Source organism: Brevundimonas sp. SORGH_AS_0993 (genome assembly GCF_030818545.1).
GTDB lineage: Bacteria > Pseudomonadota > Alphaproteobacteria > Caulobacterales > Caulobacteraceae > Brevundimonas.
This window is the reverse complement of the sequence record NZ_JAUTAH010000001.1, coordinates 2,250,551-2,361,533: the sequence shown is the minus strand read 5'-3', so window position 1 is coordinate 2,361,533 and position 110,983 is coordinate 2,250,551. Positions and strand designations below refer to the sequence as shown.

Here is a 110,983-nt window from a genome sequence, read left to right as displayed (position 1 = left end):
TTCATAGTGAAGGTGCGGCCCGGTGGAGGCGCCGGTCGAACCGACATAGGCGACGATCTGGCCCTGGCTGACCCGCTGGCCGGCGCGGATGCCCGAGCCGTAGCGCGACAGGTGGCCATAGCCGCTTTCCAGACCGTTGTTGTGGCGAATGCGCAGCCAGTTGCCGTAACCGCCCCAGCGACGGGCCTCGACCACCACGCCATCGGCGGGCGCCACGACCGGCGTGCCCGTGGTGGCGGCGAAGTCGATGCCCTGGTGCATCTTGCGATAGCCCGAGATCGGATGGGTGCGGAAACCGAAGCCGGACGACACCCGGCGGAAGTTCTGCAGCGGCGTGCGCATCATGGCCGAGCGCAGGTTCTTGCCGTTGGCGTCGAAAAACTGGGCTTCCTTGGCGCCCGCCGGTTTGAAGCGATAGAAGGTCACGCCGCGCAGTTCGGCGTACATCAGGTCGCCCACGCTGACGGTGCGGCCGCCCTCGGTGGTCTCGCGGTCGAAGACCATGGTGAATTCGTCGCTGGCCCGGATGTCGCGCTGCATGTCGAACTTGGTGGCGAACAGGCGGCTGGCGGCGCGGACGATGGAGGCCGTGGCCCCCATCTCACGGGCGCTGGACGACAGGGAGCCCTCGACGTCGCCCTTCAGCACCACCGTCTCGTGCGTCACCTTCTCTTCCAGCGACCGCAGGCGCAGGGCGCCGTCGAAGCTGCGCGACACGGTCAGTTGCGAGGCCGGGCCGGTGCGCATGGTCAGGCCGATCAGGCGGGCGTCGCCCCGGCCGTCGCGCGGTTTGGCGATGGCGGTCTCGAACTTCAGACCGGCGCTCAGGTCGGCGAGGTCGAAGGCGTTGGCGACGGTGGCGGCGACGGCGCTGGCCTCTTCGCGGGTCACGCCGGTGCGCATCACAGCCTGTTCGAAGGTTTCGCCGGGACGGATCTGGACGTGGACGGCTTCGGGCGCCGTCAGACCGGCGGGCGCGTTGGCCGCCGCAAACGCCTTGGCCTCCATCGCCGCCATCTGGTCGGACGACAGAGCCGGAACTTCTTCGGCCTGAGCGGGTTGATAGGCTCTGCCAGCGATCAAAGCCACCGAGATCGCAGCTGCGGCCGTCAGACAGTGAGGGGCCAGGCGCATCGGTTGGCGGCGAGGATCGAACTGAGCCATAGGTCCCAATCGTTCTGCGACGCCCGGGGCGCCAGAGCATATTTAGCCATGGATCGCGTCGGCGAGCAGGACGCGAAGGCATGGGCTATAAACCGCTTGCTCCATTTTGGGAAGATGGACGGTTACAAACGGTTAACGGGCGTGAATCCTGACGGTGCGGGAGAGTGTCCGTCTTAAGTAAAGACGACAATGATTGCCGCGAGCGACTCGCGCTTCGCCCTTATGTCGCCCAGCTTCACTGGAACATGGGCCGCAGCCGGTCTTTTCGATCACCGCGCTTTAATCTTGTGCTCACGCCTGGGGGTGCGATGCTGATCCGGCGACCTTTTCCGAATCGACGCGACCTCTGCGCTTGACCGAAACCCCGGCTCCCAAAACCGCCCCCGCCCGATCACGCGCGGCCCGCTTCGCCCGGACGGCGGGCGTGGCTCTGCTGGTCGTCGCGCTGGTCGCGGCGCTGCTGATCGCGGCGCTGTATCTGAACCGCCGGGCGGCGGCGCGCAGCCTGCTGGTCGGCTGGCTGGACGAGCGCGGCGTGCCGGCCGATGTCGAAGTCGAACGGATCGAACTGGACGGGTTCGTCGGCCGAATCCGCATCGGCGATCCGCGCAATCCCGATGTGACGGTCGAGCGGGTCGAGGTCGATTACACTGTCGGCCTGCCGTGGTCGCGGACGGGCCTGGGGGTCACGCCCAGCCGTATCCGCCTGGTCCGGCCCGTGGTGCGCGCCAGTTGGAAGGGCGGCAAGCTGTCGCTGGGGTCGCTGGACCCGCTGCTGAAGGAGTTCACCGGCAAGCCCCCGCGGCCGGATTCCCGCGCGCCCCTGGTCTTGGTCGAGGGCGGCCGGGCGCGACTGGAGACTGAATACGGGCCTGTTCAGTTGCTGGGCGACGCCCGGCTGGAAGACGGCAAGCTGATGCGGTTGGCCGCGCGGGCGCCTTCCGCCGACCTGAAGAGCGGCGACATCGCGGCCCAGCGGCTGGGCGCGACCATCGATCTGAAGACGGTGGGCGATCGAGCGGCGGTCACGATCCAGGCCCAGGCTCAAGGTTTCGATACTCCGACCCTGAACGGGCGCGAGACGCGGCTGACCCTGATCGGCGACCTGCCCTATCCCGACCTGAAGACCCGGCGCGGGGACGGCCACGCGGTGCTGGATCTTCGTCTGAACGGGGCGGCTCTTGGATTTGGAGCGACCCAGGCCCAGAACGCCGACCTGAGCGCGCGCTTCGACGGAACCACCCAGGGCTGGATCGAGACCTTCCGCATCGTCGGCGTCACCCGCCTGGCCCTGAAGGCCGCGTGGATCGAAGGGCCGAGCCTGAACGCGACCGGCGTGACGGCGACGGCCGACGGCGGCCGCCTGACCGCCGCGCGCGACGACGCCGTGCGCTGGAGCCTGGACACGCCGATGCGCCTGACGGCGAGCGCGGGCCGGGCGGGCGAGACGCGGGTGGCAGGTCTGTCTCTTCGGTCGGACGGCCTGTCGCTGGGCGGGCGCGACGCCGCCTTCGAGGCCAGCGGCCCGGTGGCGGTCGCTTTCGACCGTTTCGGCTTCGGCGACCTGACGCTGAAGCGCGGCGGCGGAACGCTGGACCTGGACGTGGTGCAGGATCAGGCGACCCGTATTTCGGTCGAAGCGGGGCTGTCGGCCGAAGACGGCGCCTGGCCCCTGTTCGGCCCGCTCGGCGCGGACGAGGCGGCGGAGCTGAAAGCCATGAAGCAGGCGCTGGGCGCCTTTGCCCTGCAGGCGCCGTCGATCCGGTTCATGACGGGCACAGGCGGCACGCGCGTCAGCCTGCCTCGGCCGGTGGTGCTGCGCCCTGCGAACGGCGGCGTGCTGACCGTGGCCCAGGCGGGCGACGGCGTCTATCAGGCCGAGCCCGGCCGCCTGGGCGGAGGCGCTCTGAAGCTGGCGGCCACGCGCGGTCAGGGCCTGCCGGAACTGGACGTGGCCGTGCCGGAATGGCGGCTGACAGACGGCGGGTTCGAGGCCCGGCTGGACGGCCGCGCCAGGCTCGATTTCGACCTGGCGCGCGGCATCGACGCCCGCACGCGCGGGGTCCTGGCCCTGACCGACGGGCGGTTGACCTATGTGGCCCAGGACTGCGCCGACCTGACGGTCGAGCGGCTGGAGCTGGACGAAAACGACATCCACCAGGTCGCCGGCAAGCTGTGTCCGGAAACGGCGCCCCTGCTGTTGTCCACGGATGGCGGCTGGCGGGTCGTGGGCGGTTTCAGGGACGTGTCGGCCCAGGCGCCCTTCCTGGGCGTGCGCTTCGCCCAGGCCGAGGGTCGGGTGACGGTGGACGGCGCGCCTGCGGGCGTCGGCCTGACGGCGACGGTGGCGGACGCCCGCATCGTCGACGCCCTGGAGCCCAAACGGTTCGAACCCCTGACCGCCAAGGGCCAGGCGACCCTGGCCCGCGAAGTCTGGAGCGGCGCTTTCGACCTGGGCGGCGCGGGACCGGCGGCGGGCGCGGCCCTGGGACGCATGACCCTGACCCATGATGGACGCACCGGCGCAGGCGGGGTCGCAATCGACGTGCCGGGCGTGACCTTCGCCGAACACGGCCTGCAGCCCTGGATGCTGAGCCCCCTGGCCAACGACTTCGTCAAATCGCCCGCCGCGGGCTCGGTCCGTTTCGGCGGTCGCTTCGACTGGACCAAGGACGCCGAGCCGACATCCAGCGGCCGACTGACCGTGCCCGGCCTGGACTTCGTCAGCCCCGCCGGGCCGGTGAAGGGACTGAAGGGCGATGTCGAACTGACCAGCCTGACACCCCTGATCACCGCGCCGAACCAACATCTGACGGTCGACAGCCTGGAGGTCGGCGCCAAGGCCACGGCCCTGAACCTGACCTTCGGCATCGAGGCCGGCGGCTTCCGCGTCAACGGCGCCCAGCTGACGGCGGGCGGCGGCGTGATCTCGATCGAGCCCCTGCTGGTGCCGCTGGACGCGACCCAGGCCTACAGCGGCGTGATCGTGCTGGACCGGGTCCAGCTGGGCGATCTGGTCAAGGACATGGGCTTCGACGACAAGGTGCTGCTGGACGCCGTGGTGTCGGGCCGCCTGCCCTTCACCATGAACCCAGAGACGGGGCTGAAGATCACGGCCGGCAGTCTGGCGGCGGTTCAACCGGGCCGCCTGTCGATCAAGCGCGAGGTCCTGACCGACGTGAACGCCGGCGGCGGCGCGGCCGAGGCCCCGCCCGGCGTGGTCGAGGACCTGGCCTTCCAGGCGATGGAGAACCTGTCGTTCGATCAGCTCAGCGCCGACGTGAACAGCCTGGACGGCGGGCGGATTTCTGTCCTGTTCCATATTCGCGGCCGCCACACGCCGCCGCAGCGGCAGGAGCTGCGTCTGACCCTGGCCGAGCTGATCAGCCGCCAGTTTCTGAACCACACCCTGCCCCTGCCGTCAGGCACCCAGATCGACCTGACGCTGGACACCACGCTGAACGCCAACCAGCTGATCTCGGACATCATGGCGGTCAATCGCGCCAGACAGGGCCAGCAGGCGGCGCCCCCTTCTTCGACAGGCGAGAAAACCGAACCATGAGCGGCGCCATTCAGGAGCCGTTCACGCCGGGCCGTGCTATTAGACCCCTCAACCTTGGCCGAACCGGAGCCTGAACCATGATCAACAAGCGTCAGCTGGCCGGCCTCGGCCTGGGCGCCGCCGTCGCGGCGGTCGCCGCCTGCGCTCCCACCATCCGGCTGGAGGTTGCGCCGATCCAGATCTACGCCAAATTGGACGCCGACGTGCGCGTCAAGCTGGATCAGGAGCTGCAGCAACTGCTTCAGCAGAACCCGAACCTTTTCTGATCGCCTCGCTTCTTTTGAAAGGACAGGCTGACATGACCTTCCGCAAACTCTTCGTCGTCGGCGCAACCATCGCCGCCCTGGGCGCCGCCGGCGCCGCCGTGGCCCAGACCAGCGCCCAGAAGACCCTGATCGACCAGGCCAAGGCCGCCGGGACCGTGGGCGAACAGGCCGACGGCTATCTGGGCTTCCGCAACAGCAGCTCGGACGCCGCCCTGCGCGCCGCCGTGGACGCGACCAACGCCGGCCGCCGCGCCGCCTACGCCCGCAGTGCGGCCGACGCGGGGACCACCGCCGACGTGGCCGGCGCCCGGATGTTCGAAAGCCAACTTCTGCCCCGCATCTCCTCGGGTCAATGGTACCGCAACGCGCAGGGCCAGTGGGTCCAGCGCTGAATGTCAAAGGCCTGGCGAGGGTGCGCGCCGCCCTCTCGCCAGGCCGAACGTCCCAACTTCAGGATGTCCAAGTTTCAGGCGGCGGCGCGTCGCGGGCCGAGCGCGGGCGATAGCAGCCCCTCGGTCAGGGCGCGCACTACGGGCACGGCCACGGCATCCCCCGTCAGCTTCAGCGCCGCGCTCTCGCTTGAGGGCAGGCGGTAGTCTTCCGGCAAACCCATCAGACGCGCCGCCTCGCGCCCGGTCAGACGACGCACCCGCGCCCGGCCCTGGTCACAGACCACCACATATTGGCGCGAGGAGCCGCCTGCGGGCGTACGCAGGCATCCGGCCAGGCCGTCGAAGCGCACCTCCAGCCGCTGAACCTTCACCCCGTTCTCGATCCGCACCCGGCGATAGGCCGCCCCGACCTGACGTCCGCCCGACGCCACGGCCTGGTCGATCCGGACGCGATGGGCGGGGCCGGCCAGGGCCAGGATCGCCTGAGGGTCGTCCAGCCAATCGGCGGCCTCGTCCGGCTCCAGAAGGGCGGCGAGATCGAGATTGCGCTTGGGCGGGACGGGCAGCGACCACCAGGCCCAGGCGTCGCGCACAGCCTGGGGCAGACGGGCCTGGGCCGCGACCAGACGCGGCGAATGGAAGGGCGCGGCGGGACCGGCCGCCTCGGGGCCCGCGCCCTTGATGGCCACCACGAACAGGCGCGGCCGCGACTGGGGCAGCCATAAGGCGGTGTCCATCTCCAGCGCGCCGACGCGGTATCCGGCCTGGGCCATGGCGGTGCAGACGGCGGCGAAATCCCGCCCCTGGCCCGAGGTCAGAAGGCCGATGACGTTCTCCAGCACGATCACGCGCGGCGCCCGCCCCTGATCCGCCAGCCCCTGCATCAGCCGCCAGAAGCCCCAGAAGGCGCCGGACCGACCGGCCTCCAGCCCCGCCCGCGCGCCGGCCAGGCTGACGTCCTGACAGGGCGAGGAGGCCCAGGCCAGATCGGGTCGTCCGGGCAGATCGTCCAACGTCAACGACCAGACATCGCCCAGGCGAAAGGGAATGTGCGGGTGGTTGGAGACGAAGGCGCGCGCCTTGGCCGGATCCATGTCGTTGGCGAAGACGGTGTCGATCCCCGCCGCCATTCCCAGCCCGGCCATTCCCAGCCCGGCTAGGCCGCCCCCGGCGAAGAACTCATAGGCGGTGGGGCGAATCGTCATGCGAACAGCATAACGCAGCCCCGGCCCTTGACCGAAGCCAGGGGCAGGCACACTTGCGGCGGGTTCCGAAAAGCCGCGTGTCCCAGAATGAAGAGAGGCCGCCGATGCGTCTGATCCTGCCCGTGCTGATCGCCGGCGTCGCCCTGGCCGGTTGCTACGACCGCAAGGAGGCCAAGCCCGAGGCCGCCGCCGAACCCCAGACCGCCGCCGTCCTGGGCGGGGTCGATCTGGGCCAGCCGGTGCGGGCGCTGGGGACCGAGCCGTTCTGGAGCGTGGAGATCACCCCCGACACCCTGATCTACACCCGCGTCGATCAGCCCGAGCAGCGCGCCCCCAATCACGGCGCGACCGTCCAGGGAACGGTGGCGACCTACGCCACCTCGACCAATCTGCAACAGGCGCTGAACGTCATGCTGATCGCCACCGAGTGTTCGGACGGGATGAGCGACCGCGTCTATCCGATGACCGCGCGGGTCGAGATCGGGAACGACACCCTGACGGGCTGCGCCGCTTCCAAGTCGGCGATCACGGTGCGGCCCGCGTCGTGAGTGTTCACCACCAGTCGGCTTCGCGCAGGGCGCGGGCGTAGCGTCGGCTGACCGGCGCGCGCAGACCGCCCTCCAGCGTCAGGACGGCGCGGCCGTCGCCGCGTTCGACCCCGCGCACGGCGTCCCTGGCCACCCACCAGCTGCGGTGCGTCTGGGCGCCTTCCAGCCCCTCCAGCTCCTCGACCGCGTCGGACAGCCGCATCAGAATCAGGTCCGACCCCCGGTCGGTGTGGATGCGCAAATAATGGTCCTCGGCCTGCACCGCCTGGATCGCAGCGCCCTTCAACTTCATCGGCAGCCGCTCCAGAAACCGCACCGAACGGGCGGTCGTCGCGGACGAGGCGGCATGGGTCTGAACCGGCGTGGCCCGCCCCAGGAAGACGTTCAACGCGCTGATCGCGGCCGTCACGATCAGCACCGGAACGAACAATTGAGGCAGGCCCGCCAGCGGATAGAGGCGGTGGACGAAGAACAGGCCCGTGGCGGCCCAGACCAGGACGCTGAGCGGGCCGGTGATCACCGCCGTCAACACGGCGACAGCCAGCCAGGGCCGCTCGTCCAGATCGACGAAACGGCTGACCAGCATGGCGCAGACATGGCCCCACAGGCCGCCGATCACCATGATCCCGATCCAATAGACAAGTCGTTCCGGCAAGGGCGCGCCGCCGCTGCCGAAGGCGCCGGTGACGGCCAGGAAAACGCCGCCCGCCACCGCCACGATCAGACCTCTGAGAAAACGGCGGCGTTCGGCGGACTGGGCGCGCATGGGAGCTTTCGACGGCGGGACTCTGTCGTCGTGAAACCATGATTTCCCGCCGGGTGAAAGCGGCTCAGGCTTCAGACCTGTCCATACCCGCCACGGCGCGGAAGCCGGCGGCGGCGAAACGGACCATGTAATCGCCGGCCGTCTGCAAATCGCCCGAGCGGGCCAGGCCGTTGGACAGGCGGTCCAGACGCCCCGTCTCGCCCAGGGTCAGGGTCAGGGCGCCCGACAGATTGTGATAGGCCCAATAGAGATCGACCTGGCTGGCCTCGGGCAGGACGCGCGCGATCAGGGCGATCAAACGGTGAATGGCCGGGTCGAAATAGCGAGCCATGGTCTCGCCCCCGAAACTGGGGTTGGCGTTGGTCTGGGCCACCAGGGCGGCGTAGTGTTTCCACCCCGGCCCGCCCTTCAGCGACCATTCGAACGGCGGACGCAGGAACGCCTCCAGCAGGCCCTCCAGCGTCATGGCCTCGCCCGCCGCTTCGGCATAGCGGTCGATGGCGGCGACCCGGTCGTCGTTCCAAACCTGGGCGCGACGCAGGAAGACCGCGTCGAACAGGTCGCGCTTGGCCCCGAAATAATAGTGCACCAAGGCCGTATCGACCCCCGCCTCGCGCGCCACCTCGCGGATGGTGACGCCGTAGAAGCCGTGTTTGGAGAACAGGTCCTCGGCTGCGTCCAGAATCAGGTCGCGCGTTTCGACGGCGGCGCCGGCGCGCGCCTTGGACGGGCGACCGCGTCGGGCGGGTGCGGCGCCGTCGGCCTTGCGACGGGCGGCGGCCGCGGGACGGAACGATGGGGCCTCGGACTGGGTCATGGCCCGACGCTAGAGCCTGATCCGCCGCAGGGAAAGCGTCAGGCGCCGTCGTCGGCCTGATGCAGGCGCGACACGCTGCGCCGCCCGCATGACGCCACGGAAGGGCCAAAGGTTTGACAGCGGGACCAATCCGGTCCACTCATCATGAAAATCATTGAACGCTGAATAAAAGCGTCAACGGGCTGGAAACGACAAAGGGGTCAAGATCATGAATCGTCATGTGAAGTGCGCGCTGCTGGCCGGCGCGGCTTGGAGCGTTATGGCGGGGGCTTCGGCCGCCCAGGACACGGAGGCGACGGCCCAGGCGGCCAACGCCCATCAGGACACGGCGACCGTCGACGACATCGTCGTCACCGCCCGGCGCCGCGACGAACAGTTGAAGGACGTGCCGGTCGCGGTGTCGGCGCTCAGCGCCGAACGTCTGGAACAGACCGGCGCGGTCAACATCACGGCCCTGCAGCAGCAGACGCCCAACGCTACGGTCCAGATCGCCCGCGGCTCCAACTCCACCCTGATCAGCTTCATCCGCGGCGTGGGCCAGCAGGACCCGCTGTGGGGCTTCGAACCGGGCGTGGGCCTCTATGTCGACGACGTCTATGTGGCCCGTCCGCAGGGCGCCGTGCTGGACATCTTCGACATCCAGCGCATCGAAGTGCTGCGCGGGCCGCAGGGCACCCTGTACGGCCGCAACACCATCGGCGGGGCGATCAAATACGTCACCAAACGCCTGGGCCAGGACCCCAGCCTGACCGCGCGGGCCGAACTGGGCAGCTATAACTCCCCGTCGGCGACACCTTCGCCATCGGCGGCGCGGTCGCCACCTATCAGCACGACGGCTACGGCAAGAACCTGAACACCGGCCAGGATCAGTACGACAAGGACGTCACCGCCTATCGCGCCAGCGCGGAATGGACGCCGAACGACAGCCTGTTCATGCGTCTGGCCTGGGACCGGGTCGAGGACGATTCCAGCCCTCGCCATGGCCACCGCGAGGTCAATTCCATCACCGGCGGCTATACGCCGCCCGCCAACAAATACGACACCTACGCCGGCGTCACCGGCGAACAGAAGGTCGTCACCGAAGGCGTGTCCCTGACCGGCGAATACCGGGTCAACGACATGCTGACGCTGAAGTCGATCAGCGCCTATCGCACCGGCGACACCCATACGGTCATCGACTTCGACCAGACGCCGATGCCGACCCTGGACGTGCCGGCCATCTATAGCGACCGCCAATTCACCCAGGAGTTCCAGGCCCTGCTGACCGGCGCGCGCTGGTCGGGCGTGGCGGGCGTGTTCTATCTGGACGGCAAGTCATCGGGCGCCTTCGACACCATCGCGGGCAATCTGGGCCTGGCCATCGCCGCCGCCGGTTCGGTGGACACCAAGTCGTTCTCGATCTTCGGCGACTTCAGCTACGACCTGACCGACCGCCTGCATCTGTCGTTGGGCGGCCGCTACACCCGCGACGACAAGGACGGCTCGGTCCTGCGTCTCTTCTATCTGGGCGCCACGCCGACCCCCTACACGGGCGGCGCCAATCGGCCGGTCTTCGCCACGCGCACCAACTACACCGCCTCCAAGACCTTCGAGAAGTTCACGCCGCGCGTCAGCGTGTCGTATGATTTCAGCGAGGCCGTCACCGGCTACGCCTCGATCAGCCAGGGCTTCAAATCGGGCGGCTGGGACATGCGCGGCGACGCCGCCCTGGTGCCCCAGACGGTCAACGGCTACCAGCCCGAGACGGTCACGACCTATGAGCTGGGCCTGAAGGGATCGGCCTTCGACCGCCGCATGAACTTCGCCTCGGCGATCTTCTATTCGGATTACAAGGATCAGCAGATCACGACCCAGCAGGTGGCCACGCCGCCCGCCGTCGGCATCGCCTCGGTCGTCGACAACGCCGGCGCCTCGACCATCTACGGCTTCGAGCTGGAAGGCTCGGCCCATCTGACCAACGACATTTCGGCCAACTTCTCGCTGGGTTATCTGAAGAACGAGTTCGACAAGTTCGTCACCCTGGTGACGGGTTCGCCGGTCGACATCTCGGATCAGCGCAAGCCGCAGAACTCGCCCGAATGGTCGGCCTACTACGGCATGACCTGGCGCGGCGACATCCTGGGCGGCGAGATCCGCGTCACTCCGTCGCTGTCCTATCGGTCGGACTATCATCTATTCGACATCCCGGACCCGATCCTGGATCAGAAGGGCTATGTCCTGGCCGACGCCAGCGTGGTCTGGACCGCGCCCGGCAAGCGTTGGGAAGTGGGTCTGTTCGGCCGCAACCTGACCGACGTTCGCTACAAGGTCGGGGGCTACAGCTTCCCCGGCGCAACCTACAACAACGCGATCAGCGCCTTCTACGGCCCGCCGACCACCTATTCGGCGCGCCTGACCTATCGCTTCTGATCGCGACACAAGACGCCTGATGCAAGGGGCGGCGGTCTCCGGGCCGCCGCCCCTTCTGTTTTCCGGCCCGGCTTGGCAGGCCCTTCGGCTTGCGGCTAGGCTCGCTCCACAAATGACGCGCCGAAAGGCCGCCCAAGGGAAACGCCGATGACCTCCGACGTGACGACCGCCGCCCCGTCCCGGACGCCCGACCGCCCCGGCTACCGCTTCTATGTGCTGGCGGTGCTGATCCTGATCTACATGCTGAACTTCCTGGATCGACAGATCATCGGCATCCTGGCCGCGCCGCTGAAGGCCGAGTTCAACATGTCGGACAAACAGTTCGGCCTGTTGGGCGGCATCGCCTTCGCCTCGGTCTATTCGACCCTGGCCATCCCCCTGGCCTGGCTGGCGGACCGGTTCAGCCGGGTGTGGATCATGACCGGCGCGCTGGCCGTCTGGTCGGGTTTCACCGCCCTGTGCGGCATGGCGGGCTCTTTCGGCCAGCTGTTCCTGTGCCGAATGGGCGTGGGCGTGGGCGAGGCCGGCGGGGTGGCCCCGGCCTATTCGCTGATCGCCGACTATTTCCCGCCGCACCAGCGGGCGCGCGCCATGGCCGCCTTCGCTTTCGGCATTCCGCTGGGCATGGCGGCGGGCACCCTGGTCGGCGGCCTTCTGGCGGCGACCTATGGCTGGCGCACGGCCTTCATCGTGGTCGGCCTGCTTGGCGTGCTGATCGCGCCGCTGCTGCGCCTGACGGTGCGCGATCCCAAGCGGGGCGGTATGGATGCGGTCAGGACCGAACCGCAGATGACGGCCCCGACGCCGAACATGGCCGTCGCTCCCGTCGGCACGGACCGGACCGGCAAGATCGCCGCGCAGATCATGCTGGGGCTGGGGAGCGGATTGCTGGTTCTGGCCGCGTTCGCTCGGTTCACGGACATGATATCGGCCAGTCCGCTGGTGCTGGCCTTCGGCGGTCTGCTGGCGGCGGTGATCGGCGTCTCGCTGATGATCGCACGGCGCACGGCCTCGGTCGTAATTCCAAAGCCCAGCTTCTGGCTGCTGGCCCTGGGCGCGGCCTCTTCCTCCGTCTGCGGCTATGGGGTGGCGGGCTGGCTGCCGCTGTTCTTCATGCGCAGCTTCGACCTGACGCTGAAACAGACCAGCTGGTACTATGCCGGCATCGCCCTGATCGGCGGTCTTCTGGGCATCTGGCTGGGCGGGATGATCGCCGACAAGCTGTCGAAGAAGGGCAAGGGCGCCTATCCGCTGACGCCCGCCATCGCCTTTCTGATCTCGGCGCCCTGTTTCATCCTGGCGATGAATTCGCCCTGGCTGATCGGTCTGGTCCTGCCGGGCGGCGGCAGTCACGCCCAGCAGCTGATCCTGGCCTTCTTCATCTTTCTGATCCCGACGGGACTGAACCTGGCCTGGCTGGGTCCGATCACGGCGGCGGTGCAGCATCTGGCCCCGGCGGCCATGCGCTCCACCGCCTCGGCCCTGTTCCTGCTGCTCAACAATCTGCTCGGCATCGCCGTGGGCTTCTACTACTTCGGCTGGATGAGCGACCTTCTGGCGCCGCGCTTCGGCGAGGAAAGCCTGCGCTGGGCCATCTACACGGGCATGGGCTTCTATGTTCTGGCGGCGATCCTGCTGGTCGGCGCCTCGCGCACGCTGAAGCGGGACTGGGTCGACTGAACCGATCCGGTTGCCCTGCGAAAGCGATGCGCTCAAGCAGGGCCAAGGCCGGTAGCGCAATGCAAAAGAGCGGCCTATAAGCCCCGCAACTCTCCCACCAGATTGCGGCGATCCCTCATGAACATTCACGAATACCAGGCCAAGCAGGTTCTCAAGGGCTATGGCGCGCCCGTCGCGGACGGCGTCGCCATCACCTCGGCCGACCAGGCCGAAGCCGCCGCCAAGCAACTGCCCGGCCCGCTCTATGTCGTGAAGTCGCAGATCCACGCCGGCGGACGCGGTAAGGGCAAGTTCAAGGAACTGCCGGCCGACGCCAAGGGCGGCGTGCGCCTGGCCTTCTCGATTGAGGAAGCCGTCGCCCACGCCAAGGAAATGCTGGGCAACACCCTGGTCACGGCCCAGACGGGCGAGGCCGGCAAGCAGGTCAACCGCCTGTACATCGAAGACGGCGCCGACATCGCGCGCGAACTGTACTGCTCGCTGCTGGTCGATCGTTCGGTCGGCCGCGTGGCCTTCGTCGTCTCGACCGAAGGCGGCATGGACATCGAGGCCGTCGCCCACGACACGCCCGAGAAGATTCACACCATCGCCATCGATCCGGAAGCCGGCGTGACCGAGGCCGACGTGACCGCCATCGCCAAGGCCCTGGAACTGACCGGCGACGCCGCCGAGGACGCCAAATCCCTGTTTCCGATCCTGTACAAGGCCTTCGTCGAGAAGGACATGGACCTGCTGGAGATCAACCCGCTGATCGTCATGGAGAACGGCCGCCTGCGTGTGCTGGACGCCAAGGTCAGCTTCGACGGCAACGCCCTGTTCCGCCACGAGGACATCAAGGCCCTGCGCGACGAGACCGAAGAGGACGCCAAGGAGATCGAAGCCTCCAAGTGGGACCTGGCCTATGTCGCCCTGGACGGCAACATCGGCTGCATGGTCAACGGCGCGGGCCTGGCCATGGCGACGATGGACATCATCAAGCTGTACGGCAAGGAACCCGCCAACTTCTGCGACGTCGGCGGCGGCGCCGGCAAGGACAAGGTCGCGGCGGCCTTCAAGATCATCACCGCCGACCCCAAGGTCGAAGGCATCCTGGTCAACATCTTCGGCGGCATCATGAAGTGCGACGTCATCGCCGAGGGCGTGGTCGCGGCCGTGAAGGAAGTGGGCCTGAAGGTGCCGCTGGTCGTGCGTCTGGAAGGCACCAACGCCGAACTGGGCAAGAAAATCCTGAACGAATCCGGCCTGACCATCCAGGCCGCCGACGATCTGGACGACGCTGCCCAGAAGATCGTCGCGGCGGTCGCCTGACCGTCTGACCGACCCACACCGGCGCGGGGCCAGGGGCGATGACGCGGTTCGAGGTCGTCGCCATGGCCCTGGCGCCGGAACGACACGTCGGGGTCTTCGTCGATCACTACCGGCGCCGGGGCGCCGCGCGCGTGCGGGTCTATTTCGACGGACCCGCCGCCAGCGCCCCCCGGCCGAAGGCCGTCGGCCTGGCCGACGACGAACTGACCGTCTGCGACGACGCCTTCTGGGCCGCCCGCGGCGGCCGCCCTGCTTCGGTCGAGGCGCGTCAACGCCTCGTCTATGCCGACGCCTATCGCGCTCTGGGCGCCGACTGGCTGGTGGTCGTGGACATCGACGAGCTGATCTTCGGCCCGGTCGATCTGGCCGCCGCCCTGGAGACGGCGCCGGCGGCGCGCGATCTGGTGCTTTTTCCCACGGTGGAGGCGGTCTGGCGCGCGGGCGACGACCTGAACCGCGACTATGGCGCCGTTTTGGCGCGCAAATCCTACAGCGGGCCTTTCTGGTCCGAGCTCAGCTACCTGCTCTATCCCGGCGCCGGCGCCTTCTTCGTGCGGGGCCTGCTGGGCCACCATATGGGCAAATATGCGGTTCGGCGCGGCCTGGACGGCGTGACCCCCTGCATTCACGAAGCCAAGCGGGGCGAGGTTCCGTTGAAGGCGGCGCGCGCGCGCGATCCGCGCACGGGCCAGACCGTGCGCCTGCTGCATTACGACGCCATCAGCCTGGACGCCTGGCGCGCCAAATGGGACCGACGCCTGGCCGTGGGCGACACGGCCGAAATCGGCCGCCGACGCCGGCGCCAGCAGGCCACATACGCCTCGGCGCGAGAGACGGACGGCGAGGCGGCCCTGTTCTTGCGTCTCTACGCCCTGAACCGGGTGCAGGCGGGAGTGCTGCGGCGGATGGGCCTGCTGCTGGATATCGCCCCTCGGGATCGGCCTGACCGCGACTGACTTGCCCAGGGCGACGCCACGGCCTATGTGCTCCACATAACCCGTGTGACCGCATGACCCGCAACCTGACCCTGGCCATCGATGACGACCTGCTGGACAAGGTGCGGGTGCTGGCGGCCATCAAGCGAACCAGCGTCAACGAGATGGTGCGCGGCTTCCTGACCCGGCTGGTCGAGGAGGAAACCGAACACGACGAGGCGACCGAGGCTTTGCTGAAACTGGCGCGCGAGAGTCAGGGCCGGATGGGCGACTGGCGCCCTTCGCGGGAAGAGACATACAGCGGCGAGCCTCGTTTTGATCGCTAGCGCTGAAGCCTTCCTGGATACGAACGTCCTGATCTACGCCGCGCTCGGCTCAGCCGACGAACCGGCGAAGCATGAGCGCGCCGTCGAATTGCTGACGACCCGTTTTGGGACCTCGGGTCAGGTGCTGGCGGAGTTCTACGTCACCGCCCAACAGAGCGGCAGCCGGCCCCTGACGACGGACGAGGCTCGGGAATGGGTGTCGCACCTGTCGAAAAAGCCTTTCCAGCCCTTGGATTACAAGGTCGTCCGCCAGGGAATCGAATATTCGCGCCGCTACCAGATCTCCTATTGGGACGGCGCCGTCATTGCTGCAGCCGAGCGGCTGGGCGCCAAGGTCGTCTATTCCGAAGCCCTCTGTCACGGTCAGACCTATGGGTCCGTCCGCGTCGAAAACCCCTTCCTTCCCGCCTAACCCAAGAAACGAGACCTCATGTCCATCCTCGTCGACAAAGACACCAAGATCCTGGTGCAGGGCCTGACCGGCAAGACCGGCGGCTTCCACACCGAGCAGGCCCTGGCCTATTACAACACCCAGATGGTCGGCGGCGTGCACCCCGCCAAGGGCGGCCAGACCTGGACAGGCTCGCACGGCGAGACCCTGCCGATCTTCGCCTCGGTCGCCGAAGGCAAGGACGCCACCGGCGCCGACGCCACCGTGATCTACGTCCCGCCGGCAGGCGCGGCCGACGCCATCATCGAGGCCATCGACGCGGAAATCCCCTTCATCACCTGCATCACCGAAGGCATCCCGGTGCAGGACATGGTGCGGGTCAAGGCGCGCCTGGACCGCTCCGGCTCACGCCTTCTGGGCCCGAACTGCCCCGGCATCCTGACCCCGGAAGAGTGCAAGATCGGCATCATGCCGGGCAACATCTTCAAGAAGGGCAATGTCGGCATCGTCTCGCGCTCGGGCACCCTGACCTATGAGGCCGTGTTCCAGACCTCCAACGAGGGCCTGGGCCAGACCACGGCCGTCGGCATCGGCGGCGACCCGGTCAAGGGCACCGAATTCATCGACGTGCTGGAGATGTTCCTGGCCGACGACGCCACGGAATCCATCATCATGATCGGCGAAATCGGCGGCTCGGCCGAGGAGGACGCCGCCCAGTTCCTGATCGACGAGGCCAAGAAGGGCCGCAAGAAGCCGATGGCCGGCTTCATCGCGGGCCGCACGGCGCCCAAGGGTCGCACCATGGGCCACGCCGGCGCCGTCGTCTCGGGCGGCAAGGGCGATGCGGAATCCAAGATCGCGGCCATGGAAGCCGCCGGGATCCGCGTGTCGCCTTCGCCCGCGCGCTTGGGCAAGACCCTGGTGGAGGTGCTGAAGGGCTGAGGTTCTTCGGTCTCGCGCGGATTTTCTCCGTGCGTCCTGCACGCAATGAAAACGCCGTCCTCGACGGCGATCAGCGCCCTCGGCTTCCAGCCGGGGGCGTTTTTCTGGCGCCTGCGACCAAATTCTCACCCAAATGCCCCCTTTCGGCCATGACCCATTAGGAAAGCGCGCCTATATGACGGGCGCGCCCTTCACGGAGATGTGTCCGGCAGGGCTCCAGAGACGAGACGAGAGAACCATGGCGGACGATGCCGGTCGGCTGAACCAGGTCTTTGCCGAGACCTCCTTCCTGTACGGGTCCAATGCGGCCTATGTGGAGGAGCTCCAAGAGAAGTGGGCGCGCGAGCCCGGTTCGGTCTCTGCGGAATGGAAGGCCTTCTTCGACCAGTTGCGCGACAACGCCGCCAGCGTGACCGCCGCGGCCGAGGCCGGCGGTTGGGGCCGTGGCGTGTCGACCGAGCCGACCGAGGAGACCGGCGTCTTCGACGGCCGCTGGCCCGCGCCGAAACCCGACCCCAAGAAGCCCGGCGCCGCTGCGCCCGCCAAGGCCGCCCCGGCCGCCAAGGCCTCGCCCGACGCCATTCGCGCCGCCGCGCACGACTCCATCCGCGCCCTGATGCTGATCCGCGCCTATCGCGTGCGCGGCCACCTGCAGGCCAATCTGGACCCGCTGGGGATCGAACAGCCGGTCGAGAACCCCGAGCTGACGCCGGAATTCTATGGCTTCTCTGGCGCCGACCTGGATCGACCGATCTTCCTGGACGGCGTGCTGGGGCTGCAGACCGGCTCGATCCGCGAAGTGCTGGCGCTCCTGAAGCGCACCTACTGCGGCAATATCGGCATCCAGTACATGCATATCGCCGAGCCGGAGGAGAAGTCCTGGCTCCAGCAGCGGTTCGAAGGACCGGACAAGTTCGAGGCTAACGCCTTCACCAAGGAAGGCAAGATCGCCATCCTGAACAAGCTGATCGAGGCCGAGGGCTTCGAACGCTTCCTGCACAAGCGTTTCCCCGGCACCAAGCGCTTCGGCCTGGACGGGGGCGAGGCCATGGTCCCGGCTCTGGAGCAGGTCATCAAGCGCGGCGGCAATCTGGGCGTCGACGAAGTCGTGCTGGGCATGGCCCACCGCGGCCGTCTGAACGTGCTGGCCGCCGTCATGGGCAAGCCCTACAAGGTCATCTTCCACGAGTTCCAGGGCGGCTCTGCCGTGCCCAGCGACATCGAGGGCTCGGGCGACGTCAAATACCACATGGGCGCCTCGTCGAACCGCGAGTTCGACGGCAACCACGTCCACCTGTCCCTGACCGCCAACCCGTCCCACCTGGAAATCGTCAACCCGGTCGTCCTGGGCAAGGCGCGCGCCAAACAGGCGTTCGACATCCGCGCGGCCAACGAAGGCGTGCCGGAAGGCCAGTGGGCGCTGGATCGCTCCAAGGTCGTGCCGCTGCTGATCCACGGCGACGCCGCCTTCGCGGGTCAGGGCGTGGTGGCCGAATGCTTCGCCCTGATGGGCCTGAAGGGCTACCGCACCGGCGGCACGCTTCACTTTGTCATCAACAACCAGATCGGCTTCACCACCAGCCCGCGCAACTCGCGTTCGTCGCCCTATCCGTCGGACGTGGCGCTGATGGTCCAGGCGCCGATCTTCCACGTCAACGGCGACGATCCGGAAGCGGTCGTCTTCGCCGCCAAGGTGGCCACCGAATACCGGCAGAAGTTCCACAAGGACGTGGTGGTGGACATGTTCTGCTACCGCCGGTTCGGCCACAACGAAGGCGACGACCCGACCTTCACCCAGCCGCTGATGTATTCGAAAATCCGCGCCCAGCCGTCGACGCGCGAACTGTATTCGCAGCGCCTGGTCGCCGAGGGCGTGATCACCCAGGCCGAAATCGACGCCGAACTGTCGCGGTTCGAGACCTTCCTCGACGAACAGTTTGAGGCCGGCAAGACCTGGCAGGCGGACAAGGCCGACTGGCTGGACGGCCAGTGGAAGGGCCTGCAGGCGCCCAAGGAAGAGGCGCGCGGCGAGACGGCCGTGCCCCTGCCCAAGCTGAAGGACCTGGGGCACCGTCTGACGACCATTCCCAACAGCGTCGACATGCACAAGACGCTGAAGCGGGTCATCGACGGCCGGCGCGAGGCCATCGACAGCGGCCAGGGTCTGGACTGGGCCACGGCCGAAAGCCTGGCCTTCGCCTCCCTGCTGGACGAAGGCTTCCAGGTGCGCCTGTCGGGTCAGGATTCGGTGCGCGGCACCTTTTCCCAGCGCCATTCGGGCGTCATCGACCAGACCACCGAAGAGCGGTACATGCCGCTGAACAACCTGCGCGAAGGCCAGGCCAATTTCGAGGTCATCGACTCGGCCCTGTCGGAAGAGGCGGTGCTGGGCTTCGAATACGGCTACTCCCTGGCCGATCCGAACACCTTGGTGATGTGGGAGGCCCAGTTCGGCGATTTCGTGAACGGCGCCCAGGTGGTGATCGACCAGTTCATCTCCTCTGGCGAGCGCAAGTGGCTGCGGATGAGCGGCCTGACCATGCTGCTGCCGCATGGCTACGAAGGCCAGGGCCCGGAACACTCCTCGGCCCGTCTGGAGCGGTTCCTGCAGGCCTGCGCCGAAGACAATATGCAGGTCGCCAACTGCACCACCCCGGCCAACTACTTCCACATCCTGCGTCGCCAGATGCACAGGTCGTTCAGGAAGCCGCTGATCCTGATGACGCCCAAGTCGTTGCTGCGGCACAAGAAGGCGGTGTCCAGCCTGGCGGACCTGGCGGAAGGCTCCTCCTTCCACCGCGTCCTGCACGACGACGCCCAGACCCGGCCCGAGATCGCCGGCGTCAAGATCAAGGCGGACAAGGACATCCGCCGCGTCATCCTGTGCTCGGGCAAGGTCTATTACGACCTGCTGGACGCGCGCGAGAAGAAGGCCAAGGACGGTCAGGCGGTGGACGATGTCTATATCCTGCGCCTGGAGCAGTTCTATCCGTGGCCGATGCAGTCGCTGCGCAAGGAACTGGCCCGCTTCCCCAAGGCCGAGGTCGTCTGGTGCCAGGAAGAGCCGAAGAACATGGGCGGCTGGACCTTCGTCGATCCATGGCTGGAGCTGACGCTGGACAAGCTGGACGTCGCCTCCAAGCGCGCCCGCTATGTCGGCCGTCCCGGTTCGGCCTCGACCGCCGCCGGCCTGATGAGCCGCCACCTGAAGGAACTGGAAGCCTTCACGACCGAAGCCTTCGCCTGATACACCTAGACGCCTGAAGACAAGAGACAGCTGGACCCGACATGGCCGACATCCTGACCCCCGCCCTCGGTGAATCCGTCACCGAAGCCACGATCGCCAAATGGACCAGGAAGGTCGGCGACGCGGTCAAGAAGGACGAACTGCTGGTGGAGTTGGAGACCGACAAGGTGTCCCTGGAAGTCGTGGCCCCCGCCGACGGCGTCCTGGCCGACATCAAGGCCGCCGAGGGCGACACCGTGGTTCCGGGAACCGTTCTGGGCGTGGTGAGCGAAGGCGCGGCCTCGACAGCCGCCCCCGCCGCTCCGAAACGCGCCGCCGCGCCCAAGGGCGAAGCCAAGGCCGCTCCGGCGGCTGAGGCGACCGCCATCGACATCACCGTGCCCGTCATGGGCGAAAGCGTCGCCGAAGGCTCGATGGGCAAATGGCTCAAGAAGTCCGGCGATACGGTCAAGAAGGACGAACTGCTGGTCGAGATCGAGACCGACAAGGTCGCGGTCGAGGTTTCGGCCCCGGCCGACGGCGTTCTGACCATCGCCGCCGACGAAGGCGCGACCGTCACCCCGGGGTCAGACGATCGGTTCAGTCTCGGGCCAGAACGGTAGCGGCGTCGCCGCGCCCGTCGCGGCTCCGCCTGCCGCCGCCCCGGCCAACACCGGCTCTGCGCAAGTTTCGGGCGCCAAGAACGACGCCCTGTCGCCGGCCGTCCAGCGCGTGGTCGCCGAAAACAATCTGGACCCCAAGGCCATCCCCGCCACAGGGCCCAAGGGCAACATCACCAAGGCCGACGCCCTGAACGCCATCGGTTCGGCCGCGCCTGCCCCAGCCGCCGCTACGGCCCCGGCCGCGCCGCGCGCCCTGGCCCCGCGCGAGGAACGGGTGAAGATGACGCGCCTGCGTCAGACCATCGCCCGCCGCCTGAAGGAATCGCAGAACACTGCCGCCCAACTGACCACCTTCAACGAGGTGGACATGACCAACATCATGGCCCTGCGCGCCCAGTACAAGGACGCCTTCGAGAAGCGCCATGGCGTGAAGCTGGGCTTCATGTCCTTCTTCACCAAGGCGGTCGTCGCGGCCCTGCACGAGATTCCGGCCGTCAACGCCGAGATCGACGGCACGGACATCATCTACAAGAACCACTACGACATCGGCGTGGCCGTCGGCACCGACAAGGGTCTGGTGGTTCCGGTCCTGCGTGACGCCGACACCCTGACCCTGGCGGGCATCGAGAAGGGCATCGCCGCCCTGGGCAAGGCCGCCCGCGACGGCGCTCTGACCATGGATCAGATGCAGGGCGGCACCTTCACCATCACCAACGGCGGCACCTATGGCTCGCTGATGTCGACGCCGATCCTGAACGCGCCCCAGTCGGGCATCCTGGGCATGCACAACATCGTCCAGCGCCCGATGGCGGTGAACGGCGAGGTCAAGATCCGCCCGATGATGTATCTGGCCCTCAGCTACGACCACCGCATCGTGGACGGCAAGGAGGCCGTCACCTTCCTGGTCCGCATCAAGGAACTTCTGGAAGACCCGCAGCGGACCTTGCTGGACCTCTGAAATCCTGAAAGGCGGCGATGATCTCGCCGCCTTTTTTCTTGCCGACAGGAGCGACCATGCCGACCCTCTACGCCGCCTCCGGGTCCTGCAGCCGCGCCAGCCACATCGCATTGGAGGAATCCGGCCTGACCTTTCAGGTCCAGTGGATCGACTTCGCCCGATCCCAGCAACGCCAGCCGGACTATCTGGCCATCAATCCCAAGGGGCGCGTGCCCGCCTTGGCGACAGACCAGGGCGTCCTCACGGAGAGCCCGGCGATCCTCGCCCACATCGCCGCCCTGTCGCCGCCGGGGCTCTTGGCGCCGACCGACACCTTCGCCTTTGCGCGCATGCAGGCCTTCAACCTCTATCTCGCCACCACGGTCCATGTCGCCCACGCCCACGGCCGTCGCGCGTCCCGCTGGAGCGACGACCCCGCCGCCCAGGCCTCCATGGCGGCCAAGGTCGCCCAGAACATGCGCGACGGTTTCGCCCTGATCGAGGCCGACCTGACCGGCGAATGGGCGATGGGCGACGCCTATACGGTGGCGGACCCGTATCTGTTCACCTTCGCGGGCTGGCTGGCCGGCGACGGCGTGGACATGGCCGAGTTTCCTCGGGTTCTGGCGCATTTCGAACGGATGCAGGCCCGTCCCGCCGTCCAGCGCGCCCTGGCCGCCGAAGCTTAACGAGAGCATTGAAAGACCAACGGTTGTGTCTAATTTGCGCCGGTCGCTGGCGATCCGGGAAAAGGTGCGTTTTCGCGCATTACAACCGGTCGAAAATGGCGCCTTATTCTCGCCATGGAGTGGGCGGTGCGCGCGATCGGGGTCTTCTACGTCTTGGGCGGGCTGATGCTGCTGTGTCAGGTCTGGCTCAACTGGCGTCTGCAGCGCGCCCTGTCCGGGGTGATCGCCGTGCGGGCGGATGACCGGATCGCCGATGGGGTGATCGCTCTGGGCGGCGTGCTGGTGCTGATGTCCGGGGTGGCGCTGGCGGCGCTCAGCGCCTGGGCGGTGGTCGCCTTCGTGGCGGGGTGGGCGATCCAGGCCGGCTATCTGCTGTGGGTCAACCGCGACGACCTGGACACCCCCCAGGCCGAGGGCCGCCCCAAGTCGGTTCATGCCTTTGCGGCCTATACCGCCACGACCGGCCTGGTGCTGACGATGCCGCTGTTCGGCCTTCTGACCTGACGCTCAGCCGAACTCGGCCTCCAGATCGGCCAGGCGCGCCGCCTGATCCTCGGCAATCAGGGCGTCCAGCAGGGGATCGATCTCGCCTTCCAGGATTTGCGGCAGGCTGTGCAGGGTCAGGCCGATCCTGTGGTCGGTCACGCGCCCCTGGGGGAAGTTGTAGGTGCGGATGCGCTCGGATCGGTCGCCCGACCCGACCTGGGACTTGCGCGAGTCGGCGCGGGCCAGATCCTTGGCCTGGCGCTGCATGTCGTACAGCCGCACCTGCAGGTTCTTCATCGCCTTGTCGCGGTTCACATGCTGCGATTTTTCCGAAGAGGTGACGACGATGCCGGTGGGCAGGTGGGTGATCCGCACGGCCGAATCGGTCTTGTTGACGTGCTGCCCCCCCGCGCCCGAACTGCGGAAGGTGTCGATGCGGATGTCCTGATCGCGGATCTCGATCTCGACGTCCTCCACCTCGGGCAGGACGGCGACGGTGGCGGCCGAGGTGTGGATGCGTCCGCCCGCCTCGGTGGTGGGAACGCGCTGGACCCGGTGGACGCCGCTCTCGAACTTCAGCCGGCCGAAGACGCCGTCGCCGGTCACGGTGGCGACGATCTCCTTGTAGCCGCCGGCGTCGCCCTCGGACACGCTGTCGATCTCGACCCGCCAGCCGCGCGTGGCGGCATAGCGCGAATACATGCGGAACAGGTCGCCGGCGAACAGGGCCGCCTCGTCCCCGCCCGTGCCGGCGCGCACCTCCAGCACCGCCGAGGCGTTCTCGTCCGCATCGCGGGGCGCCAGCAGCAGGGCCACCTGCCGTTCCAGCTCGGGCAGTCGCTCGCTCAGGGCGCGCAGCTCGTCCTCCGCCATGGCCGCCATTTCCGGGTCGGCCGTCATGGCCTCCAGATCGGCCATCTCGGCCCGGGCGCGGGCCAGGCCCTCCACGGCGTCGGCGACGGGCTTCAGCTCCGCATGCTCCTTGGACAGGCGCACGATCTCGGCCCCGTCGGTCGCCGCACGCCCATTCTGCGAGGCCAGGCGCGCCTCCACCTCGTGGAAACGGTCGAGCACCTGATCGAGACGGGCCTGGGGCAGTCGCAAGAGGAAGACATCCTGATGGGGCGAGAGGGGCGTCCTTACCCGGCGCGGGCGCGCCTGTCGATTGCGGGCGCGCCGTCGGCCCCATGGTCAACTTTTGGTCACGATGGCGTCAGGCGCAGTGACGGATCGTCCCTGGAGCGTTTAGGTGACGCCAAGCCGTCGCCAAGGAGAACGTCCATGTTCGATCGCCCCCATTCTTCCTCGACACCCGACCACACCGCCGCCGCGGCCGACAGCGTGGAGCGGCTTTGCCGCCTGTACGACGAGCGCCTGGCGCAGACGGGCGAAGCCCTGTCGCCGCGCGATCTGCAGGAGCTGAACGCCCTGGCCGCCGTCTACGACCTGGACACCCAGCGGCCCGCCCAGGCGGTGTGGCGCAACCTGAGGGCCGTGCTGGTGCGCCAGACGCCGGCCGACGGCGCACGGATGACCGCGCCCGAAAGCCAGACCCTGACCGTGTTGGTGGTGGAGGACGACCCGGACGCGGCCGCCTCCCTGACCGAACTGCTCGGCGAGGCCGGGCACAATGTCATCGGCCCCTTCCACAGCGCCGCGGCGGCCGAGGCGGCGGCGGCGCTGCATTCCATCGACGCCGCCCTGTTGGACATCAACCTGTCGGGCGAGACGACGGGGGTGGAACTGGCCCGGACCCTGCGCGACCGCTGGGCCGTCGACATCATCTTCACCTCGGGCGACGTGACGGCGGCCGCCCGCCATGCCGATCTGGCCGAGGCCCTGGTGCTGAAACCCTACAATGGCGCGCAGATCCTCGAAGTCGTCGGCCGCCTGGCGAAGACCTGACGGATGGAAGACTTCCTGCTGTTCCTGGTGGTGGGCTTCCTGGCCCAGATGGTCGATGGCGCGCTGGGCATGGCGTATGGGGTCATCTCCTCCACCGTCCTGCTGTCGTTCGGGGTGCCGCCCGCAACGGCCTCGGCCAGCGTCCACGCCGCCGAGGTGTTCACGACCGCCGCCTCGGCCGGATCGCATACGGTCAACAAGAACGTGAACTGGAAGTTGTTCGCCCCCCTGGCCCTGGGCGGGGTGGTCGGCGGAGGTGCGGGCGCCTTCCTGCTGACCAGCGTGGACGGCGACGCCATGCGGCCCTGGATCACGGCCTATCTGGCCGTGATGGGCCTGGTCATCATCTGGCGGGCGACGCGACAGACGCGCGAGCGGCTGTTTCCCCGCCGCTTCGCCGGCCCGCTGGGCCTGGCCGGCGGCTTCTTCGACGCCATCGGGGGGGGCGGCTGGGGCCCGACCGTCACCACGACCCTGGTGGGGTCGGGCCAGGACCCGCGCGTGTCGATCGGCACCACCAATACGGCCGAGTTCTTCGTCACCTCGGCGGTGTCGGCCACCTTCCTGGTCGCCCTGCTGACCGGCCACTGGCAGGAGGCCGAGGGCATCGCCGCCCACGCCACGTCGGTCGCCGGCCTGGTGCTGGGCGGCCTGATCGCCGCGCCCTTCGCCGGTATCGTGGCCCGCATCGCGCCGCGCCGCGTCCTGACTTATGGGGTCGGAACCGTCGTCCTGCTGTCGGCCGGCTATCAGGCGCTGCGGTTGTTCAAGGTGATCTGAGACGCGAACGGCGCCGGACCCGAAGGCCCGGCGCCGCCGCAATCGAGACCGGATCGGCTCAGCGCGCGCGGGCGCGGAAGCGGGTCAGGAAGGTCTTGATGTTCTCGCGGATCGAGGCCTCGTTGGCCAGGCGGATGCGCTCGGTCCCCAGCAGGGATTCGCCCATCGAGGCCGTGCCGGTGGCGGCGACCGTCTCGTCGAACAGCACCCGCTCGGCGCGCGTGACCGTGTAACGAACCTGACTGATCACCGACATGTCGAAACCGGCCAGCGGCTGTTTCAAATCGATCAGGGAGGCTGAAACCGTCATCGGCTGGCCTTGACCGCCCATATAGCCCGCGGCCGCCAGGGAGTTCTCCAGCGCGGTCTTGAAGTCGGCGTTGGAGACCTGGGACAGCCAGAGCGGATTGGTGCCCTGCCCGCCGGACACCGAAACGGTCGTCACCGACCGATAGCCGACATCGCCGGGCGCGGCGGTCAGGCCGGGGGTGGCGCCCAGGGTCATTCGCGCCGGGCTGGCCGGACTGGCGCAGGCGGCCAGGCCCATCAGGGCGACGACGGCCGCGCCGGCGGCGAGACGACGCATCCTCAGTGCGATCCCGTCGGGGCGGGCGCGGTCGCGGGCGCAGCCGGGGCCGGGGTGCGGGCCGCCGCCGCTTCCTCGGCCGGGGTGCGCAGCGTCACCGTCAGCGGATTGGGCTTCAGGTCGTTCAGGGCGCCGGAGGTGGCGTCCACCGCGCCGCCGATCAGGCCGCCGACCAGGACGTTGCCGGCCAGGGCCGCGCCGCCGGCGCCGGACATGCTGCTGGTCACTTCCACGGTCTGGGAGACGTAGCCGTCCTTGGACACGGTCACATTGAACCCGTCCTTGCGCGACATGCGGAAGGTGCAGGGGGTCGAGACGCATTCGAAGCCGTTCGAGGTGGAGACGTGCGCGCCGGGGGGCGTGCTCTCCACGGTGAATTTCTGGGTGGTGCCGCGCGTCACGGTGGCGCAGGCCGGCACGGAAAGCGCCACGCCGACGAGCGCGAGCGCACGCACGCCAAAGCGCGCGAAGGTCTTGGAAGTCATGGAAGCCCCATATCAGAACGACCCGCCTCTCCGGACGGGTCTAATGCTCAGGTTGCATGCCGACCCAGGCGTCGTCAATCACGGAACAGTGACATGGGAGAGGGCGGCGGAGCCTATTCCGCCGCCTGGACCTGGCGCGCGCGGGCCGCGTCCAGTTCGGCGGCCTTCCGTTCGACCAGGTCGACGATGTGGTCGATCATGCCGTCGTTGGCCTGTTTGTGGGCGATCTTGCCGTTCAGATAGATCATGCCCGCCCCCTTGCCGCCGCCGGTGAAGCCGATGTCGGTATAGAGGGCCTCGCCCGGGCCGTTCACGACGCAGCCGATCACCGACAGGCTCATGGGCGTCGAAATATGGGCCAGCTTCTCTTCCAGCAGGGCCACCGTCTCGATGACGTTGAAGCCCTGACGCGCGCAGGACGGGCAGGCGATGATGTTGACGCCCCGGTGACGCAGGCCCAGCGACTTCAGGATGTCGAAGCCGACCTTGATCTCCTCGACCGGATCGGCGGCCAGCGACACGCGGATGGTGTCGCCGATCCCGGCCCACAGCATCGACCCCATGCCGATGGCGGACTTGATGGTGCCGGTGCGCAGCGGCCCCGCCTCGGTCACGCCCAGGTGCAGGGGGCAGTCGATGGCGTCGGCCAGTTGCTGATAGGCGGCGACGGTCAGGAAGGGGTCTGACGCCTTCACCGAGATCTTGAACTCGTGGAAGTCGTGGTCCTGCAGGATGCGGGCGTGGTTCAGGGCGCTCTCGACCATGGCGTCGGGGCAGGGTTCGCCGTATTTCTCCAGCAGTTCCTTCTCCAGACTGCCGGCGTTCACGCCGATCCGCATGGAGCAGCCGTGATCCTTGGCGGCCTGGATGACCTCGCGCACCCGGTCGGCGCTGCCGATGTTGCCGGGGTTGATCCGAAGACAGGCGGCCCCGGCCTGAGCCGCCTCGATGCCCCGGCGGTAATGGAAATGGATGTCGGCCACCAGGGGAACCCTGGCCTCGCGGGCGATGGTCCTGAAGGCGGCGGTCGAGTCCTCGTCCGGGCAGGAGACGCGCACGATGTCGGCGCCGGCCTCTTCCAGCTGGCGGATCTGGTCGAGGGTGGCGGCAGCGTCCGAGGTCGGGGTGTTGGTCATCGACTGGACGCTGATCGGGGCGTCGCCGCCGACCAGGACCGAGCCGACCCGGATCTGGCGGCTCTTGCGACGCTCGATATGGCGCCAGGGTCGGACGTGGGTATGGTCGCTCATCGGGTGCTCATATAGGCCGAGGATGACGGCGGGACCACGGCGGACCGATCAGTTCGGCGCGGAAGCGGACGGAGCGGACGGGGACGGCGTCGCAGACCGCACGGCGGGGGCGGCCACGGCGGCGCGAGGGGCCGCCTGAGTCTGGGCCTGAGTCTGGGCCTGAGTCTGGGCCTGGGCCTGAACCTGAGCTTGAACCTGGGCGCGGGCCTGGGCCTCGGCCAGCGCGCGGGCGGCCTGGCCGGCGCGGGCGTTCAGCTGGGCCAGGGGCGTCAGGACGGCGGGCAGCGGCCCGTCGTATTCCCCGTTCAGATAGACGTCGAAGACCGCCGGGTCGGAGACGTCGATGGTCGCCGTCAGACCCATGGGCGCGCGCCAGGCCTCGCCGGCGGCCATCTGGCGGGCGAACAGGGCCTGGTTCTCGCCGATGCGGACGACCAGGGCGCCGGGCTTGCGGGCCTGGATCACCACCTGTGAGGCGTTGGCCGGCGCCCCATAGACGGCGCCGCGCGGATTGAAAGCCTTCTGCACCGGCCCCTGGTCCTTGGCGGCGGCCAGGGCGGCCATGGCCTCGGGGTCGTTCGGATCGACCCCGGCCAGCTGGGCCTCAAGCCCCGGCGTGACATAGAGGGCGGGGGTCGTCTGGTCCGGCGGCGCGGCCTTGGGCGCTCCCAGGGCGATGGAGCCGTCGTTCCTGGCCCGCCAGCTGTCGGGCACGGCGGCGATATCGGAGTCGCGAGGGGCGCGCAGCAGGCTGACGCGCTGGAACACGTTCCAGCCGATCACGGCCAGGACCACGACGACGACGCCGGCGACGATGCGCGGCGACTGGCGCTTCACGTCCTCGAAGGCGATGCCCACCGGCGGCTTCAGGGGCGTGGAGGTGTCGGGGCTTTCGCGCTTGAACCGTTCGACCGCCGACTGCGCGTCCAGGCCCAGGGCGCCGGCGTAGGCGCGGACATAGCCCAGGGCGAAGACCCGCGACGGCAGGGACGACCAGTCGTTCTGCTCCAGGGCGGTCAGGAAGCGGCGATGAACCTTGGTCTCGGCGGCCAGGTCGGCCAGCGACTTGCCCCAACGTTCGCGCGCGGTGCGCAAAGCCCCGCCCAGGGTCGCGGCCGCGTCCAGGACAGAAGTCATGTCCTGTCCGTCCGAAAAAGCCTGCGACTGGTCGGGACCCGGTCCCGTTGGCAGCGTCATGACGCCTGGTTCCCTACGCCTGCTGGGCATTGACCCGGACGCGCCTTCGCCGCCCGATCCGATCGCCCTAGTAGAGGATGGCCCGGTCCGCTTCAACCGACGCCTGAGGCCCGGCGACGATGGACGGTCGGACCGATTAAAAACAGAGTCCGAACAGTCCGAACAGTCCGAATAGTCCGAAATCGCCGTCCCCTCCCCTGTCCGGCGGGCAATATGGCGCCGCCATCGACCAGGGCGCGCAGAAAGCCGGTTCGGCCGCGCAAGCGATTGAAAAACGGACGGTCAGGCCGCGACGTTCAGCTTTCGGGCCAGGGCCTGTATCTCGTTGCGCACCGAGCCGGTCGATAGGTTCAACAGATTGGACAGGCCGCGCCGCGCCGCGCCCAGGTCGGCCGAGAGGATCATGCGCTTGACCGGGCCGACGCCGCCGGCCGGCGCCGACAGGCGGGTGAAACCCAGAGCGATCAGGGCGAAGGCCTCCAGCGGACGACCTGCCAGCTCGCCGCAGATGGAGACGGGCGTGCCCGTGTCGGCGCACGCCTTCTGGATCGTCTGCAACGCGCGCAGGGTCGGCGGCGACAGGGGATCGTAGCGGTCCGACACCAGGGGATTGGTCCGGTCGGCGGCGTACATGTACTGGAACAGGTCGTTGGTGCCGATGGAGACGAAGTCCGTCAGGGGCAGAAGCGCGTCCAGATGCCACAGCAGGGACGGACATTCGATCATGGCCCCGACCCGCAGCAGGGCCGGAAGCGCCCGGCCCCGACGGCGCGCCCAGGCGCATTCGACCTCGACCAGTTCGCGCGCGGCCCGGAACTCGTCCACCGTGGCGATCATGGGGAACATGACCCGCAACTCGCGCCCCGCGCCCGCCGACAGCAGGGCGCGCAGCTGCATCCGCAACAGGGACGGCCGGTCCAGGCCCAGGCGAATGGCGCGGCGGCCCAGGGCGGGGTTCTCCTCCCGCTCGGCCTCCAGATAGGGCAGGACCTTGTCGCCGCCGATGTCCAGGGTGCGGAAAGTCACGGGCTTGTCGCCCGCGGCGTCCAGAACCAGCGTGTAGAGGGCCGTCTGGGCGTCCAGGCGGGGCAGTTCGTCCGAGACCATGAACTGGAATTCGGTGCGGAACAGGCCGATGCCCTCGGCCCCCGTCTCGGCCATGTTCTCCAGATCGACCGCCAGGCCGGCGTTGGTCAGGACCATGATCCGCTGGCCGTCCAGGGTGACGGCGGGCGTGTCGCGCAGCTGGGCGAACTCGGCCTGACGCTGCTGGCGCACGTCCATGCGGGACTGGATCGCCTCCAACATGTCGGGGCGGGGACGCAGGTAGGCCTCGCCCGTTTCGCCGTCGGCGATGACCATGTCGCCTTCGGACAGGCGGTCGCGCAGCCCCATCAGACGGCCGACGCAGGGAATTTGCAGCGCGCGGGCCACGATGGCGGCGTGGCTGGCGGCCGAACCCTCCTCCAGCAGCAGGCCCTTCAGCTTGTCGCGCGGATATTCCAGGAGGTCGGCGGGCCCGAGGTTGCGGGCCACCAGTATCGCGTCGTCGGGCAGTTCCCGCTCGCCCGGCTTGTCGCCCGCCAGGACGCGCAGCAGGCGGTTGGCCAGGTCCTCGAAATCGTGCAGCCGCTCGCGGATATAGGGGTCGCGGGCCTGGGCGAAGCGGGCGCGATGCTCGTTTCGCACCCGGTCCACCGCCGCCTCGGCCGTCAGGCCGTTCCTCACCGCCTCTTCCAGCGACCGGTTCCAGCCCCGGTCGTCGGCGAACATCCGATAGGTCTCCAGCACCTCGAACGAGGGACCGCCCAGGCCCTGTCCCTTGTCCAGCATGGCGTCCAGACTGGTCTTCAGCGAGGCCAGGGCCAGTTTGAGCCGCGCCTCCTCCATGCCCGGATCGTCGCTGAGCAGCTTTTCGGGCGGCAGAGGCGCCTCGTGCAGGACCACATGGCCGAAGGCCAGGCCCTCGGCGAACTTCTGGCCCTTCAGCCGCTCGGGCCGGTGGGGCGCCAGTTCGACGTCGCGCAGTTCGTCCTGATCCAGCAGTTCGCCGGAGGCCACCGTCTCGGACAGGACCATGGCGATGGTCTGGATGTCCTCGACCTCCTCCTCGTCATAGCGCCGCTCGGTGCGGTTCTGAACGACCAGGACGCCGATGGCCCGGCCGCCGCGCAGCAGGGGCGCGCCCAGGAAGGCGTGATAGGGGTCTTCGCCCGTTTCGGGCCGATAGGAGAAGGCCGGGTGGGCCGGCGCGTCCGACAGGCTGATCGGCTGGGCCAGGCGCGCGACCTCGCCCACCAGGCCCTCGCCGGGGCGCAGGCGGGTGGCGTGAACGGCGTCGGGATTCAGGCCCTCGGTGGCGAACAGCTCCAGCTCGCCCGAGGCCCGGCGCAGATAGATGGAGCAGACCTCGGCGACCATGGAGCGGGCGATGATCCGCACGACCATGTTCAGGCGATCCTGGGCCGGGGTGGCGCCCGCACCGGCCCCGCCCAGAGCCTCGCGGATCTGGCGCAGGAGGATCCGGGGTCCTCGGGTCATCGCGCCGCCTGCCGGCATCCGTTCTCCCGCCTCTGGGCGCCGCAGCGCCGGTTCAGTTCACCCTATACCGCTTCCAGCCCATAGGCCGAATGCAGGGCGCGCACGGCCAGTTCGGCATAGGCCGCGTCGATCAGCACGCTGATCTTGATCTCGGACGTCGAGATGGCCTGAAACTTCACGCCCTTGTCGGCCAGGGCCTTGAACATGGTCTGGGCCACGCCCGCGTGGCTGCGCATGCCGACGCCGACGACCGACACCTTGGCCACGTCCTCGTCCACGCGGATCTCCTCGAAGCCGAGCAGGTCCTTGGCGGCGGTCATCAGCTCGGCGGCGCGCACGGCGTCGCGACGGCCGGTCGTGAAGGTCAGATTGACCGTGCCGGCCGTTCGGGCCTGGCTCTGGACGATCATGTCGACATTGACGTTGGCCTCGGCCAGGCGGGTGAAGACGTCGGCGGGGGCGTCCACCCGGTCGGACAGGCCCAGCAGGGTGATGCGGGCCTCGTCGCGGCTCATGGTCACGCCGGACACGATGCGTTTTTCCACGATCTCCTCCTCGTCGCAGATCAGGGTGCCGGCCTCGTGGGGCAGGGCGCCGTTTTCGTCAGGTTCGATAAAGCTGGACAGCACCCGCACAGGCACCTGTTTGGCCATGGCCAGCTCGACCGAGCGGGTTTGAAGCACCTTGGCGCCCAGGGAGGCCATTTCCAGCATCTCCTCGTAGGAGACCTTGTTCAACCGCCGCGCGCGGCTCTCGATGCGCGGGTCGGTGGTGTAGACGCCGTCCACGTCGGTGTAGATGTCGCACGGGCAACCCAGGGCCGCCGCCACCGCCACCGCCGAGGTGTCCGAACCGCCGCGACCCAGGGTGGTGATCTTGCCCTCGGGCGTCACGCCCTGAAAGCCGGGAACGACCGCGATCTGTCCGCTGTCGACGGCGGCGCCCAGCGTTTCGCCAGGGATGTCGACGATGCGGGCGCGACCGTGGGCGTCGTCGGTGACGATCGGCACCTGCCACCCCATCCATGAGCGCGCATTATGGCCCATGTTGCGAAGCGTCATGGCCAAAAGACCGGCCGTCACCTGCTCGCCAGAGGCCACGACCACATCGTATTCGTCTTCCGACAGGGGCAGGCCGGAGGCGGCCGGGCCGGCGCCGTCGGTCCAGGCGACCAGTTCGTTGGTCTTGCCCGCCATGGCGGAGACGACGACGGAGACCTTCTTGCCGACGGCGACTTCCGCCGCGACGATGCGGGCCGCGCGCCGGATGCGTTCGAGGTCGCCCATCGAGGTGCCGCCGAACTTCATCACCAGTCGTGTCGTCGCAGATCGTGAAGAATCGGGCCGCGTCATCGTGGCGTTTCGCCCCCTGCTTGCGTGAAAGGGCGCGAAGGTCCATCCCTCGCGTCATGACCGCTTCTAACGGCGCCGCCCCCGCTCGACTACCCCGTGACGGGCATGGTTTTTCGCAAAATTCGTCCGAGGGCGCTTTCGGCGCATCGATCGACCCCGCCGACGTCGCCCGTTTCTCGGCCCAGGCGGCGGAATGGTGGGACGCGCACGGGCCGTTCGCCCCGCTGCATCGGTTCAATCCGGCGCGTCTGAAGCTGATCCGCGAGCAACTGTGCGCCCGACTGGGCCGCGATTCGACCGCGCGCCGGCCGTTCGAGGGGCTGACCCTGCTGGACGTGGGCTGCGGCGGCGGGCTGATCGCCGAGCCGATGCGGCGGATGGGCTTCACCGTCGCCGCCATCGACGCCTCGTCCGAGAACATCGGCACCGCCCGCGCCCATGCCGAGATGGTGGGGCTGGACATCGCCTATCGCGCCGCCACGGTCGAACAGATCGAGGCCGAGGGCGCCGGCCCCTTCGACGTCGTCCTGACGATGGAGGTGATCGAACACGTCGCCGACCCGGAAGGCTTCGTGCGCGCCTGTTCGCGCCTGGTCCGGCCGGGCGGGGTGATGATGGTCGCCACCCTGAACCGCACGCTGAAGTCGCTGGCCCTGGGCAAGGTGGCGGCGGAATACGTCCTGCGCTGGGTGCCGGCCGGGACGCACGACTGGCGCCAGTTCCTGAAGCCCGACGAAATCCGCGCCATGCTGGCCGCCGAGCCGGTGACGGTCGAAGGCCCCTACGGCCTGAACTACGATCCGCTGAACGACCGCTGGAGCCCGTCGGACGACGCGGGCATCAACTATATGATGGTCGCGACGCGAGACGCATGACCGGCGTGGTGCTGACGGGCGGGCCGGGCTAGGGCAAGACCACCTTGCTCGAAGCCCTGGCGCAGGCGGGGTATGCGGTCGAACCCGAGGCTGGACGGGCCGTCATCCGCGAGGAACAGAGATTGGGGGGCGAGGCCCTGCCCTGGCGTGATCGCGCCCTGTTCGCGCAGAGGATGCTGGACCACGACATCGCCGCCCATGGCCGCAGTCAGGACAGCGGGCGGCTGACCTTTCATGATCGGGGCGTGCCCGACGTGATCGGCTATCTGACCTTGTGCGACCTGCCGATTTCGAGGGAAATGGATCGGGCCGCTCGCACCCTGCGCTATAATCCCAGGGTCTTCATCGCGCCGCCCTGGCCCGAGATATTCGGTCAGGATGCGGAACGCCGACAGGACTTCGACGAGGCTGAGCGGACCTTCGCCGCCATGGCCGCCGTCTATCCAGACTACGGATACGAGCTCGTGGAATTGCCGAAGGCGACCATCGTTGAGCGGGTCGCCTTCGTTTTGGACCAGATCGGCCTGGGTCGACCCTAGACCTTCTGCGCCCGGCTCCGGGTCCAGGCGTAGAGGCCGAAGACCGCGACCGCGAAGCCGACGATCCCGGCCAGCATGGCGGGCCAAACCGAGCCCTCGGGCAGCATGGCGAAGGGGGCGTCGTCCCTGGTCGCCACGATGACGCCGGCGGTGAAGACGCCGAACAGGCTTTCGCCCACGATCAGGCCCGAGGCCAGCAGCACGCCCATCCGACGCGCCACGTCGGCGTAGCGGGTGCTGGAGACGGCCTTGTCGTAGATCCAGCCGCAGACCGCGCCGATGACCAGCATGGTCGTCACGGCGGCCGGCAGATAGAAGCCGATGCCGACAGCCAGCGGCGGCAGCTTGACCTTGCCCTTGGTCGCTTTGGACACGACGGCGTCCAGCACGATGATGACCACGCCGATCGCCGCGCCCAGGCCGATCAGGTCCCAGCGCAAGTCGCCGCCGATGACGCCGCGCGCCAGGGCCGAGATCAGCGTGGCCTGCGGCGCCGCCAGGGTCTTGGCGCCCTCGACGATGGCGGGCGGGCCGCCCTCGAAGCCGAACGCCTGGTTCAAGAGGTTCAGGATGAAGGGAATGACCAGAGCGCCCGCGCCGACGCCGACGATCAGGGCCACCTGCTGGCGCCAGGGCGTGGCCTCGACCAGCTGGCCGGTCTTCAGGTCCTGAAGGTTGTCGTTGGCGATGACGGCGACGGCGAAGACGACCGCCGTCACGATCAGGGCGAAGGCGATGATCGACGGATCGGCCGGCACGCCCGCGATGGCCATGACGCCCAGCATCAGCAGCGAGGCGATGACGATGGCCAGGATGCCGACGCCCGACACGGGACTGTTCGACGAACCGATCAGACCGGCCATATAGCCGCAGATGGCCGCCACGGCGAAACCGATCAGCACCACATAGACCAGACCGCCGATCACCAGCAGCGGGGTCGATCCGGCGAGAGCCGGAGCGCTCTGCGCGAACCAGGCCAGCAGGCCGGCGATGCCGATCAGGCAGACGACGGAAACGCCGCCAACCAGTCTGATGGGCAAATCTTGTTCGGTGCGCTCAAGCACTTCGCCGTGGGCGCGTTTGGCGTTGGCGGCCAGCGCCGAGGTCAGGCCGCCGATCAGCGGACCGGCCAGTTTGATCAGGGTCCAGATGGCGGCGACGCCGATGACGCCCGCGCCCATGAACCGCACCTCGCGCGCCCAGACGGTGGTCGCCAGCTCCTCGGCGCCGACGCCGGCGGGCAGGGTCGAGGCGATCGACGGGATGCCGTGCGCCGTCAGCCAGGCGATGGTGTCCGGGCTGGTCAGGATGGGCACGGCGATGGCCCAGGCCAGCACCAGGCCGAACAGCTGGGCCAGGCCCACGGTCAGGCCGATCAGGTGGCCGGCGCCCAGCAGGGCGAACTGCATGCCGAAGCCCATGCCCGTCGCCCCGCCGCCCAGCGCGGCCGGCAGCTTGAAGAACCTGGCCGCCTCGCCGGCGAAGACGCGACCGGCGACCAGGAGGGCGTAACCGGCCGACACGACGGCGCCGGCGACCACGACCCACAGGCCGGACTTGTTCTCGCGCACCGCGCTTTCGGTCTGTTCGGCCCCGCGCGAGCCGACCTTCAGCACCTCGGCGGCGGCGACGCCTTCGGGGTAGGGCAGGCCGCCGCCCGTGACCAGCGCCCGACGCAGCGGGATCGAGAAGGTCACGCCCAGCACGCCGCCCAGGATGCAGATCGCCACCGACTGCCAGAACGGAAACTCCAGCCACCAGCCGATCATCACCAGGCCCGGCAGGACGAAGATGATCGAACTCATGGCCCCGCCGACCGAGGCCACAGTCTGGACGGTCATATTCTCCCAGATGGTCGAGGTGCGGAACGCCCTCAGCACCGCCATCGAGATCACCGCCGCCGGAATGGCCGAGGCGAAGGTCAGGCCGACCAGCAGGCCCAGATAGGTGTTGGCGGCGGTGAAGATCACCGCCAGCAGGCAGCCCAGCACCAGGGCGCGGAGGGTCAGTTCAAGCCGACCCTTCGGGGCGGCGACGGCGTCGGTCATAGGCGGGTTCCCATATTCACGCGGGACGTAAGCCCAGAACGGGGCCTGCGGCAACAGGGCGCGCGACATGACGCCGCGAAAGCCCGCCGCCGAATGAGAAACAGGGGTTCGCCTTGGGTCAGGCCGGCAGGGCGGACAGGCGGGAAACCTGACGACGCCTTCGCCCCCGGCCGGGCGCGAACTCGGTCACGCGGTGGAGCGCCAGCATGACCATGGCCGTCAGCCCCCAGGACAGAAGTATGTCCGACAGGAAATGGCCGCCGAAGACCAGCCGGTTCATCGACAGGGCCGCGGCGTAGAGAACCACCGTCGGCAGGACGACCGGGCGCCAGCGCGCGGGCGTCAGGACCAGGGCGGCGCCGACCATCCAGGCCGCGCCGGCCCCTTCGCCCGAGACGAAGGAGCAGTTGTTGCGACAGGCGTCGCTGAACATCCAGACGGGGGTGAACGGGGCGTGCCCGCCGAAGGCTTCGATCTGGATCGGGCGGGCGCGGCCCCACAGTTCCTTGAACACCAGATTGATCGTCAGACCCGGCCCCAGCGCCAGGGCCGAGATCACGAACAGCGCCCGCCGCCCGGCGTCGCCCCACGGCCGCCGCCGAACCCAGGCCCAGATCAACCGTCCCAAGGCGCCCAGCAGCATCAGGGCCAGAACCCAGGTCGAACTCTTGCGCAGGGCCTTCAGCACGGGATCGCCGCCCAGGACGAAGCCCGCCTCGGGCCGGTAGAACAGTCGGCTGACCGCGATGTCCACGCCGGGAAACAGAAGAAAGGCCACGCTGACCGCCAGCACGCCCGTCGCCGCCAGGATGGCGCCCTCGTCCGGACCGAACCGCCCAGCACGCCGGCTGCGGACCAGGGGCGCGCGGGCGCGCGACGGCGCATGGACAGGGCGGGTCAGGGCGGCGTCGGACATCGTTCCTCCGGTGACGCCCAGCCTTTGCCCCAGGGGCATGTCGCGGCGATGAGAGTTCGATGGCGAAGACGCGGCGTTGCGGTGAAGCTTTCTCGACAGCGACGCCGCTTGGCCCGGAGGCGCGGAGCGACTAGAGCCTGATTTTGCAGCCTGCTTCACCGCAGAGGCCGAATCGCCTGGCGGTCCCTCCTCAACGGATCAGGCTCTAGGACGCCACGCCATGCCCGAACTTCCCGAGGTCGAAACCGTCCGACGCGGCCTGACGCCGGTGCTGGGGGGCGCGCGGCTGTCGCGCGTCCGGATCAACCGGCCCGACCTGCGTTTTCCCTTTCCCGATCGGTTCGCCGAACGGCTGGAGGGGGCGACCGTGCTGCGGATCGACCGCCGCGCCAAATATCTGCTGGCGCCGCTGTCGACCGGCGAGACCTGGATCACCCATCTGGGCATGACCGGCCGCTTCACCCTGGACGGGGCGCTGTTGGGCGAGTTCGAGGAGGCGGCGCCCATCGCCGGCAAGCACGAACATTTCAGCGCCTGCGCCGTCCGCGACGGGGCGGCGACCCGCATCGGCTATGCCGACGCGCGCCGGTTCGGCTTCATGGGTCTGATCCCCAGCAATCAGATCGAGACCCATCCGTGGTTCGCCGGCCTTGGACCCGAACCCCTGGGCAACGGCTTTTCCGGCGCCCATCTGGTCGAGGCGTTCACGGGCAAGAAGCAGAATATAAAGGTGTCCTTGCTTGACCAGCGGATCGTCGCCGGCCTGGGCAACATCTATGTCTGCGAGGCGCTGTATCGCGCCCGCATCTCCCCCCTGGTCGCGGCCGGATCGGTGTCGAAGGCGCGGCTGGAGCGGCTGGCGAGCGAGGTCCGCAACGTCCTGAACGACGCCATCGCGGCGGGCGGCTCGACCCTGCGCGACTTCGCCAACGCCGAGGGCGGCCAGGGCTATTTCCAGCACCGGTTCGACGTCTATGGCCGCGAGGGCCAGCCCTGCCGGGGGGAAGGCTGCACCGGCGTCGTCGCCCGCATCGTCCAGGGGGGTCGGTCGACCTTCTACTGCCCCGCCTGCCAGAAGCGATAAGCCCCGAGAGCCTCGACCATGCGTAGAATTCACCTCTGGATCAGCCTGATCGTCGGCCTGGCCGTCTGGGGCGCCTATTTCGCCCATTTCGTGCAGGGTCTGCGCGCAGGCGATCTGGACGGCCTGGTCTGGTGGTTCCTGGCGGCGCTGGGCGTTGCGGCCGTGGCCGAGGCGGCGGCGACCGGCCTGATCGCTTGCCTGTTCCGACGCCGCAGCCGGACCCTGGACGACGGCCCCACATTGCAGGCGGCGCTGAAGGCGGGCCATGTCGCCCTGATGCTGCTGGTCGGCCTGATGCTGACCGCGGCGCTGACGCTGGCCTTGTCGGCCAGCTTCGGCTGGAGCCTGGACCTGGCCGGGGCGCGCGGCCAGGTGATCGCGGCCAATCTTCTGCTGGGCCTTGTGGTCGTCGCCGAACTGGTGCGGGCGGCACTGACCCTGGCCCTGATGCCGCGTCGCTAGCGGCCGCACGCCCGGTTCTGTATGAGCAGGCGCAAGAGGAGACCAACCATGGCCGACGCCTATGCCAACCTGCTGATCGAACGTCATGCCGACGGTTATGCGGTCGTGACCCTGAACCGGCCCGAGGCGCTGAACGCCCTGAACGCGGCCCTGTTCAAGGACCTGGCCGACTTCCTCGACAGCGTCGAGCATGACGACGGCGTGCGTTGCCTGATCCTGACCGGATCGGGCGAAAAGGCTTTCGCCGCCGGCGCCGACATCAAGGAGATGGCCGACCAGACCTATGCCCAGATGTACACGGGCAACTATTTCGCCCTGGGCCACGACCGCATCACCCGGTTCAGAAAGCCGATCATCGCCGCCGTCAACGGCTTCGCCCTGGGCGGCGGTTGCGAACTGGCCATGCTGTGCGACTTCATCGTGGCCAGCGACAAGGCGAAGTTCGGCCAGCCTGAGATCAACCTCGGCGTCGCGCCCGGCATCGGCGGCTCCCAGCGCCTGACCCGTCTGGTGGGCAAGTCCAAGGCGATGGACATGGTCCTGACGGCCCGGATGATGGACGCGGCCGAAGCTTTAGCGTCGGGCCTGGCGTCACGGGTATTCCCGCACGAGACCCTGCTGGACGAGACCCGCAAGATCGCGGCGAAGATCGCCTCTCAAAGCCCGCTGGCGGTCATGGCCAACAAGGAGATGGTCAACGCCGCCCTGGAGACGACCCTGACGCAAGGCGTTCAGTTCGAGCGCCGCCTGTTCCACTCCCTGTTCGCCTTCGAGGATCAGAAGGAGGGGATGGCCGCCTTCGTGGAGAAGCGCAAACCCGCGTTCAAGGGACGCTGACGCCGCCTTCGCCGCCAGGTCATCGGAGCCAGGTCATGGGGGCCCGTGACTGCGCCCGGTCGCGGCCTCTGGAGCGTCAACCGATCGCCGCGATCCGGCGTTAGGGGCGAATGATGCGCCGATTTCTGTCCGCCCTCCCGTACACCCTTGTCGTGTCCGCCGCCCTGGCTCTGAGCGGCGCCCTGCCCGCCTGCGCCCAGACCGCGCCGGCCCTGCCCTTCACCGCCGTCAAGCCGGCCTTCCAGTCGAACCGCATCCTGGTGGACGCCTATGGGCGCGGGCCGGACGTGATCTTCATTCCGGGCCTGGGCTCGACCGGCGACGCCTGGCGGCCGACGGCGAACCGGCTGGCGGGCCGTTACCGGGTCCATGTCGTAACCCTGCGCGGGTTCGGCCGCACCGACCCCCAGGCCAACGCCCAGGGCGCCCTGTCGGCCCCGGCGGCGGCCGAGATCGAACGCTACATCCGCGACCAGGGCCTGGCGCGGCCCGCCCTGATCGGCCATTCGCTGGGCGGCCAGATCGCCCTGCGCGTCGCCGCCGATCTGGGCGACCGCGTCGGCCGGGTGATGGTGGTGGATTCCGCCCCCTTCTTCCCTGCCCTGGTCGACGCCCGCGTCACCCCGGCCGAGGTCGAACCCCTGGCGCGGCTGGGCTATCAGGCCCTGATGCTGTTCGGCGACCAGGCGCTGAAGGCGCAGGTGGCGGGCATGGGCGGCGACCTGGGCCTGGCCGGAGACATGGTGTTCGGCGGGCTGAACCTGCAGGGCGGCGACCGGCGCGTCCTGGCCCAAGGGCTGTACGAGGCCCTGACCGTCGATCTGCGCCCGCGTCTGGACCGCATCCGGGCGCCCGTCACCGTCGTCTATGGCTGGACGCGCGACCCCGACAATCCGCGCAACCGGCTGGAGGGCCTGTATCGCTACGGCTTCGGCGGCCTGCGCCGTCCGCCCCGTTTCGAACGGATCGAGGGCGCCGAACATCAGGTCATGACCGACCAGCCCGCCCGCTTCCTGAACGTCGTCGAACGCTTTCTGACCGGACCGGCGTGACAAGAACCGCAACCGCTGGACGCGCCCCTCTCGTCTTGGCATGACAGGGGTTCACGAGGGGGTGGATCATGTTCGGAAGGTTCGGCGTCGTCGTCGCCGTCAGCGCGCTGTTGGCCGGTTGCGTCACGGCGGTCGATCCGATGACGGCCAATGCGCCGCTGAAGCTGGCGTTCACGGAGCCCGTGCCGTCGCTGGAGGCCCGGGCGGCCGAGGGCGACCGTCAGGCCCAGTATGCGCTGTCGTTTCTGAAGAAGGTCGGCCTGCGGGGCGTGGCGTCGGATCCCGTCGGCGCCGAAAGTCTGAGAGCCCTGGCCGGCGCGCCGCGCAGCCGCACCCTGCCTATCTATCAGCCGGGGGTGAACGGCAATCCGGGCACGATCCTGAACGTGCAGATCACCGACCCCGGCGTCAGCGACGCCGATGCGCGGCGCCTGGACCTGTGCGGCATGGTGCTGCTCACGGCCATGCCGGCCCTGGGCGGGCAGGTCTGCGGTTCGCCCGAGGCCTATGCCGACCTCCTGCCCGGCGCGATGCAGGTGCGCGCGGAGACGACGCTGTCCGCAACGATGGTCGAGCCGGCCGGCGTGGCGCGCTGCGAGGACGTCGATCGCCTGTGGGCCTCGGCGGTCGTGCGGTACGAGACGGGGGCGGAGGACGAGGCCGTCGCCGCCACCGACCGGATCATCGCCCTGTGCGGCGAAACCCAGCCGTCCTGGCATGCGCGGATCATGCGCGCCCTCTTGGCTTTGGGCGACGAGGACCCGGACAGGGCCGTGGCCCTGCTGGCGCCCATTCCGCGCCCGGCGCCCGCGCCCATCGGCGGCTATGTCGGCTTCGTCGCCATGGCCGCCCAGGCCGAACGCGACGACTGGGCGGCCTATGCGAAGGAGCGCGACACGGTGCTGGGCGCCGCGGTCCAGGCACTGGCGGCCGAGCGGGGGACGACCGCCCTGGGCCGCCTGGAGCAGGGGCCCTACGCCGTCGACCTGTTCGAACGGCAGACGGCGCTTCATCCGGGGCTGACGGGCCTGATCGTGGGCGTGGCGCGCTCGACCGAGCCCAGGGCGGCGCCGCGCACCTTCTGGCTGACCACCTCGCCCGATCCGATGGGCGGTTCCGATCCGGTCTATTTCCTGGACGAATACCGCTGTGACGGGCGCTCGACCTACATGTACTTCCCCAAGGGCGCGGCGCGGCCGGGCCTGGACGCGATCAAGACCCTGATCGGCGAGGTGCTGGGCGGCGAACGGCAGAGAGTGTCGGGCATGGCGCCGGGCGGACCGCCTGATGGATGCGCCTTTCCCTATTTCGTGGCGCCGGGCCTGGGCGACGATCCGACACGGCCCGATCAGGACGCGGCGGCCAGCGCCTCCAGCACGCCCTTGCCGTAGCGGTCCAGCTTGGACTGGCCGACGCCGGAAACGGCGCCCAGACTGTGCAGATCGCCCGGCTCGGCGTGGGCGATCTCCAGCAGGGTCTTGTCCTGGAAGATGACATAAGGCGGGACGTGCTGTTCGGCGGCGCGGTCGCGGCGCCAGGCGCGCAAGGCCTCGAACCGGGCGCGCACGTCCGCGTCCATCGTCTCCAGCGCGGCATTGCGCCCCTCGCCGGAACGGTCGCGGCGGCGCGGGGCGGCGTCGGCCCGCAGCGGCGCGCGGCGCACCTCGATCCGGCGTTCGGACTTATAGACCGCGCGCACCGCCTCGGCGTCGCCCAGGCCCACCAGCGGCTTGCCGTCGTTGGGGTCTTCGACCAGCAGCCCCTCGAACAGCAGGTGATCGACGATCTCGCGCCACGAGCTCAGGGAAATGTCGCCCCCTATGCCCCAGGTGGACAGCTGTTGCTCCCATGGCTGCACGTCCTTGGTGCGCGCGGTCAGGTGGTCGATCACGCGATTGCGCCCGAACCGGCCGCCCAGCCGCTGAACCGCCGCCAGCGCCTTCTGGGCCGGGACGGTGGCCTCATAGAGCTGGGGCGGGTCGCCGCAGATATCGCAGACGCCGCAAGGCGGGGCGTCATGCTCGCCGAAGTATCGGCGCACGGCCTGGGCGCGGCACACGGCGCCGTCCAGCATGGCGAACAGCTGACGGGTCTTTCGCACCTGGACCGATTTGACCTCTTCGGCCATCGGGCGGCTGTCGAGCCGACGCAGGGACCAGGCGATGTCGGACGGGCCGTACAGGGTGATTCCCTCGGCCGGTTCGCCGTCGCGCCCGCCCCGGCCGATCTCCTGCCAATAGGCTTCCAGCGACCCCGGTGGATCGGCGTGGATGACGAAGCGCACGTCGGCCTTGTCCACCCCCATGCCGAAGGCGATGGTGGCGACCATGACGGCGCTCTCCTCGGCCAGGAACCGCTCCAGCCGCCGGTCGCGTTCCTTCGTGTCCATGCCGGCGTGATAGGCGATGGCGTTGGTCCCCGCGTCGCGCAGCGCCTGGGCCACGCGGTCGCAGCCGTCGCGGCTGCCGCAATAGACGACGCCCGACTTGCCGCGTCGTTCGCGCACCAGTTCGATAACGCGAGCGTCGGTCTTGGCGCGCGAGGCGCTCTCCTTGCGCTCGGCCGACAGTTGCAGGTTCGGACGCGCGAAACTGTCGACGAAGACCCGGGCCTCTTCCAGCCGCAGCGAGCGCAGGATGTCGTCGCGGGTCCGGGCGTCGGCGGTGGCGGTCACGGCGATGCGCGGAACATGGGGGAACCGCTCGGCCAGCAGGCCCAGATTGCGATAGTCGGGTCGGAAGTCGTGCCCCCATTGAGAGACGCAGTGCGCCTCGTCGATGGCGATCAGGCTGAGGGGCAGTTCGGCCAGCCGGTCCAGCATGGCGCCGGCCGCCAGACCTTCGGGCGAGACATAGAGCAGGTCCAGTTCGCCCGCGCGCGCGGCGGCCCAGATGGCGGACCGGCCGTCCAGGGAGACGCCCGAATCCAGCCGGGCGGCGGCGACGCCCTGCTGCTTCAGCGCCTCGACCTGGTCGGTCATCAGGGCGATCAACGGCGAAACCACCAGCCCCAGGCCGGAGCGGAGGATGGCCGGAATCTGATAACAGACGCTCTTGCCCCCGCCGGTCGGCAGGACGGCCAGAACGTCGCCGCCGGTCAGGATCGTCTCCACGACCTGGCCCTGAAGCCCGCGAAAATCGGCATGGCCCCAAACGCGCGACAGCAGGGCGCGGGCGTCGTCCAGCGTGGGCGACGCCGCCTGCATGGCGGCGTCGGGCGGCGACAGGCTCAAAGCGCGGGCGATGCGGCGAACTGTCCGCCGACGCGGTATTTCCACAGATAGGAGGCGGCGATCACCTCCATGCCGTTCGGATGCTGGACGCCCAGGTCCGCCAGGGTCGCGGCGCCGTCGGCGACGACATTGTCATGCTCCAGCATGAAGACCTGATCGCGCGTCAGGGGCGGGGTCACGCCCACGATCCCCGTCAGCTCCAGGAGGGGCGCCCAGAGGCTTGGCGACGAAGAAGGGCAGCGGCGCCAGAAGACGGTTGCGGCCCGTCTCGCGGTTCACCAGCTCCAGAATCTCGCGGAAGGTGTAGACGCGCGGCCCGCCCAGCTCATAGGTGCGTCCGGCGGCGTCGGCGCGGGTGACGGCTCGGGCGATCGCCTCGGCCACGTCGCCGACATAGACGGGCTGGAACCGGGTGCGGCCCCCGCCGATCAGCGGCAGGACCGGCGACATCGCGGCCAGAGCGGCGAAACGGTTCAGGAAGCCGTCGCCGGCGCCGAACACCAGCGAGGGGCGCAGGACGACCGCGTCGGGATAGACGGCGCGCACGGCCTCCTCCGCCTTGGCCTTGGACCGGCCGTAGGCGGATTTGGACATCGGATCGGCGCCGATGGCCGAAATCTGCACCAGGCGTTCGACGCCGGCGGCGCGAGCGGCCTCGGCCACGATGCGGGCGGCCTGGACATGAACCACGTCGAAGCCGCGCTTGCCGCGCCCGTCGTGCAGAACGCCGACCAGATTGACCACCGCATCGGCCCCGCGCAGGGCGGCGGCGACGTCGTCCGGGTTGGTCACGTCACAGCGGGTGAAGTGGATCTGGCCAGGGTCGCCGGCGGTCTGGACCTCGATGGCCAGAACCGGATTGCGAACGGCGACGCGGATGCGCCAGCCGCGCCGCGCCAGGGCGCGCACCGCCTGGGATCCGATAAAGCCCGATCCGCCGATAACGGTCACGACGCCGGGCGCGAGGTCAGCCATGAGGAAAGCTCCAGTCGAAATCCGTGTGGCGGGATAGACGATAGGGCGCCGCACCGCAACGCGAGCGTTCACGGCGACGCTGGCGATCCGGCCGTCATCGCCCATCTGAGGCCCATGAAGCTTTTCACCATCGGTTACGAAGGCGCGACCCAGGCGGATGTGATCGCGCGCCTGAAGGTGGCCGGGGTCGAAACCCTGGTCGATGTCCGCGCGGTCGCCGCCTCGCGCCGCGCCGGCTTTTCCAAGACGATCCTGAGCGAGAGCCTGAGGGCCGAGGCGATCGACTACGTCCATCTAAGAAACCTGGGCACGCCCAAGTCCGGACGCGACGCCGCGCGCAAGGGCGATGTCGGGACGATGCGCGCTATCTTCGCCGACCACCTTTCCGAACCGCAGGCGCAGGTCGAGTACGCGCGGCTGAGAGCCTTGGCGGTCGAAAAGCGCGTCGCCCTGCTGTGCTTCGAGGCCGACCACGCCGGATGCCACCGCGCCGTCCTGGCCGAACGACTGGCCGACGAGGACGGCATGACCGTCGAGATCCTGTAGCGCCGAAGCCACAGGGTCGGCGCCCCCTCCCCGCGAGAGCGGGGAGGAGACGGCTTTCCATCAGGGTCGCCCGACCAGTTGATCCACCGAGCCGGCGGTGACGGGGTGATACAGGGGACGGGCCTGGGCGTAGATGCGACGCGCGTTGGATCGGCCCCAGTCGCCTTCGTTCCACAGGGTCTGGAACAGGGGCAGGACGAATTTCCGCCGGCCCTGGCGGGTCAGGAACGTCTCTGCCGTGGCGACCGACGGCTGATAGCGATGGGCCAGGGCGATCTGCAGCCAGGCGAAGGTCAGTTCCGCATTGCCCTCGTTCGCCAGGTTCAGGGTCCGCTCCAGATCGGCCAGTTGGGCATTGGTCAGCCAGTCTGCGTTGGCGCGCAGCCCATCGGGCCGCCAGCCCAGGAAACGCTGGCGCTGCTGGGTGTTCCAGTCGCCCCACGGAATGGCGGATGCCGGTCCCCTGTCCTTAAAGAAGGCGACGGCGGCGGCGTCCACCGGCTCGAAGGCGTGCGACACGGGGGCGACGGCGTTGGACGGCAGGCCGGGCTGATAGACCCAGGCGTCCAGCTGAAGTTGGGATTCCAGCGCCGCGTCGCCCTTGATCAGATGATCGCGGATGTCCTGCAGGAACATGGCCGTGGTCATCGGACGATAGGCGTTGCGGTCGAAATAGCCGCGCAGCCAGGCGTCGAACCGATCCCGCCCGACAGTGCGTTCGATGGTCCGCAGGAACAGGGCGCCCTTCTCGTAGGCGATGTCGTTCATGCCGTCGTCGGGGTCGCGGCCCTTCAGGTCCAGATGCAGTCGGGTGTCGGCGGCCGGCAGGGACTTCAGCGTGTCCTGAAGGCTGTCCCAGCCCAGCACCTGCTCCTGCATGGCGCGGTCGCGGCCATAGACGGACTCCATGATCCGGTTCTCGAAATAGACGGTGAAGCCTTCGTTCAGCCAGAAGTCGTTCCAGGTGGCGTTCGTGACCAGATTGCCCGACCAGGAGTGGGCCAGTTCGTGCGCCACCAGGGACACCAGCGAGCGGTCGCCGGCGATGATGGTCGGGGTGGCGAAGGTCAGCTTGGGGTTCTCCATCCCGCCGAACGGGAAGGAGGGCGGCAGGACCAGGAGGTCGTAGCGGCCCCAGCGATAGGGACCGTAAAGTTTCTCGGCCGCATCGACCATCTGGGCCGTGGGCTCCAGCTCCCACTGGGCGGCGCGCAGACGGCTGGGCTCGGTCCAGACGCCGCTGCGTGCGTCGAAGGGCGCGAAGGCGATGTCGCCCACGCCGAGGGCGATCAGATAGGGCGGGATCGGATTGTTCATCCGGAAGCGCCAGGTCTTCATGCTCACGCCTTGAGCATTTGGAGCGGCCGGTTCGCCGTTCGGCGTCAGGTGGTCGGCGCTCATCACCACAGTCAGGTCTGCGGGCGCGGCGATGCGGGCCGAATAGGTCTGGCGGATGCCGGGGCTGTCCTGGGTCGGCACCCAGGTGCGGGTCAGGATGGCCTGGCCCTGGCTGAACAGATAGGGCTTCTGACCGCCCGCCGTCTGGGCCGGACTGAGCCATTGCAGCGCCGCCGCGTTCGGCCGGGTCGAATAGCGGATGACGATCTTGCGCCGCTCATTGGCGGCGAAGGCCGGGAAATAAACCGTCAGCGGCTGGCCCAGGACGGCGTCGTTGTCGCCGACGACATAGCGCAGCGGCTGACCCGCCGCGTCGCGCACGTCCTGAATGTCCAGGTCCCGGATATCCAGCACGATCTCGTTGGCGCCCGGCGCGGCCAGGATGTCCAGGGTGGCCGTGCCCGACAAGGTCCTGGCCTGGAAGTCCGCGGTCAGGTCCAGCGCCACATCGACGACCCGGGCGATCTCGGGCCGGGCGTGGGTGTGGACGTCCACGGCTTCGGGCCCCGGCGCCGGCGCGACGGCGGGCGGGGCCAGGGACGCGCCTGCGGTCGTGGTCGAACAGGCGGACAGGCCCATGGCCGACGCGAGGGCGAGGGCGGAGACGAGGCCGAGGGCTTTGCGCTTCATCGAGATTTCCGTGGCTGACCTTGAGAACTGGCCGGAGAACGCGCGGAAACGCCGAAAAGATCAAGCCTCGCCAGACCCGCGGTTCAGGCCCCCGTTCAGGCCCGTTCAGGCCGGCGAGGCGTGGTGGGCCCGGAACAGACGCCCGCGCTCAGCGAACAGGACCATGACCAGGGCCGTCAGGCCGAAAGCGGTGAAACCCAGCGACATGGGCACGGTCGTGCCGTTGAACTGCTGACCCACCGCAAAGCCCAGCAGCGAGCCGACGACGGTGGAGACGAAGCCCTGGATCGAGGCGGCGGTGCCGGCGATATGGCCCATCGTCTCCATCGCCATGGCGCCGAAGTTGCCGGCGATCAGGCCGAAGCAGAACATGGTCAGAGTCTGCAGCACCGCGAAGGTCCAGAGCGTCTCATGGCCGCTGACCGCCACCGCGGCGTGGACGGCGGCGATGCCGGTGAAGCCGATCAGGGCGGTGTGGGAAATCTTGCGCGAGCCCAGCTTCACGACCAGCCGCGCATTGACCAGGGAGGCCACGGCGATGCCGCCGGCGATCAGGGCGAAGATGGCCGGAAACGCCGCCTCCGCGTCGAAGACGTCGGCGAAGATCTGCTGCGAGGAGTTGATGAAGCCGAACAGGGCGCCGGTGATCGCCGTCATCGCCAGGGTGTAGCCGACGGCGTTGCGGTCGGTCAGGGCGGTCTTATAGGCCGACGTCAGGCGCTTGACCTGAATCGGCAGGCGATCCTCGGGCTTCATCGTCTCGGGCAGGCGCAGGGTGGCCCAGACCATCAGACAGACCCCGATCAGGCCCAGGCCCGCGAAGATCCAGCGCCACGGCCCGACCAGCATGATCAGCTGACCCAGCGACGGCGCCAGAATCGGCACGCCCAGGAAGACCAGGAAGCTGAACGACATGACCCGCGCCATGGTGCGCCCCTCGTAACGGTCGCGCACGATGGAGACGGCCAGAACGCGGGTGCAGGCGCTGCCCAGCCCTTGGCCGATCCGCGACAGGATCAGAAACTCGAAACTGGGCGCCAGGGTCGCCAACAGGCTGAACACCACATAGAGGCCCACGCCGAACAGCAGGACGGGCTTTCGCCCGAACCGATCCGCCAGCGGTCCATAGATCAGTTGCGCCCCGCCGAAGCCCAGCAGATAGGCCGTCACCACCCATTGCCGGGCATTGGCGTCGGCGACCCCCAGGTCGGCGCCGATATGGGGCAAGGCGGGCAGCATGGAATCGATGGCCAGGGCGTTCAGGGCCATCATCAGAGCGATCAGACAGACGAACTCGACGAAGCCGAGCTCCTTCTTGGCGGGCGCTGACGCGAGGGAAGAGGACATCCGGGCCAGATGCGCCGTCACGCCCCGATCCGCAACCGCAGGCCCGTCATAAATTGCTGCAATGCAGCGAACCCTTGGCTGCATCAAGCGATGATCGCTCGACACGCAACCACGGCGAATGCAATCTAATCGGTGGAGCGCCGCCCATGAAACGCCACATCCCAGCCCTTCTGGCCCTCCCCATCATGCTGTCAGCCATGTCGTGCCGGCCCGCTGACCTGCAGGGATCGCCGCAGGTTCGCGTGAGGGAGAAGTTTGCCGATCCCAAGGGTGTCTGGCGTGACCGACCGGCGGGTTGGGGACGTGCGATCACCGAACCGCCCTTCGCCATGAAAGAATTGGCGAGACGTTGCATTCCTCGCCTCCTGGCGAACTGCGAAACCTTCAAAGGCGGTTATCTGAGTGCGCCGGGAAGGCCGCGCATCTACTGGCAACTTCAGGAAGGCGAACCTGACGAGAACGCCGCGTCCGCGGGCTTCACGCTCTTCATGGAGTCGGGTGCGGCCCTGATTCCGATATTCTGGGCGGCGGAAGCAAACGATTATGAGACTCCCGTCGTGTTCTGGCCGGGCGATGGCGCCGACCCGATCATCGCCATCGCCGGGGTCAAGAAAGGCAATGGACATTACAGCGCCGATGCGCTGTTTCGATGGACGAACGGACCGCAGACGCTGGTTCCGATTCAGACCGGAGGCTGGATCGGCGCCGCCCCCGCTCCCCTTCCCGCCGACCTCTGGATCATGAAGGGATTGGCGTTCAACTATGCATCAGGTTTGCTGACGGCCCGCACGAGCCTCTGGCGACCCGAGGACGGTGACTGCTGCCCCACCGGCGGGAGCGCCAGGCTGATTTTCGATGTCCGCGACGATGCTCTCGTCCTGACACACGCGACCTACCTGCCTCCAGAAACACAAGACTGACACCCCGTCCGCAATGCAGCGAAATCGAGCTTGAACGGTGGGCGCCTCGCCATCGCCGCGAAGCTCGGCTAGAGGAAGTCATGACAGAACAGATGACAGCACAGGCGGCGCTGGACCGCCTCGAAGCCCTCTACACCCAATCCGTGACCAACCTGCGCGACGCCGTGCGGGATTTCGTCAACACCGGCGCGCGGCCCGATCCGGTCAAACGCGCCGAAGGGGTGTTCGCCTATCCCGAGCTTCGCATCCGCTGGGACGGGGATCGCCCCCAGGACCTGGAGCCGCGCGCCTACGCCCGGCTGTCGAAACAGGGCAGCTACGCCACCACCGTCACCCGGCCGGACCTGTTCCGCCCCTATCTGACCGAACAGCTGGGCCTGCTGGAGCAGGAATATAACGCCACCTTCGAGGTCGGGGTGTCGCGCCAGGAAATCCCCTTCCCCTATGTGACCGACGGGCTGGAGGTCGCGCTGGACCGATCGATGACGGCGGCTCTTGCGCGCTGGTTCCCGACCACGGACCTGGCCCATATCGGCGATGAGATCGCCGATGGTCTGTTCGAGATGGGCGGCGACTTCCCCCTGTCGCACTTCGACGGCCTGCGCACCGACTTCTCGCTGGCGCGGCTGAAACACTACACCGGCACGCCGGTGGACGACGTTCAGTCCTATGTCCTGTTCACCAACTACAATCGCTATGTCGATGAGTTCGTGCGTTGGGCCATCGAGCAGCTTCGGACGCCCGGCTCGCCGTATCAGACCCTGTCCTGCGCCGGCGGCGTGATCATCACCCGCGACACGCCCAATCCCGAGGCGGCGATCAGCGACACGGCCTGGAAGAAGCACCAGATGCCGGCCTATCACCTGACCGCGCCGGGTCATAAGGGCGTCACCCTGGTCAACATCGGCGTCGGCCCGTCCAACGCCAAGACGATCACGGATCACCTGGCCGTCACCCGTCCGCACGTCTGGCTGATGATCGGTCACTGCGGCGGCCTGCGCGCCAGCCAGACCATCGGCGACTATGTGCTGGCCCACGCCTATCTGCGCGACGACCATGTGCTGGACGCGGTGCTGCCACCCGACATTCCGATCCCATCGATCGCCGAGGTCCAGCGCGCCCTGTACGACGCCACCAAGTCGGTCAGCGGAATGCCGGGCGACGAGGTCAAGCTGCGTCTTCGCACCGGCACCGTCGTCACCACCGACGACCGGAACTGGGAGCTGCGCTATTCCAAGTCGGCGCTGCGCTTCAATCAGAGCCGCGCCGTCGCCATCGACATGGAAAGCGCCACCATCGCGGCGCAAGGGTATCGCTTCCGCGTTCCCTACGGCACCCTGCTGTGCGTATCGGACAAGCCGTTGCACGGCGAGATCAAACTGCCGGGTCAGGCCAACCGCTTCTACGAAGGCTCGATTTCCGAACACCTGCAGATCGGCATCCAGGCAGTGGATCTGATGCGCAGCGAAGGCTCCAAGCTGCACTCACGCAAACTGCGCGCCTTCGACGAGCCGCCGTTCCGTTAAGCCGCCCTAAGAAGCCGGGGCGACCACCGCCTTTTCGAGTTCGCCGGGCTTGTCCGGCCGGGGGGCGGTGGCGGCCTTGCGCGTGTCCTGGCGGCGCGGCAGGCGCCAGACCTGGTGGGAGTTGTAGCCTTCGCCGTCCCAGGCCAGAGCCGTGACGGTGATGGTCTTGGCGTCCCAGTCGATCTGGTTGAAGCCGGGGGGCGACCCCCGCTCGCGGTGCGACAGCGTCCCGCATCCCACCGCATAGGAGCAATGATCCGCCAACGGAATGGGCATGGCGAAGGGCACATGGACATGGCCCGTCATGATCAGATCCACCCCCGCCTCGGCGAAAATCAGGGCCGCCTCGTCGCCGCGCTTGACGTCGCCGGTCATCGGGGCGCCGACCATTTCGATCAGCGGATGGTGGCAGGCCAGGATACGCAGCGCGCCGATGGGCGCCTGACGCAGGGCCTCGGCCGCGCGCCGCGTCTGATCCAGATCTATGACGCCCTTGGACCAGTTGGGCCGCGCCTGCCAGCCGCGCGCGGTGACGACCCCGCGCACCATCAGCTTGTCGCTGCGGAACTGGCCGTCGTGGGCCGGAAAGCCGGTCGCCGTCTCGAACGCCTTCCACGGATTGAAGACGCGGGCGAGGGCGTCCCAATAGGGCACGTCGTGATTGCCGACGATGACGAACCGCGGCTGTGGCATGGCGCGCATCCAGGCGGCGGCGGCCTTGAACTCATCCGGAAAGCCCTGCTGGGTGATGTCGCCGGTGATCAGCACCAGATCGTTGGGCGTGCCGTGGGCGTAGTCCAGGGCGGCGGCGCAGGCGCGTTTGTGCTCGCACCCGAAATGGACGTCCGAAAACTGAAGGACGCGCCCCATCAGACACTGTCCTCGGCCGAGGGCGGCAGGGGCGCCAGGGCCTTGAAGGCCCTGGGCACGAAACGGATCACCGCCTCGGGCTTCAGCTGCAGGGGCTCGCCGTCGATGACGGCGGGAATGCGCGAGCGCGCCCGCACCTCGATCAGGCGCGCCGGCCGGGTCGAGACGGCCGGGTCCTGGCGCCAGTCGCTGAACAGGGCGGTGGCCGCCAGGCGGAATGCCTGGGTAGTGTCCGACGGGTCCATGGCGGCGGCCTCCAGACCCACCGGCTCCTCCATGGCCTTGGAGATCATCGGACTGATCAGGACCAGGGCCTCGGTGCGGCGCTTTTCGCCCCCGTCCAGGGTGAAGCGCAGCCGGCCGGAAAAGGCGCGCTTGAAGGCCCGGCGGCCGTATCGCCAGGCCAGTTTCAGCTTGCCCGTCCGCACCGCCTCGCGCGCCGGCGCCCACAGGGCGGGCGAACCCAGGATGGCGGCGCAGTAGAAATGCTCTCCCTGGACCTCTCCGCCAGAGACGGGCTGGGGCGCGCCTTCCTCCAGCGCCCGTTTCAGTGCCAGTTTCCAGTCCGCCGTACCGTACAGCGCCTTGGGCAGCATATTCATGGTCCCGCCCGGCAGGGGCGCGATCATGGGGCCGTTGGAACGGGCGCGCGCAGCGACCGCCCGGGCCGTGCCGTCGCCCGCCAGCACCAGAATGGCGTCGGGCTTGTCGGCGAAGGCCTCGGCGATGCGGGCGTCGAAATCGTCCGACAGGACGATGACCTTGGCCTCCAGATCGTAGGTCTCCAACAGGGTTCGCGCCTCGTCGGCCGCGCGTGGCCCGACGCTGCCCGACAGGGGGTTCACCAGCATGACCACCCGCTTGAGCGCCACATGCGGCGTCAGGCCGTGCGCCGGGACGTCGGGCCCATCGGCCGGGGGTGATGGCGGGGTATGGGACGGGGGTGGCGCAAGGTCGTTCATGAGCGACGCAACGTATGGTCGCCTCGCCCGTTCCGAAAGCGTGGCCGTATTTCGGCCTCATGGACCCGCACCATGGCGACGGCGAGACGGTTCGGGTCGAACGGCCTGTTCGACGCCTTCCCCCGGCGGAACCCGAACCCAATCGTTACGTTTGAAACTCGGGACGACCCCAGGGACAAGAAGGATTTCATCATGAACAAAGCGATCATCGCCATTGCGGGCGCCGGTCTTCTGGCGTCGGCCTGCGCCAGCGACCCCTATGGCAACGGGCCGAACCAGTCGGTTCGCCAGGGCGCCATCGGCGCCGGCCTGGGCGCCGTGGCCGGCGCCATCGTCGGCAACAACGTCGGCGGCGGCAATGCGGCCACGGGCGCCCTGATCGGCGCAGCCGTCGGCGGCGCGGCGGGCGCCATCCGCGGCTCCAACCAGGACCGCAACAACCAGCAGCGTTACCGCGACAGCCAGGGACGGTACTACTATTGCTACGACAACCGCCAGGACGAGTGCTACTGGGAGAACGGCCAGCGTCGCTATTGATCGACGCGGGCGCCGGTCGCGGGTGCGTGACCGGGCTTGAGTTCCGGGGGCGGCGCGTCGAAGGATGGGCCGCCCCTTTCGTGTCTGAGGGGCTGTCTGGATGAGGGGCGTCATGAAGGGTTTCAAAGCGGGCGTAGCGGCGGCGGCGGTCGTCGGCCTGGCGGTGGTCGGGTGCGCGCAGACGCCCAAGCGGTCGGCCCTGGTGGTCGGCGAAAGCGGCTGCCAGTCCGGGCGCTTCGATGTCTATTTCGTGGAAAACCAGGCGCGGCTGACTGATGCGGCGCAGCTGTTGCTGACCACGGCCGCCGAAAAGGCGCGCCAGTGCCGCATCGCCCGGGTGCGGGTCCTGGGTCTGGCCGACGCCACCGGCGCGTCCGAGGCCAACATGACCCTGTCGCAGCAGCGCGCCCGCGCGGTGGCCCAGGCCCTGACCCAGGCCGGCATGCCCGCCCCGGTGTTCGAGGTGGCGGCGGCGGGCGATGCGGGCGCGGTGACGCCCTCGGGCCAGGAAGAACTGTTGCGTCGCCGCACCGAGGTGATCGTCGAGGTCGCCCCGCGCTGATCGCGCGCCGCCGGTCGTGATGGCGAAGGGCGACGCAAGCGCCTAAGATCGGCAGGCCCGTCGCGCCTTTCGGAAATGCCCCTTTGCGTCCCTTCGCTCTTCTTGTCGCCCTGATGCTGGCCGTCCTGGCGCCCACGGTTCAGGCTTCGGCGGTCGAGCCGGCCTTCGGCGCCCAGAGGACCGAACGGATCGAGGCGGAACTGGTCCCCATGACCCAATGGGCCACGCCGGGTTCCACCGTGGTCGTGGCCGTGCGCCAGGCGATCCAGCCGGGCTGGCACACCTATTGGCGCAATCCCGGCGATTCGGGCGGGGCGACCACCCTGGACTGGACCTTGCCGGCCGGGGTGAAGGCCGATCCCGTCCTGTGGCCCCTGCCGACGCGCCAGAGGCTGTTGGGGCTGATGAACTACGGCTATTCGGGCGAGGTCTTCCTGCCCGTGCCGATCCAGGTTCCGGCGACGGCGCGACCGGGCGAGGTCCTGACCCTGACGGCCCAGGCCCTGTTTCTGGTGTGCAGCGACCGGATGTGCGTGCCCGAACCCCTGACCCTGTCCCTGGCCCTGCCGGTGCGCGAGGGCGCCGCGCCCCTGGCCCGGCCCTGGGGCGAGGCGATCCGCAAGACCGTCGCGGCCGCACCGCGTCCGGCCGGCGTCACCGCCCGCGTCACGCGCGGCGGCCAGGGCGAAAGCCTGACCCTGACTGCGACCGGCGGGCCTCTGGCGGGCGGCGTCGGCGCGGCCTATTTCTTTCCGTTCGAGGCCGGTCGCATCGACCATGCGGCGGTGCAGAGCGGCCGACGCGGACCCGACGGCCTGAGCCTGAGGCTGACGCCGGGACGACAGGCGGGCGACGGCGCCGTCTCGGGCGTTCTGGCCACCGACAGGGGCGCCTGGGAGATCACCGCCGAGCCGGGGCCGCCGCTGGCGGGAGCAGAGGGCCAGGCGACCCTTACCCCTCTGTCGGAGGCCGCGGCCAGTGTCGAGGCCGGGGTCGAGGCCGGGGTCGAGGCCGGGGTCGAGGCCGGGGCGAAGACGGGGCAAACGTCCGGGGCCGGCGGCCTGGGTTTGCAGCACGTCCTGGCCCTGGCCCTGCTGGGCGGACTGGTGCTGAATCTGATGCCGTGCGTCTTTCCGGTGCTGGCGATGAAGGCCGCCGCCCTGTCGGCCGCCGCCCACGACCCGGCCCGCGCGCGCCGCGACGGCCTGGCCTTTCTGGCCGGGGTGCTGGCCAGCTTTCTGACACTGGCGGGCGCGCTTCTGGTGCTGAGGACCGCCGGTCAGGCTGTCGGCTGGGGCTTCCAGTTGCAGTCGCCGGGCGTGACCGCGACCCTGGCTCTGATCCTGTTGGGCGTGAGTCTGAACCTGTCGGGCGTCTTTCATGTGGGCGCCGGGCTGCAGGGGGCCGGGTCCGGGCCTCTGGCCCGCCTGCCCGGCGCGACCGGCGCCTTCTTCACCGGAGTGCTGGCGGTGGTGGTGGCGGCCCCCTGCACCGCGCCCTTCATGGCGGCCGCCCTGGGCGCGGCCCTGGTCCTGCCCTGGCCCCTGGCGCTGGCGGTCTTCACGGCCCTGGGGCTGGGTCTGGCGGCGCCCTATGTGGCGATCAGCCTGTCGCCCGGCCTTCTGGCGCGGTTGCCCCGCCCCGGCGCCTGGATGGAGACGCTGAAGGGCGTCCTGGCCTTTCCCATGTACGGGGCGGCCCTGTGGCTGGCCTGGGTGTTCGGCCAGCAGGGCGGGGGCCAGCCCCTGGCCGGGCTTCTGGCCGCCGGCCTGGCGCTGGCCTTCGCCGGCTGGACCTATGGCCGCGTCCAGGCGCGTCGGGCCGAAGGTCGGCGGGCGGCGATCGGCGTCGTGACCGCGACCCTGGCGCTGCTGTCGGCCCTCATGCTGGCGGGCGCCGCAGCCATGACGGCGCAAGATCGGCCGGCGGTCGTGGAGGGCGCCAGCGCCCAAGCCGCCCAAGCCGCCCAGACCGCCCTGCCCGCCCGGCCCTGGTCGCCCCAGGCGGTGGCCCAGGCGACGGCGGCGGGCCGGCCGGTCCTGGTCAACCTGACCGCCGACTGGTGCGTGACGTGCAAGATCAACGAGCGGACGGCCCTGTCGTCGCCGCGCGTGGCCGAGGCGATCCGGGCGGCGAACGCCGTCTATCTGGTGGGGGACTGGACCCGGCGCGACGACGCCATCGCGCAAGAACTCCAGGCGCACGGCCGGTCGGGCGTGCCGCTGTATCTGGTCTATCGCCCCGGCCGGGCCGAACCCGAAATCCTGCCCCAGCTGCTGACCGAGGGCGTGGTGATCGAGGCGCTGAGGCGGAACCGGGGTCCTACACCGCCGGCTTCGGCGGGGCGGTGATGACCTCGACATTGTCGTTCAGCAGATAAGACAGTTCCGACAGGGCGGTGGCGCGCTCGGCCGGGCTGGCGGCCGCCTGAACGGCCGCGACCTTCTTGGGCATGTCTTCAGAAATGCCGCGCAGGATGCATTTCAGATCGCCGTCCGTGCCGCGTTCCTTGAGGATCAGATGCCCCTGCATGTCCAGGGCCGCCAGTTCGTCCGCCTGGGCCTTGAAGCCGGTGAAGACCTGGCTGGCGAAGAAGGCGGCGTCGTCGGCGGCCTTGGCGGCGGCCCAGCCGTCCACCATCGCCTTCAGACGGGCCGAGCGGGCGATGATGTCGGCGAACAGGGGTTCGCCCGCGACGGAGACCGGCGCGCCCGGCGCCGCCGCCGGCTGTTCCGCCGCCAGGGCCACGGCGGGATTGGACATCGACAGGGCGATCGTGAGAGCAAGGCCGCAGGACATTGAGGTGACTTCCTGTTTCAGCGTCCGCTGGGACGTTGATCCTGAATACGCCCCGACCGTAAACGAGTGTTTACCCTGTTAGACGAGGACCGCCGATGACCCGCGACGCCGCCTGGACGACCTTCGACCTGACCGCCGCCGAGGCCGCGAAAGGCCGGATCGCGGACCAGTTCGCCGCCGATCCAGACCGGCTGGATCGGATGTCGGTCGAGGCGGCGGGCCTTTATGTCGATCTGTCGAAACAGAGCTGGACCCGCGCGGCCTTCGAGGCGTGTCTGGACCTGGCGCGAGCCAGCGACGTGGAAGGGCGCCGCGCGGCCCTGTTCGGCGGCGAGGCGGTCAATCTGACCGAAGGCCGGGCGGTGCTGCACCCGGCCCTGCGCGCCGCGCCGGGCGCCGACTTCAAGGCCCTGGGCGAACCAGTCTCGGCCGAGGTGGACGCCGTCCGCGCCGAGATGAGGGCCTATGCCGAGGCCGTGCGTACCGGCGCGGAGGCCGGGGCGACCGGCCGGCGGTTCGAGGCCATTGTCCATGTCGGCATCGGCGGGTCGGACCTGGGGCCGCGTCTGGTGTGGGACGCCCTGCGCCCGCTGGACCCGGTCCTCGACCTGCGGTTCGTCGCCAACATCGACCCGCGCGACATGGCCGAGGCCCTGACCGGCCTGGACCCCGAGACGACCTTGGTGGTGGTGGTGTCCAAGACCTTCACGACGCAGGAAACCCTGGCCAACGCCGAGGCGGCCAAGACCTGGCTGGCGGCGTCGCTGCCCGCCGAGGGCATGACCAAACACTTCATCGGGGTGACGGCGGCGCCGGACAAGGCGGCGGCTTTCGGCTGCGGCCGGACCTTCGCCTTCCGGGACTGGGTCGGCGGGCGCTATTCGCTGTGGGCGGCGGTCAGCCTGTCGTGCGCCATCGCCCTGGGGTGGGAGGTGTTCGAACGGATGCTGGCGGGCGCCGCCGCCATGGACGACCATTTCGTCACGGCCCCGCTGGAGAAGAACGCGCCGGTGCTGATGGCCCTGGCCCAGGTGTTCAACGTGGACGGCCTGGACCGCAGGGCGCGGACGGTGGCCCCCTACGCCCACGCCCTGCGCCGCCTGCCGTCCTTCCTGCAGCAACTGGAGATGGAATCGAACGGCAAGCGGGTGCATCGCGACGGCACGCCGGTGACGCGCCAGACCTGTCCCGTCGTGTTCGGCGAACCGGGAACCAACGGCCAGCACGCCTTTTTCCAGCAGATCCACCAGGGTCCGCAGGTGGTTCCGGCCGAATTCGTGATCGTCGCCCGAACGCATGGGGATGCGCCCGAGGCCCCGCTGTGGTCCAACGCCCTGGCCCAGGGGCAGGCCCTGATGCTGGGCAAGACGACCGAAGCCGCCAAGGCGGAAGGTCTGGCGCAAGGGCTGTCGGACGAAGAGGCGACGCGGCTTTCGACCCACCGCACCTTCACGGGAGACCGGCCCTCGACCGCCATCGTCATGGATCGGTTGACGCCCGAGACCCTGGGCGCGCTCTTGGCCCTCTATGAGCACAAGACCTTCGTCGAGGGCGTGATCTGGGACATCAACAGCTTTGACCAATGGGGCGTCGAACTGGGCAAGGTTCTAGCGAAGGCGATCCTGAAGGATGTGGAGGCGGGACGACCGTCCGAGGCCCTGGACCCCTCAACCGCCGCCCTGATGCGACGTCTGTCGCAATGAAGGTCGTCGCTGCAACTTGGCAAAGGCTCGAAGCCCTGGCGCTTTTTGTGGCTGCCCTGGCGGCCTACGCCCATATGGACGCCAGCTGGATCCTGTTCGCCGTCCTGTTTTTGGCGCCCGACGTCAGTTTCGCAGCCTATCTGGCGGGACCGCGTCTCGGCGCCCTGGGCTATAATCTGGCGCACAGCCTGATCGGACCCCTCGTGCTGGGAGCCGTGGGGCTCGCCGCATCCAGTCCGTCAGCCACGTCCGTGGCCCTGATCTGGCTGGCCCATATCGGCCTGGATCGCGCCCTGGGTTACGGGCTGAAATCTCCGGACGGGTTCGACATCACCCATCTGGGGCGGATCGGACGACCGCCCGCCCTGTCCTGATCAGACGGCGTCCAGTGTCAGGACCCGACGGGGGGTCTGGCGGCTGGCCGGAGGCGAGCGATGCAGCACGGCGGGAAAGTCGGGCCACGGCTCCCAGCCCGGCGCCGTGCCCTTCAGGACCGCGATCTCGCCCGGATGCAGTCTGCGGATGCGCGCGCGGGTCTCGGCCCGCCGGGCGTCCAGGTCGTCGGCCACCTCGCTTTCGAAGGCCCATTCCGTGCCCGGACCGTCGTAGGTGACGATCAGCCGGGCGGCGATCGCGTCCTGATGAAAGCGCGGGCAGGCGCGGGTCTGGACCGTCTCAAACCGCGCCCGCCAGGTCTCGACGCCCGTGACCCGGCTCAGGATTTCGCCCAGCCGCTGAATGTCGTCCAGCAGCCAGTCGGGCGCCGGCCCCGACGGCTCGATCCAGCGTCCGTCGCAAGCGGCCGAGAAATCCGCGGGCGCGGCCTCGGCGCCGTTACGCAGCAGGTCGGGCCGGGCGCAGATGGCCAGGCGCACCTGTGGCTCGAACAGGGTGGTGAAGACCGAGGGCGAGAGCCCGTGCACGACCGCGCCGACCGCCATTGATGACCTTGATGATTTGATATGTTATAATGTACCTATCATTTCCATGATCAGGCCCGCCGGGTCAAGCGCCGGGCGACATGGAGCGCCGATGTCCGACTTCAAACCCCTGCCCGTCACCGTCCGGTCCGGCTTTCTGGGCGCCGGGAAAACCACCTTGCTGAACCATGTGCTGGCCAACCGAGAGGGTCTGCGCGTCGCCGTCATCGTCAACGACATGAGCGAGGTGAACATCGATGCGGCCCTGGTGCGGGACGGCGGCGGGGCGGACTTGTCGCGCACCGAGGAGCGGCTGGTGGAGATGTCCAACGGCTGCATCTGCTGCACCCTGCGCGAGGATCTGCTGATCGAGGTGGGCAAGCTGGCGCGCGAGGGGCGGTTCGACCATCTGCTGATCGAATCCACCGGGATCTCGGAGCCCATGCCGGTCGCCGCCACCTTCGACTTCCGCGACGAGGAGGGATTCAGCCTGTCGGACGTGGCCCGGATCGACACCATGGCGACGGTGGTGGACGCCTTCAACTTCCACCGCGACTATCCCTCGACCGACCGGCTGAAGACGCGGGGCGAACACCTGGGCGAGGACGACGAACGCACGGTCGCCAATCTGCTGATCGACCAGATCGAGTTCGCCGACGTCATCGTGCTGAACAAGATCGACCTGCTGGACGAGACGCAGAAAAGGGTGCTGCGGGCCATGCTGGCCCAGTTCAACCCCCGCGCCCGGATCGTGGAGGCGGTGCGCGGCGCCGTGCCGCTGAAGGCGGTGATCGGCACGGGCCTGTTCGACATGGCCCGCGCCGAACAGGCGGCCGGGTGGTCCCAGGCCCTGCGTGGCGAGGTCACGCCCGAGACCGAGGAATATGGCGTCTCAACCTTCGTCTATCGGGCGCGCAAGCCCTTCCACCCGCGCCGTTTCCACGACCTGCTGCAACGGGAATGGCCGGGCGTGTGGCGCTCCAAGGGTTTCTTCTGGCTGGCCAGCCGCATGGACTATGTCGGGTCCTGGAGCCAGGCCGGCGCCGTGACCGAACATGAGTGGGGCGGCCTGTGGTGGGCCTCCGCGCCGCGCGACCGCTGGCCCGACGACGACGCGGACTGGCTGAAGTCGATCGAGGCGGTTTGGCGCCGCCCCTATGGAGACCGGCGGCAGGAGATCGTGCTGATCGGCAAGGACATGAACCGCGACCTGCTGACCTCGATGTTCGACGCAGCCCTTCTGACCCGGTTCGAGATGGAGCGCGGCCCCAAGGGCTGGGCCAGGTTCGACGACCCCTTCCCCTACTGGGGACCGCGCGTAGCCGCCTGAGCCTGCAGGACACAGACGCGAAAAGGCCCGGCCTTTCGGCCGGGCCCCGCGACCCTTGGAGGATCGGATGGCGCCCCTACCAGCGACGGTCGTAGCGGTAGTCGCGGCGATAGCCCCGGTCGTCGCGATAATCGCGGTCGTAGCGGCGGTCGTAACGCGACTCGTAGCGGCGACCGTCGTACCGGTAGTCGTAGCCGTAGTCGCGGCTGTTGATGCCGTGTTCGCGTTCCCAGTGCCCCTGGTTCCGGTAGCAGCGGCCGCCGCGATAGTATTCGCAGCCCGAGCCGCGATTGGAGGCCACGGCGCCCAGCGCCGCGCCGGCCAGGGCGCCGCCGGCGATATAGTTGCCGTCGCCATTGCCGTAGAGGGCGCCGGCCAGACCGCCCACCGCCGCGCCGATCAGGGCGTTTCGGCTGGTGTTGTCGCGGTCGCGGTGCGACTGGGCCGAGGCCGGGGCCGCGATCATCGTCAGGGCGACGACGGGGGCGGCGGCGATGGCGGTGATCTTCAGCAACCTGGACATATCCGTCTCCTTCGTTTCGGGTCGATGCTTCCAAAACGCGCATCGATGTTGAGACGGTTCTAGCGGTGCGCGTCTGAACGCACCGCCAGAGGGTCGTTCATCCTGGGTTCACCCGCCGGACGGGGCGGTCAGGACGCCGGCGGATACTGCATGGCGACGCTGACGGCCGCCACGCCGGCCGCGGGCACGGTGAACTTGACCCGGTCGAAACGGGGCGCCGCCCTCAGGGCCGCGCCGTTCACCATGGCCCAGCCCTCGGCAGGACGACCGTTCGCCATCTTCATCTGGCGATCGCCGTCCACATCGTGCAGCACCGAAACTGAGTAGTCGCCAGGGGCGACGTCGCGCAGGGTCACGACATGGGTTCCGGCGGTCGGGGCGGCGATGATCTGACCGTAGGACCCCTCGTGCTTGAGAAACTGGCTGGCGGTCTGCAGGCCGACCAGCAGGTCGCCGCCGCGCGCCTGGACGCCGGTAACGGTGATGGTCACGTCGCCGGCCAGGGCCGCGCCCCCGCCCATCAGGGCGGCGAGGGCCGCCGTCGCAGCGATCAGGACGGATTTGGATTTCAGGTTCATGGCGGATCGGCCTCCTCGAAGGAGACGGGCGGATCGGAATGACCGCCCTATCGCCTCCTTCACAATCACTTTGATATGCAAAGCACTTGTTTCGTCAATGCGTAATTCGTCGCATTTGTTTCGCTGGCTTCGCCTTGACGGTCACGACGCCCGGCCCTACTTGCGCCGTGCGTTGGCACTCTTGCTGGTCGGCTGCTAACATGGCGATCGCGAGAGGGTCCGCTCACCGTTTCAGAACGCCCCGATCCGGGGGTTTTTAAGGGAGAAGTCCGATGGCGTTCCGTCCGCTCGGCGACCGCGTGCTGGTCAAGCGCGTTGAAGAAGAATCCAAGACCAAGGGTGGGATCATCATCCCCGACACCGCCAAGGAAAAGCCGCAGGAAGGCGAAGTCGTCTCCGTCGGCCCCGGCACCCGCGACGACAAGGGCGTGGTCAACGCCCTGGAACTGAAGGCCGGCGACCGCATCCTGTTCGGCAAATGGTCGGGCACGGAAGTGAAGATCGACGGCGAAGACCTGATCATCATGAAAGAGTCGGACGTGCTCGGAGTGCTGAGCTAAGGCTCAGCCCTCAGTGGCGAGCGATTAGTGGCAAGTGGCGAGCAGATTTCCGAAGGAAGTCGCCGCCGCCGCCCCGTTCAAGTCCCTCGCCACTCGCCGCTAACCACTCGCCACTCACACCAAAGGAGCAGCCCGCATGGCCGCTAAGATCGTAAAATTCAACACCGACGCCCGCGACAAGATGCTGAAGGGCGTCAACGTCCTGGCTGACGCCGTCAAGGTGACGCTGGGTCCCAAGGGCCGCAACGTCGTGATCCAGAAGTCGTTCGGCGCCCCGCGCTCGACCAAGGACGGCGTCTCGGTCGCCAAGGAAATCGAGCTGGAAGACGCCTTCGAGAACATGGGCGCCCAGATGATCCGCGAAGTCGCTTCGAAAACGAACGACAAGGCGGGCGACGGCACCACCACCGCAACCGTTCTGGCTCAAGCCATCGTGCAAGAGGGCCTGAAGGCCGTCGCCGCCGGCATGAACCCGATGGACCTGAAGCGCGGCATCGACAAGGCCGTCGGCCTGGTGCTGGAAGAGATCAAGTCCAACTCCAAGCCGGTCTCCAACAACTCGGAAATCGCCCAGGTCGGCACCATCTCGGCCAATGGCGATAGCGAAATCGGCGAGCTGATCGCCCAGGCCATGGCCAAGGTCGGCAACGAAGGCGTCATCACTGTCGAGGAAGCCAAGACCGCCGACACCACCGTGGACGTCGTCGAAGGCATGCAGTTCGACCGCGGCTACCTGTCGCCCTACTTCATCACCAACGCCGACAAGATGGAGGCCGTTCTCGAAGAGCCGCTGATCCTGCTGTTCGAGAAGAAGCTGACCAGCCTGCAGCCCATGCTGCCGATCCTGGAAGCGGTGGTTCAGTCGGGCCGTCCCCTACTGATCATCGCCGAGGACATCGAGGGCGAAGCCCTGGCGACCCTGGTGGTCAACAAGCTGCGCGGCGGCCTGCGCGTCGCCGCCGTCAAGGCGCCGGGCTTCGGCGACCGCCGCAAGGCCATGCTGGAAGACATCGCCATCCTGACCGGCGGCCAGGTCATCTCCGAAGACCTGGGCATCAAGCTGGAGAGCGTCACGCTCGACATGCTCGGCAAGGCCAAGAAGGTCTCGATCACCAAGGAAGACACCACCATCGTCGAAGGCGTGGGTGAAAAGGCCGACATCGAAGCCCGCGTGGCCCAGATCAAGCGCCAGATCGAGGACACCACCTCGGACTACGACAAGGAGAAGCTGCAGGAACGTCTGGCCAAGCTGGCCGGCGGCGTCGCCGTCCTGCGCGTCGGCGGCTCCACCGAAGTCGAGGTCAAGGAGAAGAAGGACCGCGTCGACGACGCCCTGAACGCCACGCGCGCTGCGGCTGACGAAGGCATCGTTCCCGGCGGCGGCATCGCCCTGCTGAAGGCCTCCAAGATCCTGTCCGACGTCAAGGGCGACAACGCCGACCAGAACGCCGGCGTGGCCATCATCCGCCGCGCCCTGCAGGCCCCGATCCGTCAGATCTCGGAAAACGCCGGGGTCGAAGGCTCGATCGTGGTCGGCAAGGTTCTGGAAAACGCTGACGCCGCCTTCGGCTTCAACGCCCAGACGGAAGAGTACGGCGACCTGGTCAAGATGGGCGTCATCGACCCCGCCAAGGTGGTCCGCACCGCGCTTCAGGACGCCGCCTCCGTGGCCGGCATCCTGATCACGACCGAAGCCGCCGTCGCCGACGCGCCGAAGAAGGCCGCCGCCGGCGGCGCCCCCGACATGGGCGGCATGGGCGGCATGGGCGGCATGGACTTCTAAGTCCAAGCCACTCGACGCTGAAATGCAGAAGGGCGGGGTCGCAAGACCTCGCCCTTTTTCATATCGCCTCCCTGCGAAGCGGGGAGGGGGACTGCGTAGCGGCGAAGGGGCTCTTGAAGTCGCAAGTGCGTCTGTGATGCGGCGGCGGCCGCTCCATCACGACACCAAAAGGCGTCGCGCCACCGCCCCATGAAACGGGGAGGAGACGGCGATTCAGAACTCCGATATCGCGCCGGGCTGGCGCGAGCGGGTCTTCAGCCACATGACGCCCAAAAGATCCGAGAAGGATGCGCGCAGGCGGCCCCAGTTGGTGTATTTCGACTGGCCCGTCTCGCGGTGGCGATGGTCCACGTCCAGATACTGGTTGCGATACCCCTCGCGGATCATCAGGGCCGGCAGATAGCGGTGGATGTGATCGAAATAGGGAAGGCGCAGGAAGACGTCGCGGCGAAAGGCCTTCAGGCCGCAGCCGGTGTCGTCGGCGTCGTCGCCCAACAGTTTGCGGCGGATGCGGTTGGCCCAGAGCGAGGCCTGGCGCTTGGCGTTGGAGTCCTGGCGCTTGGCGCGGCGGCCGCCCACCAGGGCCACATCGGCAGGGGCCGCCAGCAGGGCGTCCACCAGGCGCGGAGCGTCGGCCGGCGGGTTCTGGCCGTCGCCGTCCAGGGTGACGACGACAGGCGCCCGGGCGGCCAGGACGCCGGTGCGCACGGCCCGGCTCTGGCCCGCATTGGCGGCGTGGGGCCAGGACGCGCAGGCGCGGCAGTTCGGCCATGGCGGCCTTCAGCTCGGCCAGGGTCGTGTCCCTGGAGGCGTCGTCGACGAAGATCATCTCATACGGCCGGCCCGCGAAGGCGGCCGCGATCTCGCGCGCCAGGGGCACGGCGGCGCCCGATTCGTTATGCACCGGCACCACGACGGAGATGTCCGGAGCGGCGGTTTCAGGCGGGGCGGCGGCGGCGTCGGTCATCGCGGCTCTGTAGCGCATCGCCCGACGCGGCGAAACGGCGACGCGCATGCGATCACGACCGCTTCCGGCGGGGCCGGATGGCGTGATACGACAGCCGCATGACCCTTCCGAAACTGGATCATCTCATCGCCGGTTGGCGCGGCCCGGTCCTGGCGGCCCTGCTTACCCTGGTCGCGGGCCTGCCCAGCCTGATGCTGCTGCCGCCGCTGGACCGCGACGAGAGCCGCTTCGCCCAGGCGACCGCCCAGATGCTGGAGAGCCACGACTTCGTCGACATCCGCTTCCAGGACGAGCCGCGCTGGAAGAAGCCGGTCGGCATCTACTGGCTGCAGGCGGCGGCGGTGGCCCTGACCTCCGACGTCGAGGATCGCCAGATCGCCCCCTATCGAATCCCGTCCCTGCTGGGAGCCATGCTGGCGGCCTGGGCCGCGGCCTGGGCGGGGGCGGCCCTGTTCGGCAACCGCGTCGGCTTCCTGGCCGGCGCCATACTGGGAACCACCTTCCTGTTGTCCACAGAGGCGGGCATCGCCAAGACGGACGCCATGCTTTGCGGGGCCACGACCCTGGCCATGGCGGCCCTGGCGCGCATCTATATGGCCACCCAGGCGGGCGAACGGCCGATCCGGCCGCACAAACTATTGTTCTGGCTGGGCCTGGGGCTGTCGATCCTGATCAAGGGGCCGATCGGTCTGTTGGTCGTCGGGCTGGCGATCATCGCCCTGTCGATCTGGGACCGGAACGTCCGTTGGCTGGCGCGGCTGGGCTGGGGCTGGGGCCTGCCGCTGGTCGCCCTGATGGTCGGGCCGTGGGCCATCGCCATCACCATAGCCACCGACGGCGGCTTCTGGCGCGAGGCCATAGGCGGCGACCTGGCGCCCAAGATCGCCGGCGCGCATGAGAGCCATTCCGGCTTTCCCGGCATGTATCTGCTTCTGGCGCCGCTGCTGTTCTTCCCGTCCACCCTGCTGCTGCCCGCCGCCGTCTCCACGGGCTGGAGCCGGCGGGCCGAGCCGGCGATCCGTTTCATGGTCTGCTGGCTGGTTCCCGGCTGGCTTATGTTCGAACTGGCCCCAACCAAGCTGTGGCACTACACCCTGCCGACCTTCGGCGCGTTGGCGCTGCTGGCGGCGGCCGCACTGGCCCGGCCGATCGGAACGGCGTCGCGGATCGTCGGCTCCATCCTGGCGGTTCTGGCGGCGGTGCTGGTGATCGGGATCACCGTCTATGGGCTGACGGTCTATGGCACCTCCACGGCCCAGACCTGGGCGGCCCTGACCATCGGCACGGCGGCGGCGGCGGCCCTGGTGGGGGCCTTCCTGCTGCTGAACCGGGCTTCGGTGACGGCGCTTCTGGCCTCGCTCGTTTTCGGGATCACGGCCCATGCGGCCTTGGCGGGGACCATCCGTCAGCTGCGCCCCCTGGCCATCGCGCCCCAGTTGGAAAAGACGCTGGAGGCCGCCGACCTGCATCCCCGCCAGGGCCGCACGCCGGGGCCGGTGGCCATCACCGGCTTCCACGAGCCCAGCTTCGTCTTCCTGACCGGACGGGACACCGACCTGACGGACGCGCAAGGGGCCGCCGAGGCCCTGGCCGAGGGCCGGCCCGCCATCGTGGAGGCGCGCGACGCCGACGCCTTCCGCGCCGCCTCGGCCCGGCTGGGCGTGTCGGGTCGCGCGGTCGGAACCGTGCGCGGCCACAACTATTCGGCGGGCGACGACGTCAGCCTGACGGTCTATGCCCCGCCGCCCCGGCCAGTCGTGGGCGCAGGGGCGGAAACGGATGCGGGCGCGGGCCGGTGAGCCGCTTCATCCAGATCGTCGAGGTCGGGCCGCGCGACGGCCTGCAGAACGAAAAGACCGTGCTGGACACGGCCGTGCGCGTCGATCTGGTGCGGCGGCTGGAGGCGGCGGGGGCGAAAAGGATCGAGGCCGTCTCGTTCGTCCATCCCCAATATGTGCCCCAGATGGCCGGCGCCGAAGCGGTGATGGCCGCCCTGCCGCCCGAGGCGGGGCGCAGCCGCATCGGCCTGGTCCTGAACGGCAAGGGTTACGACCGGGCGCTGACCACGGGGGTGAACGAGGTGAACGTCTCGGTCGCAGCCACCGACGGCTTCGGCCTGAAGAACCAGGGCCTGGCGGTGAAGGACCAACTGGCCATGCTGGGCGAAATCGTCGCGCGGCGACACAATGCGGAGGCGACCGACGGCGCGCCGTCCCTTTCGGCGACCCTCTCCTGCGTCTGGGGCTGTCCGTTCGAAGGCGAGGTCTCGGTCGGCCAGGTCACGGACATGGTGGGCGCCCTCGGCGAGATGGGCGTGGCCGAGATCGGCCTGGCCGACACCATCGGCGCCGGCGACCCCTGGGCGGTGACGCGAAAGGTCGAGGCCGCGCGAAAGGCGGCGCCGGACGCGACCCTGCGCCTGCATTTCCATGACACGCGCAACACCGGCCTGGCCAACGCCCATGCGGGTGTCGAGGCGGGCGTCGATGTGCTGGACGCCTCGGTCGGCGGCATCGGCGGCTGCCCCTTCGCGCCGGGCGCCACCGGCAACATCGCCACAGAGGATCTGGTTTACATGCTGTCGCGCGCGGGGTTCGAGACGGGCTACGATCTGGACGCCCTGATCGAGACGGCGCGATGGATCGGCGCGGTGATCGGCCGGCCCGCGCCCTCGGCCCTCAGCCGCGCGGGCGGCTTTCCCAGAGGATGAAAGCGGCCGGAGGCTTGACCGTGGCGGGCGAAGGCGAAGCGCGCTATCGTCCCGCCGACGCGACGGCCCCGGACCCGCCGCGCAGAAAAGACCGGACCCATGCTGATCGCGATCCCCCTGCTGATTATTCCGGTGGCGCTCTACAACATCCTGGTGTTGACCGGCGGCGTCGGCCAGGCGGACGCCCTGCTGAACGATCCGCTGTTTTCCGTGACCATGACCTCGGGCGCGCAATGGAGCGTCAGCTGGGGCGATCTGATCCTGTTCGTCGGCCTGATCCTGCTGTTCTTCGAACTGATCAAGTCCACGTCCAGCCAGCGGATCGCCATCGTCAACCACGCCCTGTCGATGGTGCTGTTCATCGCCGTGCTGATCGAATTCCTGCTGATGCAGGGCTTCGCCACCTCGACCTTCTTCCTGATCGTGGTGATGATCCTGCTGGACGTGCTGGCCGGTTTCATCGTGACCATCATCGCGTCCCGCAAGGACTTCGACTTCGGAAACTGAGACCCGTCGTCACGCCTCTCCGGCGCGCAGGTCCCGCTTCCCGGCTTTCCCGGCCTCAGGCAGGCCCAAGGCCGATAGGCCAGGAACAAGCCTCAGGCAGCGCGAAATCCGGCAGGCCCTAAGAAAAGGCCGTGAAGATCAGGGCCACGACGGCGACGTCGAAGACCTTGGCGGCGACGGTAAGGGCGGCAGGCATGGGCGGGTTCCGAAGCGGACGACGTCGCTCCGCTTCAGCAAGCCGCGTGCCGCGCGATCAGATTTCTGTCTTGGTCGATTTTCCGGCGGGCGGACGACGCTCGGCGGCGCCGGAATATTCGGTTCCCAGATAGGCGGCGCGGGCCGCGTCCAGCACAGGCGCACCGCCGCGCAGACCCCGTTTCTGGCCGCCCTGACCGATCTGCTGGGCGACGAAGGCGGCGGTGACGGGCTCGGGCGCCGTATGGACGGCAGGTCTTGCCGGGTCGGAGGCGGCCGCCTCTTCCGCCTGCCCCCCGGAGACCGCGACCAGGGCGCGGGCGGCGACGCGGCGATCGCGGCGGCGGCGCTCGCTCTCGCGGCGGTCGACCCGTTCGGGTCCGCCGACCGGACGGACGCCATCGGTCATTCCGACTGGCCGCCCGCCAGCCGGTCGATCTGGCGGCGCATCTCGTCCATCTGGCGACGCATCTCGGCCAGGGCGTCGGGCGCCTCAGGCGCCGGGTCCGGGGACGGCGCGGCGGGTTCGGCGGCCGGCTCGGCGCGGGCGTAACCGAAGCCGGGGAACATCTGCAGGGCGCGCTGGAACATGGCCATGTTGGCCCGCGCGGCCTCTTCCATCAGGGTCGCGCCCGAGCCGGTTCCGAAGGCGCGGCTCATCTGGCTGGCGAACTGTTCCTGCTGCTTGCTGAAATTGGCTAGGGACATCTCCAGATAGGAGGGCAGAACCCCCTGCATGGATCCGCCGTAGAAGCCGATCAACTGGCGCAGGAACTGGACCGGCAGCAGGGCCTCGCCCCGGCTTTCCTCCTCGAAGATGATCTGCGTCAGGATCTGGCGGGTCAGGTCGTCGTTGGTCTTGGCGTCATAGACCACGAATTCGACCCCCTCGCGCACCATGGCGGCCAGGTCCTCCAGCGTCACATAGGCGCTGGTTCGGGTGTTGTAGAGGCGGCGGTTCGCATACTTCTTGATGACGACGACGGCCGGGTCGCCGTCTTTTCCGCCCTTGGTCTTATCGTCAGCCACGCTTGTTCCCGCGATGTTGCAAGGCGTCACTATCGTCCGTTGCGACGCGAAGCGCCAGAGGGAAGGCTTTGGGCCTTTCCGACCTCAACCCTGGGCCATCGCCGGGGCCAGGACCACGCCCACCAGCACCGCCGCCCAGTGGACGGTGGCCCCGGTGACGACGAACCCGTGCCAGATGGCGCGACGGAAGCGGACCTTGGGGCTGATGAAGACGAAGACCCCGGCGGTGTAGATCAGGCCGCCGATGACCAGAAGGGCCAGGGCGATGGGATGGACCGTCTCGACCATGGGCTTCAGGGCCGCGACCGCCAGCCAGCCGAAGACGACATAGACCGCACTCCAGAACTTGTCCGAGATGCGCGGCGCCAGCAGTTTCACCCCGGCGCCGACGAAGGCCAGGGTCCAGATCAGGGTGGTGAAGCCTACCGCCCAGGCGCCTTCGAACCGCTGGGTGGTGAAGGGGGTGTAGCTGCCGGCGATCATCAGGAAGATGGCCGCCTCGTCCAGCCGGCGCAGCACGGGCCGCGCGGCGCAGGGGGTGGTCCAGTTGTAGATCGTCGAGGCCGTCAGCATCCCGACCAGGCACAGGGCGTAGATGGCCGTCGCCATCACCCCGCCCACGCCCGTATAGACCCCCGCCAGACCCGCCAGGATCAGGCCGCCCACCGCCGCCAGCATCAGGCCCACCACATGGACCCACAGGTCGGCCAGACGCTCGGCCCGCGTCTGGTAGTGATCGATCATATCCAGTTCGTCCGGCGTGCAGACGTGGGAGACAAGACGGTGCAGGGTGCGCAGCATGGCCTTTCCAATCCGGGATCGCCGCCATCGTTCCCGACAGAATGCGCCCAGACCGTGACAATTGGCTGAATCGCCGTGCGACCTCGCGCCTTGAGGGTGACGACGGCCGCGCGATGCGGCAGAACGGCCACGACTTTTATTCCCCAGAGAGCGAAATCCCATGACCGAGGTCGTCATCGTCTCCGCCGCCCGCACGCCCGTGGGCGCCTTCCTGGGCGGCCTGTCGTCCCTGCCCGCCTCCAAGCTGGGCGAGATCGCCATCAAGGCGGCGCTGGATCGGGCGGGCGTCTCGGGCGACGAGGTGGACGAGGTGATCCTGGGTCATGTGCTTCAGGCCGCCGCGGGTCAGGGACCAGCGCGTCAGGCCGCCGTCGGCGCGGGGGTCAGAAAGGAAGCCGCCGCCTGGAGCCTGAACCAGATCTGCGGCTCGGGCCTGCGCGCCGTGGCCATCGGCGCCCAGCAGATCGCCTTGGGCGACGCCAGGATCGTCGTCGCGGGCGGGCAGGAAAGCATGAGCCAGGCGCCGCACGCCCAACAGCTGAGGACGGGCGCCAAGATGGGCGACGTCGCCTTCGTCGACACCATGATCAAGGATGGTCTGTGGGACGCCTTCAACGGCTATCACATGGGCCAGACGGCCGAGAACATCGCCGACAAATGGGCGATCAGCCGCGAGGCCCAGGACGAGTTCGCCCTGGCCAGCCAGCACAAGGCCGAAGCCGCCCAGACGGCCGGCAAGTTCGCCGAGGAGATCGTCCCCGTCGTCATTCCCGGCAAGAAGGCGGACGTCACCGTCGATCAGGACGAGTACATCCGCCACGGCGCGACCATCGAGGCGATGCAGAAGCTGCGGCCGGCCTTCGCCAAGGACGGCAGCGTCACCGCCGCCAACGCCTCGGGCCTGAACGACGGCGCCGCCGCCCTGGTGCTGATGAGCGCAGACGAGGCCAGGGCGCGCGGGCTGGAGCCGCTGGCCCGCATTGCGTCCTACGCCACCGCCGGCGTCGATCCGTCGCTCATGGGCACAGGGCCGATCCCGGCGTCGAAGAAGGCGCTGGAGAAGGCGGGCTGGACCGTGGCGGACCTGGACCTGGTCGAATCCAACGAAGCCTTCGCCGCCCAGAGCCTGTGCGTGGTCAAGGAGCTGGGCCTCGATCCGGCCAGGGTCAACGTCAACGGCGGCGCCATCGCCATCGGCCACCCCATCGGCGCCTCGGGCGCGCGCATCCTGACGACGCTTCTGTTCGAGATGAAGAGGTCGGGGGCGAAGAAGGGTCTGGCGACCCTGTGCATCGGCGGCGGCATGGGCGTCGCCATGTGCGTCGAACGGGCGAACGCTTAAACCGTCATTCCGGGGCCGAGCGAAGCGAGGAACCCGGAAGCCAGGACCGCCCGAGCGCCTTGAACGATGTCTCGAGGCGGTACGCCACCCTCCTGGGTTCCCGGTTCGCCCGATGGGCGCCCCGGAATGACGTGACTTCAATCTGCCGGCGGATATTCGAACGGATCGGTCGGGGTCGGCTGGGTCGGCGCAGCGGCATGCGCGGCAGGGGGGCGTCGCGGTTGGCGGCGTTCAGCAGGAAACTGGCCAGGATGACCGCCGCCTGACGCAAATCCTCGGCCTTCAGGTGGTCGTAGCTGTCGATGCTGGTGTGGTGGATGCGCGCGGAATAGTCGAGCGGGTCCTGGATGAACTGATACCCCGGCACGCCGACCGTCTGCATATAGACATGGTCGGTGCCGCCCGAGTTGCGCAGCGACACGGTCGTGGCCCCCATGCTGGCGAAGGGCGCCAGCCATTCCTGAAAGATCGGGGCGGCGGCGACATTGCCTTCGGCGTTGATGCCGCGAATCTTGCCCGAGCCGTTGTCCAGGTTGAAATAGGCGACCAGATCGCGATAGCCTGGGCGCGGCTGGATCGGCCAGCGGCTGCGCCAGGTGCGATTGTTCGGCAGGTTGGCCAAGGCCGGATCGTTCGACGGGGCGCGGGTCGCCAGGTGCCGGTCGACATAGGCCAGGGAGCCCAGGATCCCCCTGCTCCTCTCCATTCCACAGGGCGAAACGAATGGTGCGCTTGGGCCGCACGTTCAGCGCCTTCAGGATGCGCGCCGCCTCCATCACCACCGCGCTGCCGGCCGCATTGTCCTGGGCGCCGTCGGAGGCGACCCAGCTGTCCAGATGGGCGCCGGCCATGACATATTCGCTGGTCCCGCCGGTTCCGGGAATGTCGGCCAGGATGTTGTAGGCGTTGACGTCCTCGTCGTGGAAGCGGACCTCGCTCATCAGCTCCAGCGTCGGCGGGGCTTCGGTCAGGGCCAGGCGCGCCAGACGGCGATAGTCTTCGGCCGCCAGCTCCATACCCGCCAGCCGGGGCGTGGCGCCCACCTGATAGGTGTAGCCCGTGCCGTGCAGCAGGCCGCCGTCGCGCTGGGAAATCCGCACCCAGGCCAGGGCGCCCTGTTCGACCAGGAAGGCGTCCAGTTTCGAAGCGAAGTCCGCCGTCTCCAGCGACTTGCGGATGGCGGCGGGCGAATACTGCGGCTGGTTATAGGTGTTGCGCTCGGCCAGCTCCGCGCTGGTCCAGCGTTTAAAGGCCGGTTCGGTCGGTTCCGAGCCCGTGCCCGGCGGCGAGATCATGACGATCTTGCCCGCCAGCTTGCCGCGCCATTTGTCGAAATCCTCGACCTTGGCCAGGGGCGCGACCACCACGCCCGCGCTGATCGTCCCGTTGGTCGAGGGCGTCCAGGCCACCGGAATGGCGCGCAGATCCAAAGGGCGGGGTGCGGTCATCCGCGCGCTGGAGCGGACGATGGACCAGCCTCGGCCGAACTCGAACCCTTCGGCCCGGACGTTCGACAGGCCGTAGTCGCGAAACTGCGCCTGAGCCCAGCGTTCGGCCTCGCGCATCTGGGGCGAGTTGGTCATCCGCCCGCCGATCCGGTCGGTCAGATAGGCTGCGGTCTGCATGACCTGGCTGTGGTTCAGCCCCTGGTCGATGATGCCGTTGACGGCGACCCGATCAACCGACTGGGCCGCCACCGGCGTGGCGAGCAGCGCCGAGGCGCAGACGAAGGCGAGCAGACGCGACATGGAACCCCCTGAACGAAACCGATCCCTATGTGAGGCGATCCGCAGGCGGAGCGCAAACCGCAAGGACGATGCAGGCGGGTCGAAATCGGGGGCCGCGACAATCGGTCTCAGCCTGGGTTCGGCGTCAGCCCCAGGGACCTCGGGGCGCGGCCGGCGTGGTCGGCACGCCTGTGGTGACGGCGGCGGGGCGCGGCTGCGTCCGGTCGGCGGCCCGGCCGACGGCCAGGGGCGCGGGGGCCGCCGCGACGGGGCGGACAGACAGCCCCATCCGGGCGCCCATCTCCATCAGGGCGCGGACCCGGTTGCCGGTGTTCGGATGGGTCGAGAACAGATTGTCCGCGCCACGCCCGGCCAGGGGGTTGATGATGAACAGCTGGCCCGAGGCGGGATTGCGCTCGGCCGTCGGATTATGGATGCGCTTGGCGTACGCCTCGATCTTCTGCAGGGCGCTGGCCAGGGCCTGGGGGTCGCCGGCGATCTCGGCGCCCACGCGGTCGGCCTCGTATTCCCGGCCCCGGCTGATGGCCATCTGCACCAGGCCGGCCGCCATGGGCGCCAGGATCATCAGGGCCAGGGTTCCGATCAAGCCGCCCGGCCGCTCGCGGTCGTCGCCGCCCTGAAAGAACAGGGCGAAGTTGGCCAGGGCGGCGATGGCGCCGGCGATGGTGGCCGTGACCGTCATGGTCAGGGTGTCGCGGTTCTTCACATGGGCCAGTTCGTGCGCCATCACCCCGCGCACCTCTTCGCGCGTCAGCATGTCCAGCAAGCCCGTCGTGGCGCAGACGGCGGCGTTCTGCGGGTTACGACCGGTGGCGAAGGCGTTGGGCTGATCGTTGGGGATGATGGCGATCTGGGGCTGGGGCAGGCCGGCGTCGCGCGCCATCTGGCGCACGTCGGCGACATAGTTGCGGACCACGGCGTTGGGATGTTGCTCGTCCACCGGCTGAGCGCGATACATCTTCAGAACGATCTTGTCGGCGTTCCAATAGCTGAACAGGTTCATGCCGCCCGCGAACAGCAGGGCGATCACCATGCCGGTCACGCCGCCGATCAGATAGCCCAGCCCCATGAACAGGGCGGTCATGACAGCCAGCAGCACGAAGGTCTTCAGATGGTTCATCGTCTCTTCCGTTTCGCGGGCGCCGGACCGTTCCTTCGCTGCGTTGGCGTCGCGCGTTCGATCCCCTATTTGAGGCGGCCCGATCCCGCGCTCAAGGGAGCCGACCTGTGACCGAACAGCCCACCCCCGACGAACGGCCCGCCCCCGCCTTCAACCCCGACGTGCCCCACGCCACGCCCGAGCGGCCCCTGACCGAGACCGCGCGCCGCGCCCTGATGGAGGCGGCCGAACGCCGCGCCGCCGTATCCGCTCCGTCCGCCCCGCCCGAACACGGCGGCCCGCGCGGTCCGGAACCCACCCGATACGGCGACTGGGAGAAAAAGGGCCTGGCCGTCGATTTTTAAGTCGACCGGCGGAAATCCTTAACAAAAGCTTAACATCGGGCGCAGGACTTGCTCAAACCGGGACAACACAAAGGAGTCTGTCCCGTGACGAAACAATTGGTGATCCCAGCCGCAGCGGCGGCCCTGCTCGTCTCCACCGCGCCGGCCCTGGCCGGAGGCCCCGGTCATGGCGGCGGCGCCGGCTGCTGCGGCGGCGGCGGAAACTACAACCGCAACGTCAACGTCAATGTGAACAACGCCTACGCTTCGGCGCAAGGCGCGGCCTACGCCCGCAGTTATTCCGCCATCAATGCGCACGCCTATTCGGGGTCGTCGGGCGTCTCGCGCGGCTATGTCGGCGGCGGCACGGTCTATTCCGGCGGCGGCTATTCGGAAGGCTATTCCGGGGGGGGATACTGGGGCGGGCCGGTGATGTCCGCGCCGGTGAGCTTCGTCGGTCCGGCGCCGGTCAGCGCGCCGGTCGGTTATCCCGTCTATGGGTTCGGCCGCGACTATATCGGCTGGCGTCCCTATCAGGGCGGCGGCTGCGACTGCCGCCCGGCGCCGCGCCCGAGGCCGCAACCCCGTTACGAGCAGCGGTATGAGCAACAGTACGGGCAACAGTACGGGCAACGCTACATCGAACAGCGTCCGGTCCATGTTCAGGCGCCGCCGGTCCATGTCGCGCCGCAACGCATCTATGTCGCGCCGTCGCAGGTGAACATCGCCCCGCCCCAGATCGAGATGGGACCGCCGACCTATATCGAACAGCCGCCCATCTATGTGCAGGCCCCGCCGGTCAACATCGGCCCGCAGCGGGTCCAGATCGCCCCGTCCCAAGTCCACCTGGCCCCGCCCCAGGTGGAGGTCGGCGGCCCGGTCTATGTCGATCAGGCCCCGGTCTATGTGGAGCCGGCTCCGGTCGATGTCGCCCCGGCCCAGGTCCACGTCGCCCCGCCGCAGGTGAACACCGCCCCGGCCTATGCGCCCGGCGGCTACTACGGCGATCTGCCGCCCGAGGGCGAGGTCGCGCCGCCGCCTCCCCCGCCGCCGCCCGCGCGTCCGCGTCACGGCTACGCCCAGGAACCGGGCGAGCGCGGCTGATCCCGCTTCAGATCAGGGCGATCGTCTCGGCGATCGCCAGGGCCGCCCGGCGCGGATCGCCCGCCGCCGTGATCGGGCGGCCGATCACCAGATGGGTCGCGCCGGACGTCAAGGCGGCCTCGGGCGTGGCCGCCCGCGCCTGGTCGTCCAGGGCGGCGCCTTCGGGCCGCACGCCCGGGGTCACGATCAGAAAGTCGTCCCGTCCCGCCTCGGTCGCCAGGGCTTTGACGCGAGCCGCCTCGTGCGGACTGGCGACAACGCCGTCGATCCCGGCCTCCAGCGCCTGACGCACGCGGCGCTCCACCAGATCGGCGGGGGACAGGCTGTGGTCGTCGGCGATCAGGTCGTCGGCCGTCAGGCTGGTCAGGACCGTCACCCCCAGCACCTTCAGGCCCGAACCGGCCACGCCGCGCGCCGCCGCCGCCATGACCTGGGGCCGGGCGTGGACGGTCAGAAGATCGCAGCCCGCCTCGGCCAGGCTGGCGGCCGCCTTCTCCACCGTCGCGCCGATGTCGTGCAGCTTCCAGTCCAGAAAGACCTTGCGGCCGTCCGCCTTCAGGTCGCGGGCCAGGTCCATGCCGCCCGCCGCGAACAGCTGAAGCCCGATCTTGTAGAAGCCGACCGCGTCCTGGACCCGCTCCACCAGAGCCTGCGCCTCAGCCGTCGTCGGCACGTCCAGGGCGCAGATGATCCGTTCGTCGGGCGCGCGGTTGGGGGCCTGGTCGCGGGCGGTTTCGGTCTGGGTCATCGACGGACTCGCGCTGAGCGGCTATGCCGGACGCGCGGCGCGTCGGCAGGGCGGCGTGACGGATTGAGGGCGAGGGCAGGCGATGAACGCAGTCGATTTGGGTGTCAACCTGTTCGTGACCCTGTTCGCCCTTCTGGACCCCATCGGCAATCTGCCCATCTTCGCCGCCGCCACGGCGGGCGCGACCCTGCGTCAGCGGATTTCCGTCTCGGCCCTGATCTGCGCCTTCGCCATGCTGTTCCTCGGCTTCTTCCTGTTCACGGGCCTGGGCCTGCTTCAGTTCTTCGGCATTTCGCTGGCGGCCTTCCGCATCGCGGGGGGCATATTGCTGCTGTTCCTGGGGCTGGACATGGCGCGCGGCGATTTTCTGGCCCTGTTCGCCGACAAGGACGCCCTGAGCGACAGCAAGGATGTGCGGGGCTACGCCCGCAGGCGGTTCCAGCGGCTGGTGGTGCCCTTCGCCATTCCGCTGATGATCGGCCCCGGCGCCATCTCAGCCGTCATCATCAATGCGGGCGAGGCGGCCCAGCTCGGTTATGCCGGCATGGCCGGCTCGGTCGTCGCCATCGCCGCCGCCTGCGTCGTCTCCTGCATCTGTTTCGCCCTGACCGGCTTTCTAAGCCGCGTTCTGGGCGAGGTGGGGATGGCCATCATCGTCAAGGTTCTGGGCCTGATCCTGTGCGCCCTGGCGATCCAGTTCATCCTGCTGGGTCTGGGCGAGGCCATCCCCGGCATGATCTCCGGCGCAGTGACCACCCCTTATCCCGCGGCGGAATAGGTCTCAGTCGGCGGCGTCCTCGATGGCGTGGATGTCGTCGTCGGACAGGCCGAAATGATGGCCGATCTCGTGGATCAGCACATGGGCGATCAGCTCGGCCAGGCCGACGTCGCCGCGCTCGCACCATTCGTCCAGGATCGGACGACGATAGAGAAAGACGCGCGACGGCTCAGGCGCCGGTCCCAGCCCCTCGCGGCGGCCGATGTCGACCCCGTGATACAGGCCCGTCAGCTCGAACGGATCCTCGATCTCCAGGTCCCTCAGCGTCTGTTCGTCGGCGAAGTCGTCGATACGGAACACCACTTCGCCCGCCGCCTGGCGGAACTCGTCCGGCAGGGCGTCGAAGGTCTCGCGCGCCAGGCGGGCGAAGTCGTCCAGGGACGGGGCCAGTAGGTCGGCGCGAGCGTCGGTCATGTCCCGCCTATCGCCGCCCGCGCGCGCCGACGCAACGGGACGCGACGCCGCGCCTCCCGTCGCGTGAGGACATCGCCGCTTTTTCGCGCGGTTGGGGTATGGTGAACGACCGAATCGGTTCGCGCGAAACGTCAGGATGGGAATGGCCGAGGCCGACATCGCCTATGTCGCCACAGCAGGGGCAGCGGGGCTGGCCCTGGCCGTCAGCGCCTGGGCTCTGCGGCTGCGCGCCCGGCTGAACGCCGAGACCCAGGCCGCGCAGGGCCAGCGCGCCGAGGCCATGTCCTCCCTGGGACGGTACGAAGGGCTGCTTCGCGCCTTCGACGACGTCAGCCTGGCCCTGACGCCGGACGGCGCGGCGGCCGATGCGCCCGTGGGTCCGCCGGAGTTGATCGCCCGCCTGGCCGGCCCGGACGAGGCGGCGGGCAAGGCCATGCTGGAGCGGCTGCGCCAGACCCACGCCGACCGGCTGGACGCCCTGGTGCAGCAGGGCCAGGCCTTCGACGGCCTGATCGCCCTGGACGAGGTCGAACCCTGGCGGATAGAGGGTCGGGTCGCGGGCGGCGCGGCCTGGCTGCGCCTGTCGCCGGCCTCCAGCGTGACCCTGACGGGCATCGACGCGGCCGAGAGCGGTCTGGCCCTTCTGGGCGACGCTTCGCCCGTGCCGACCTGGGTGGTGGACGGCGCCGGCCGCCTGGCGTGGGCCAACCGGGCCTGGCTGGCCCAGGTCGGCGCGGACAATCTGGAACAGGCCGTCGAAAAGGGTCTGTCGTTCGACCGGGGCGCCGACGCCCTGGTCGCCGAGGCCGGACGGCTGGGCGTGCGTCAGGAAGGCTTCCGCTGGACCACGGGCGGGGGCCATCGCCGCGCCTGGCGCATCGTCGCCGAACCGGCGGGCGGCGGCGCCGTCACCGCCTTCGCCCTGGACGCCACCGAGGCGGAAGAGACGCGCGACACCCTGCGCCGTCACGTCGAGGCCCATGACGAGACGCTGAACCACCTGGCCGACGCGGTGGCCATCTTCGGCCCGGCCAAGCGGCTGGCCTTCCACAACACCGCCTTTCAGACCCTGTTCGACCTGGACCCCGCCTGGCTGGACGAACGGCCGACCCATGCCGAGCTTCTGGACCGGCTGCGCCAGCGTCGTCGCCTGCCCGAAGTGGTCGACTACGCCGGCTGGAAAGCGCGCGAACTGGACTTCTACGGCGCCGCCCAGGCTTCGCCCGACGACAGCTGGTCCCTGCCGGACGGCCGCACCCTGCGCGTGGTGCGCCAGCCCCACCCCTTGGGCGGCATCCTGCTGATCTTCTCGGACATCACCGGCGAGCTGCAGCTGCGCAGCCGCTACAACGCCCAGATCCAGGTCCAGACCGCGACGCTGGACAAGCTGAACGACGCCGTGGCCGTGTTCGGCTCCGACGGGCGGCTGCGGCTGCACAACGAGGCGTTCGAGACCTTCTGGAATCTGTCGGGCGACCGGATCGCGGCGGCCGCCGATTTCGACGCCCTGGCCGAACTGTGCAAGGCCGTCCTGCCGGACCCGGCCCTGTGGCTGGGACTGAAGGCGCGGGTCGCCGATCCCGATCCCGAAAGCCGCGTCGCCATATCGGGCGAAGGGCGCACCAACGACGGGCGCGTGGCCGCCTGGCAGACCAGGCCCCTGCCGGACGGCGCCACCCTGGTCGCCTTCTCGGACGTGACGGCGCGGCGCGGGCTGGAACAGGCCCTGGTCCAGCGCGAACAGGCGCTGGCCGAAAGCCAGGCCCTGAAGCGCGAGTTCGTCGGCAGCGTCTCCTATGAGCTGCGCACGCCCCTGACCACCATCGTCGGCTATTCCGAACTGCTGGAGACCCTGGGCGACCTGCCCGAACGCAGCCGCCAGCACGCCGGCGCCATCCGCATCGCCGCCAGCCAGCTGGCCCGCTCCATCGACGACGTGCTGGACATGGCCCAGATCGACGCCGGGGAGATGGAGCTGTCCCCGGGCGACGTGCGGGTCTGCGACCTCCTGGCCCAGGCCGCCGAAAAGGTCCGCGCCAAGGTCGAGGGGCGCGGCGCGACACTGAGCGTGACCTGCCCTAAAGACCTGAAGCCGATCCGCGCCGATCACCACCGCATCGGCCAGGCCCTGGATCATCTGCTGGAAAACGCCGCCCGCGCCGTCTCCGAAGGCGGCGCCGTGGCTCTGTCGGCCGAAGGATCGCCGACCGAGGTGCGCCTCAGCGTTTCGGACACCGGCCGGGGCATCCCCTATCACCTGCAGCCCCACGTCTTCGACCGCTTCGTCCGACGCGAACGGGGCGGCCCCGGCGTGGGCCTGGCCCTGGTCAAGGCCCTGGTCGAGCTGCACGGCGGTTGGGCCGAGGTCGAGAGCGAACCGGGCAAGGGGGCGACCTTCATCCTGCACCTGCCCCTCGCCGCTGCGTCCGGCTCCGTCGCGCCCGAGCTTCAACTGGAGGGTCGGGCGCTCTGAAAGAAAGATCATGAAGCGCGTTCACATCGTAACGATCGCTCTGCTCTTCGCCTCATGCCCATTGGGCGCCTTGGCCGCTGGGGGCCAGACGACATGGGGAATGACGCCGGAACAAGTTCAAGCGTCGAACGTCGACGCCAGAATCGTGCGTTCAGGTCCACGGCTTTCGGGCATGGTTCTCCACAACAGGCGACGAGATCGTGTCGCAGGTGAAAGGGTCGAGGTCGGCTATTATTTCGACGATGCGGGTCTGGGAATGATCCGAATCGATTACCCGGCCAGGCGATGTGCGGCTCTTTTGGATCACCTGGTTGCCCGCTATGGCCCTCCGGTCAAGGTCGAGGATCAGGTCTTGATCAACAACAGCATTTGGATCGACCGACCGAACCAGACGCAGATCCTGCTGATCCGGTCACAAGCGGGAATCTGCGATCTGCGTCAAGGACGGTTGAGCGACTATTCCGAACCGCTCTCCGCTTTTCCGGAACGCTGAACCTTAGCGCCGCAGGGCCTTGGACGCCTCGCGCGTCGGGCCGAACTCGGCGCCCGCGTTCCATTCCGGCCATTGATCGCTGTCGGCCAGGTCGCGGCCCACGGCGTAGATCAGGGCGACGTCGGCGGCGGCGGCGTCCATGCGCCAGGTCGCATCCCATTCGTCCGTGGGCTGATGATAGCGGTTCTGGACATAGTCGCGGCTGGCCGCGCTGGCGCCGGTGAAGCCCGCCGCAGGGAAGAGGGCCGGCACCCCCTTCAGCGCCAGGGGGAAGTGGTCTGAGCGGTAAAAGGCGCCGGCCTGGGGCGCCGGATCGGCGATCAGCACCCGGCCGGTCGCGGCGGCGTGACGGGCCAAAATGTCGTCCAGCTGGTTCTTCCCCTTGCCGATGACGACGACGTTCGGATCGATCTGGGTCCCCGGCAGCAGGCTGTCGACATTGATGTTGGCGACCGTAGTTGCAAGCGGCCAGACCGGATTGGCGGCGTAGTAGGTCGAGCCCAGAAGCCCCGCCTCCTCGCCCGACCAGGCGGCGAAGACGACCGACCGCTTGGGGCGCGGCCCCTCGGCGAAGGCGTGAGCCAGTTCCAGCAGGGCCGCCACGCCGGTCGCATTGTCCACCGCCGCATTGTAGATCTTGTCGCCTTGGGCATTGGGCGTGCCGATGCCGTAGCCGTCCCAGTGGGCGCCGTAGATGACCGTCTCGTCCGGATGTTCCGAACCCGGAATGCGGGCCAGGACATTCCGGGTCTCCACCCGGTCGGCGATCTGGCCGAAATCGACGCTGAGCGTCAGGCCCGGCAGGACCACGGGGCGGAAGTCGGCGCGGCGGGCGCTTTCCTTCAGGGCGGCGAAGTCCAGGCCGGCGGCCGTGAACAGCTGTTCGGCCTTGGCACGTTGAATCCAGCCCTGAAAGGGCGCGCGTTCGGCGGCCGGGTCGGCGCGCACGATGTCGAACTTGGGCGCGGCGGAGGAATTCTGCAGGGTGGACCACGGATAGCCGGCCCCCGCCGTCTCATGCACCACCAGGACCCCGGCGGCCCCGCGACGGCCGGCTTCCAGGAATTTGTAGGTCCAGCGGCCATAGAAGGTCATGGCCTGACCGTCGAACATGCCGGCGACCGGATCGCCCGCCGCCGCCTCGAAATCCGGATCGTTGACCAGGACGACGATCACCTTGCCGCGCACGTCCACGTCCTTGAAATCGTCCCACCGACGCTCGGGCGCGGTCGCCCCGTAGCCGACGAAGACGACGGGGGCGTCCGTCACGGTGATGTGGCTGACCGGCCGGTCGCTGGACACCAGAACGTCGGGTCCGCGCACGAGGTCGATGGTCCGGCCGCCGACACGGCCCCCGACATGGGCGGCGATGGTCGCCGGTCCATCCTGTCGGGTGCGCGACAGATGGGCGACCTGGACGAAGGAACCGTCCGGCCCGCCGCCTTCGGCCCCGGCGCCCCGGAACTGTTCGACCAGCCAGGCCACCGTCTTCTCCTCGCCCGCCGAGGCGGGGGCGCGGCCCTCGAACTCGTCGGAGGCCAGGACGCGCACCGCCTGGTTCATCCGTTCGGCGTCGATGGCCGGCGCATCCCCGGCCCAGGCGGGCGACGACAGGACCGGCGACAGGGCAGTCAGGGCAGTCAGGGCAGTCAGGGAACGGCGCATCAGGAACTCCGGCGAACGAAGGGCCAGCCTGCCCCGCTCAGCCCCGGCTGTCGAGCCAGTCCAGCACGCCGCGCGCCACTGCGACGCCCGAGGCGAAACTGGCCTGAAGCAGATAGCCGCCGGTCGGGGCCTCCCAGTCCAGCATCTCCCCGGCGAGGAAAACGCCGGGCGCGGACCTCAGCATCAGCCGTTCATCCAGTTCGTCCAGCCGCACGCCGCCGGCCGAGGAGATGGCTCGATCCAACCCCTGCATGCCGGTCAGGGCCAGGGGCAGGGCCTTGATCCGGTCGGCCAGGGCCCGCCCCTGAGCCCGCGTCGTCTCGGCCGGCGGCCCGGCCTCGCGCAGCAGGGCGACAGCTACAGCGTCCAGCCCGGCCGTCTTTCGCAGATGGTTGGAGAGACTGTCCTTGCCGCGCGGCCGGGACAGCCGTTCGGCCAGGCGCGCCGGCGCCAGGTCGGGCTTCAGGTCCAGAGTCAGTTCGGCGCTGCCGTCCCGCTCCAGCGTCCGGCGCAGGTCCGCCGACAGGGCGTAAACCGCCCCGCCCTCGATCCCATAGGCGGCGATCATGGCCTCGCCCCGCACGGTGCGCCCGGCGTGGGTCAGGGCGATCCCCTTCAATGGCCGCCCGGCGAAACGCGCTCGGAACAAGGGCGACCAGCCCACGTCAAAGCCGGCGTTGGCGGGCCGCAAGGGCGACAGCCTCGCCCCCAGGGCCTCGATCTCGCCCGTCCAGGCGCCGTCCGCGCCAAGTCGCGGCCAGCTGGCCCCGCCCATGGCCAGGACCACGGCCGCCGGACGCTCCATCCGTTCGCCCTGGGGCGTGTCGAACAGCCAGCCGCCGTCGCGCCGCCCGATCCAGCGCGAACGGGTGCGCACCTCCACCCCCAGCCCCTCCAACCGCGCCAGCCAGGCCCGCAGCAGGGGGGATGCCTTCATGGCCTTGGGAAAGACCCGGCCGCTGGACCCCACGAAGGTCGACTGGCCCAGTCCCTCGACCCAGGCGATCAGATCGGCGGGGGTGAAGGCCGCGATCCAGTCCGCCGCCGTCGCCTGGGCGTCGCCATAGCGGGGCAGGAACCGCTCCATCGGCTCGGAATGGGTCAGGTTCAGCCCGCCGCGCCCGGCCATCAGGAGCTTGCGCGCCACGGACGGCATGCGTTCGTGGATCACGACGCGAACGCCCGCGTCGGCCAGCCGCTCGGCCGCCATCAGCCCGGCGGGGCCGGCGCCGATCACATGGACGGGGGAGGTTTGGCTCATGCCCTCGCTTTGCCTGCTCGCGGCCGCGCTGGCTATAGCGGGCGGCGTCGCTATGTTCCGTGTCATGAGCGTCGCCTTCACCCGAGAGGAAGATCTGGAAGCCACGGCCGCCGACCTGGCGGATCGGCCCATTTCGCCCCATCCCAACCTGGTCACGCCGCAAGGTCTGGCCCAGATCGAGGCCGAACTGGCTGCGGCGCGCGCCGCCTACGCCGCCGCCCAGGTCAAGGGCTCCATCGACAGCGACCGCACCGCCATGGCCCGCGCCACGCGCGACCTGCGTTACTGGTCGGCGCGCCGCGCCTCGGCCCAGTTGGTCGAACCCGCAGAGCCAGACAGCCGCGTGCGCTTCGGCGGAACCGTGGGCGTGGAGCGAGAGGACGGCCGCGTCCAGACCTGGCGCATCGTCGGCGAAGACGAGGCCGACCCGGCGAAAGGGTCCGTCAGCCACGTCTCGCCCCTGGCTCGCGCGGTCATGGGCAAGCAGGTCGGCGACGAGGTCCGCATCGCGGGTCAGACCGCAGAGATCGTCGCCTTAAGCTAGGCGGGATCGTCGCCCAGCATGTCGCGCATCATCTCCAGGATCAGCTTCTGCTTGCGCGGCGGCAGGCGCGGCGCAAGGCGGGCGATCTCGACGCTGGTCCTGCTGGGCTTGTGATCGTGGTCGAAGGTCGCAGCCTCCTCGGCCAGGCCGGGAGTCGCCTCCGCCTGCGAACCGAGGCCCTGAAAGAAGAAGGGGATGTCCACCTTCATGAACTCGGCGATATCGAACAGTTTGGAGGCCGAGACGCGGTTGGTGCCCTTCTCGTACTTCTGCACCTGCTGAAAACTGACGCCGACGGCGTTTGCCAGGGCGCTCTGGCTGAGGCCCAGGCCCAGGCGCTTCTCCTGGACGCGGCGCCCGACGTGGCGATCAACCGGATGGATGTCCTCTTCCCCGCTACGCGCCATGGCGTTCCCCTCAACTCAAATCACGGACGAACTGGCGCGAACCCTAGATCGCACCATCGACGGCCACAAGGATAGGACGCAGCCCCCCAGAAGGGCGATCAGGAAAGGCCAGTCGCCGAACCGGCCGTAGGGGGTGACACCGGTGGGGTGCGGCAGAGGGGCGTCGATCACCCCCATGACGCCGGGCTCCAGCCGTTGGCCGTCGACGATCCGGCCCCAGGGGTCGATCATGGCCGAAACGCCCGTCGGCGTGGCCCGCGCGATGGGCAGGCCGGTCTCGATGGCGCGATAGCTGGCCAGGTTCAGATGCTGGCGCGGCCCGGAGGTCGCTCCGAACCAGGCGTCATTCGAGGCGTTGACGATCCAGGCGGGCCGTCCCGCCGCGCCGGGGGTGAAGCCGGGATAGAGGCTTTCGTAGCAGATCAGCACCTGGGCCGGCGGCGCGCCGGGTACGGCGATGGGGCTGGGTCGGGGTCCGGCGGAGAAGTCGCTGGGCATATGCACCAGGCTGCGCAGGCCCAGGGACGTCATCAACGATCCCAGCGGCAGATACTCTCCGAACGGCACCAGTCGATGCTTGTCATAGACGGCCGAGACGCGCAGGCCCGCCGCCCCTTCGCTCTGCAGCGCGAACAGGCTGTTGTAGTAGCGCGCGCCCTCCGGAGCCATCAGGTCCGGCTCGCCCCGCGCCAGGCCGATCATCAGGGTCTGGCCGGGCCGGACGGCGGCGGCCAGGGCCTGGGCGTCGGCCGAAGCGAAGACGTCGTTGGCCGACGCCGGCAGGGCGCCCTCTGGCCAGACGACGACGTTGGGGACGCGCCCGCCCGGCTCGGCCGGCGGCTGGGCCGTCAGGGCCAGATAGCGGTCGACGATGGAGCGATAGGCATCGGGCGACCATTTCGTCTCCTGTTTCACATCGGCCTGGACCAGACGCACGACCGTATCGGTGAAAGTCAGTTGCGCCTGGGCCAGGCGCACGGCGCCGAACAGGCCGACGGCCAGCAGCACGCCCACCCCCAACCCGGCCGAGATCAGCCGACCGCGCCGCGATCCCGGCCCGATCAGCGGCGCCAGGGCCGCGACCGCCCCGACCGTGACAAGGCTCAACCCATAGACGCCGACGACGGCGGCGAACTGGGACATTCCGCCGCCCGCGCGCCAGGTCGCGCCGGCCGGGTTCCAGGGAAAACCGGTCAGCACATGGCCTCTCAGCCATTCGAAGGCGCAGAACAGGGCGGCGAACAGCAGGACGCGCACCGCCCCGATGGGGGCGAATCGGCGATAGAGCGCGCAAGCCCCACCCCAGAACAGGCCCAGGCCCGCCGGCAGCAGGCTGGCCGCGAAGGGCGCCATCCACGCCTGTTCAGGATTGACGAAGAAGGCCTCGGCCACCCACCAGCAGCCGACGAAGAAATAGGCGAAACCCGCCAGCCAGCCCATCCAGAAGGCGCCGCGCGTCGTGTCGGACCGCTCCGACAGGATCATCAGCAGCGGATAGCCCAGAAGGCCGATCAGCACCCCGAACGGCGGATGGGCGAAGGCCGCGCCGGCCCCGGCCAACAGAGCCAGAACGATGCGGATCATCCGCCAGGTCAAGACCCTGCGCCGGTCAGGCAGGGCGCGGATCGGGGTGGCGAGGCGATCCAGCAGCACGTCGGGAAACATGATCAGTCGTCCTGTTCGGCGGCGTAGGGGTCGGCTACGCCGATCCCGGCCAGAATCTGGCGCTCCTCGGCCTCCATCGCCTCGGCCTCCGCGTCGTCCTCGTGGTCGCGGCCCAAGAGGTGCAGCACGCCGTGTACGATCAGGTGGCTGAGATGGTCGGCCAGGGTCTTGCCCTGGGCTTGCGCCTCCCCGGCGCAGACGCCGTAGGCCAGGACGATGTCGCCCAGGTGCGGCGCGGCGCTTTCGGGCGCCGGGAAGGACAGAACGTTGGTCGGCCGATCCTTGTCGCGGAACCGGGTGTTCAGGTCGCGCACCGTCGCATCGTCGGTCAGCAGTACGACGACATCGCCCGCGACGGTTCCCTGCGCCGCCGTCGCCGCACGGCGCACGACCGTTTCGGCCTCGGGCAGCGCGGCGGTCCAAGCGTCCGCCTCGATCTCGATCTCTATCATGCCGGATCTTCGAGGTCCGACGCCGGACGGCTCGAATCCCGACGAGAATGGGCGGCGTCGGCGTCATAGGCGCGCACGATCCGCTCGACCATGGCGTGGCGCACCACGTCGGCGGCGGCGAACTTCAGCACCCCGACGCCCTCGACCCCGTCCAGAATTCGCAGGGCGTGGGCCAGGCCGGAATCGCGCGGGTTCAGCAGATCGACCTGCGACGGATCGCCCGTCACCACCATGCGGGCGCCCTCGCCCAGGCGTGTCAGCACCATCTTCATCTGCAGACGGCTGGTGTTCTGGGCCTCGTCCACAATGATGAAGGCGTGGCTGAGGGTGCGGCCGCGCATGAAGGCGATGGGGGCGGCCTCGATCTCGCCCTTGTCGCGGCGACGCTGGACGTCCTCGGCGCCCAGAATGTCGTTCAAGGCTTCCCAGATAGGCGCCAGATAGGGATCGACCTTTTCGTTCAGGTCGCCGGGCAGAAAGCCCAGCTTCTCGCCCGCCTCGACGGCCGGCCGGGTGATGACCAGACGATCCACCTGACCGCGCCGCAGCAGCGATGCGCCATAGGCCGCCGCCAGGAAGGTCTTGCCGGTGCCCGCCGGCCCAACGCCGAAGCTCAGTTCGCACCGACCCAGCATGTCCAGATAAGCGGCCTGGGCCTTGGTCTTGGGGACGATGGCGCCGCGCTTGCCGCCCGGCAGGGACACTCCCGCCGCCGCCATGCCCGGCGTCCCCTTGCCGCCGCGCGCCAGACCCAGGGCGGCGCGCACGTCCGCCTCCGTCACCTCGGCGCCCAGGCCCGCGCGCTTGGCCAGGTCCTCGACCACCCGGCGGGCGTCGGATCGGTCGCGCGTGCCGCCATTGATCGAAACCCCGCCGCCCGGCGCCTCGATCAGCACCTTGAAGGCGTCCTCGATCAGGGCGACGTGCCGGCTATTGGGACCGACAACGGCCCGCAGTTCGGCATGGTTCAGGGGAACGAAATCGGACTCACGCGCCACTAGGCCGCCTTTTCTTCTTGGGCTACCGCCTCGCCCACGGGGCTCGGCTGCTTGAGCCCGGTGTGTTGGGCTACCGCCTCGCCCACGGGGCTAGGCTGCTTGAGCCCGTCGGGGATGAGTTCGCCGGTCAGGCTGTTCTGCTGCCCGCTGACGATCCGAACCGGAACGATCCGGCCGATCAGATGATCCGCGTCGTCGACATGGACCGACTGCAGATAGGGCGACCGACCGATGGCCTGACGACCGTGGCGGCCTTTCTTCTCGAAGAGAACGTTCAGGGTGCGCCCCGCCTGGGCGGCGTTGAAGGCGACCTGCTGCTCAAGCAGGAGGGCCTGAAGCCGATGCAGCCGATCCTTGGACACCTCGGGCTCGATCTGACTGCCCATGCCGGCGGCGGGCGTGCCGGGTCGCGGCGAATACATGAAGGAGAAGGCGCTGGCGTAGTTGACCCGTCGCACCAGATCCAGCGTGTCCTCGAACTCCCGGTCCGTCTCGCCGGGGAAACCGACGATGAAGTCGCCCGACAGGGCCATGTCCGGCCGAGCCGCACGGATGCGATCTATCAGGTCGAAATATTTCTGGCGGCCATGCTTTCTGTTCATCAGCCGCAGGATGCGGTCCGAGCCCGACTGAACCGGCAGGTGCAGATAGGGCATCAGGGCGTCCAGATCGCCATGAGCGGCGATCAGGTCGTCGGACATGTCGTTGGGGTGGCTGGTCGTATAGCGGATGCGGTCCAGGCCGGGAATTTCCGCCAGGGCGTAGGCCAGTTCGGCCAGCGTCGCCGCCTTGCCGTCCGGCCGTTCGCCGTCATAGGCGTTGACGTTCTGGCCCAGCAGGGTGACTTCGCGCACCCCGCGATCAGCCAGGGCGCGGGCTTCATCCAGCACCGCCGCCAGGGGCCGCGACCATTCGGCCCCGCGCGTATAAGGCACGACGCAGAAGGTGCAGAACTTGTCGCAACCCTCCTGCACCGTCAGGAAGGCGGTGGGACCGGTGGTTCCGCGCGCGACCGGCAGGGCGTCGAACTTGTCGTCGGGAGCGAAGTCAGCGCCGATCCGCTCGCCCCGCGCCCGCGCCGTGCGGGTCAGAAGCTCGGGCAGCTGGTGATAGGCCTGGGGACCGACGACGATGTCGACCGCAGGCTGGCGGCGCATGATCTCCTCACCCTCGGCCTGGGCGACGCAGCCGGCGACGGCGATGGTCATCGTCGTCCCTGAATTCTCGGCCTTCGCCTCCTTCAATTCTCTCAGCTTGCCCAGCTCTGAATAGACCTTCTCGGCCGCCTTCTCGCGGATGTGGCAGGTGTTCAGGATGACGAAGTCGGCCTGGGCCGCGTCGTCCGTCGTCGCATAGCCCAGCGGGCGCAGGACATCGGCCATGCGCTCCGAATCATAGACGTTCATCTGGCAGCCGTAGGTCTTGATGAACAGGCGCTTATCGGGCGCGCGTCCGGCCTCGGCGGTCTCAAGGGTCTCGGTCATGAGGGGCTTTGTAGTGCGCTACCGCGCTTCGCGCTACTTGAGCGCAGACGTAGTGCGCCACCGCGCTTCGCGCGACGTGAGCGCGGACATAGGGCGCTCAAGCGCGTCGTCGGGGTCAGGCGTCGCCTTCGGAATCGACCCGCGCGGCGTAGCGGGTGAAGATCAGGCCCTCGCGCTTCGACGGCTCGGCGCCCTCGATCGGGACGCCGTAAAGCTCCAGCTTGTGGCCGATCAGCTCGAAGCCCAGCCGTTCGGCGATCTCCGACTTCAGCCGCTCGATCTCGGCGTCGAAGAATTCGATCACCTCGCCCGACTTGGTGTCGATCAGGTGGTCGTGGTGGTCGTCGCCCGCCTCTTCATAGCGGCTGCGGCCATCGCCGAAGTCGTGTTTCTCGACCACGCCCGCCTCTTCGAACAGGCGCACGGTGCGATAGACGGTGGCGATGGAGATGTGCGGATCGATGGCCGAGGCGCGGCGATACAGCTCTTCGACATCGGGATGATCCTCGGCGTTCGACAGCACGCGGGCGATCACCCGACGCTGTTCGGTCATGCGCATGCCGCGGTCGGCGCAGAGTTTCTCGATCCGGTCCATGAGCCTAGAATAGGGGTTCGGATCGCATCAGGGAAGCGGGGCCGTGTTCGGATTCGCCGCAAGGTCCAGACCCAGCACCAAGGCGTCGATCCGCCCGCCGTCGGGCGCGGCGTAATAGGCCTTTCGCCGGCCCAGGGAACGAAAGCCCGCGCGGGCGTAAAGGGCGCGGGCGGCGGCGTTGTCCTCGGCCACCTCCAGGAACAGACGCCGGGCGCCGCCTTGCGCGGCCTGGACCGCCCCCTGGCCCACCAGGCGCCCGCCCAGGCCCGCGCGCCGGGCGGCGGGCCGCACCGCCAGGGTCAGAATCTCGGCCTCGTCCAGGACAAGACGGATCAGGATGAAGCCGTCCGCCTCTGCCACCGCGAAGACGCCGGGCTGGGCCAGAAGATCGGCAAAGGCGGTCGCGTTCCACGGGGCGGAGAATGCCTGGGCGTGCAGATCGGCCAGAACCGCCGGATCGGTCGGGCTCATGCGGCGGGCTGGCGCGGCTGGCCCGGCAGGCGACTGGGCGGGGTGGCGTCGGGCGCGCGCAGATAGAGGGGCCGGGGCGCGCACGCGGCCGGATCGGCGGCGCGGGCCAGTCGGGCCAGGGCCTGAGGCGACGGGGCCGCGCGCGGATCGACCGCACCGACCGCCAGGTCGGGAAACGCCTCGCGCAACACGGCCGCGCCGCTGCCGACCAGGCGCGCCGGTCCGCCGACCTCCTGCGTCAGGGCGGCGAGGCGGGCGGCGGCGACGTCCAGCGTCAGGGCCTCGTCCGGGCCCAGGGCGGCGCCGTTCAGCAAAAACCGCGCATAGACCTGGCCGCGCCGAGCGTCGATCAGGGCCGCGACCGGGCCACCCGCCTCCTCCAGAGAGGCGGCCAGCGCCGCCAGGGTCGACAGGCCGACCACCGGCCGGCCCAGCGCCGCGCCTAGCCCCTGCGCGAAGGCCAGACCGACCCGCAGCCCCGTGAACGAGCCCGGTCCGACAGTGACGCCGATCCGGTCCAGAGCGGCGAAACCGCCGCCCGCCTCGGCCGCCACGTCGCGCACCAGGCCGCCCAGCCGCTCCTGATGGCCCTTGGCCATGAGTTCGAACCGCACCGACAGGGCGCGGTCGTCCTGGAACACCGCCGCCGTGCAGGCGCCCATCGCCGTATCGATCACCAGAAGTCTCATGCCGGCCTTCTAGCGCTCGACGACAGAGGGGGAAACCGCCGCGTCCGCCTCGGGCCGTCAGGCGGCGGTCAGGCAGCCGCCAGGGCGCTGACCAGACGGCTCAGGGCCTGGCGCACGGCGTGATCCTGAATCCGGGAAAAGCCCAGGGCCAGGGAGCGTCCTTCGGGCGTCGCGGCGAGGGCGCGCATGACCGAGACCTCGCCCGTCTCGACCGCCCCCGCTTCGACGGGGAAAAAGGCGCTGATCGGCAGGTCCAGCGCCAGGGCCAGGCTGTGCAGACGCGCGGCCGAGATGCGGTTGCGCCCGCCCTCGTACTTCTGGACCTGCTGACAGCTGACGCCGATCCGGTCGGCCAAGGCCGTCTGCGACAGACCCAGCGCGATCCGCCGCGCGGCGATGCGTTCGCCGACCGCCACATCCACCGCATCGACTGATCGGGGCGTCCTGGGCGGCGGGGCGGAAGGCTTGTCCATGGCCCCTACCTTCCACAACCTAACCGGGCATGCAACCATTTCGTTTCATTCGTCGCGCCGGGCGATGATGGCGGACATGCGAACGATCCGGCCGTGGGGCAGGATTTCGCGCCGATCCAGCGCCCCGGCCCCGCGCAGACGGACCCCATCCGTCTGATCGCCGTCGAACAGCCGGATCATGAGGTCTCCGTCCGTCGTCTCGACGACGCAGCCCTGACCCGGACGCGGCGCCTGGCCCGGCCGATAGTCCACGATGACTCCCGCTCCGGCCCAGGGCGCCAGATGGTCGTCGGTCAGGCGCAGGCTGGGGATTTCGGACGAGGCGGATGCGCCGTCGAAGCCGCGTCCCTTGCTCTCGACGCCCTGCGGCGTCCGCTCGGCGGGCGGCGGGGCGATGCGGGCCGCCGTCAGGGCCAGAATTTCAGGCGTGGAATCCAGGGCGGCGGTCAGGCGGCGCTGCACGTCGGGGCGGAACAGGCCGGGGCGACGTCCCGATTCGTAAAGACCCCAGCCCTGGCTGGTCATGTCCAGCCGCGCGCCCGCCTCGGCCTGAGACAGGCCGCGTTCTCGGCGCAAGACGGCCAGGGCCTCCCCGAGGCGAATAACTTCTGGGTCAGGAACGAAGCGAGCCATCAACTTAAGATGGCGCCCGACCGCGCGTCTGGCGAGGCGGAAAACCGCGCCGGGCGTCAGATCGTCTGTTCGACCCGCGTCACTTCGGGAACATAGTGGCGCATCATCTGCTCCACCCCGGCCTTCAGCGTCGCCGAGGACGACGGACAGCCCGAACAGGCCCCGCGCATCCGCAGCGACAGGACGCCGCTCTCCTCGTCGAAGGAATCGAACAGGATGTCGCCGCCGTCCTGGGCCACGGCGGGGCGGATGCGGCTATCCAGCAGGGCCTTGATCTCGGCCACGATCTCGCTGTCGTCCTCGGCGTGATCGGCTGAACCCTGGCCTTCGCGCGTCAGCGGCTGGCCCGAGACGAAATGGTCCATGATGACGCCCAGCACCGCCGGCTTCATCGCGCTCCAGTCCGGACCCTGATCCTGGCGCGTCACCGAGACATAGTCGGCGCCGAAGAAGACGCCATCGACGCCTTCGATTTCGAACAGCGCTTCCGCGAGGGGAGACGCGGTCGCCTCGTCGATGGTGCGGTACTCCAGCGCTGCGTGGGGCGAAACCTCGCGGCCCGGCAGGAACTTCAACGCATTGGGATTCGGCGTAGGTTCGGTCTGGATGAACATGGGCGGGAGATGCGCCGTCCCTTGCCCAGTTGCAAGGGGCGGCGGCCGATCCCTAGCGCCGCTTCAACCCGCCCAGCACGCCGCGCAGCAGTTCGCGGGTCAGGGTCGAGCCGGCCGTCCGCAGCACCGACTTGGTCAGGGCCTCGATCGGCGTCTCGCGGGTGGAACGGCGCGGGGCGGCGGGGGCGCGAGCGATGCGCGTCTGTTCCTTGGCCTCTTCCTTCGCCTGGGCGGCCGCGGCCCTGGCGTCCAGCCTGGCCTGGACCTCGGCGGCCTTGGCGGCGTCGGCCCGAGCCTTGGCGTCGGCGGCGGCCTGGTCGCTGGCGGCGTGGCGGGCCGCCAGGATTTCCTCGGCGGATTCGCGGTTCACCGCCTGCTCGTAGACGCCGCGCACGGGGCTGGCGGCCATGACGGCCGCGCGCTCCGCGTCGGTCGCCGGGCCCAAACGCGAGTCGGGCGGACGGATCTTCGTGCGGGCCACCACGGTCGGGGCGCCCTTCTCGTCCAGCAGCGAGACCAGGGCCTCGCCCACGCCCAGGGCCTGGATCGCCTCGGCCGTGTCGAAGGCCGGATTTGCGCGGAAGCTCTGCGATGCGGCCCGAAGACCCTTCTGATCCGAGGGGGTGTAGGCGCGCAAGGCGTGCTGCACCCGGTTGCCTAGCTGGGCCAGGACGGTGTCGGGAATGTCGGCCGGATTCTGGGTCACGAAATAGACGCCGACTCCCTTGGAGCGGATCAGGCGCACCACCTGTTCCACCTTTTCGAGCAGGGCCTTGGGTGCGTCGTTGAACAGCAGGTGCGCCTCGTCGAAGAAGAAGACCAGACGCGGCTTGTCGGGATCGCCGACCTCGGGCAGTTGCTCGAACAGCTCGGACAGCAGCCACAGCAGGAAGGCCGCATACAGGCGCGGGCTGTTCATCAGGCGGGTGGAATCCAGCACATTGACCTGGCCCCGGCCGTCCAGACCGACGCGGATCATGTCCTCCAGCCGCAGGGCCGGTTCGCCGAAGAAGGCGTCGCCGCCCTGCTGCTCCAGCTGCAGCAGGGCGCGCTGGATGGCGGCGATGGAGGCGGGGGCGACGTTGCCGACCTCTCGCCCGATGCGCTCGGCGTTCTCGCCCACATAGACCAGCAGGCTGCGCAGATCGCCCAGGTCCAGCAGCAACAGACCCTCCTTGTCCGCGACGTGGAAGGCGACCGTCAGCACGCCCTCCTGAACCTCGTTCAAGTTCAGCATCCGCGCCAGCAGCACGGGCCCGATCTCTGACACCGTGGTGCGGATCGGATGCCCCTTCTGGCCGTACAGGTCCCAGAAGACGGTCGGGGCCGCGCGCGGCGTCAGGGTCAGGCCCATCTCGGCGGCGCGGGCCAGCAGCTTGTCGTTGGGCGTTCCCGGCTGGCAGACGCCCGACAGGTCGCCCTTAACGTCCGAACAGAAGACCGGCACCCCGGCGTCCGAAAAACCCTGGGCCATGATCTGCAGGGTGACGGTCTTGCCCGTGCCCGTGGCGCCGGCGACGACACCGTGGCGATTGGCCCGGTTGAACAGAAGGGTCTCTGGCGCGTTGGCGTCGGACTGGCCGATGAACAGGCCGGTGGGGGTGTCGGACATGCCGGTCTCCGCAAGCGTGGCGATCAAGCTCTAGAGCATGACGGCGACGCCCGGAACAGCGATTGACGCGCTCGTCGCTCAAGCCGAAGACAAGACAATGAAAAGCGCCATCGTCACCCCGCCCGAAACCGCGTCGCGCAACGCCCTGGCCGTCGTCGCCACCGTCGCCGCCGGGGCCGCCGTCTATTGGCTGCGGGACATTCTGACGCCCCTGGCGATGGCGATCTTCCTTCTGATCATGATCGACGGGGTCAAGCGCAGCATCGAGACGCGCACCCCCCTGCCGCGCCGCTGGGCCGGGATCGCGGCCCTGACCCTGGTGGTCCTGGGCTTCTTCGCCTCCATCGGCATCATCGTGAACGGAGCGGCCGGCTTCTTCGGCCAGGCGTCGGGCGTCTCGGCCAACATCGGCCCGCGCATCGACCAGATCATCCGCGACGTCTTCGGCCTGTTCCACCTGGCCAATCCGCCCAAGGCCCAGGACCTGATCAACAGCATCGACATTCGGGGCTATCTGGCCGCCACCGCCATGCAGGTGCAGGGCGTGGTCTCCAGCGCCTTCTTCGTCCTGATCTATCTGGGCTTCCTCCTGGCCTCGCAGATGGGGTTCCAGCGCAAGATCGTCGCCATGTTCCCCAACACCGCCCACCGCAACGAGGCCGTGGCGGTGTTCAAGCGCGTGCGCGGCGGGGTGGAGGGCTATCTGTGGGTCCAGGCGGTGACAGGGGTCATGATCTGCGCCGCCGCCTGGCTGCTGATGCGGGCGGTCGGGCTTCAGAACGCCGAGTTCTGGACCTTCGTCATCTTCATCGTCGGCTTCATCCCGGTGCTGGGCGGGGCGGTCGCCGGCCTGGCCCCGCCGCTGTTCGCCCTTGTCCAGTTCGAAAGCTACTGGCCCGCCGCCATCCTGCTGGTAGGCTTGCAGATCATTCTGTTCGTGGTCGGCAACTTCGTCCAGCCGCGCATGCAGGGCGACAACCAGAACATCGACCCGGTGGTCGTCCTGCTGGCCCTGGCCTTCTGGGGCAAGCTTTGGGGCGTGGTCGGCATGTTCCTGTCCACTCCGCTGGCGGTCATGGCCATGGCCGTCCTGGCCGAGTTCAAGGGCTCTCGCTGGATGGCGGTGCTGCTGTCGGGCGACGGCGAACCCTATGCCGACGAGGGCAAGACCAAGGCCAAGCCGCCGCCCTCGAAACCGCGCCGCAGGGCCGCGGCCACGACCGAAGCCGGCGCCGAGGCGACAGGCTAGGGCCGCCTCAGGCTCTCAGACTTTCCGGGCCTCAGGGTCGCCAGCCGCTGATCTGGTCGGCGGCGCCTTCGCCGGCCAAGGCTCCGCGCGTCTTCTTGACCTCGGCCCAGGCGGCGCGCAGCAGGCTGGCCACGCCTTCGCCCGAGACGCCGGAGACCAGCATGGGCCGGCGGCCGGCGACGGCCTCCAGCTCGGCGGCCTTTTCTTCGCGCATCTGGGGCGTCAGGGCGTCGATCTTGTTCAGGGCCAGGATCTCGGCCTTGTCGGCCAGGCCCTCGCCATAGGCCTCCAGTTCGCCGCGGATGATGCGATAGGCCTCGGCCACGTCGTCCTGGGTTCCGTCGATCAGATGGATCAGGCTGGCCGAACGCTCGACATGGCCCAGAAAACGCGTGCCCAGCCCCGCTCCGTCGCTGGCGCCTTCGATCAGGCCGGGGATGTCGGCGATGACGAAGCGTTCGGTCGGTGACAGGTCCACCATCCCCAGGTTTGGCGTCAGGGTGGTGAAGGGATAGTCGGCGATCTTGGGCTTGGCGGCGCTCGCCGCCGACAGGAAGGTGGACTTGCCCGCATTGGGCAGGCCCGCCAGCCCGATGTCCGCGATCAGCTTCAGCCGCAGCCAGATCCACCGCTCTTGGCCTTCCTGGCCCGGATTGGCGTGGGTGGGCGCCTGGTTGACCGGCCCCTTGAACCGGGTGTTGCCCCAGCCGCCGTTACCGCCCTTCAGCAGCAGTTCGGTCTTGCCGGCCGTGTCCATGTCCAGAAGGACCGTCTCCTTGTCCTCGTCCAGCACCTGGGTGCCGACCGGCACCTTCAGGACCACATCCTCGCCCTTGCCGCCGTGCATCTGGCGGCCCTGGCCGTGGTGGCCCGTCTGGGCCTTGAAATGCTGCTGATAGCGATAGTCGATCAGGGTGTTCAGCCCCTCGACCGCCTCGATCCAGACGTCGCCGCCGCGCCCGCCGTCGCCGCCGTCCGGCCCGCCGTTGGGAATGAATTTCTCGCGTCGGAACGACACGGAGCCCGCGCCGCCGTTGCCCGAACGGATGTAGATCTTGGCTTGGTCGAGGAACTTCATCGCGGGCTTATGCCAAAAGACGGCGGCGAATTACAGGCGCGAGCGTCGGTTCAGCGCGTGTGGAAGTTCAGCCTGACCTCGCGCGGTCCCGGCTGGTCGATTTGCGCCTGCCCCATGCGTACGCCGCGCAGGGCTTCACGACCAAAGCCAAGCCCCGGCGGCGTCTCGGAAACGACGATGCAATTGATCGCCCGTCCCTGCGCATTGAACGCGCACCGAAGCACGACGACGCCGGAAGCGCCCGCCTCCAGGGCCTTGGGCGGCATCTCGATCCTGGGCGGATCAATCCAGACTACAGGCGGTGGGGCGGGTGCGGCCTGAATCACGGCTGCGGCGAAGAGAGCGATCAACATAGCCGAAAGCTAGCATCGCTTGATCGTGATGCAACCTTGGCGAAGCGCCCGATTCTCGTCCGTGACGGAGGGGCGCCGACTGCTATAGTGGGGTCATTGCGTTTCCGGCCATACCGGCTGGCGCCCGGAGTGTTCCCATGCGTCTTCTGTGTTCCGTCGCGGCCGTCGCCGCCCTGGTCGTCGCGGCCCCCGCCGTGGCCCAGACCGCCGCCCCGCCCGCCGCCGCCGCGCCCGCCCCTGCGGCCGAGAATCCCGCTGAGGCCGCCTTCGAGGCCAAGGCCGAGGCCTTCGGCCGGACGATGGAGGCCATGGCCGGCGAAATGCGCGCCGCCCTGGCCCAGACCGACAAGACCAAGGCCAAGGCCGATCTGGACGCCATCGAAACCAAGTATCAGCCCCAGGTCGACGCCTTCGCCGCCGAGGTCGAAACCTTCGCCGTCAGCAGCGGACAGGCGACCGCCGAACAGGTCGCGCCGGCGATTCAGCAGATCAAGGGAATCCCCGCAGACGCGCGCGCCAAGATCGAGGCCGCCTCGGCCGCCGGCGCCGCCCAGCCGACGACGCCGCAGTAAGGCCGCCTTACCGCGATTTCACTTGAGGCCGGGCGGCCTTGGGTCGAGTTTGCGCGGGTCGTCAACGGGAGCTCTCCCATGATCCGCCTGCTCAGCCTGACCGCCGCCCTGGCCCTTCTGCCCCTGTCTTCCGCCCTGGCCCAGGATGGAGCCGCGCCCGCCGGTGCGGCCGAGGCCCGGCTGGACGCCGCCGCCCAGGCATTCGAGGCGCGCATGGAAGAGTTCGGCAAGCGCGCCGAGGCCCTTTCCGAAGACGAAAGCCTCAGCGAAGCCGAACGCGGCCGCCGCGTCGCCGCCCTGTGGGCCGAGTATCAGCCCGACGTGACCGCCTTCACCGCCCAGGCGACCCAGCACGCGGGCGAAGTCGCCGCCCAGGCGCTACAGGACATCGACGTGGAGGCCCTCGTGCAGGACGCCCTCAACGACCCCGAGGTCAAACAGGCCATGGCCGACGGCATGGCGCACGGCGTGGTCGCCGGCGAGGGCATCGTCCGCAACAGCGCCTGGACCAATCCCGACAAGGACCAGATGGAAACCTACGGCCTGATCGCCCAGTACGCCCTGGACCAGGCCGCCGACGCGGTGGAGGACCGGGTCGAAGCGACGGAGGCGATGGAAGCGCCCGAGGCCCCCGAACAGCCCGAGGCTCCGACACCGCCGCCCGCCCCGCGCCGGCCCTGAGGGCGACGGTCGCCTGAGCGACGCCTGAGCGACGCTTTTACCTTGGCGCTTGCCCCTGGCGCTTGACCTAGGGACGAGGGGACGCGACACCGCGCCGCATGCACGCCCTGCCCGTCGATCCGCACCTCTACTCCACCTTCCTCGGCGTGATGGCGGTCATGGCCGTGACACCCGGCCCGGCCAATCTGTTCGCCGTCGCCACGGGGATGGAGAAGGGCCGCGCCTCGGCCCTGGTCGGGGTGCTGGGCATGAACGCCGCCACCCTAGTCTGGTTCGGAGCCGCCGCCCTGGGGCTGGCCGCCCTGGTCAAGGCCTTCCCCGCCGCCTTCAAGGTCATCGCCGTCCTGGGCGCCGTCTATGTCGCCTGGCTGGGGATCAAGGCCCTGCGCGGCGCCTTCGCCACGGCCGCCCAGCCCGATCACGTCGTGGTCAGGAAGGGCCGCAGCGCCTTCGCCGACGGTTTCGCCGTGCAGATCGCCAATCCCAAGGCCATCCTGTTCTTCACCGCCGTCCTGCCGCCGTTCGTGGACGTGTCGCGCCCGGTCGCGCCGCAGTTGGCCCTGTTCGCCCTCGCCGCCATCGGCATGGACATGGTGTCGATGAGCACCTACGCCCTGTCCGGCGCCGCCCTGTCACGACGCATGCAGCGGCCGCGCTTTCGTCGCGGGTTCGGCGTGGTCGTGGGCCTTCTCCTGATGACCGCCGCCGTCCTGATCGTCCTGCGTCTTTAGACGCCCGATCATTTTGGACGGAATCGCATAGCGGTTACTTCTCGACGGATCAGGCTCTGGACGGAGTCTCGCGCCGCCTTAGATTGGCTTTGAACTTCGCCGTTCATGCACCGTTCAGCCGTCAGCGCGCCCTATAGGGCGCTCAAGGAGTCGTCGTTCAATGAAAGTCCTCCCCCTCAAGACCCTGGCCGTGACCATGGTGGCCGGTCTGGCGCTGGCCGCCTGCGCGACCGCCACACCCTACCAACCCGCCGGCTTCAATGGCCAGCGCGGCGGCTATGCCGAACAGCGGCTGGAGACCAACCGCTATCGCGTGACCTTCGCCGGCAACTCCGTCACCTCGCGCGAACAGGTGGAGATGTCGCTGTTGCTGCGCTCGGCCGAAGTGACGGTCGAAAGCGGTTATGACTGGTTCGCCACCGTCAATCGCGCGACCGAGCGGGACACCCGCTACGTCACCACGCCCGATCCCTTCTACGGACCCTATTCCAGCTTCTATGGCCCCTACTGGGGTCCGTCGTGGCGCTACTATCGCGGCGGCTTCTGGAGCCCGTGGGACCGCTGGGGTCCGCGCGACTTCGACACGCGCCAGATCGACCGCTACGAGGCCAGCGCCGAGATCGTCATGGGGCGCGGTCCGAAGCCGGCCGGTGATCCCAACGCCTTCGACGCGCGCGAAGTCGTTCAGAACCTAGGCCCCCGCGTGACGCGCCCCGGCGCCTAGGACGTCGCTCCGCCAGGTTTCAATCCTGCGTCGTTCCGGCCTGCGTCATTCCGGGGTCTCGGCTTCGCTCAGCCCCGGAATGACGTGAGGTTTGAAGGTCAGCCTACGCGCGGCGCTTTCAGCCGGCGCTTGTTGGAGTGGGTGGCCGGGGCCGCGCCCAGTTCCTCGGGCAGTTCGCCCTTGAAGTAAAACCGCTGCCACGCCTCCTTGGCCGCGTCGGGGTCGCCGCCGGCCAGGCGCTGGTTGAAGTCGGTGCGGGCGCGGTTCCAGGCTTCGAACTGGCCCTTCATGGTCGGGTTGGATTCCAGGGTGCGGATGATCGGCTGGAACTGCTCGACCTTCTTGTGCTCGATCAGATTGATGAAGCAGAAGGGCTCGCCCTTCTCGAAGGTGATCCGTCCCGGTCGGGTGAAGATCCAGTTCATCGTGAAGGGGAAGGGCAGCCAGTCCGTCTCGATCAGGCCGACCAGCGGCTGGATGCCGTCCTTCACATGGTTGGGCGACCCCGAACACATCATCCCCCAGCCGGGCGGCGTGCGGAACAGATATTGCGGATGCATGGTCAGCACCCCGCGCGAGAAGTGCGAGGTGACGAAATGGTCCAGGTCGTGCTGGGGCCGATCCGGCGTGATGACGATGTCTTCCTGACGCGGGCCGCCATTCCACTCGGCCGAGAAGCCGAATGGGCACAGGATTTCCCACCCCGTGGTGTTGGCCATGTTCAGCGGCAGGCACCGATAAGGGTGCCGACTGATGAAGGCGTCCATCCAGTTGCGCGACTGGCGGCCGGGCACCAAATCCGGCGGCCGGGCCGTCATCGGATAGCATTCCAGTTCCAGCGGGCGTGTCTTGACGGTATCGACCATGGACGTTTCCTAACGCCCGAAACCCGACGGCTCAACCATGACTGACGCACCCGCTTTCGACCGTGAGACCCTGACCGCCTGGCTGAAGGCGAACGGCGTCGATCACGTCACCCACGACCACCCGGCCGTCTTTCGCGTCGAGGAAGGGCTGGACCTCAAGGCCGACCTGCCGGGCGCCCACACCAAGAACCTGTTCCTGAAGGATCACAAGGGCCGGCTGTGGCTGATCTCGGCGCGTCAGGACACGGTCATCGACCTGAAGCGCGCCGCCGTCGTCATGGGCTCAGGCCGCCTGTCGTTCGGCGCCGAGAGCCTGATGTGGGAGACCTTGGGCGTCCGCCCCGGCTCGGTCACGGCGCTGGGACTGATCAACGACATCGAGCGCCGCGTGACCTTCGTGGTGGACCAGCGCCTGTGGGACGCCGACATCGTCAACTTCCACCCCCTGACCAATACGGCGACGACGGCGCTGGACCAGACGGCGTTCCGGCGGGTGCTGGGGTTGCTGGGGCGAGAGCCGTTAGTGTTGAATTTCGAGGCGTTGGGTTGATCCAAAGCGTTATTGGGATCACCCAACCTGCACTTGCGATGTCAGCCTTGAGCCGGGAAGCTCATGACTTTGTTCGACCCACTGCGGACCTTTGACTCCGAGATTTTGACTGTCAGGTCTGTTCTGACGTCAGCCCTTCGCTTGTTTCCTCCTGCCTCTCGTCGAAGGCCAGGCGGACTCGTCGAAAACTTTCTGCGTTCTCGACGATCCATGTCCAGAGCGGCACCATTCGAGCTAGCAGCTCAAAGCCCGTCTCTGACAACCGATATTCGACCCTAGGCGGCACCTCTTCAAAATCATGACGGATGACCAGTCCGTCGCGCTCAAGCAGCCGCAAGGTTCGGGTCAGCATCCGCTGAGTGACGCCATGCATGCGTCTGCCGATGTCCGCGTGCCGCAGTTGACCATAGACGCCGAGGGTGTGGACCACACCGAGCGACCATCGACTACCTGCGTGCGCTAGGATCTCTCGGCGGAGTCCGTCGTCGTCGTCGCGCAAGCCGTCACAAACCGCCTGCGAATATAGGAGAAGCTCGTCACGGTTAAGCGGGTCGAACGCAGTATCACCCATGTGCCTTCTTTCGCTGATGTCGAGCGATCGCCAGATCATCGCCGCAACGAACTCTAAGAGGCGTGATCGATGACTGATGCAACTTCAACCGTGAAATCCCGAAACATCCTGGTGCTGGGCGCCGGTGAACTGGGCATGCCGGTCCTGCGTAATCTGGCGCGCCGTGCGAAGGCGATAGATGGAACGAAGATCAGTGTGCTGCTTCGCTCCAGCGCCGTCACATCTGCTGATCCGGGCAAGGCGCGCGACGTCGCCGAGCTGCGCGATCTCGGCATCGAGATTGTCATTGGCGATCTGGTGAAGAGCTCAGTCGATGAGTTGGCCGAGGTGTTTTCCGGCTATGACACGGTGATCGGGTGCGCCGGATATGCCGCGGGCGTGAACACGCCCATGAAGCTCGCAAAGGCCGCGCTCCAGGCCGGAATTCCCCGATACTTCCCATGGCAGTTCGGGGTCGATTTCGAAGCCATCGGGCGCGGCGGCCCGCAGGACATTTTCGACGCACAGTTGGACGTCCGGGAACTGCTGCGGTCGCAGAACAAGACCGAATGGGTCGTGATCTCGACCGGCATGTTCATGAGCTACCTGTTCGAACCCGAGTTCGGGGTGGTCGATCTGCAAAACAGCGCCGTCCACGCCTTGGGCAGCCTCGACACCCAAGTGACGCTCACAACGCCTGACGACATCGGCGTGCTGACCGCCGAGATCGTGTTTTTCGAACCCACAATTCGGAACGAAATCGTCTTCCTCGCCGGAGACACCGTGAGCTACGGGGACGTCGCCGACAAGCTGGAGGTCGCGCTTGGTCGTTCCTTCAGCCGATCGGAATGGACCGTGCCCTTCTTGATGGATGAGTTAGCTCAGGATCCGCAGAACATGATGCGCAAATATCGCGCTGCCTTCGCCATCGGCCGGGGTGTGGCTTGGAGCAAGGACGGCACGTTCAACCACAAACACGGCATCCCGGTCACGAATGTGGCGTCGTGGATCTACGCAAACCTTCGAAAGGATTGAGATCTCCTGACCCTGACAGTGGAGTTGGATGGCTGCTCAAAACGGCCGTCCGCTCTCCACCCTTATCAGAAGCCCCCAACGTCAGCTTGACGATCAGCGCCGCCGCCCCATCTCGTAACCGACGGTCGATGCATCGGACGAGCGGCGGGGGGATTTCGCACTATTCAGACGATTCAGACGGTGTTTTTCGCGACCACCGTCTGAAATCCCGGCGCAACCAAATCGCCGCTTGATGCCGACGCATCCCGACGCCATCTGAACCGTTGAACCTGACCGATCTCTGCGCGGACCTCGCCCATGACCCTGCTCGACCCGACCCTGCCCCCCGACGCCGCCGGCGACCTGATCAAGGAAGGCACGGACGCCTCCTTCATGGCCGACGTCATCGAGGCGTCCAAGCACCAACCGGTCATCGTCGACTTCTGGGCCACCTGGTGCGGGCCGTGCCGGACCCTGGGGCCTGCGCTGGAGAAGGCCGTGCGCGCCGCCAAGGGGGCGGTGAAGATGGTCAAGATCGATGTGGACGCCAACCCGGCCTATGCGGGCCAGTTGCGGGTGCAGTCGATCCCGACGGTCTACGCCTTCGTCAACGGCCAGCCGGTCGACGGCTTCCAGGGCGCCATTCCCGACAGTCAGATCAAGGCCTTCATCGACAAGCTGACCGGCGGTCAGGGCGGCTCGACCGAAACGGCGCAACTGCTGGAGTTGGGCGAGGAATCGCTGGGCCTGAACGACTTTGGCGGCGCGGCCCAGGCGTTCGCCCACGTCCTGTCGATCGAGCCGGAGAATGAAAAGGCCATCGCCGGCATGGCGCGGGTCTATCTGGCGGGCGGGGACCCCGAGCAGGCGGCCCAGACCATCGCCATGGCGCCGCAGGATTCCAAGGAGCCGACGGTGCAGAGCGTGCGCGCCCAGCTGGCCCTGGCGTCCAAGGCCCCCACTGGCGATCTGGCGGGCGCCTCGGCCGAGCTTGAGGCCAAGGTCGCCGCCGATCCGAACGATCATCAGGCGCGCTTCGACCTGGCGGAGGCCCAGAGCGCGGCCGGCGACTTCAAGGGCGCGGTCGACAATCTGTTGGCCATCGTCCAGGCCGACCGCGAGTGGAACGATCAGGCAGCGCGCAAACAGTTGCTGGTCATCTTCGAAGCGGCGGGCCTGAGTTCCGACGTGTCCAAGGATGGACGCCGGCGCCTGTCGTCGATCCTGTTCTCTTAGGGAGCGCGAAGCGCGACAAGCTGTTAGACACGGCCTCAATCCGCCCAAGAACCTCAAGCCGCGCGAAGCGCGATAGGCCAAGGACGACGGCCTCAAGTAGCGCGAAGCGCGATAGGCCAAAGGAAAGACTTCATGCCGCAAGCCTATGTGAAGGCCTCCGATCTGCCGCAGGTGATCCCGGTCTTTCCGCTGTCGGGGGTCATTCTGCTGGCGCGCGGCCAGCTGCCGCTGAACGTGTTCGAGCCCCGCTATCTGAACATGGTGGACGACGCCATGGCGGGCGACCGGCTGATCGGCCTGGTTCAACCGACGGGCGGGACGCGCGCCTTGCCTGGCCTGTCGCCGGTCGGCTGCGCCGGGCGCATCACCAGTTTTGCGGAGACGTCCGACGGCCGCTATCTGATCACCCTGACGGGGATTTCGCGCTTCCGCATCGCCGCCGAACTGCCGTCCAAGGCGCCCTATCGCCAGGTGAGGGCGGCGTTCGAGGATTACGCCGCCGACCTGGCCTCTCCGGTCGAGGAGCCCGACTTCGACCGGGACGGTTTCCTGGACGCCCTGCGCGGCTATCTGGCCCACCGCGCCATGGACATCGACTGGGACACGGCAGAGAGCGCGCCGATGGAGGCCCTGGTCAACAGCCTGTCCATGGCCCTGCCGTTCGAACCGGCCGAGAAACAGGCGCTTCTGGAGGCGAACGGCCTGATGGATCGCGCCCAGGCCCTGACGGCCCTGCTGCGCATCGACGCCGCCGACGGCGGCGACGGCGACGCCCCGCCTATCCAGTAGCGCGGTGCGCACCCTCGCAGCAGCCTGAAGCGACGCCAGCGCGACAGCCCAAACAATGGCCTCAAGTAGCGCGAAGCGCGGTAGGCCGCTAAGGACTCCCTCAACTAGCGACAGCGCGATAGGCCCAGAACAATGAGCGACGCCTTCAACACCCCGGTCTCTGTCGATCCCCGCCTTCTGGAGGTGCTGGTCTGTCCCGTCACGCGCGGCAAGCTGACCTATGACCGCGAGGCCGGCGAACTGGTCTCGGCCGGCGCCAAACTGGCCTATCCGATCCGCGAGGGCGTGCCGATCATGCTGGTCGAGGAAGCGCGCCCCCTGGACTGATCCAGGCCCCCATCCCACCCTCAACCAGGGCCCAGGCGCCGCGCGCCCACCGGGCCTCAAGCAGCATCACGCGCGATAGGCCCAATAAAAATGACCCTCAGAGTCGCCCTCCAGATGGACCCGATCGAGGCGGTGAACATCGCCTCGGACACCACCTTCCTGATGGCCGAGACGGCTCAGGCGCGCGGGCACCGGCTGTGGGTCTATGACTTCCGCACCCTGGCGCTGGAGGAGGGCCGTCTGTACTGCCGCGCCCGGCCCGTGACCCTACGGCGGCTGGTCGGCGACCATGTGACCTTCGGCGAGGAGACGCGGCTGGACCTGGGCCGCGACGTGGACGTGATCCTGATGCGTCAGGACCCGCCGTTCGACATGGCCTATGTCACCGCCACCTATCTGCTGGAGACGGTCCATCCGCAGACGCTGGTGGTCAACGACCCGGCCGAAGTGCGTTCGGCGCCCGAGAAGCTCTTGGTCACGCGCTTTCCCGATTTGACGCCGCCGACCCTGATCACCTCCGATCCCGTCCAGCTCAGCGCCTTCCATCGCCGTCACGGCGAGGTGGTGCTGAAGCCCCTGCACGGCGCCGCCGGTTCGGGGGTGGTGCGGCTGAAGGCGGACGATCCGAACCTGGACGCCCTGATCGAAATCCACGCGGCCGGATCGCGCGATCCGCTGGTGATCCAGAAATTCCTGCCCGCCGTGTCCAAGGGCGACAAACGCATTCTGCTGGTCGATGGCGAGCCCGTGGGCGCGATCAACCGCATTCCGGCCAAGGATCAGGTCCGCTCCAACCTTAGGGTCGGGGGCACGGCCGCCCCGGTCGAGCTGACGCCGCGCGATCTGGAGATCTGCGCCGCCATCGGTCCGACGCTGAAGGCGCGGGGTCTGATCTTCGTCGGCATCGACGTGATCGGCGACTGGATGACCGAAATCAACGTCACCTCGCCCACCGGCGCCCAACAGCTGAAACAGTTCACGGGGATCGACGCCACGGCCGCGATGTGGGACGTGATCGAAAAGAACCGCGCCGCACAGGTTGCGTGAACACGACTTGAATTAGATTTCGGTTCGTGTTTTGTTCCTCGCCACGACGGAGAGGAACATATGGTCGCGCGGGTCGTCACAGTCGCCTTCGACGGAGTGGAAGCCCGGCGCGTGGACGTGGAGGTCCAACTGGTCGGCAGCGACGGACCGACCGTGTTCAACATCGTCGGCCTGCCGGACAAGGCCGTGGCCGAAAGCAAGGAGCGGGTGCGCGGCGCCTTCGCCGGCATCGGTCTGGCCCTGCCCGCCAAGCGGATCATCGCCAATCTGGCGCCGGCCGACCTGCCCAAGGAGGGCAGCCATTTCGACCTGCCCATCGCCCTGGCCCTGATGGCGGCCATGGGGGTGATCGCCCCTGACGCCCTGGACGGCTGGGCCGCCATCGGCGAGCTGGGCCTGGACGGCCAGATCGCGCGGGTGGGCGGCGCCCTGCCCGCCGCCGTCGCCGCCGACGCCATGGGTCTGGGCCTGATCTGTCCCGAGGCTACGGGGCCGGAGGCCGCCTGGGCCGGCGGCGCGCGCATTCTGGCCCCGCGTTCGCTGATCGGCCTGGTCAACCATTTCAAGGGCGCGCAGGTCCTGCGCGCGCCCGAACCCGGCCCCCTGGCCGACGGCGGCGCCGTGCCGGACCTGCGCGAGGTCAAGGGCCAGGAGAGCGCCAAGCGGGCGCTGGAGATCGCGGCGGCCGGGGGCCACAATCTGCTGTTCATCGGGCCGCCGGGATCGGGCAAGTCGATGATGGCGCAACGCCTGCCGGGCCTGCTGCCGCCCCTGACCTCGCAGGAGCTGTTGGAGACCTCCATGGTCTGGTCGATCGCCGGCCTGATCGAGCGCGGCGCCCTGACGCGCGACCGGCCGTTCCGTAGCCCTCACCACTCCGCCTCCATGGCGGCCCTGACCGGCGGCGGCCTGCGCGCCAAGCCGGGCGAGGCGTCCCTGGCCCACAATGGCGTGCTTTTCCTGGACGAACTGCCCGAATACTCGGCCCAGGCCCTGGATTCGCTGCGCGCACCCCTGGAGACGGGGGAGATCGTGGTGGCCCGCGCCAACGCCCACATCCGCTATCCGGCGCGGTTCCAGCTGGTGGCGGCCATGAACCCGTGCCGCTGCGGCGTGGGCGGAGCCGGACGCGGCGCCTGCGGCAAGGCGCCCCGCTGCCAGCGCGACTATCAGAACCGGGTGTCCGGCCCGATGTTCGACCGCATCGACCTGACGGTGGATACGCCGCCCGTCACCGCCGCCGACATGACCCTGCCGCCGCCGGCCGAGGGCACAGCCGAGGCCAGGGATCGCGTCGCCCAGGCCCGCGCCCTGCAGGAGGATCGGGCGCGCGAAGCAGGGCTGGAAGCGAGCCAGGGTCTGAACGCCCGCATCGGCGGGGCGGCCTTGGACCGTTTCGCCACCCCGGACGAGGCCGGACGAATGCTGCTGATGCGGGCGGGCGAGGCCGGGGGGCTGACGGCGCGCGGCTGGACCCGCACACTGCGCCTGGCGCGCACCATCGCCGATCTGGACGGCTCCACCGGCGTGTTGCGCCGCCATGTGGCCGAGGCCTTGATCTATCGCCGCGCCACGGTCGGCGCCCAGGCGGAGTTCGACCGCCGCGGCGCCGCCTTCGGCGTGGGGAAGACCGGCCCGGCGCAGGCGCCCTTCCTCTCCAACTGATCTCCAACCGATCCGGTGAAGTCGAACAGCGGGGGACCAATCCTTAACCCGCACCGCCTAGACTGCGCCCAGGACGGAGACAGGCGGCATGGCGCGACGCGCGGCGAAACGGATCGAGGATCAGGCGGCTTCAGGGTCGGCGGCGAGCGCGGCCGATCCGTCCCAACAGTTCTTGCGACTGATGAGCCATGAGATGCGCACGCCGCTGAACGGTGTCGTCGGCATGATCAATTTGTTGGAGCGCACCCGGCTGGACGGCGCCCAGCGCGCCTATGCCGAGGCCGCGCGCCAGTCGGCCGAACATCTGCTGGGCCTGGTCAACGACCTCCTAGATTACGCGCGGCTGGAGGCGGGTTCTCTGGAATTCGACCTGACGCCCGTCGATCCCGAACATCTGGTGCGCGGCGTCGCCGAACTGCTCAGCCCCCGCGCCCACGACAAGGGACTGGAGATGGCGTGGTCGGTGGCCGCCGACGTGCCGCGAATTCTGGCCGACGAGGGGCGGTTGCGCCAGGTCCTGTTCAACCTGGCCGGCAACGCGGTGAAGTTCACCGAGACCGGCGGGGTCCGCATAGCGGTCGAACGGGCGGGCGGCGAAGCCGGTCCCGACCAGGTTCGCCTGTCCTTCATCGTCGACGACACCGGCCCCGGCGTCGCGCCCGAGGCGCGCGAGCGCATCTTCGAGGAGTTCGGCCATGCCGATTCCTCGGACGCCGTGCGCTATGACGGCGCCGGTCTGGGGCTGGCGGTGGTCCGCAAGCTGGCCACAGCAATGGAAGGCACGGTCAGGATCGAGGATCGACCCGGCCGGGGGCGCGGCGCCCGTTTTCGCTTCGAGGCCGCCTTCCCCGCCCTGGCCGGGTTCGAGGTCCCCCGGTCGGAGCTGGCCGGCCTGGCCGTGGCGGTCCAGTCGCCCGACCCGTTCGTCCGGTCGGCGGCGGCCGATCAGATCCGGACGTCAGGCGGCAAGGTCTCCTGTTCCGCCCCGATCATTCTGGTCGATCATGCAGCGGCCCCGCCCGGCCAGACTCTGGCCGCCCTGCCCGAGACGGGCCGCGCCATCGTCCTGCTGAAACCGTCCGAGCGAGACCTGATCGCCCGCTATCGCGTCGCTGGCGCTCACGGCTATCTGATCAAGCCCCTGCGCCGCGCCTCCCTGGTCGAGCGGGTTCGGGCCGCCGCCGGGGCCGTCCACAGCCAGGCCAAGGCCGCGCCGGCCCGCCCGCCCCTGGACGACCGCGTCGCCCCGGCGCGGTTCGCCGGAACGCGCGTCCTGCTGGTCGAAGACAATCCGGTCGGCGCCCTGCTGGCGCGCACCCTGTTGCGCCGCGAGGGCTGCGTCGTCGAAACGGCCGCCACCGGCGTCGAGGCGGTCGAGGCCCTCCAGCGCGCACGCTACGATCTGGTCTTCATGGATATGCGCATGCCGGGCATGGATGGGCCGGCCGCCGCGCGCGCGATCCGCGCCGCCGGCGACGTCACCCCCATCGTCGCCCTGACCGCCAACGCCTTCGCCGAGGACCGTCGCACCTGTCTCGAAGCCGGGATGAACGACCACCTGACAAAGCCGTTGGACGCCGCCTCACTGCGCACCGCGCTGGCCCGCTGGACGAAGCGCGACATCCGCGCCAAGGTCGGCTGAGATTCAGGCGTCCGCGTTCCGGCCGCCGCCGGAGCGTTCCATGACCGACAAAGCCACCCCCGCAGATGAAGTCGCCGCCCTGCGACCACAGCCCAAGGGTTTCGGTGTCATCAAGGCCGCCTTCCGAGAGCGCCGCACACTAGCGATGTTGCTGCTCGGCTTCTCTTCCGGTCTGCCCTTCGCCATGTTGTTCGGCACGCTGAACGCTTGGCTTTCGGCTGTTGCCGTGTCTGTCGCAACGATTGGGGTCCTATCCTGGGTCGGGCTTTTCGGCGCGTTCAAGTTTCTCTGGTCGCCCGCAGTCGGCTTGCGTTTGCCGGGCTTAGGGCGACTAGGACAAAGGCGATCTTGGATGATGATCTGTCAGGCCGTTTTGGCTCTGGCCTTTGTCATTATCGCCTTGTCGCACCCCGCGACCGGCGCCGTCGGATTCCTGGCGTTTGCGGCCGCTCTAGGCGCCTTCGCTTCAGCGACACAGGACATCGTTATCGACACCTGGCGGATCGAGGCTGCGGATGATCGTGCGCCTGTGGACCTGCTATCAGCGGTCTATCAGTTGGGCTTTCGCACTGCGGCTCTGGTCGGCGGCGCCGGCGCCCTGATCCTGGCGGACAATCTCGGTTGGCCGGCCACCTTTCTGATCGGCGCTGGCCTGATGGGGTTGGGATTGCTGGGCTCACTCATTGCGCCCGAACCTATCGTGACAGCCGGCCAGGCGATCACGCGCGAGCGTATCGCCACCCCTGCTCTGCGCCGCATCGCCCTTATCGTGACGCTCACGGCCTGGGCCTGGTCCGCCTTCATGGTGATCCGCTTCATGATCGTGGCATTGACGACAACCCCTGCGCCCAGCGCGGGCGAATTCATACAGACCTGGGGGGCCTGGATCGTCACCGCAGCCGTTCTCCTGCCGGCAGGATTGGCCGGTTTCCTGGTATGGCGAAGCAGGGCGATGCCCTCCGCTCAAGGTTACTCCCATGGCGGATTGTCCGAACGGTTTTACGACGCCATCCTGGCTCCCTTGGTGGAGTTGATGGGTCGGTTGGGTTGGGGCGCGTTGATCGTTCTGGGTCTGATTCTGAGCTACCGTATCACCGATGGGATTTGGGGCCCTTTTGCCTATCCATTCTATTTGGGCACGGACGGCGGTGCTCTGGGGCGAACGATGACCGAGGTGGCGCTGGCGTCCAAGACCTTCGGCGTCGTGATGACCCTGATGGGAATCGGCTTGGGCGGCTGGGCGTTGCTCGTCATCGGCCGCATGCCCTGTCTTCTGATCGGAGCCGTGCTGAGCGCCGCGACGAATCTGCTC

The 110,983-nt window shown here is 68.8% G+C and carries 108 protein-coding genes and 4 pseudogenes (2 of these 112 cut by a window edge); 61 read left to right on the top strand and 51 right to left on the bottom strand.

Annotated elements, in window-relative coordinates; all coding sequences use genetic code 11:
* On the bottom strand, positions 1-1,089 hold the 5' portion of the coding sequence (locus QE389_RS11690) for a M23 family metallopeptidase (protein ID WP_307367477.1). Its footprint begins 192 nt before the window's first position; only the first 1,089 of its 1,281 coding nucleotides appear in the window; the start codon lies at positions 1,087-1,089; the stop codon falls past the left edge of the window.
* Positions 1,090-1,588: 499 nt separating this feature from the next.
* On the opposite strand from QE389_RS11690, the gene QE389_RS11685 reads away from it, so the two are divergent.
* The 3 genes from QE389_RS11685 to QE389_RS11675 all read left to right on the top strand — a co-directional run bounded on the left by QE389_RS11685 (position 1,589) and on the right by QE389_RS11675 (position 5,384).
* The gene (locus QE389_RS11685) at positions 1,589-4,726 is read left to right on the top strand and encodes a YdbH domain-containing protein (protein ID WP_307367476.1); all 3,138 of its coding nucleotides are present in this window, start codon (positions 1,589-1,591) and stop codon (positions 4,724-4,726) included.
* Between the two features lie 77 nt (positions 4,727-4,803).
* Positions 4,804-4,992, top strand: a complete 189-nt coding sequence (locus QE389_RS11680; RefSeq protein ID WP_292086180.1) for a YnbE family lipoprotein — start codon at positions 4,804-4,806, stop codon at positions 4,990-4,992.
* A 32-nt stretch (positions 4,993-5,024) separates the two neighbouring features.
* A complete protein-coding gene (locus QE389_RS11675; RefSeq protein WP_307367474.1) occupies positions 5,025-5,384 on the top strand; it encodes a DUF1318 domain-containing protein in 360 nt (119 codons plus the stop codon).
* Between the two features lie 74 nt (positions 5,385-5,458).
* Here the strand turns inward: QE389_RS11675 and QE389_RS11670 are convergent, their stop codons facing one another.
* The gene (locus QE389_RS11670; RefSeq protein WP_307367472.1) at positions 5,459-6,589 is read right to left on the bottom strand and encodes a DNA cytosine methyltransferase; all 1,131 of its coding nucleotides are present in this window, start codon (positions 6,587-6,589) and stop codon (positions 5,459-5,461) included.
* A 104-nt stretch (positions 6,590-6,693) separates the two neighbouring features.
* Here QE389_RS11670 and QE389_RS11665 point away from each other — a divergent pair, with 104 nt between their 5' ends.
* Positions 6,694-7,137 carry a COG3650 family protein gene (locus tag QE389_RS11665; protein ID WP_307367471.1) on the top strand — a complete coding sequence of 148 codons (444 nt, stop codon included), beginning with the start codon at positions 6,694-6,696 and terminating at the stop codon, positions 7,135-7,137.
* A gap of 4 nt (positions 7,138-7,141) precedes the next feature.
* On the opposite strand, the gene QE389_RS11660 is transcribed toward QE389_RS11665, so the two are convergent.
* Both QE389_RS11660 and QE389_RS11655 read right to left on the bottom strand, forming a co-directional pair.
* A complete protein-coding gene (locus tag QE389_RS11660) occupies positions 7,142-7,903 on the bottom strand; it encodes a LytTR family DNA-binding domain-containing protein (RefSeq protein WP_307367469.1) in 762 nt (253 codons plus the stop codon).
* A 64-nt stretch (positions 7,904-7,967) separates the two neighbouring features.
* The gene (locus QE389_RS11655; RefSeq protein ID WP_307367467.1) at positions 7,968-8,720 is read right to left on the bottom strand and encodes a TetR/AcrR family transcriptional regulator; all 753 of its coding nucleotides are present in this window, start codon (positions 8,718-8,720) and stop codon (positions 7,968-7,970) included.
* Positions 8,721-8,928: 208 nt separating this feature from the next.
* Here QE389_RS11655 and QE389_RS14710 point away from each other — a divergent pair, with 208 nt between their 5' ends.
* From QE389_RS14710 to QE389_RS11600, 13 genes and pseudogenes are all read left to right on the top strand, one after another.
* On the top strand, positions 8,929-9,573 hold the full coding sequence (locus QE389_RS14710) for a TonB-dependent receptor plug domain-containing protein (RefSeq protein WP_373458311.1): 645 nt from the start codon (positions 8,929-8,931) through the stop codon (positions 9,571-9,573).
* Positions 9,574-9,653: 80 nt separating this feature from the next.
* The gene (locus tag QE389_RS11650) at positions 9,654-11,129 is read left to right on the top strand and encodes a TonB-dependent receptor (protein WP_373458310.1); all 1,476 of its coding nucleotides are present in this window, start codon (positions 9,654-9,656) and stop codon (positions 11,127-11,129) included.
* Positions 11,130-11,276: 147 nt separating this feature from the next.
* Complete coding sequence (locus QE389_RS11645) at positions 11,277-12,809, top strand: MFS transporter (RefSeq protein WP_307367466.1); 1,533 nt, start codon at positions 11,277-11,279, stop codon at positions 12,807-12,809.
* A gap of 117 nt (positions 12,810-12,926) precedes the next feature.
* Positions 12,927-14,117 carry an ADP-forming succinate--CoA ligase subunit beta gene (sucC, locus tag QE389_RS11640; protein ID WP_307367463.1) on the top strand — a complete coding sequence of 397 codons (1,191 nt, stop codon included), beginning with the start codon at positions 12,927-12,929 and terminating at the stop codon, positions 14,115-14,117.
* A gap of 38 nt (positions 14,118-14,155) precedes the next feature.
* Positions 14,156-15,073 (top strand): hypothetical protein, encoded by a 918-nt coding sequence (locus QE389_RS11635; RefSeq protein WP_307367461.1) that lies wholly within the window; start codon positions 14,156-14,158, stop codon positions 15,071-15,073.
* Between the two features lie 53 nt (positions 15,074-15,126).
* Positions 15,127-15,378: a DUF6364 family protein gene (locus tag QE389_RS11630; protein ID WP_307367459.1), complete on the top strand. Its 252-nt coding sequence runs from the start codon at positions 15,127-15,129 to the stop codon at positions 15,376-15,378.
* Entirely contained in the window at positions 15,368-15,790 is a 423-nt protein-coding gene (locus tag QE389_RS11625) for a PIN domain-containing protein (RefSeq protein ID WP_307367457.1), read from the top strand. Before QE389_RS11630 ends, QE389_RS11625 begins: the two co-directional genes overlap by 11 nt.
* Positions 15,791-15,808: 18 nt before the next feature.
* A complete protein-coding gene (gene sucD / locus QE389_RS11620; RefSeq protein WP_307367455.1) occupies positions 15,809-16,711 on the top strand; it encodes a succinate--CoA ligase subunit alpha in 903 nt (300 codons plus the stop codon).
* Between the two features lie 238 nt (positions 16,712-16,949).
* Positions 16,950-19,958 carry a 2-oxoglutarate dehydrogenase E1 component gene (locus tag QE389_RS11615; protein ID WP_307367453.1) on the top strand — a complete coding sequence of 1,003 codons (3,009 nt, stop codon included), beginning with the start codon at positions 16,950-16,952 and terminating at the stop codon, positions 19,956-19,958.
* A 41-nt stretch (positions 19,959-19,999) separates the two neighbouring features.
* Positions 20,000-20,158: pseudogene (locus QE389_RS14705) on the top strand (biotin/lipoyl-containing protein); the annotation flags it as partial.
* 186 nt (positions 20,159-20,344) lie between these two features.
* Positions 20,345-21,518: pseudogene (gene odhB / locus QE389_RS11610) on the top strand (2-oxoglutarate dehydrogenase complex dihydrolipoyllysine-residue succinyltransferase).
* Between the two features lie 56 nt (positions 21,519-21,574).
* A complete protein-coding gene (locus tag QE389_RS11605) occupies positions 21,575-22,186 on the top strand; it encodes a glutathione S-transferase family protein (protein ID WP_307367451.1) in 612 nt (203 codons plus the stop codon).
* Positions 22,187-22,312: 126 nt separating this feature from the next.
* Positions 22,313-22,690: a hypothetical protein gene (locus tag QE389_RS11600; RefSeq protein ID WP_307367448.1), complete on the top strand. Its 378-nt coding sequence runs from the start codon at positions 22,313-22,315 to the stop codon at positions 22,688-22,690.
* A 3-nt stretch (positions 22,691-22,693) separates the two neighbouring features.
* Here QE389_RS11600 and prfA read toward each other — a convergent pair whose 3' ends face one another.
* On the bottom strand, positions 22,694-23,776 hold the full coding sequence (gene prfA, locus QE389_RS11595; RefSeq protein ID WP_307367446.1) for a peptide chain release factor 1: 1,083 nt from the start codon (positions 23,774-23,776) through the stop codon (positions 22,694-22,696).
* Between the two features lie 177 nt (positions 23,777-23,953).
* Between prfA and QE389_RS11590 the strand changes: the two genes are divergently transcribed.
* Both QE389_RS11590 and QE389_RS11585 read left to right on the top strand, forming a co-directional pair.
* Complete coding sequence (locus QE389_RS11590; protein ID WP_307367443.1) at positions 23,954-24,577, top strand: response regulator; 624 nt, start codon at positions 23,954-23,956, stop codon at positions 24,575-24,577.
* Between the two features lie 3 nt (positions 24,578-24,580).
* A complete protein-coding gene (locus tag QE389_RS11585) occupies positions 24,581-25,357 on the top strand; it encodes a sulfite exporter TauE/SafE family protein (protein ID WP_307367442.1) in 777 nt (258 codons plus the stop codon).
* Positions 25,358-25,415: 58 nt separating this feature from the next.
* On the opposite strand, the gene QE389_RS11580 is transcribed toward QE389_RS11585, so the two are convergent.
* The 6 genes from QE389_RS11580 to QE389_RS11555 form a co-directional block, all read right to left on the bottom strand.
* The gene (locus tag QE389_RS11580) at positions 25,416-25,943 is read right to left on the bottom strand and encodes a hypothetical protein (protein ID WP_307367441.1); all 528 of its coding nucleotides are present in this window, start codon (positions 25,941-25,943) and stop codon (positions 25,416-25,418) included.
* A 2-nt stretch (positions 25,944-25,945) separates the two neighbouring features.
* A complete protein-coding gene (locus QE389_RS11575; protein WP_307367440.1) occupies positions 25,946-26,428 on the bottom strand; it encodes a PEGA domain-containing protein in 483 nt (160 codons plus the stop codon).
* A 113-nt stretch (positions 26,429-26,541) separates the two neighbouring features.
* Positions 26,542-27,678: a flavodoxin-dependent (E)-4-hydroxy-3-methylbut-2-enyl-diphosphate synthase gene (gene ispG / locus QE389_RS11570; RefSeq protein ID WP_307367438.1), complete on the bottom strand. Its 1,137-nt coding sequence runs from the start codon at positions 27,676-27,678 to the stop codon at positions 26,542-26,544.
* Between the two features lie 48 nt (positions 27,679-27,726).
* Positions 27,727-28,815, bottom strand: coding sequence for a RodZ family helix-turn-helix domain-containing protein (locus QE389_RS11565; RefSeq protein ID WP_307367436.1), 1,089 nt, complete (start codon positions 28,813-28,815; stop codon positions 27,727-27,729).
* A 342-nt stretch (positions 28,816-29,157) separates the two neighbouring features.
* On the bottom strand, positions 29,158-31,416 hold the full coding sequence (gene ptsP / locus QE389_RS11560; RefSeq protein ID WP_373458309.1) for a phosphoenolpyruvate--protein phosphotransferase: 2,259 nt from the start codon (positions 31,414-31,416) through the stop codon (positions 29,158-29,160).
* A gap of 62 nt (positions 31,417-31,478) precedes the next feature.
* Positions 31,479-32,768 (bottom strand): aspartate kinase, encoded by a 1,290-nt coding sequence (locus QE389_RS11555; RefSeq protein WP_307367432.1) that lies wholly within the window; start codon positions 32,766-32,768, stop codon positions 31,479-31,481.
* Between the two features lie 56 nt (positions 32,769-32,824).
* Between QE389_RS11555 and ubiG the strand changes: the two genes are divergently transcribed.
* Positions 32,825-33,643 (top strand): bifunctional 2-polyprenyl-6-hydroxyphenol methylase/3-demethylubiquinol 3-O-methyltransferase UbiG, encoded by an 819-nt coding sequence (gene ubiG / locus QE389_RS11550; RefSeq protein ID WP_307367430.1) that lies wholly within the window; start codon positions 32,825-32,827, stop codon positions 33,641-33,643.
* Between the two features lie 44 nt (positions 33,644-33,687).
* A complete protein-coding gene (locus tag QE389_RS11545; RefSeq protein ID WP_307367428.1) occupies positions 33,688-34,182 on the top strand; it encodes an AAA family ATPase in 495 nt (164 codons plus the stop codon).
* Here QE389_RS11545 and QE389_RS11540 read toward each other — a convergent pair.
* Together QE389_RS11540 and QE389_RS11535 are read right to left on the bottom strand one after the other, a co-directional pair.
* Positions 34,179-36,230 carry an OPT family oligopeptide transporter gene (locus QE389_RS11540; protein ID WP_307367425.1) on the bottom strand — a complete coding sequence of 684 codons (2,052 nt, stop codon included), beginning with the start codon at positions 36,228-36,230 and terminating at the stop codon, positions 34,179-34,181. The two genes, QE389_RS11545 and QE389_RS11540, sit on opposite strands and share 4 nt — an antisense overlap.
* Before the next feature lie 118 nt (positions 36,231-36,348).
* Positions 36,349-37,146 carry a phosphatase PAP2 family protein gene (locus tag QE389_RS11535; RefSeq protein ID WP_307367422.1) on the bottom strand — a complete coding sequence of 266 codons (798 nt, stop codon included), beginning with the start codon at positions 37,144-37,146 and terminating at the stop codon, positions 36,349-36,351.
* Positions 37,147-37,366: 220 nt separating this feature from the next.
* On the opposite strand from QE389_RS11535, the gene mutM reads away from it, so the two are divergent.
* From mutM to QE389_RS11510, 5 genes are all read left to right on the top strand, one after another.
* Complete coding sequence (gene mutM, locus QE389_RS11530) at positions 37,367-38,230, top strand: bifunctional DNA-formamidopyrimidine glycosylase/DNA-(apurinic or apyrimidinic site) lyase (protein WP_307367420.1); 864 nt, start codon at positions 37,367-37,369, stop codon at positions 38,228-38,230.
* Between the two features lie 18 nt (positions 38,231-38,248).
* On the top strand, positions 38,249-38,692 hold the full coding sequence (locus tag QE389_RS11525; RefSeq protein WP_307367418.1) for a hypothetical protein: 444 nt from the start codon (positions 38,249-38,251) through the stop codon (positions 38,690-38,692).
* A 48-nt stretch (positions 38,693-38,740) separates the two neighbouring features.
* Entirely contained in the window at positions 38,741-39,529 is a 789-nt protein-coding gene (locus tag QE389_RS11520) for an enoyl-CoA hydratase-related protein (RefSeq protein ID WP_307367416.1), read from the top strand.
* 113 nt (positions 39,530-39,642) lie between these two features.
* Positions 39,643-40,581 (top strand): alpha/beta fold hydrolase, encoded by a 939-nt coding sequence (locus tag QE389_RS11515; RefSeq protein WP_307367414.1) that lies wholly within the window; start codon positions 39,643-39,645, stop codon positions 40,579-40,581.
* Positions 40,582-40,649: 68 nt separating this feature from the next.
* Positions 40,650-41,972: a hypothetical protein gene (locus QE389_RS11510; protein WP_307367412.1), complete on the top strand. Its 1,323-nt coding sequence runs from the start codon at positions 40,650-40,652 to the stop codon at positions 41,970-41,972.
* Here the strand turns inward: QE389_RS11510 and recQ are convergent.
* The 3 genes from recQ to QE389_RS11495 are packed head-to-tail and all read right to left on the bottom strand — an operon-like array spanning position 41,930 to position 44,788.
* Positions 41,930-43,786, bottom strand: coding sequence for a DNA helicase RecQ (gene recQ / locus QE389_RS11505; protein ID WP_307369063.1), 1,857 nt, complete (start codon positions 43,784-43,786; stop codon positions 41,930-41,932). The two genes, QE389_RS11510 and recQ, sit on opposite strands and share 43 nt — an antisense overlap.
* Positions 43,787-43,809: 23 nt before the next feature.
* The gene (locus tag QE389_RS11500; protein ID WP_307367409.1) at positions 43,810-43,992 is read right to left on the bottom strand and encodes a hypothetical protein; all 183 of its coding nucleotides are present in this window, start codon (positions 43,990-43,992) and stop codon (positions 43,810-43,812) included.
* Entirely contained in the window at positions 43,946-44,788 is an 843-nt protein-coding gene (locus QE389_RS11495) for a complex I NDUFA9 subunit family protein (protein ID WP_307367407.1), read from the bottom strand. Before QE389_RS11495 ends, QE389_RS11500 begins: the two co-directional genes overlap by 47 nt.
* A gap of 114 nt (positions 44,789-44,902) precedes the next feature.
* Between QE389_RS11495 and QE389_RS11490 the strand changes: the two genes are divergently transcribed.
* Positions 44,903-45,334, top strand: a complete 432-nt coding sequence (locus QE389_RS11490) for a DUF488 family protein (RefSeq protein WP_307367404.1) — start codon at positions 44,903-44,905, stop codon at positions 45,332-45,334.
* 60 nt (positions 45,335-45,394) lie between these two features.
* On the opposite strand, the gene QE389_RS11485 is transcribed toward QE389_RS11490, so the two are convergent.
* The gene (locus QE389_RS11485) at positions 45,395-47,362 is read right to left on the bottom strand and encodes a M1 family metallopeptidase (RefSeq protein ID WP_307367402.1); all 1,968 of its coding nucleotides are present in this window, start codon (positions 47,360-47,362) and stop codon (positions 45,395-45,397) included.
* Positions 47,363-47,467: 105 nt separating this feature from the next.
* A complete protein-coding gene (locus QE389_RS11480) occupies positions 47,468-48,709 on the bottom strand; it encodes a multidrug effflux MFS transporter (protein WP_307367400.1) in 1,242 nt (413 codons plus the stop codon).
* Between the two features lie 146 nt (positions 48,710-48,855).
* Between QE389_RS11480 and QE389_RS11475 the strand changes: the two genes are divergently transcribed.
* Positions 48,856-49,629 (top strand): hypothetical protein, encoded by a 774-nt coding sequence (locus QE389_RS11475; RefSeq protein ID WP_307367398.1) that lies wholly within the window; start codon positions 48,856-48,858, stop codon positions 49,627-49,629.
* 80 nt (positions 49,630-49,709) lie between these two features.
* A complete protein-coding gene (locus QE389_RS11470; RefSeq protein WP_307367396.1) occupies positions 49,710-51,155 on the top strand; it encodes an AMP nucleosidase in 1,446 nt (481 codons plus the stop codon).
* Between the two features lie 6 nt (positions 51,156-51,161).
* Here the strand turns inward: QE389_RS11470 and QE389_RS11465 are convergent, their stop codons facing one another.
* The gene (locus QE389_RS11465; protein WP_307367395.1) at positions 51,162-52,025 is read right to left on the bottom strand and encodes a metallophosphoesterase; all 864 of its coding nucleotides are present in this window, start codon (positions 52,023-52,025) and stop codon (positions 51,162-51,164) included.
* Complete coding sequence (locus QE389_RS11460; protein ID WP_307367393.1) at positions 52,025-52,987, bottom strand: diacylglycerol kinase family protein; 963 nt, start codon at positions 52,985-52,987, stop codon at positions 52,025-52,027. Before QE389_RS11460 ends, QE389_RS11465 begins: the two co-directional genes overlap by 1 nt.
* Before the next feature lie 192 nt (positions 52,988-53,179).
* Here QE389_RS11460 and QE389_RS11455 point away from each other — a divergent pair, with 192 nt between their 5' ends.
* The 3 genes from QE389_RS11455 to QE389_RS11445 all read left to right on the top strand — a co-directional run bounded on the left by QE389_RS11455 (position 53,180) and on the right by QE389_RS11445 (position 56,437).
* Positions 53,180-53,524: a glycine zipper domain-containing protein gene (locus tag QE389_RS11455; RefSeq protein WP_307367391.1), complete on the top strand. Its 345-nt coding sequence runs from the start codon at positions 53,180-53,182 to the stop codon at positions 53,522-53,524.
* A gap of 112 nt (positions 53,525-53,636) precedes the next feature.
* On the top strand, positions 53,637-54,086 hold the full coding sequence (locus QE389_RS11450) for an OmpA family protein (protein WP_307367389.1): 450 nt from the start codon (positions 53,637-53,639) through the stop codon (positions 54,084-54,086).
* Between the two features lie 83 nt (positions 54,087-54,169).
* The gene (locus tag QE389_RS11445) at positions 54,170-56,437 is read left to right on the top strand and encodes a protein-disulfide reductase DsbD (protein WP_307367387.1); all 2,268 of its coding nucleotides are present in this window, start codon (positions 54,170-54,172) and stop codon (positions 56,435-56,437) included.
* On the opposite strand, the gene QE389_RS11440 is transcribed toward QE389_RS11445, so the two are convergent.
* On the bottom strand, positions 56,409-56,885 hold the full coding sequence (locus QE389_RS11440; protein ID WP_307367385.1) for a hypothetical protein: 477 nt from the start codon (positions 56,883-56,885) through the stop codon (positions 56,409-56,411). The two genes, QE389_RS11445 and QE389_RS11440, sit on opposite strands and share 29 nt — an antisense overlap.
* Positions 56,886-56,980: 95 nt before the next feature.
* Between QE389_RS11440 and pgi the strand changes: the two genes are divergently transcribed.
* The gene (pgi, locus tag QE389_RS11435) at positions 56,981-58,588 is read left to right on the top strand and encodes a glucose-6-phosphate isomerase (RefSeq protein WP_307367383.1); all 1,608 of its coding nucleotides are present in this window, start codon (positions 56,981-56,983) and stop codon (positions 58,586-58,588) included.
* Complete coding sequence (locus QE389_RS11430; protein ID WP_307367381.1) at positions 58,585-58,962, top strand: DUF4260 domain-containing protein; 378 nt, start codon at positions 58,585-58,587, stop codon at positions 58,960-58,962. The genes pgi and QE389_RS11430 overlap by 4 nt, the downstream gene beginning before the upstream one ends.
* Here QE389_RS11430 and QE389_RS11425 read toward each other — a convergent pair whose 3' ends face one another.
* Complete coding sequence (locus QE389_RS11425) at positions 58,963-59,529, bottom strand: DUF1826 domain-containing protein (protein WP_307367379.1); 567 nt, start codon at positions 59,527-59,529, stop codon at positions 58,963-58,965.
* 91 nt (positions 59,530-59,620) lie between these two features.
* On the opposite strand from QE389_RS11425, the gene zigA reads away from it, so the two are divergent.
* Positions 59,621-60,838, top strand: a complete 1,218-nt coding sequence (gene zigA / locus QE389_RS11420) for a zinc metallochaperone GTPase ZigA (protein ID WP_307367377.1) — start codon at positions 59,621-59,623, stop codon at positions 60,836-60,838.
* A 76-nt stretch (positions 60,839-60,914) separates the two neighbouring features.
* Here zigA and QE389_RS11415 read toward each other — a convergent pair whose 3' ends face one another.
* Both QE389_RS11415 and QE389_RS11410 read right to left on the bottom strand, forming a co-directional pair.
* Positions 60,915-61,361 (bottom strand): glycine zipper 2TM domain-containing protein, encoded by a 447-nt coding sequence (locus tag QE389_RS11415; protein WP_307367375.1) that lies wholly within the window; start codon positions 61,359-61,361, stop codon positions 60,915-60,917.
* A 128-nt stretch (positions 61,362-61,489) separates the two neighbouring features.
* Positions 61,490-61,939, bottom strand: a complete 450-nt coding sequence (locus QE389_RS11410; RefSeq protein ID WP_307367373.1) for a DUF2141 domain-containing protein — start codon at positions 61,937-61,939, stop codon at positions 61,490-61,492.
* A 272-nt stretch (positions 61,940-62,211) separates the two neighbouring features.
* Between QE389_RS11410 and QE389_RS11405 the strand changes: the two genes are divergently transcribed.
* Both QE389_RS11405 and groL read left to right on the top strand, forming a co-directional pair.
* Positions 62,212-62,499, top strand: coding sequence for a co-chaperone GroES (locus QE389_RS11405; protein WP_307367371.1), 288 nt, complete (start codon positions 62,212-62,214; stop codon positions 62,497-62,499).
* Between the two features lie 136 nt (positions 62,500-62,635).
* Positions 62,636-64,282, top strand: a complete 1,647-nt coding sequence (groL, locus tag QE389_RS11400) for a chaperonin GroEL (RefSeq protein ID WP_307367369.1) — start codon at positions 62,636-62,638, stop codon at positions 64,280-64,282.
* 213 nt (positions 64,283-64,495) lie between these two features.
* Here the strand turns inward: groL and QE389_RS11395 are convergent.
* Positions 64,496-65,249: pseudogene (locus QE389_RS11395) on the bottom strand (glycosyltransferase family 2 protein).
* 98 nt (positions 65,250-65,347) lie between these two features.
* Here QE389_RS11395 and QE389_RS11390 point away from each other — a divergent pair.
* From QE389_RS11390 to QE389_RS11380, 3 genes are all read left to right on the top strand, one after another.
* Complete coding sequence (locus QE389_RS11390; protein ID WP_307367368.1) at positions 65,348-67,048, top strand: glycosyltransferase family 39 protein; 1,701 nt, start codon at positions 65,348-65,350, stop codon at positions 67,046-67,048.
* Entirely contained in the window at positions 67,045-67,959 is a 915-nt protein-coding gene (locus QE389_RS11385; protein WP_307367366.1) for a hydroxymethylglutaryl-CoA lyase, read from the top strand. The genes QE389_RS11390 and QE389_RS11385 overlap by 4 nt, the downstream gene beginning before the upstream one ends.
* A gap of 99 nt (positions 67,960-68,058) precedes the next feature.
* Positions 68,059-68,466: a hypothetical protein gene (locus tag QE389_RS11380; protein WP_307367364.1), complete on the top strand. Its 408-nt coding sequence runs from the start codon at positions 68,059-68,061 to the stop codon at positions 68,464-68,466.
* 253 nt (positions 68,467-68,719) lie between these two features.
* Here the strand turns inward: QE389_RS11380 and QE389_RS11375 are convergent, their stop codons facing one another.
* The 3 genes from QE389_RS11375 to QE389_RS11365 all read right to left on the bottom strand — a co-directional run bounded on the left by QE389_RS11375 (position 68,720) and on the right by QE389_RS11365 (position 70,491).
* Positions 68,720-69,070: a hypothetical protein gene (locus QE389_RS11375; protein WP_307367362.1), complete on the bottom strand. Its 351-nt coding sequence runs from the start codon at positions 69,068-69,070 to the stop codon at positions 68,720-68,722.
* Positions 69,067-69,690 (bottom strand): polyhydroxyalkanoate synthesis repressor PhaR, encoded by a 624-nt coding sequence (phaR, locus tag QE389_RS11370; RefSeq protein WP_307367360.1) that lies wholly within the window; start codon positions 69,688-69,690, stop codon positions 69,067-69,069. Before phaR ends, QE389_RS11375 begins: the two co-directional genes overlap by 4 nt.
* A gap of 84 nt (positions 69,691-69,774) precedes the next feature.
* A complete protein-coding gene (locus tag QE389_RS11365; RefSeq protein ID WP_307367358.1) occupies positions 69,775-70,491 on the bottom strand; it encodes a hemolysin III family protein in 717 nt (238 codons plus the stop codon).
* 160 nt (positions 70,492-70,651) lie between these two features.
* On the opposite strand from QE389_RS11365, the gene QE389_RS11360 reads away from it, so the two are divergent.
* Complete coding sequence (locus QE389_RS11360; RefSeq protein ID WP_307367356.1) at positions 70,652-71,833, top strand: acetyl-CoA C-acetyltransferase; 1,182 nt, start codon at positions 70,652-70,654, stop codon at positions 71,831-71,833.
* 4 nt (positions 71,834-71,837) lie between these two features.
* Here QE389_RS11360 and QE389_RS11355 read toward each other — a convergent pair whose 3' ends face one another.
* From QE389_RS11355 to htpX, 3 genes and pseudogenes are all read right to left on the bottom strand, one after another.
* The gene (locus QE389_RS11355; protein ID WP_307369060.1) at positions 71,838-72,539 is read right to left on the bottom strand and encodes a M28 family peptidase; all 702 of its coding nucleotides are present in this window, start codon (positions 72,537-72,539) and stop codon (positions 71,838-71,840) included.
* Positions 72,535-72,774, bottom strand: a pseudogene (locus tag QE389_RS11350) (M28 family peptidase); the annotation flags it as partial. The pseudogene QE389_RS11350 and the gene QE389_RS11355, both read right to left, overlap by 5 nt.
* Before the next feature lie 931 nt (positions 72,775-73,705).
* The gene (htpX, locus tag QE389_RS11345; protein ID WP_307367355.1) at positions 73,706-74,701 is read right to left on the bottom strand and encodes a zinc metalloprotease HtpX; all 996 of its coding nucleotides are present in this window, start codon (positions 74,699-74,701) and stop codon (positions 73,706-73,708) included.
* Between the two features lie 107 nt (positions 74,702-74,808).
* Between htpX and QE389_RS11340 the strand changes: the two genes are divergently transcribed.
* On the top strand, positions 74,809-75,045 hold the full coding sequence (locus QE389_RS11340) for a DUF1674 domain-containing protein (RefSeq protein WP_307367353.1): 237 nt from the start codon (positions 74,809-74,811) through the stop codon (positions 75,043-75,045).
* An 84-nt stretch (positions 75,046-75,129) separates the two neighbouring features.
* Positions 75,130-76,128, top strand: a complete 999-nt coding sequence (locus QE389_RS11335) for a hypothetical protein (RefSeq protein WP_307367351.1) — start codon at positions 75,130-75,132, stop codon at positions 76,126-76,128.
* Positions 76,129-76,135: 7 nt separating this feature from the next.
* On the opposite strand, the gene pyrF is transcribed toward QE389_RS11335, so the two are convergent.
* Positions 76,136-76,876, bottom strand: coding sequence for an orotidine-5'-phosphate decarboxylase (gene pyrF, locus QE389_RS11330; protein WP_307367349.1), 741 nt, complete (start codon positions 76,874-76,876; stop codon positions 76,136-76,138).
* Between the two features lie 82 nt (positions 76,877-76,958).
* On the opposite strand from pyrF, the gene QE389_RS11325 reads away from it, so the two are divergent.
* A complete protein-coding gene (locus QE389_RS11325; RefSeq protein ID WP_307367347.1) occupies positions 76,959-77,654 on the top strand; it encodes a MarC family protein in 696 nt (231 codons plus the stop codon).
* Positions 77,655-77,657: 3 nt separating this feature from the next.
* On the opposite strand, the gene QE389_RS11320 is transcribed toward QE389_RS11325, so the two are convergent.
* Positions 77,658-78,068 carry a metallopeptidase family protein gene (locus tag QE389_RS11320; protein WP_307367345.1) on the bottom strand — a complete coding sequence of 137 codons (411 nt, stop codon included), beginning with the start codon at positions 78,066-78,068 and terminating at the stop codon, positions 77,658-77,660.
* 142 nt (positions 78,069-78,210) lie between these two features.
* On the opposite strand from QE389_RS11320, the gene QE389_RS11315 reads away from it, so the two are divergent.
* Together QE389_RS11315 and QE389_RS11310 are read left to right on the top strand one after the other, a co-directional pair.
* The gene (locus QE389_RS11315; RefSeq protein ID WP_307367344.1) at positions 78,211-80,541 is read left to right on the top strand and encodes a PAS domain-containing sensor histidine kinase; all 2,331 of its coding nucleotides are present in this window, start codon (positions 78,211-78,213) and stop codon (positions 80,539-80,541) included.
* Between the two features lie 10 nt (positions 80,542-80,551).
* Entirely contained in the window at positions 80,552-81,034 is a 483-nt protein-coding gene (locus tag QE389_RS11310; RefSeq protein WP_307367342.1) for a hypothetical protein, read from the top strand.
* A gap of 3 nt (positions 81,035-81,037) precedes the next feature.
* Here QE389_RS11310 and QE389_RS11305 read toward each other — a convergent pair whose 3' ends face one another.
* The gene (locus QE389_RS11305) at positions 81,038-82,699 is read right to left on the bottom strand and encodes a M28 family metallopeptidase (protein WP_307367340.1); all 1,662 of its coding nucleotides are present in this window, start codon (positions 82,697-82,699) and stop codon (positions 81,038-81,040) included.
* Positions 82,700-82,736: 37 nt separating this feature from the next.
* Entirely contained in the window at positions 82,737-83,960 is a 1,224-nt protein-coding gene (locus tag QE389_RS11300; RefSeq protein ID WP_307367338.1) for a TIGR03862 family flavoprotein, read from the bottom strand.
* Between the two features lie 64 nt (positions 83,961-84,024).
* Here QE389_RS11300 and greA point away from each other — a divergent pair, with 64 nt between their 5' ends.
* Positions 84,025-84,504 carry a transcription elongation factor GreA gene (greA, locus tag QE389_RS11295; RefSeq protein WP_307369057.1) on the top strand — a complete coding sequence of 160 codons (480 nt, stop codon included), beginning with the start codon at positions 84,025-84,027 and terminating at the stop codon, positions 84,502-84,504.
* On the opposite strand, the gene QE389_RS11290 is transcribed toward greA, so the two are convergent.
* From QE389_RS11290 to QE389_RS11235, 12 genes are all read right to left on the bottom strand, one after another.
* Positions 84,501-84,911, bottom strand: a complete 411-nt coding sequence (locus QE389_RS11290; RefSeq protein ID WP_307367336.1) for a helix-turn-helix domain-containing protein — start codon at positions 84,909-84,911, stop codon at positions 84,501-84,503. The two genes, greA and QE389_RS11290, sit on opposite strands and share 4 nt — an antisense overlap.
* A 15-nt stretch (positions 84,912-84,926) precedes the next feature.
* Complete coding sequence (gene lnt, locus QE389_RS11285; protein WP_307369054.1) at positions 84,927-86,495, bottom strand: apolipoprotein N-acyltransferase; 1,569 nt, start codon at positions 86,493-86,495, stop codon at positions 84,927-84,929.
* Between the two features lie 83 nt (positions 86,496-86,578).
* The gene (gene ybeY, locus QE389_RS11280) at positions 86,579-87,028 is read right to left on the bottom strand and encodes an rRNA maturation RNase YbeY (protein WP_307367334.1); all 450 of its coding nucleotides are present in this window, start codon (positions 87,026-87,028) and stop codon (positions 86,579-86,581) included.
* On the bottom strand, positions 87,025-88,026 hold the full coding sequence (locus tag QE389_RS11275) for a PhoH family protein (RefSeq protein ID WP_307367332.1): 1,002 nt from the start codon (positions 88,024-88,026) through the stop codon (positions 87,025-87,027). Before QE389_RS11275 ends, ybeY begins: the two co-directional genes overlap by 4 nt.
* A complete protein-coding gene (gene miaB / locus QE389_RS11270; RefSeq protein WP_307367330.1) occupies positions 88,026-89,510 on the bottom strand; it encodes a tRNA (N6-isopentenyl adenosine(37)-C2)-methylthiotransferase MiaB in 1,485 nt (494 codons plus the stop codon). The genes QE389_RS11275 and miaB overlap by 1 nt, the downstream gene beginning before the upstream one ends.
* A gap of 115 nt (positions 89,511-89,625) precedes the next feature.
* The gene (locus tag QE389_RS11265; RefSeq protein WP_307367328.1) at positions 89,626-90,105 is read right to left on the bottom strand and encodes a Fur family transcriptional regulator; all 480 of its coding nucleotides are present in this window, start codon (positions 90,103-90,105) and stop codon (positions 89,626-89,628) included.
* A gap of 27 nt (positions 90,106-90,132) precedes the next feature.
* A complete protein-coding gene (gene rimI, locus QE389_RS11260) occupies positions 90,133-90,576 on the bottom strand; it encodes a ribosomal protein S18-alanine N-acetyltransferase (RefSeq protein ID WP_307367326.1) in 444 nt (147 codons plus the stop codon).
* Positions 90,573-91,265, bottom strand: a complete 693-nt coding sequence (tsaB, locus tag QE389_RS11255) for a tRNA (adenosine(37)-N6)-threonylcarbamoyltransferase complex dimerization subunit type 1 TsaB (protein WP_307367324.1) — start codon at positions 91,263-91,265, stop codon at positions 90,573-90,575. The genes rimI and tsaB overlap by 4 nt, the downstream gene beginning before the upstream one ends.
* A 68-nt stretch (positions 91,266-91,333) precedes the next feature.
* Positions 91,334-91,738, bottom strand: coding sequence for a helix-turn-helix domain-containing protein (locus tag QE389_RS11250; protein ID WP_307367322.1), 405 nt, complete (start codon positions 91,736-91,738; stop codon positions 91,334-91,336).
* A 45-nt stretch (positions 91,739-91,783) separates the two neighbouring features.
* Complete coding sequence (locus tag QE389_RS11245; RefSeq protein WP_307367320.1) at positions 91,784-92,371, bottom strand: helix-turn-helix transcriptional regulator; 588 nt, start codon at positions 92,369-92,371, stop codon at positions 91,784-91,786.
* 56 nt (positions 92,372-92,427) lie between these two features.
* Positions 92,428-92,985 (bottom strand): NifU family protein, encoded by a 558-nt coding sequence (locus tag QE389_RS11240; protein WP_307367318.1) that lies wholly within the window; start codon positions 92,983-92,985, stop codon positions 92,428-92,430.
* 52 nt (positions 92,986-93,037) lie between these two features.
* The gene (locus QE389_RS11235) at positions 93,038-94,597 is read right to left on the bottom strand and encodes a helicase HerA-like domain-containing protein (RefSeq protein WP_307367316.1); all 1,560 of its coding nucleotides are present in this window, start codon (positions 94,595-94,597) and stop codon (positions 93,038-93,040) included.
* Between the two features lie 97 nt (positions 94,598-94,694).
* Between QE389_RS11235 and QE389_RS11230 the strand changes: the two genes are divergently transcribed.
* The gene (locus QE389_RS11230) at positions 94,695-95,846 is read left to right on the top strand and encodes an AI-2E family transporter (protein ID WP_307367314.1); all 1,152 of its coding nucleotides are present in this window, start codon (positions 94,695-94,697) and stop codon (positions 95,844-95,846) included.
* Positions 95,847-95,877: 31 nt separating this feature from the next.
* Here the strand turns inward: QE389_RS11230 and obgE are convergent, their stop codons facing one another.
* Positions 95,878-96,924 (bottom strand): GTPase ObgE, encoded by a 1,047-nt coding sequence (gene obgE / locus QE389_RS11225; RefSeq protein ID WP_307367312.1) that lies wholly within the window; start codon positions 96,922-96,924, stop codon positions 95,878-95,880.
* A 50-nt stretch (positions 96,925-96,974) separates the two neighbouring features.
* Positions 96,975-97,277, bottom strand: coding sequence for an energy transducer TonB (locus tag QE389_RS11220; RefSeq protein WP_307367310.1), 303 nt, complete (start codon positions 97,275-97,277; stop codon positions 96,975-96,977).
* Between the two features lie 137 nt (positions 97,278-97,414).
* On the opposite strand from QE389_RS11220, the gene QE389_RS11215 reads away from it, so the two are divergent.
* The 4 genes from QE389_RS11215 (at position 97,415) to QE389_RS11200 (ending at position 99,985) form a co-directional block, all read left to right on the top strand.
* Positions 97,415-97,849 (top strand): hypothetical protein, encoded by a 435-nt coding sequence (locus QE389_RS11215; protein WP_307367309.1) that lies wholly within the window; start codon positions 97,415-97,417, stop codon positions 97,847-97,849.
* 78 nt (positions 97,850-97,927) lie between these two features.
* Positions 97,928-98,530, top strand: coding sequence for a hypothetical protein (locus tag QE389_RS11210; protein ID WP_307367307.1), 603 nt, complete (start codon positions 97,928-97,930; stop codon positions 98,528-98,530).
* Between the two features lie 98 nt (positions 98,531-98,628).
* Entirely contained in the window at positions 98,629-99,261 is a 633-nt protein-coding gene (locus tag QE389_RS11205) for a LysE family translocator (RefSeq protein ID WP_307367305.1), read from the top strand.
* A 160-nt stretch (positions 99,262-99,421) separates the two neighbouring features.
* Positions 99,422-99,985, top strand: a complete 564-nt coding sequence (locus QE389_RS11200) for a hypothetical protein (protein ID WP_307367303.1) — start codon at positions 99,422-99,424, stop codon at positions 99,983-99,985.
* 98 nt (positions 99,986-100,083) lie between these two features.
* Here the strand turns inward: QE389_RS11200 and QE389_RS11195 are convergent, their stop codons facing one another.
* Positions 100,084-100,851, bottom strand: a complete 768-nt coding sequence (locus QE389_RS11195) for a DUF6065 family protein (protein WP_307367301.1) — start codon at positions 100,849-100,851, stop codon at positions 100,084-100,086.
* Positions 100,852-100,888: 37 nt separating this feature from the next.
* Between QE389_RS11195 and QE389_RS11190 the strand changes: the two genes are divergently transcribed.
* Entirely contained in the window at positions 100,889-101,401 is a 513-nt protein-coding gene (locus tag QE389_RS11190) for a prolyl-tRNA synthetase associated domain-containing protein (protein ID WP_307367299.1), read from the top strand.
* Positions 101,402-101,513: 112 nt separating this feature from the next.
* On the opposite strand, the gene QE389_RS11185 is transcribed toward QE389_RS11190, so the two are convergent.
* A complete protein-coding gene (locus tag QE389_RS11185; protein ID WP_307367297.1) occupies positions 101,514-101,972 on the bottom strand; it encodes a helix-turn-helix domain-containing protein in 459 nt (152 codons plus the stop codon).
* 69 nt (positions 101,973-102,041) lie between these two features.
* Here QE389_RS11185 and QE389_RS11180 point away from each other — a divergent pair, with 69 nt between their 5' ends.
* The 8 genes from QE389_RS11180 to QE389_RS11145 all read left to right on the top strand — a co-directional run.
* On the top strand, positions 102,042-102,986 hold the full coding sequence (locus QE389_RS11180) for an aromatic alcohol reductase (RefSeq protein ID WP_307367294.1): 945 nt from the start codon (positions 102,042-102,044) through the stop codon (positions 102,984-102,986).
* A gap of 297 nt (positions 102,987-103,283) precedes the next feature.
* Positions 103,284-104,201: a thioredoxin gene (gene trxA, locus QE389_RS11175; RefSeq protein ID WP_307367292.1), complete on the top strand. Its 918-nt coding sequence runs from the start codon at positions 103,284-103,286 to the stop codon at positions 104,199-104,201.
* 132 nt (positions 104,202-104,333) lie between these two features.
* Positions 104,334-104,990 carry an LON peptidase substrate-binding domain-containing protein gene (locus QE389_RS11170; protein ID WP_307367290.1) on the top strand — a complete coding sequence of 219 codons (657 nt, stop codon included), beginning with the start codon at positions 104,334-104,336 and terminating at the stop codon, positions 104,988-104,990.
* Positions 104,991-105,122: 132 nt separating this feature from the next.
* Positions 105,123-105,317: a Trm112 family protein gene (locus QE389_RS11165; RefSeq protein WP_307367288.1), complete on the top strand. Its 195-nt coding sequence runs from the start codon at positions 105,123-105,125 to the stop codon at positions 105,315-105,317.
* A 90-nt stretch (positions 105,318-105,407) separates the two neighbouring features.
* Entirely contained in the window at positions 105,408-106,364 is a 957-nt protein-coding gene (gshB, locus tag QE389_RS11160; RefSeq protein WP_307367286.1) for a glutathione synthase, read from the top strand.
* Between the two features lie 60 nt (positions 106,365-106,424).
* Positions 106,425-108,029 (top strand): YifB family Mg chelatase-like AAA ATPase, encoded by a 1,605-nt coding sequence (locus tag QE389_RS11155; protein WP_307367283.1) that lies wholly within the window; start codon positions 106,425-106,427, stop codon positions 108,027-108,029.
* A gap of 88 nt (positions 108,030-108,117) precedes the next feature.
* Positions 108,118-109,671 carry a response regulator gene (locus QE389_RS11150; RefSeq protein ID WP_307367281.1) on the top strand — a complete coding sequence of 518 codons (1,554 nt, stop codon included), beginning with the start codon at positions 108,118-108,120 and terminating at the stop codon, positions 109,669-109,671.
* Between the two features lie 40 nt (positions 109,672-109,711).
* Positions 109,712-110,983: the 5' portion of a beta-lactamase induction signal transducer gene (locus QE389_RS11145; RefSeq protein WP_307367279.1), read on the top strand. 396 nt of this gene lie beyond the right edge of the window; only the first 1,272 of its 1,668 coding nucleotides appear in the window; it begins with the start codon at positions 109,712-109,714; its stop codon lies beyond the right edge, outside the window.

Excerpts from the sequence above, each read along its gene's own strand:
- QE389_RS11200 (WP_307367303.1), top strand. The coding sequence starts at position 99,422 with ATGAAAGTCCTCCCCCTCAAGACCCTGGCCGTGACCATGGTGGCCGGT.
- ispG (WP_307367438.1), bottom strand. The coding sequence starts at position 27,678 with ATGAGCGACCATACCCACGTCCGACCCTGGCGCCATATCGAGCGTCGC.
- QE389_RS11230 (WP_307367314.1), top strand. The coding sequence starts at position 94,695 with ATGAAAAGCGCCATCGTCACCCCGCCCGAAACCGCGTCGCGCAACGCC.
- QE389_RS11660 (WP_307367469.1), bottom strand. The coding sequence starts at position 7,903 with ATGCGCGCCCAGTCCGCCGAACGCCGCCGTTTTCTCAGAGGTCTGATC.
- QE389_RS11310 (WP_307367342.1), top strand. The coding sequence starts at position 80,552 with ATGAAGCGCGTTCACATCGTAACGATCGCTCTGCTCTTCGCCTCATGC.
- QE389_RS11605 (WP_307367451.1), top strand. The coding sequence starts at position 21,575 with ATGCCGACCCTCTACGCCGCCTCCGGGTCCTGCAGCCGCGCCAGCCAC.
- QE389_RS11365 (WP_307367358.1), bottom strand. The coding sequence starts at position 70,491 with ATGCTGCGCACCCTGCACCGTCTTGTCTCCCACGTCTGCACGCCGGAC.
- QE389_RS11240 (WP_307367318.1), bottom strand. The coding sequence starts at position 92,985 with ATGTTCATCCAGACCGAACCTACGCCGAATCCCAATGCGTTGAAGTTC.
- QE389_RS11220 (WP_307367310.1), bottom strand. The coding sequence starts at position 97,277 with ATGTTGATCGCTCTCTTCGCCGCAGCCGTGATTCAGGCCGCACCCGCC.
- QE389_RS11525 (WP_307367418.1), top strand. The coding sequence starts at position 38,249 with ATGCGTAGAATTCACCTCTGGATCAGCCTGATCGTCGGCCTGGCCGTC.
- QE389_RS11650 (WP_373458310.1), top strand. The coding sequence starts at position 9,654 with ATGCGTCTGGCCTGGGACCGGGTCGAGGACGATTCCAGCCCTCGCCAT.
- ybeY (WP_307367334.1), bottom strand. The coding sequence starts at position 87,028 with ATGATAGAGATCGAGATCGAGGCGGACGCTTGGACCGCCGCGCTGCCC.
- QE389_RS11215 (WP_307367309.1), top strand. The coding sequence starts at position 97,415 with ATGCGTCTTCTGTGTTCCGTCGCGGCCGTCGCCGCCCTGGTCGTCGCG.
- sucC (WP_307367463.1), top strand. The coding sequence starts at position 12,927 with ATGAACATTCACGAATACCAGGCCAAGCAGGTTCTCAAGGGCTATGGC.
- QE389_RS11430 (WP_307367381.1), top strand. The coding sequence starts at position 58,585 with ATGAAGGTCGTCGCTGCAACTTGGCAAAGGCTCGAAGCCCTGGCGCTT.
- obgE (WP_307367312.1), bottom strand. The coding sequence starts at position 96,924 with ATGAAGTTCCTCGACCAAGCCAAGATCTACATCCGTTCGGGCAACGGC.
- QE389_RS11490 (WP_307367404.1), top strand. The coding sequence starts at position 44,903 with ATGAAGCTTTTCACCATCGGTTACGAAGGCGCGACCCAGGCGGATGTG.
- QE389_RS11460 (WP_307367393.1), bottom strand. The coding sequence starts at position 52,987 with ATGAACGACCTTGCGCCACCCCCGTCCCATACCCCGCCATCACCCCCG.
- mutM (WP_307367420.1), top strand. The coding sequence starts at position 37,367 with ATGCCCGAACTTCCCGAGGTCGAAACCGTCCGACGCGGCCTGACGCCG.
- QE389_RS11235 (WP_307367316.1), bottom strand. The coding sequence starts at position 94,597 with ATGTCCGACACCCCCACCGGCCTGTTCATCGGCCAGTCCGACGCCAAC.
- miaB (WP_307367330.1), bottom strand. The coding sequence starts at position 89,510 with ATGACCGAGACCCTTGAGACCGCCGAGGCCGGACGCGCGCCCGATAAG.
- QE389_RS11290 (WP_307367336.1), bottom strand. The coding sequence starts at position 84,911 with ATGGCGCGTAGCGGGGAAGAGGACATCCATCCGGTTGATCGCCACGTC.
- QE389_RS11535 (WP_307367422.1), bottom strand. The coding sequence starts at position 37,146 with ATGTCCGACGCCGCCCTGACCCGCCCTGTCCATGCGCCGTCGCGCGCC.
- QE389_RS11355 (WP_307369060.1), bottom strand. The coding sequence starts at position 72,539 with ATGGAGAGGAGCAGGGGGATCCTGGGCTCCCTGGCCTATGTCGACCGG.
- QE389_RS11565 (WP_307367436.1), bottom strand. The coding sequence starts at position 28,815 with ATGACTTCTGTCCTGGACGCGGCCGCGACCCTGGGCGGGGCTTTGCGC.
- QE389_RS11415 (WP_307367375.1), bottom strand. The coding sequence starts at position 61,361 with ATGTCCAGGTTGCTGAAGATCACCGCCATCGCCGCCGCCCCCGTCGTC.
- QE389_RS11475 (WP_307367398.1), top strand. The coding sequence starts at position 48,856 with ATGAAACGCCACATCCCAGCCCTTCTGGCCCTCCCCATCATGCTGTCA.
- QE389_RS11325 (WP_307367347.1), top strand. The coding sequence starts at position 76,959 with ATGAACGCAGTCGATTTGGGTGTCAACCTGTTCGTGACCCTGTTCGCC.
- zigA (WP_307367377.1), top strand. The coding sequence starts at position 59,621 with ATGTCCGACTTCAAACCCCTGCCCGTCACCGTCCGGTCCGGCTTTCTG.
- QE389_RS14710 (WP_373458311.1), top strand. The coding sequence starts at position 8,929 with ATGAATCGTCATGTGAAGTGCGCGCTGCTGGCCGGCGCGGCTTGGAGC.
- QE389_RS11670 (WP_307367472.1), bottom strand. The coding sequence starts at position 6,589 with ATGACGATTCGCCCCACCGCCTATGAGTTCTTCGCCGGGGGCGGCCTA.
- QE389_RS11170 (WP_307367290.1), top strand. The coding sequence starts at position 104,334 with ATGCCGCAAGCCTATGTGAAGGCCTCCGATCTGCCGCAGGTGATCCCG.
- QE389_RS11245 (WP_307367320.1), bottom strand. The coding sequence starts at position 92,371 with ATGGCTCGCTTCGTTCCTGACCCAGAAGTTATTCGCCTCGGGGAGGCC.
- QE389_RS11555 (WP_307367432.1), bottom strand. The coding sequence starts at position 32,768 with ATGACGCGGCCCGATTCTTCACGATCTGCGACGACACGACTGGTGATG.
- QE389_RS11455 (WP_307367391.1), top strand. The coding sequence starts at position 53,180 with ATGAACAAAGCGATCATCGCCATTGCGGGCGCCGGTCTTCTGGCGTCG.
- QE389_RS11190 (WP_307367299.1), top strand. The coding sequence starts at position 100,889 with ATGACTGACGCACCCGCTTTCGACCGTGAGACCCTGACCGCCTGGCTG.
- QE389_RS11580 (WP_307367441.1), bottom strand. The coding sequence starts at position 25,943 with ATGCGTCGTCTCGCCGCCGGCGCGGCCGTCGTCGCCCTGATGGGCCTG.
- QE389_RS11465 (WP_307367395.1), bottom strand. The coding sequence starts at position 52,025 with ATGGGGCGCGTCCTTCAGTTTTCGGACGTCCATTTCGGGTGCGAGCAC.
- QE389_RS11315 (WP_307367344.1), top strand. The coding sequence starts at position 78,211 with ATGGCCGAGGCCGACATCGCCTATGTCGCCACAGCAGGGGCAGCGGGG.
- QE389_RS11450 (WP_307367389.1), top strand. The coding sequence starts at position 53,637 with ATGAAGGGTTTCAAAGCGGGCGTAGCGGCGGCGGCGGTCGTCGGCCTG.
- pyrF (WP_307367349.1), bottom strand. The coding sequence starts at position 76,876 with ATGACCCAGACCGAAACCGCCCGCGACCAGGCCCCCAACCGCGCGCCC.
- sucD (WP_307367455.1), top strand. The coding sequence starts at position 15,809 with ATGTCCATCCTCGTCGACAAAGACACCAAGATCCTGGTGCAGGGCCTG.
- QE389_RS11165 (WP_307367288.1), top strand. The coding sequence starts at position 105,123 with ATGAGCGACGCCTTCAACACCCCGGTCTCTGTCGATCCCCGCCTTCTG.
- QE389_RS11380 (WP_307367364.1), top strand. The coding sequence starts at position 68,059 with ATGCTGATCGCGATCCCCCTGCTGATTATTCCGGTGGCGCTCTACAAC.
- QE389_RS11520 (WP_307367416.1), top strand. The coding sequence starts at position 38,741 with ATGGCCGACGCCTATGCCAACCTGCTGATCGAACGTCATGCCGACGGT.
- QE389_RS11470 (WP_307367396.1), top strand. The coding sequence starts at position 49,710 with ATGACAGAACAGATGACAGCACAGGCGGCGCTGGACCGCCTCGAAGCC.
- tsaB (WP_307367324.1), bottom strand. The coding sequence starts at position 91,265 with ATGAGACTTCTGGTGATCGATACGGCGATGGGCGCCTGCACGGCGGCG.
- recQ (WP_307369063.1), bottom strand. The coding sequence starts at position 43,786 with ATGCAGGCGGCGTCGCCCACGCTGGACGACGCCCGCGCCCTGCTGTCG.
- QE389_RS11390 (WP_307367368.1), top strand. The coding sequence starts at position 65,348 with ATGACCCTTCCGAAACTGGATCATCTCATCGCCGGTTGGCGCGGCCCG.
- QE389_RS11585 (WP_307367442.1), top strand. The coding sequence starts at position 24,581 with ATGGAAGACTTCCTGCTGTTCCTGGTGGTGGGCTTCCTGGCCCAGATG.
- QE389_RS11305 (WP_307367340.1), bottom strand. The coding sequence starts at position 82,699 with ATGCGCCGTTCCCTGACTGCCCTGACTGCCCTGACTGCCCTGTCGCCG.
- QE389_RS11155 (WP_307367283.1), top strand. The coding sequence starts at position 106,425 with ATGGTCGCGCGGGTCGTCACAGTCGCCTTCGACGGAGTGGAAGCCCGG.
- QE389_RS11615 (WP_307367453.1), top strand. The coding sequence starts at position 16,950 with ATGGCGGACGATGCCGGTCGGCTGAACCAGGTCTTTGCCGAGACCTCC.
- QE389_RS11320 (WP_307367345.1), bottom strand. The coding sequence starts at position 78,068 with ATGACCGACGCTCGCGCCGACCTACTGGCCCCGTCCCTGGACGACTTC.
- QE389_RS11495 (WP_307367407.1), bottom strand. The coding sequence starts at position 44,788 with ATGGCTGACCTCGCGCCCGGCGTCGTGACCGTTATCGGCGGATCGGGC.
- QE389_RS11645 (WP_307367466.1), top strand. The coding sequence starts at position 11,277 with ATGACCTCCGACGTGACGACCGCCGCCCCGTCCCGGACGCCCGACCGC.
- rimI (WP_307367326.1), bottom strand. The coding sequence starts at position 90,576 with ATGAGCCCGACCGATCCGGCGGTTCTGGCCGATCTGCACGCCCAGGCA.
- trxA (WP_307367292.1), top strand. The coding sequence starts at position 103,284 with ATGACCCTGCTCGACCCGACCCTGCCCCCCGACGCCGCCGGCGACCTG.
- QE389_RS11665 (WP_307367471.1), top strand. The coding sequence starts at position 6,694 with ATGCGTCTGATCCTGCCCGTGCTGATCGCCGGCGTCGCCCTGGCCGGT.
- QE389_RS11635 (WP_307367461.1), top strand. The coding sequence starts at position 14,156 with ATGACGCGGTTCGAGGTCGTCGCCATGGCCCTGGCGCCGGAACGACAC.
- QE389_RS11515 (WP_307367414.1), top strand. The coding sequence starts at position 39,643 with ATGCGCCGATTTCTGTCCGCCCTCCCGTACACCCTTGTCGTGTCCGCC.
- QE389_RS11590 (WP_307367443.1), top strand. The coding sequence starts at position 23,954 with ATGTTCGATCGCCCCCATTCTTCCTCGACACCCGACCACACCGCCGCC.
- QE389_RS11675 (WP_307367474.1), top strand. The coding sequence starts at position 5,025 with ATGACCTTCCGCAAACTCTTCGTCGTCGGCGCAACCATCGCCGCCCTG.
- QE389_RS11300 (WP_307367338.1), bottom strand. The coding sequence starts at position 83,960 with ATGAGCCAAACCTCCCCCGTCCATGTGATCGGCGCCGGCCCCGCCGGG.
- QE389_RS11630 (WP_307367459.1), top strand. The coding sequence starts at position 15,127 with ATGACCCGCAACCTGACCCTGGCCATCGATGACGACCTGCTGGACAAG.
- QE389_RS11410 (WP_307367373.1), bottom strand. The coding sequence starts at position 61,939 with ATGAACCTGAAATCCAAATCCGTCCTGATCGCTGCGACGGCGGCCCTC.
- QE389_RS11405 (WP_307367371.1), top strand. The coding sequence starts at position 62,212 with ATGGCGTTCCGTCCGCTCGGCGACCGCGTGCTGGTCAAGCGCGTTGAA.
- QE389_RS11180 (WP_307367294.1), top strand. The coding sequence starts at position 102,042 with ATGACTGATGCAACTTCAACCGTGAAATCCCGAAACATCCTGGTGCTG.
- QE389_RS11425 (WP_307367379.1), bottom strand. The coding sequence starts at position 59,529 with ATGGCGGTCGGCGCGGTCGTGCACGGGCTCTCGCCCTCGGTCTTCACC.
- QE389_RS11185 (WP_307367297.1), bottom strand. The coding sequence starts at position 101,972 with ATGGGTGATACTGCGTTCGACCCGCTTAACCGTGACGAGCTTCTCCTA.
- ubiG (WP_307367430.1), top strand. The coding sequence starts at position 32,825 with ATGACCGCTTCTAACGGCGCCGCCCCCGCTCGACTACCCCGTGACGGG.
- QE389_RS11655 (WP_307367467.1), bottom strand. The coding sequence starts at position 8,720 with ATGACCCAGTCCGAGGCCCCATCGTTCCGTCCCGCGGCCGCCGCCCGT.
- gshB (WP_307367286.1), top strand. The coding sequence starts at position 105,408 with ATGACCCTCAGAGTCGCCCTCCAGATGGACCCGATCGAGGCGGTGAAC.
- QE389_RS11210 (WP_307367307.1), top strand. The coding sequence starts at position 97,928 with ATGATCCGCCTGCTCAGCCTGACCGCCGCCCTGGCCCTTCTGCCCCTG.
- QE389_RS11680 (WP_292086180.1), top strand. The coding sequence starts at position 4,804 with ATGATCAACAAGCGTCAGCTGGCCGGCCTCGGCCTGGGCGCCGCCGTC.
- lnt (WP_307369054.1), bottom strand. The coding sequence starts at position 86,495 with ATGATCCGCATCGTTCTGGCTCTGTTGGCCGGGGCCGGCGCGGCCTTC.
- QE389_RS11485 (WP_307367402.1), bottom strand. The coding sequence starts at position 47,362 with ATGAAGCGCAAAGCCCTCGGCCTCGTCTCCGCCCTCGCCCTCGCGTCG.
- QE389_RS11510 (WP_307367412.1), top strand. The coding sequence starts at position 40,650 with ATGTTCGGAAGGTTCGGCGTCGTCGTCGCCGTCAGCGCGCTGTTGGCC.
- QE389_RS11440 (WP_307367385.1), bottom strand. The coding sequence starts at position 56,885 with ATGTCCTGCGGCCTTGCTCTCACGATCGCCCTGTCGATGTCCAATCCC.
- ptsP (WP_373458309.1), bottom strand. The coding sequence starts at position 31,416 with ATGACCCGAGGACCCCGGATCCTCCTGCGCCAGATCCGCGAGGCTCTG.
- QE389_RS11540 (WP_307367425.1), bottom strand. The coding sequence starts at position 36,230 with ATGACCGACGCCGTCGCCGCCCCGAAGGGTCGGCTTGAACTGACCCTC.
- QE389_RS11195 (WP_307367301.1), bottom strand. The coding sequence starts at position 100,851 with ATGGTCGATACCGTCAAGACACGCCCGCTGGAACTGGAATGCTATCCG.
- QE389_RS11150 (WP_307367281.1), top strand. The coding sequence starts at position 108,118 with ATGGCGCGACGCGCGGCGAAACGGATCGAGGATCAGGCGGCTTCAGGG.
- QE389_RS11205 (WP_307367305.1), top strand. The coding sequence starts at position 98,629 with ATGCACGCCCTGCCCGTCGATCCGCACCTCTACTCCACCTTCCTCGGC.
- QE389_RS11265 (WP_307367328.1), bottom strand. The coding sequence starts at position 90,105 with ATGGACCGGATCGAGAAACTCTGCGCCGACCGCGGCATGCGCATGACC.
- pgi (WP_307367383.1), top strand. The coding sequence starts at position 56,981 with ATGACCCGCGACGCCGCCTGGACGACCTTCGACCTGACCGCCGCCGAG.
- htpX (WP_307367355.1), bottom strand. The coding sequence starts at position 74,701 with ATGAACCATCTGAAGACCTTCGTGCTGCTGGCTGTCATGACCGCCCTG.
- QE389_RS11250 (WP_307367322.1), bottom strand. The coding sequence starts at position 91,738 with ATGGACAAGCCTTCCGCCCCGCCGCCCAGGACGCCCCGATCAGTCGAT.
- QE389_RS11375 (WP_307367362.1), bottom strand. The coding sequence starts at position 69,070 with ATGACCGATGGCGTCCGTCCGGTCGGCGGACCCGAACGGGTCGACCGC.
- QE389_RS11360 (WP_307367356.1), top strand. The coding sequence starts at position 70,652 with ATGACCGAGGTCGTCATCGTCTCCGCCGCCCGCACGCCCGTGGGCGCC.
- QE389_RS11480 (WP_307367400.1), bottom strand. The coding sequence starts at position 48,709 with ATGTCCTCTTCCCTCGCGTCAGCGCCCGCCAAGAAGGAGCTCGGCTTC.
- QE389_RS11575 (WP_307367440.1), bottom strand. The coding sequence starts at position 26,428 with ATGACTTCCAAGACCTTCGCGCGCTTTGGCGTGCGTGCGCTCGCGCTC.
- groL (WP_307367369.1), top strand. The coding sequence starts at position 62,636 with ATGGCCGCTAAGATCGTAAAATTCAACACCGACGCCCGCGACAAGATG.
- greA (WP_307369057.1), top strand. The coding sequence starts at position 84,025 with ATGAGCGTCGCCTTCACCCGAGAGGAAGATCTGGAAGCCACGGCCGCC.